We start from the raw sequence: 94,372 nt of genomic DNA, 5'->3' as shown, positions 1-94,372 counted from the left end.
CACCGCCGGATCGAGCGGCTGCACGAGGTCCGCCGGCGCACCACCCGCCGCGACGACCTCGGCGCCCGGCTCGGCCGGGCCGCCCCGAGGCTGCGCGCCGCCATCGAACGGTCCCCGCACGACTGGCCACTGGCCGGGTTCACGCAGGCCTGGGAGTGGGCGGCGGCCGGCACGTGGGTGCTGGCCCAGGGCGTCACCGACGTGAACGCGGTGCAGTCGGAGATCGGGCTCACCGAGAACCGCATCCGGTCGGAGGTGGAGCGGCTGGCGGCGACCAGGGCGTGGCGGCACGCGGTGTCCCCCGACCGGCTCACCGGGCAGGCCAGGGCGAACCTGGAGCACTACGCGTACCTGGTGCGCCGGCTGGGCAAGGGCACCGGCCGCTACGCCGCGCAGCGCCGGGTCGAGGTCCGCCAGGCGATGGACCGCTGCCGGCCGGCCGTCCCCGTCTGGATCATGCCGATCTACCGGATCGCCGAACAGTTGCGGATCCGTCGCGACATGTTCGACGTGGTGATCGTCGACGAGGCGTCCCAGGCAGGCCTGGAGGCCACGTTCCTGCAGTACCTGGCGCCGCGCCTGGTGGTGATCGGCGACGACAAGCAGGTCTCGCCCTCGGCGGTGGGCGTCGACCAGCAGCGGCTGCGTGACCTGGCCGGCCAGTACCTGGCCGACGACCCGTACCGCTCGGCGTGGCAGGACCCGCAGCGCAGCCTGTTCGACGAGGCCAAGATGCGTTTCCAGGGCCTGATCACGCTCACCGAGCACCGCCGCTGCGTGCCGGAGATCATCGCCTTCGCCAACCGGGTCGCCTACGAGCCCGACGGCATCCGGCTGGTCCCGGTGCGCCAGTACGGCGCCGACCGCCTGGAGCCGCTGCGCCCGGTGTACCTGCCGGACGGGTACGTCACCGGGACGACGAACAAGGTCAACCCGGTCGAGGTCGCGGCGATCGTCGACCAGCTGGAGAAGTGCGTGGCCGACCCCCGCTACGACGGCCTGACCTTCGGGGTGATCTCGCTGCTCGGCCCGGCGCAGGCCAAGGCCATCGAGAAGCGGCTGCTGGAGCGGATCGCCCCGGAGGACTGGGCCGCCCGGCGGCTCCAGTGCGGCGACTCCGCCGACTTCCAGGGCGCCGAGCGGGACGTCATGTTCCTGTCGATGGTCGCCGCCGGCCCGACCCAGGTCCCGCTGACCAGGGACGTGTACGTGCAGCGGTACAACGTGGCGGCCTCCCGGGCCCGTGACCAGCTGTGGCTGTTCCACTCCGTGCCGCAGGACGCGCTGGACAACCCCGAGGACATGCGCTTCCAACTGCTGGACCACTGCTACGGCCTGGCCGGGCGCGGTGAGCCCGTGCTGAGCGGGGTGGCGCCGGAGGACCGGCTGGTCGAGCCGTTCGGGTCGCTGTTCGAGCAGCGGCTGGCCAACCAGCTGCTGCGGCGCGGTTACACGGTGACACCGGACCTGGTCGTCGTCGGCGCCCGGGGCCGGGTACGCGTCGTGTGCGAGGGCGACACGTGGGACGGCCCGGCCGCCTACGAACGCGACCTGGCCCGCCAGCGCGACCTGGAGCGGTGCGGCTGGCGGTTCCTGCGGGTGCGGGAGTCCTCGTTCCTCGTCGCCCCCACGGCGGTGCTGGGTCAGCTGACGACCGCGCTGGCCGAGCACGACATCCACCCGGCTCCCTAGGGGCGATCCAGGAGATTGTCCCGATCTGGGTTGTTTCACCTGGTAGCGGCGCGGAGGCGGGCGCACCATGGAGGCATGAGTCACGAGTTGTCAGCCGCCGAGGTGCGCGCCATCACGAGGTCGGCCGGGCCCGGATCACGGTTCCGGATCGACGCCTCGTTCTCGATCGTCGTCCACGACCTGGACGCGTTGCGGTCGGCGGCTCGGCGGGCGTTCGACTACGGCCGGTTCGCCAGCGAGCAGGAACGCGAGCGTGCCTGGTCGGCCATCGAGAACGATCCCGCGCGGCTGCTGTCCCAGGCCGTCGACTTCGCCCGGCTGACCGAGGACGTGCCGGGCATCCTCGGGCAGTCGGTCGAGTTCGTCGTCCGGGACGAGACCGGGTAGATCAGAGGTCCTGCCAGACCGGGTTCTTGGTGAGCGGCGCGGTGAACTGGGGGTCGGTGAAGTACTCGACGGCGCCCGTGGCGCCGTCGTCGATGCGGGTGTCCACGGAGACCTCGACCGGCCCGCTGTCCCCCGCCGCGATCTCCTGCCGCTCCCCGAAGCTCGCCCCGCCGCCGATCAGCGCGCCCTGCGCGTCGCGCACGACGGCGGTGACCCGGGGCTTGACCGGGATGTCGTAGGTGTTGGCAACCTCGACGGTGGCCTTGCGCCGGTCGCCGCTGCCGCCACTGACCGTCTCGGGCCCGGTGGTCGTCAGCTCGGCGTAGTCGGCCTTCGGCTTGCGCAGCTGGCCGTCCGGGGTGTCCAGGTGGGTGATCATCGTGACCCGGACCGCCATCTCCGCCGCCTCGCCCTCCACGTTCTCCAGGTCGCCGACGCCGAACTTCTGGCCCGGCAGCAGGACGCTGACCGCGTCGCCGCTCTTCCCGACGGGCTTGCCGGCCTCGTCGCTGAAGTCGACCTGGAACTGGACGCCGATCGCGACCTTGTCGGAGACGTTCTCCACCACATACCCGTAGCCGACGTACAGTTCGACCATGCCGGGGGCCGGCGGCTCGTGGTTGCGGAACCCCTGATCGACGATCTTGATGACCTCGTCGGCGCTGCTGATGGTCTCGGCGGTGGCCTCACCGTCACCGTCGCCACTGCCGCCGCCACTACTGCCGCTGCCGGCCGTGCTCTCCGCGCCGCACCCGCTCGCCACGGCCAACGCCGCGAGCACCGCGACCACCAGTTTCCCTGTTCGAATCCCCATGCCGGAAACCTAGGTGCCCGCCCCCGGCCCCCCTGTCAGGCATTCAGCCGACAGCCCGACTCAGGCATAGACGGTGCCGAGGTAGCGCCCGGCGGCCATGCCGACCGCGTGCGCCGTGGTCCCGTGGGTGATGGTGGGCCCCGAGCAGCCCGACGAGAACCCTTCGGGTGAACGACATCGGTGTTCCTTTCGTGTCCACGGCCCTCTCCCGTGGGCGAGCCAACCGTTCCCGGGGCGGGTGGGCTGTCAGGCGTTCGCTCGACAGTCAGGCGCGCCGGGCCCGCGACCACGGCAGGTCGCCCTCGACGGCGGCGGCGGCGCGCAGCAGCGGCGGCAGGAACTCGCGCCGCATGGCCGGAAGCGAGGTCCGGCTGGCGTGCGTGGACACGTTGATTGCCGCCACCACCCGGCCCGAACGGTCGCGGACGGGGACGGCCACCGCCCGCAGGCCCTCCTCCAGTTCCTGGTTCACCATCGACCACCCCTGGGCCCGGACCCGCACCAGCTCGCCGCGCAGCGCGGCCACCGACGACACGGTCCGCCCGGTCAGGCGTTCCAGCCGGACGGTCGAGAGGTACTCGGTCAGGGTGTCGTCGGGCAGGCCGGCGAGCAGGACCCGGCCCATCGACGTCGCGTAGGCGGGAAAGCGTGTTCCCACGCTGATCGACACCGTCATGATGCGGCTGACCGGGACCCTGGCCACGTACACCACGTCGTGACCGTCCAGAACGGACACCGACGAGGACTCGTTGACCTCACCGACCAGCGCCTCCAGGTGCGGCTCGGCGACCTCCGGCAGCGACAGGCTCGACAGGTACGCGTAACCCAGCTCCAGGACCTTGGCCGTCAGGGAGAAGAACCGGCCGTCGTTGCGGACGTAACCCAGGTCGGCCAGCGTCAGCAGGAAACGCCGGGCGACGGCGCGGGTCACGCCGGTCACCGCCGCGACCTCGCTGAGGGTCAGCTCGGGATGGTCGTGGTCGAACGCCCGGATCACCGCCAGCCCGCGTTCCAGCGACTGCACGAAGTCCGACCCGCGCCCGGCCACCGCTCACTCCCGCCTAGACAGCGAAGAACACCGTCTCCCGCTCGCCCCGCAGCCGGATGTCGAACTCGTACCCGTCCGCCGACCGGCGCGCCAGCAGGGTTTCCCGCCGGTCCGCCGGCAGTGCGGACAGTACCGGATCCTCCACAGTGGAGTCCGCGAAGTACACCCTGGTCACCACTCGGTCGAGCAGTCCCCTGGCGAACACCGACACCGCGATGTGCGGAGCCTGGGGCCGCCCGTCCGGGGCCGGGACAACGCCGGGGAGCACGGTACGCACGGCCCACCGGCCGTGGTCGTCGGTGCCACAGCGGCCGTAGCCCCGGAAGCCGGGGTGGTTGAACCGCCCGGCGCCGTCGGGCTGCCAGGTCTCGATCAGCGCGTCGGACACCAGCGCGCCCTCGCCGTCGAACACCGTGCCGCGCAACCAGAACGAGTCAGGGCCCTCGTCGACGACCGGGCCGTCGGGCCAGGTCAGCGCGTGGGAGAAGAACGGGCCCACGGTCTGGGACGGGGTCAGGCCCAGCATCGTCACGTCTCCGTCGGGGTCTGGTCGCGGCCGCGCAGGACGATGTCGAACCGGTAGGCCAGCGCCCAGTCGGGCACGGTCGCCGACAGGTCGAACGCGCAGATCATCCGGTGGCGCGCGGCCTCCGGGACGGCCAGGAAGATCGGGTCCTGGCCGAACAGCGGATCGCCGGGGAAGTACATCTGGGTCACCAGCCGCTGGACGAACGCCCGGCCGAACAACGAGAAGTGCAGGTGGGTCGCGCGCCAGGCGTTCTCGTGGTTGCGCCACGGATAGGCGCCGGGTTTGACCGTGACGAACCGGTAGCCGCCGGCGGAGTCGGTCAGGCAGCGGCCGACGCCGGTGAAGTGGGGGTCCAGCGGCGCGGGGTGCTGGTCGCGGACGTGGGCGTAGCGCCCGGCGGCGTTGGCCTGCCACAGCTCCACGAGCGTGTCCGGCACGGCCCGGCCGTCGCTGTCGAGCACCCGGCCGTGCACGATGATCCGCTCCCCCAACGGTTCCCCGGCGTGCTGGGTGGTCAGGTCGTGGTCGCCGGGCAGCACCCGACCCTCGCCGAGGACCGGCCCGGTGACCTCGGTGAGCGAGTGTTCCAACCAGACCGGCGGCTGGCTGGGGGCGCGCAGCAGGGTCGAGCGGTAGCCGGGTGAGGCCAGTGGCGGGTGCGTGCCGCCGGGGTCGCGGGCGTAGGCGGTGCTCACGGCGAACTCCCTTCGGTGAGCCGGCGCAGCACGCTCAGCTCCTGGCTGGTCGGTGGCTCGGTGGTCCCCAGGTCGGGCGCCACGCGCAGGTCCCAGCCGGTGGCGGCGCGCACGTCGGCCACCGGCACTCCGGGGTGCACGCGGGTCAGGGTCAGCTCCCTGGTCACCGGATCCGGTTCCAGGACACCGAGGTCGGTGACCACAAGCACCGGGCCGGCGCCGCGCAGGCCCCACGCCGCGCGGAAACCCGGCCCGGTGCCGTGGCCGGCGGAGGTCACGAAGTCGACCTCCGCCACGAACGCGCGGCGACTGTGCCGCACCATCACGAACACCTCGCGGCAGGACGCGGCGATCTCCGGGGCGCCGCCCGAGCCCGGTAGCCGCACCGTCGGGCGTTGGTAGGTCCCGCCGACGAAGGTGGTGTTGAGGTTGGCGAAGCGGTCCAGCTGCGCGGCGCCGAGGAACCCGACGTCGATCCGGCCGGGCTGCAACCAGTAGTTGAACACCTCGGGCACCGACACCACCGCGTCGGCCGTCTCCGCCAGCTCACCGTCCCCGATGGACAGTGGCAGCCGGCTGGGTCTGGCGCCGATGGCGCCGGACTCGTAGATCAGCGACAGGTCCGGGTTGTGCACCCGGCGGGCCAGGTTGGCGGCCGTGCTGGGCAGGCCGATGCCGACGAAGCAGGACACGTGCCCGGCCAGTGCCCGCGCGGCGGTCACGGTCATCAGTTCGTCGGCGGTCGGCCTCACGAGACCTCCGCCAGCCAGTCGGTGAACCGTTCCCGCGAGCGGCTGACCGCGTCCCACGCGCGGTAGGCGTCGTTGTCGCGTTCGTAGTAGCCCTGCGCGTAGGACGGTCGCGCGCCGCCGGGCACCACGGCCACCGCGGTCACCACCCAGGAGGGCAGTACGACCGCGTCCGGCCGGGGTTCGAGCTCGTCGACGATCTCCTCGACGGTCACCAGCGAGCGGGTGGCCGCGAGCACCGCCTCCTTCTGCACCCCGACCAGGCCCCACAGCTGCACGTTGCCCCGCCGGTCGGCGCGCTGGGCGTGGATGACGGTCACGTCCGGGCGCAGGGCGGCCACGGCGGCCAGGTTCTCGCCGGTGAACGGGCAGGTCACGGTGGCGACGGTGTCGGTGTGCGCGCCCAGACCGGTGCCCTGGTAGCCGCGCAGCACGGCGAAGGGCAGGCCGGACGCGCCGGCGACGTAGCGGTTGGCCATGCCGGCGTGGCTGTGTTCCTCGATCTCCAGCGGCGCCGGCCAGCCGTTCTCCACGGCGTCGCGCAGCCGGTGCAGCGAGCCGACGCCGGGGTTGCCGCCCCAGGAGAACACCAGCCGCCGGGCGCAGCCGGCGCCGATGAGCTGGTCGTGGACGAGGTCGGGGGTCATCCTGACCAGCGTCAGGTCCCGGCGGCGCTGCCGGAGGACCTCCAGCGCCGCCGCCGACGGGATGAGGTGGGTGAACCCCTCCAGCGCGACGGTGTCCCCGTCCCTGACCAGCTCGGCGATGCCGCCGGCCAGATCGACCAGCTCGGCCATGCACGTCTCCGTTCGCATGACGAACGTCCGTTCTTCTGTCGAACGATAGGGAGGCACCGGCGACCAGGTCAACGGTTGACGCGTCAAGGACTCCGCTCTACGTTCTCCCTGAGAACGAGCGTGCGATCTCCGAACAACGTTGTTGAATCCCGAGATGGAGTCCGCCGATGCGCCGACACCTCGCCGCTTTCCTGCTGGCCCCGACCCTGCTCGCGTCGGCCGCGTGCGGCGCGGACGGCGCCGACGAGCCGGCCCCCGGCCAACCCGACAAGGTCACCGTCGGGGTGATCCCGATCCTCGACGTGGCGCCGATCTACCTCGGCATCGAACAGGGCTTCTTCGACGAGCGCGACATCGAGATCACGCTCGAACAGGCCGAGGGCGGCGCGGCGATCGTGCCGGCGGTGGTCTCCGGCCAGTACCAGTTCGGCTTCAGCAACATGGTCTCGCTGCTGATCGCCAGCTCGGAAGGCTTACCGGTCAAGGTCGTCAGCAACGGCAACAACTCCACCGGGGTCGACGGCGAGGACTTCGCCGCGCTCATGGTCAAGGCCGACAGTCCGATCAGGACGGCCGCCGACCTGGAAGGTAAGACGGTCGCGGCGAACACCCTGCAGAACATCGTGGACACCAGCGTGCGCCAGTCGGTGCGCAAGGCCGGCGGCGACCCGACCAAGGTCAGGTTCACCGCGCTGCCCTTCCCCGACCAGCCGGCCGCGCTGGCCTCCGGCCAGGTCGACGCGGTGTTCGTGGTGGAACCCTTCCAGCAGGCGGTGCTCGCCGAGGGCGGGCGCGCGATCGCCTCCAGCTACGTCGACGCGGCGCCGAACCTCACCGTCGCCGCCTACTTCACCTCCCAGCAGCTGCTCGCCGACAACCCCGACCTGGCCACCCGGTTCACCGAGGCCATGGCCGAGTCACTGTCCTATGCGGACAGTCATCCGGACGAGGTGCGCACGATCATCGCCAGCTACACCGAGATCGCGCCCGAGGTGATCGAGAAGCTCACGCTGCCCACCTTCCCGCCCGAGGTCAACCGCGAGTCGGTGGCCACCCTCGCCGACCTGGCACTGGAGGACGGCCTGCTCAGCAAGGCCGCCGATGTGGACGCCCTGCTGCCGTGAGGATCCTGCTGGGCGTGGCGGGTCTGCTCGGCTTCGGCGCGCTGCTGGAGCTGGCACCCAGGGTCGGGCTGGTGTCCGACCGCTACGCCCCGCCGACCAGCACCATCCTGGTCACCCTCGCCCAGCGGACCGGCGAGTCACGGTTCTGGCTGGCCGTTGCCGACACGCTGCGCACGTGGCTGCTCGGCCTGCTGATCGCGGTCGCCCTCGGCGTGGCCGTCGGGATCGCGCTGGGCACGGTGCCGGTGGTGCGCCGCGCCACCGCCTCGACCGTCGAGTTCCTGCGCCCGATCCCGTCGGTGGCACTGATCCCGCTGGTGGTGGTGCTCTACGGCTCGACGGTCACCTCGACGCTGGTGCTGGTGGTCTACGCCGCGTTCTGGCAGGTGCTGGTCCAGGTCATGCACGGCGTGGCCGACGTCGACCCGGTCGCGCGGGACACCGCCCGCACCTACGGCCTGGGCCGGCTGGCCAGGGTGCGGTACCTGGTGTGGCCGACGGCCCTGCCCTACGTGGTCACCGGCGTGCGGCTGGCCGCGACCGTCGCGCTGATCCTGACGATCACCGGCGAGCTGGTCATCGGCTCACCCGGCCTCGGCCAGGAGATCGCGACCGCGCGGACCTCCGGCGCGGTGCCGGCCATGTACGCGCTGACCGTGGTCACCGGACTGTTGGGAGTGCTGGCCAACGTGGCCACCCGGGCGGCCGAACGCCGGGTGCTGCACTGGCACCCGTCGCTGCGCGCGGAGGTCGCGGCATGAGCGGGATCCTGGCCAGGGTCGGGTACGCGCTGGCGCTGCCGGTGGTGCTGGTGGCGGTGTGGTGGTTCGCCTCGGCCGGCAGCACCGACTTCTACTTCCCGCCGCTGTCGCGGATCGTCGCGGTGTTCCCGGACACGTGGTTGTCCTCGCGGCTGGCCGACGACGTGCTGCCCTCGCTGACCCGGCTGGGCATCGGTTACGGCGTCGCGCTGCTGGCCGGGGTCGCCCTCGGTCTGGCGATCGGCTCGAACCGGGTGGTGGCGGCGGTGACCGAGCCGCTGCTGGAGTTCCTGCGGGCGATCCCGCCGCCGGTGCTGGTGCCGATCCTGATCCTGGTCGCCGGGATCGGCGACACGATGAAGGTCCTGGTGATCGTCTCCGGCTGCCTGTGGCCGGTGCTGCTCAACACCGTCGACGGGGTGCGCGCGGTCGACCCGGTGCTCGCCGACACCTGCCGCACCTACCGGGTGCGGGGCGGGCGGCGCTGGTGGCACCTGGTGATCCGCTCGGCCAGCCCCCGGATCGTGACCGGGGCTCGGCAGGCGCTGTCGGTCGGGATCATCCTGATGGTCATCAGCGAGATGTTCGCGGCGAGCAGCGGCCTTGGCTACGCGGTGATCCAGTTCAAGGACGGGTTCCGGATCCCGCAGATGTGGAGCGGGGTGATCCTGCTCGGTCTGCTCGGGGTCCTGCTCTCGGTGCTGTTCCGGATCGTGGAGCACCGGGTGCTCGGCTGGTACCACGGCAGCCGCGACGGTCCGAGGGAGCGGTGATGCTGGCGGTCGAGGAACTGCACAAGGTCTACGACGGCCGGGGCCGTCGGGTCGAGGCGATCGGCGACCTCACCTTCGAGGTCGAGGCCGGCAGCTTCGTGTGCGTGGTCGGCCCGTCGGGGTGCGGGAAGACGACGCTGCTGCGGTGCTGCGCGGGTCTGCTGGCGCCGACGTCGGGCACGGTGACGCTGTCCGGGGCGCCGGTGACCGGGCCACCAGAGGGGCTCGCGGTGGTGTTCCAGGAGTACGGCCGCAGCCTGTTCCCGTGGCTGCGGGTGGCCGACAACGTCGACCTGCCGCTGCGCGCGGCCGGGGTCGCGAAGGCCACCCGGCGGGAGCTGGTGGGTGAGGCGCTGGGCGCGGTGGGGCTGGCCGACGCGCACCGCGCGTACCCGTGGCAGCTCTCCGGCGGCATGCAGCAGCGGGTGGCGATCGCCCGCGCGATCGCCTACCAGCCCCGGGTGCTGCTGCTGGACGAGCCGTTCGCCGCGGTCGACGCGCAGACCCGCGCCGACCTGGAGGACCTGATCCGTGACGTGTGGCGGCGTTTCGGCATGACGCTGCTGTTCGTCACCCACGACATCGACGAGGCGGTCTACCTCGGCCAGCGGGTGATCATGCTGACGTCCTCGCCGACGCGGGTCGCCGAGGACCTGCCGATCGACCTGCCCGACGAACGCGACCAGCTGACCACCCGCGGCGATCCGCGCTTCGCCGAGCTGCGCGGGCGGGTGTACGCCCAGATCCAGAAGGCCAAACTGGAAGGAAGAACCACGTGACCCTGATCGACCCCACCGCCTGGGCGACCACGAGCCTGGGCGGGGGCAGCGCGCCGATCCTGGCGCCGGCCACCGGAGAGCACCTGGGCACCACCGGCCTGGCCGACGCCGCCGACGTGCACCGCGCCGCCGAGGCCGCGGCCGCCGCGCAGCGCGAGTGGGCGCGGGCGAGCTACACCGAGCGGGCCGCGGTGCTGCGCCGGGCCGGCACGCTGATCGAGGAGCACACCGAGGAGCTGGCCGGCTGGGTGGTGCGCGAGACCGGCGCGGTGCCGGGGCTGGCGGCCTTCGCCGTGGGCGTCGCCGCGCAGGAGTGCTTCGAGGCGGCGGCGTTGGCCTCGCGCCCACTGGGCGAGGTCCTGCCGACGACCGAGCCCCGGCTCTCGCTGCTGCGGCGGGTGCCGGTCGGGGTGGTCGGGGTGATCTCGCCGTTCAACGTGCCGCTGATCCTGTCGATCCGCTCGGCCGCGCCGGCGCTGGCGTTGGGCAACGCGGTGGTGCTCAAGCCCGACGAGCGCACGCCGGTCAGCGGCGGGCACGCGCTGGCGGCGCTGTTCGCGCGGGCCGGGCTGCCCGAGGGCCTGCTGCACGTGCTGCCCGGCGGCGCCGACGCGGGACGGGCGGTGATCGAGGCGAAACCGGTGCGGGTGGTGTCGTTCACCGGGTCCAGCGCGACCGGGCGCGCGGTCGCGCGACTGGCCGCCCACCACCTCAAGCGGGTGCACCTGGAGCTGGGCGGGAACTCAGCGCTGCTGGTGCTCGACGACGTGGACGTTGACCGCGCGGTGTCGGCGGCGGCCTGGGGTTCCTACCTGCACCAGGGCCAGATCTGTATGACCACCGGCCGGCACCTGGTGCACGAGCGGGTCGCGGAGTCCTATGTGGAGGCTCTGGCGGCGCACGCGGACGCCTTACCGGTCGGCGATCCGGCCACCGGCGAGGTCGCGCTCGGCCCGCTGATCGACGCCGGCCAGCGGGACAAGGTCCACCAGCTGGTCACGTCCACCGTGGACGCCGGGGCGCGGCTGGCGGCCGGCGGGACCTACCAGGACCTGTTCTACCGGCCGACCGTGCTCGACGGCGTGCACCCCGCGATGCCGGCCTACGCCAACGAGGTCTTCGGCCCGGTCGCCCCGGTGGTGCGGTTCTCGTCGGTGGACGAGGCGGTCGCGCTGGCCGCCGACAGCGAGTACGGCCTGTCGCTGTCGATCCTCACCGGCGACGCGATGCGCGGGCTGGCGCTGGCCGAACGGATCCCCACCGGCATCGCGCACGTCAACGACCAGACGGTCAACGACGAGGCGGTCGCGCCGTTCGGCGGGGTGCTAGACTCCGGCACCGGCGCCCGGTTCGGCGGGGCGGCCAATGTGGACGCGTTCACCGACACCCGGTGGATCACCGTACGCGGCGACATTCCGGAGTACCCGTTCTGATGCCCCGAACCCAGGTCGCGATCGTGGGCGCCGGCCCGGCCGGGCTGCTGCTCGCCCACCTGCTGCGCCTGCGCGGCATCGACTCGGTGGTGCTGGAACGCCAGTCCCGCGAGCACGTCGAGCGCCGGATCCGGGCCGGGGTGCTGGAGCAGGGCAGCGTCGACCTGCTGGCCTCGGTGGGCCTGGCCGACCGGCTGCTCGCCCAGCGCCTGGTGCACACCGGCGTCGAGCTGCTGTTCGACGGCACCGGCCACCGGATCCCCCTGACCGAACTGGCCGGCCGCGAGCTGACCATCTACGGCCAGCACGAGCTGGTGAAGGACCTGGTCGCCGCGCGGCTGGCGACCGGCGAACCGCTGCTGTTCGACGCCCCGGTCGTCGCGGTCGAGGACCACACCGGCTCCCCGGTGGTCCGCTACGTCCACGAGGGACGCGAGGTGGAGCTGCGGTGTGACTTCGTGGCCGGCTGCGACGGCTACCACGGGGTGAGCCGGGCGTCGGTGCCGGCCGGGGCGCTGACCGCGATCGACCACGCCTACCCGTACGCGTGGCTGGGTGTGCTGGCCAACGTCGCGCCCTCGTCGGCGGAGCTGGTCTACGCCGCGCACGAGCGCGGGTTCGCCCTGCACAGCATGCGTTCGCCGACCGTCACCCGGCTCTACCTCCAGGTCGCCCCGGACGAGGACCTGGCGTCCTGGCCGGACAGTCGGGTGTGGACGGAACTGGGGACGCGGCTGGCGCGCGGCTCAGGGTTCGCGCTGCGCACCGGCGAGATCGTCGACAAGGCGGTGACGGCGCTGCGCGGCTTCGTGGTCGAGCCGATGCGCCACGGCCGGCTGTTCCTGGCCGGCGACGCCGCGCACATCGTGCCGGCCACCGGCGCGAAGGGCCTGAACCTGGCGGTGGTCGACGTCGCGGTGCTGGCCTCGGCGCTGTCGCGGTACTACGCCGACGGCGACGAGTCCGGACTGGACTCGTACTCGGCGACCTGCCTGTCGCGGGTGTGGCGGGCACAGCACTTCTCGTGGTGGATGACCTCGATGCTGCACCGGCCACCGGACGAGGACCCGTTCGCCCGGCGGCTGCGCCTGTCCCAACTGCGCTACCTGACCAGTTCGCACGCTGCCGCCACCTCCTTCGCGGAGAACTACGTCGGCCTGCCGTTCCCGGAAGGAGTCCCATGACCAGCCCACCGTTCCGCGCGGACCACGTCGGCAGCCTGCTGCGTCCGGCCGCCCTGCTCACCGCGCGCGCCGACCGCGCCGCCGGCCGGATCTCACCGGAGGAGCTGCGGTCGGTGGAGGACACCGCGATCCGCGAGGTCGTCGCGGCCCAGCGCGCCGCCGGCCTGTCCGCCGCCACCGACGGCGAGTTCCGCCGCACGTCCTGGCACATGGACTTCATCTACCGGCTGGGCGGGATCAGCGCGTCCGACGAGTCGATCAAGGTGAAGTTCCGCAACGCCGCGGGCGGCCTGGAGTTCACCAGCGCGGCGTTACGGGTGGACGGTCCGATCCGGTTGACCGAGACGGTGTTCGCCGACGACTTCGCGTTCCTGCGGGACGTGGCGGGCGACGCGATCACCCCGAAGCTGACCATCCCCTCGCCCAGCATGGTCCACTACCGGGGCGGCCTGGCCGCGCTCGACCCGAACGTCTACCCCGACGAGGAGGCGTTCTGGGCCGACCTGTCGGCGGCCTACGCCCAGCAGGTCGCGGCCGTCGCCGAACTGGGCTGCCGCTACCTGCAACTCGACGACACCAGCCTGGCCTACCTCAACGATCCCGCCCAGCGCGCGGAGTTGGCCGCGCGCGGCGACGACGCCGAGCACCAGCACCTGCGCTACATCCGGCAGATCAACTCCGCGCTGGCCGGGCGCCCGGAGAGCCTGCGGGTGACCACCCACATGTGCCGGGGCAACTTCCGTTCCTCGTGGGCGGCCGAGGGCGGCTACGACTTCGTCGCCGAGGCCCTGTTCTCCGAGCTGGCGGTGGACGGTTTCTTCCTGGAGTACGACGATCCGCGCTCGGGTTCGTTCGCGCCGCTGCGGTTCGTGCCGCCGGGGAAGATGGTCGTGCTCGGTCTGGTGACCACCAAACGCGGCGAGCTGGAGTCCAAGGACGACCTGAAGCGCCGCCTCGACGAGGCGGCGAAGTACGTGCCGATCGAGCAGCTGTGCCTGTCCCCGCAGTGCGGGTTCTCCTCGACGGTCGAGGGCAACGCCCTGACCCACGACGAGCAGTTCGCGAAGCTAGCGTTGATCGTCGAGGTCGCCCAGGAGGTGTGGGGCTGACCGCAGGGCGTTGCCGCCGCCGACGTCGTGCGCGAGCCGTTCGGCGTCGGCGGCGGTGAGCACCCCGTCGCCGATCCACTCGTCGAGCAGGCGCCCGAGGTGGTGGCGCCACAGCACGGCGCCGAGGTGGTGGATCTCGGGCAGCAGGTTGCCGTCGGAGGAGTACCGCACGGACTCGAACGGCGCCAGCTCCAGGGTTTCGGCGATCACCGCCCCGGTCCGCGCGCCGGCGAAGGGCACCATCAGTCCGAGGTCGACGGACACGGTGTCGAAGACGTGCGCGAGGTAGGCGGCGCCCCGGTGGTAGGGCCAGCAGTGCAGCAGCACGACGTCGACGTCCCGGCGGGCGCGCAGGAAGTCGGTCAGTGCCAGCGGGTCGGCGCGGTGCAGGTGCAGGTCGGCGTCGCCGAACCCGGTGTGGAACTGGAGGGCCCGGCCGGTCTCGGCGCCGACCGTGGCGGCCTCGTGCACCAGCCAGGCGTGCAGGACCGGGTCGGTGAGCCTGGTTCCGCCGCGCAGCCACCGTTCGGCGGCCTGCCGGGTGTCGCGTTCGGACGGTCGCCGCGCCGGCAGTCCCAGTCCGCCCCGGTACCCGACGACCGACTTGAACGCGACCGCCGCGCTGGCCCGCAGCGCGGCGCCGACCCGGTCGAGCAGTTCGGTCGCCGAGCCGGCGGTGGTGTCCTCCAGCACCTGTTCCACGCGCAGGACCTCGTGCCCGGTGCCACCGCCCAGGTCGGCCAGTTCGGTGGGCGAGGTGTCGGTGGCGTACCCGGTGTCGACGAACCAGTGCCCGACCCCGGCGGCGCGCAGCAGCCGGCGGGTGACCTCCCGCCAGCCCAGGTCGTTGCGCCGCGCGAGGTACTCGGCCGGCGTGGCGTGCGCCGGCAGGTCCAGCACCGGCGCGCACCAGCGCCGCACGGCCAGCCCCAGCATCGACCGCCACCGGTCGGGCCGGCCGGCGGTGTCCGCCTCGGTGAGCCCGGCCGCGAACTCCTCGGCCGTGACGTCGGTGACGAGGACCCCGTGACAGTGCTGGTCCACGAGAACCACGTCGTCGGTGACCGCCATTTCACGACATTATCAGCTGGTACACCCGAGGGCCGTACAGAACGTTGAGCGCGTACCACAGGTAAATCGATCCACCGGCACAGACAATGCCCACCAGCAACGCGGCACCGATATTCCAGCCCGATTCACACAACGCCTGCTGCAACCAGTGGAAATACATCCCGCCGAGCAGCGCCGGCCCCAGCAGCGACAGCAGCGAGGCCACCAGTCCGACCGCGCCGAGTTGGCCGATCGAATCCAGGTAGGCGGCCAGCACGCTGCTCAGCACGAACACCGCGACCCCGACGACCGTCATCGCCACCGCCGCGCCCAGCACCCGGCCGGTGCCGGGCGCGCCAGTGTGCGGGTCCACCCGCACCCGCAGTGCCTTCACCAGCCGCACGACGCTGGCGCAGCACACGCCGGTGCAGGCGAGCCCGAGGCCCCAGGTGAACAGGTGCTGGTCCCCACCGGTCAGTTGCAGGCGGAACGCGACGATCCCGAGCCCGAGCCCGACGACGGCCAGCGCGAGGGCCTTCAGCGCGTCGGCGTCGGGCCGGTCGCCGCTCATCGGCCCAGCGCCGCCTCGATCGCGTTGCGCAGCTCGGCGAACGATGGCGCCTCGCCCCGGGTGAAGACGATCGAGTGCGGGTCGCTGACCGCCTCCATGAACGCCGGCCGCATGGCGGTCCCGGACAGCGGCGGCTGGCCGGTGTTGACCCGGAAGTAGCCGCTTTTCATTCCGGCCGGTTCACTGAACTCGATGTACCGAATGGCCCGCAACGGAACGGACATCGCGGACTTTCCACCAATGATTCCGCCGAGCCCCCGGGGCGGTCGCAGGGTAACCGATGATCCGTCGAACTCGACACTGCCGCGTTTGGTTCTGACCAACATCCGAACTCCCCAATTACCCCGACACCTGGTAATTGCCCAACAATGCGTCGAGCTGTCGTGCTCACCAGGTCGCGCGGGCGCGGCGGTCCGTTACACCGGCCGCGTTCACCACCGCCAGCGGGTGGCGGCGGCCAGTTCCTCCGGCCCCAGCTCCGCGCACCGGGCGGCCTCGGCCCGGCGCACGGTCACGATGGCGTCGTGCAGTTGTTCTCCCAACGCCCGCTCCAACACCCGCGACGCCGCCAGCGCGTCGGCCGCCTCGACCGCCGTGGCCGGCAACCGGGCGACACCGGCCCGGGCGCGGTCGGCGTCGGTGAGCAGCGCCGGATCTCCGGTCACCGGCTCCGGCAGCCGAGCGTCGTCGGCGACCCCGGCCAGCCCGGCCGCGATCACACAACCCACCAGCAGATAGGGATTGGCCGTGGCGTCGAAGCACTTCACCTCGGCGTTGGCGCTCCGCTCGTCCCCGTCGACCAGACGCAGCGCGGTCTCCCGGGTCTCGTGGCCCCAGCACTGCCACACCCCCGCCCACCGGGACGGCACCAGCCGCAGGAAGCTCGCCGGGTGCCCGGCGCCGATCCCCACCAGCGCCGGCAGTTCCCGCAACACCCCGGCCAGGAACGCCTCGCCGCGCGGTCGCGGCCCGGCGAACAGGTTGCCCGTCTCGTCGTGCACCGACAGGTGCAGGTGCCCGCCGGAGCCCGCCCCGGCCGGATCGACGCTGGGCGCGAACGTCGCGCGCCAGGCGTGGGCGAGGCTGCGCGCCCGCACGGTGTGCCGGACCAGCACCGCGTCGTCGGCCGCGCCGACCGGGGTGTCGGGCGCGACCGAGATCTCCAGCTGTCCGGTGGCGTACTCGGGGTGGAACTGCTGGACCTCCAGGCCCTGCCGGGTGAGGTCGTTGACCAGGTCCACCGCGTAGTCCGCGACCTGTTCCAGGCGGATCTGGCCGTAGGCCGGCCCGTCGAACGCGGGCACGAAGCCGGTCCCGCGCTGGGCCAGGGTCCACTCGTGTTCGAAGGCCATCAGCAGCCGCAGGCCCACGCGCGCGGCGGCCTCGGTCTGGCGGGCGGCGAAGCCGCGCTGGCAGGCGACCCACGGTTCGCCGGCCTTGGTCACCTTGTCGGCCGGCGCCCACGCCCAGCCGGGCATCGCCGAGAGGGCCACCAGACGGTCCAGGTCGGGGATCAGCCGCAGGTCGCCGTCGGGGCCGCCGAGGTGGCGGGCGGTCACGAAGACGTCGTCGGCGCCGGCGCCCTCGAAGCACGGGGCGATCCCGACACCGGTGGTCGCGGCGGCGCTGAGCCGGTCAAGGGGAACGGTCTTCACCCGCGTGATGCCCGCATTGTCCACGAAGGACAGTTCGACCAGTCCGACCCCGGCCTCACGCAGTTCCATCCGGCTCGCCATCGGCCCATCCTATTTCGCCGGGGCGCCCGGAAAGCCCGGCGAGCGCCGGTACACCCGTGTGGGTGCACCGGCGCGGGATCTCAGAAACCGGAGCAGTTCGGCGCGCGGCGGGTGGCGTTCCCGTCGTTGATGCCGCTGACGTGCACGTGGTCGTTGTGGTCGGGCACGCCCGGGCCGAGAATTCCGTAGAAACCGTAGCTCTTGGCCTTCACCGCGATCGTGCAGAACGAGTGGTTCAGGTTGCCCAGGTCGGCGGCGTCGCCGTAGCGGTGGCGGCTGTAGGAGGTCGACGAGCACGCGCCGCTGCCGCCGGTGCGGAAGCCGCTGGTGATCCGGACGGGCTTGTTGCCCAGCGCGTGGCGCAGGTGTTCGAGCTTCCACATCAGCCTGCGGGCGTTGGACTTCGCCGTCGCGGCGGACACCGCGCCGCCGCTCCAGGTGGAGTTGCAGCGGTTCAGTTCGCTGTAGGTGAAGTGGATCGGCGTGCAGTCCGAGCTGGTCAGGGACCTGAGCTTGGAGAACACGCGGGTGCCGGCGGTCCCCGAGGTGGTACCGATGGCGTATTCCTTCTTGAACCGTTTGACCGCGCGGGCGGTCGCCGGTCCGAACTTCCCGTCGATCGCGAGGCCGGCCCGGCCGTCGAACGCGGCAAGGCGGATCTGGAGTTCGCGCACGTCCGCGCCCGACATGCCCTCGGAGAGGTCACGGCTCCAGCTGTCGCACGCGGCCGCGTTGGCCTCCGGCGTGGCGACGGCCTGCGAGCCGACGAACCCGGCCGCGGCGAGGATCGCGACGGCGAGCAGGCCTCCTAATCGCTTCAGCACCATGGTTCGGCTCCTTTGTGGTTGAATGCCGAACTACTTGACCATGTTGGAGATTAACCGTCAAGACCCTCTCAGCCCAACGTCGAGCCAGTCGAGCAGGGTCGCCGCGTCCCGCGCGAAGGCCGCCGGATCGTCGTCGGGAACGAACTCCAGCAACGCGTACCCGCTGCCCATCGCCGACAGGACGGGCCGCCAGAGCGCCTCGCCGGCGGCCAGCGGCAACCGCCGACCGGTGTCGGTCCAGGTGAACACATGCGCGGTCACCGGTCGCAGCGCGACCACCGCCGCCAGCGCGTCCGCCGCCGACACCCCGATCGGCGGCTGCCAGTACGGCCGCACCGCCGGGACCTCGACCAGAAGGTCCACAGTGGACTCAAGAGTGTCGGTCAGGGTGTTCGCGTGGTACTCCAGGCACACCGTCACCCCTTCCGCCGCCGCCATCTCCGCGACCCGCGCGAGATCGGCGACCACCCCGGCCCGGTCCGGCTCGCCGGCCGACCCGAGCCGCCCGGCCCACACCCGGATCCGGGGCGCGCCCAACGCGAGCGCGGTCGCCAGCACACCCTCGAACGGCTCCCCGGCCCCCGCCCGGTAGTAGGACCCGAACGCCGCGACCTCGATCCCCGCGTCCGCGCAGCGCGCCGCCGTGTCCCTGGCCGCCGCGACGTCCGGGACGTGCACGTCGCCGCCCCACTCCACCGCCGCGAGCCCGGCCCGCCCGACCATGGCCACGATCTCCGGAACGGTCAACTGCCGGAAAGTCACCGACACCAGGCCGGGAGTCAGGCTCACTGGACGGCCGCCGTGTTGTCCAGCGGCGCCCAGCCCAACTCCCGCCTGGCCTTGGCCAGGCTCATCGTCCGCTCGTCGCCGTCGCCGCTGATCGCGTAGCAGTCGAAGCCGTGACCCCGCCGGCGCAGACCGGCGTCGATGGCCCGGGCGACGTCGCGCGCGGAGGTCGACATGGCCCGGCGCATGGTGTCGCCCGCGCGCGGCCACTGGTCGTCGGGCACCGGGTAGCACAGCCGCAGGCACACCGCGTCCATCCCGACCGCCGCCGTCGCCGTGCGGCACACCTCCTCGCCCAGCCGCTTGGCCAGCCCGTAGAAGTCCGTGGCCTCCGGCGGGGTCGACTCGTCGGGATAACGCCCCAGCCGGCCCTCGTCGACGATCTCCTGGCCCGACGCCGGATCCGGGCCGCCGAGCGGGAACGGGTGGACCGACATGCTGCTGGTGTAGACCAGGTGCGTCACGCCGGCCCGGTGCGCGCCGGTCAGCGCCGAGAACAGGCCGGGCACGGCGACGTCGAGGTGGGCGCGCGCGGTCGCCGGACTCCCCCAGTCCCGCGCCGGGCCCATCGCCATGAACACCAGCGAGTCGACCCCGTCCGCCAGCGCGGCCACCAGGTCCACGTCGTGCAGGTCGCCGGTGTGGTACTCCACGCCCGGCACCGGCACGCGCGGCGGCGTCAGGTCCAGCACCCGGATCTCGTGGTCCCCGGCCAGGTGCGGCAGCACGATCGAGCCCACCGTCCCGCAGCCGCCGATCACCAGTACCCGCATCGCCACACCCCTCAGACCTGGACGTGCGCGTCCCGGCCGGCGCGCAACCCGACGACAGTGTGCACGGCGGCGAGCACGACCAGCACCGCCAACGGCGCCCGCCAGCCGCCGGTGACGTCGTGCAGCGCGCCGATCGCCACCGGCCCGACCGCGGCGAACAGGTAGCCGATCGACTGGCCCATCCCCGACAGTGACGCCGAGGACGTCGGGTCGGCCGCGCGCAGGCTGAAGAACGTCAACGCCAGGAAGAACATCGTGCCCGCGCCGATCCCGGTGACCAGCGCCCACAACAGCACCGGGCCGGGCGCCACCATCAGCCCCAGGTAGCCGGCGAAGGCGAGGATGCCACCGCCGACGGCGATGCCACGCTGGTCGGGCAGCCGGGTCAGCAGCGGCGGCAGGACGATGCTCATCACCACGCCGACGAGCTGGTAGGCGAACAGCAGCCACCCGGCGTACTCCTCGCTGGCCCCGGTGCTCTGCGCGATCGACGGGAACCAGGCGAGCATCGTGTAGAAGCAGCAGGCCGACAACGCCTGGAACGCCGAGACCTCCCAGGCCAGCGCCGAACGCCACAGCGCCCCTGGCCTGGTCGCCGTGGGCTCCGGCCGGACGTGGCGACGCAGCTGCGGGCTCCACACGGCCAGCGCGACCAGCGCGAACCCGGCCCACAGGCCCAGCGACGTGCGCCAGCCGCCGGGCAGCACCCCGGCCAGCGGCACCGCGAACCCGGCCGCCACGGCCGCGGCGATCCCCATCACCGCGCTGTAGACCCCGGTGACCGCGCCGATGTGGTCCGGGAAGTCCCGTTTGATCATGCTGGGCAGCAGCACGTTGCCGGTGGCGATGGCCGCGCCGAGCAGCACGGTGCCCACCCAGAGCAGCCAGGGCACCGGCAGCGAGCGCGCCAGGATGCCGGTGGCGAGCACGATCATCGCCGCCCAGAGCAGCTGGTCGACGCCGAAGCGGCGGGCCAGCCGGGGGATCTGCGGCGAGACGGCGGCGAAGGTCAGCAGCGGCAGGGTGCCGATGAACCCGGCCTCGCCGGCGGTGAGCCCGAGGTCGCGGCGCAGCGTCTCCAGCACGGGCCCGACGGAGGTCAGCGCGGTGCGCAGGTTGGCGGCGATCAGCAGGAACCCGGCGATCAGCAGGACCCGCCGCCCCACGCCCTGGTCCTTAGCAGACCTCACGACCATCACCGGATCACGCTGTCACACGATCGTGGTCACAGCAACGCCTCCGCCCACCCGTCCGGGCGACCACCCGATCTGGTGAGATGAGTCCGTGGCATGGATCGAGCTGGACAACGCCGTGAACGTCCGAGACCTCGGCGGCCTCCCGACGGATCGCCAGGTGGAGACGCAGTTCCGCCGGCTGGTCCGGTCGGACAACCTGCAGGATCTGTCCTCCGCCGACATCACTCGACTTGTCGATGAGATCGGCGTCACGACGGTGATCGACCTACGCAGCCCCGAGGAGCGCACCGCCGAGGGCCCCGGTCCGCTGACCCGGGTCAGCGCCGTGCGGCACCTGCACCTGTCGGTCATGCCGGAGAGCTCCGGCCTGACCGACGCCGCCGCCGACGCGCTGGCCGTGCGCCGCCGCGACGCGCTGGAGCGGTACCCGACCGACCCGCTGCTGGTCTACTACCTGGGCTACCTGCGGGACCGCCCGGAGAACGTGGTCGAGGCGCTGCGCTCGATCGCCGGCGCTCCGGGTGCGGCGCTGGTGCACTGCGCGGCCGGCAAGGACCGGACCGGCGTGCTGTCGGCGCTGGCACTGAGCGTGGCGGGGGTGCACCGCGAGGTGGTGGTCGCCGACTACGTGGCGACCGGCGACCGCATCGACCTGGTCCTGGGCCGGCTGCGCTCGACCCCGACCTACAGCGCCGACGTCGACCGCCGCCCCGCCGACGAACACCGCCCGAGGGCGACGACGATGACCGCGTTCCTCGACGTGCTGGACGGCGAACACGGCGGTGTCCTCGGCTGGCTGGCCGAACACGGCTTCGGCCAGCAGGATGTGCAACGGTTGCGCGACAAGCTCCTGGAGGTCTGATGGCGAGGTCGGCGCTGGTGACCGGCGGAACCGGCGGTTTGGGCACGGCGGTGACCTCGGCGTTCCTGGACGCCGGGTGGCGGGTGGTGGTGCCGTGGGTGGTGGAGCGTGAGTTGGCGCGGATGCCCAAGCATCCCCGGCTCAAGCTCGTGCGGGCGGACCTGTTCGACGAGAAGTCGGCGCTGGAGGCGGCGTCGGTGGCCGCGTCGACCGCCGACGCCCCGCTGCGCGCGGTGATCAACCTGGTCGGTGGCTTCGCCGCCGGCGGGCGGGTGCACGAGACCCCGATCGACGAGTTCGAGAACCAGCTGCTGCTCAACCTGCGCGCGACGTACCTGACCTGCCACGCGACCCTGCCGTTCCTGATGAAGGCCGGCGGTGGGTCGATCGTGTGCATGTCCAGCCGGGCGGCGAAACGCCCGTTCTCCGGCGCGGCCGGGTACGTGACGGCCAAGGCCGCTGTGCTGGCCCTGGTGGACAGCCTGAACGTGGAGTACGCCGACGCGGGCATCCGGGCGAACGCGGTACTGCCGGGCGTGATCGACACCGCCGCGAACCGCGCGGCGATGCCCGACTCGGACCGGAAGGACTGGGTCGATCCGGCGGACATCGCCCGCACGATCCTGTTCCTGTGCGGCGGCGACAGCTCACCGATCAGCGGCGCCCACATCCCGGTGGACCGCGCCTGAGCTGACGCTCACGGCAGTTCGGCGAGCCGCGCGGCGATCCGACCGCCGGTCTCCTCGATCCAGGCGGCCGGTGCGTCCCCCGGCGGCACGAGGATGACGGTGCCGAACCCCAGTTCGGCGTACTCGGCCATCTGCCGGGTGAACTCGTCGACGTCGGTGGGCCGCCGGCTGACGGTGACCGTCTTGTGAATGGTCGACTCGTCGCGCCCCACGTCGTCACAGTGCCGCCGCAGCACGTCCAGCTTGTGCGCCAGTTCGGCCGGGCTCGCGGCGAACAGGTTGCACGCGTCGGCGTACTGGGCCACCAGCCGCAGGGTCTTGCGTTCCCCGCCCCCACCGATGAGGATCGGCGGCGCGCTGATCGGCCGCGGCCGGCAGATCGTCTCGGCGAGCTGGTAGTGCTTGCCGTCGAACGGACCCTCGTTGTTCGGGTCCCACATCTGCCGACAGACCAGCAGCGCCTCCTCCAACCTCTCGAACCGCTCGGCGACGGGCGGGAACGGCACCCCCAGCCCACGGTGCTCCCGCTCGTACCAGGCGGCACCGATCCCCAGCTCGCCGCGCCCCTCCGACAACACGTCCAGTGTGGACACGATCTTCGCGAGCAGGGCGGGGTGGCGGTAGGTCACGCCGGTGACCAGCACCCCGAGCCTGACGGTCGAGGTGTGGGCGGCGAGGAAGCCGAGGGTCGTGTAGCCCTCCAGCATGGGGTCGGTGGGTGGCCGGATCTGCTCCATCTGGAAGTAGTGGTCCATGACCGACAGGTGACTCACGCCAGCTCCCTCGGCCGCGGCGCCTATCCGGGCCAGCTCAGGGGCCATGGCGGGGGCGCCACCGGAGAAGGTGAACTCGACGATGTGGATTCCAAGGTGCACGCTGAGGAGGGTAGGTGCTGGAGCGTGCTCCAGCTCAAGTCCGTGGCGTGCCCAGTGCCCGAACAGCCTCCCCCAGCACGGCGACACCGTCGGCCTCCCACGGCCCGCTGGTGATCAACACGACATGCCCGATCCCCCAGCCGGCGTAGACCCCGCACCTGTCCACAAAGGACTCCGCGGACTCCCCCGCGACCCACCGGGTGCTCAACGTCTTCTCGATCGCCCCGAACTCCCGCCCGACAGCCTCACAGTGCTCCGCCAACACGTCCAGCTTCCGCCGAACCGTCACCCCGCCGTCCGGAATGTCCGGCAGGTTGCACGCGTCGGCGTACTGGGCGACCAACCGCAGCGTCCGCCGCTCCCCCATCCCCCCGACCAACACCGGCGGATGCGGCCGCCGCACCGAATTGGGGTGGTTCATCGGCCGCTCCAGTGAGTAGTGCGACCCGACGAAAGCCGATTCGTCCCCTTCCCACATCCGCAACGCCACCCGCAGCGTCTCCTCCAACCGGGAGAACCGTTCCCGCTTCGGCGGCAGGTCCAGTCCGTAGGCGGCGGCCTCGACCTCGTGGTAGCCCGCCCCGATTCCCAGCCAGGCCCGCCCGCCGGAGAGCACGTCCAGCGTCGTCACCGCCTTGACCAGCAGCGCGGGTGCCCGGTAGGTGGCGGCCGTCACCATGGTGCCGAGCCGGACGCGGGTGGTGGCGGCGGCGAGGAAGCCGAGGGTCGTGTACCCCTCAAGCATGTCCGCGTCGACAGTCGAGGTCGGGTCGGCCTGGAGGAGGTGGTCGGACACCCAGACGGTGTCGATCCCGGCCTCGTCGGCGGCGTGGGCGACGTCGGTGAGCCGCTGGCCTGTTGGCCCCGACCAGGAGTAATCGGTCACGTTGAGGCTGATCCGCATCCCTCAACCCTGCCACGACCCTGACTCCCCCTCAGGGAGGAGTTCAGGGATCGGGCCGGATGTGTCGGGCATCTGTCCCCCCATAGTGTCTGCGTTGTGGTTCTCATCGAAACGGAGTCGCTGGAGAAGCGATACGACAACCAGGTCACCGCGTTGGCCGACCTGACCGTGGCGATCGAGCCCGGGATCGTCGGCCTCGTCGGGGTGAACGGGGCCGGCAAGAGCACGTTGATCAAGCTCGCGCTCGGCCTGCTCGCGCCGACCAACGGGCGGATCCGCGTTCTGGGGCTGGATCCGATCGCCGACGCGCAGGCGGTCCGCGCCCGCGTCGGCTACATGCCCGAGCACGACTGCCTGCCGCCGGATCAGATCGCGGCGGAGTTCGTCACGCATCTGGCGAGGGTCAGTGGGCTGCCGGCGGCGACGGCGCGGGAACGCGCCTCGGAGACGCTGCGCCACGTTGGCCTCTACGAGGAGCGGTACCGGCGCATCGGCGGCTACTCGACGGGCATGAAGCAGCGGGTGAAGCTGGCCCAGGCGCTGGTCCACGACCCGGAGCTGCTGCTGCTGGACGAGCCGACCAACGGCCTGGACCCGGAGGGCCGGCGCGCCATGCTCGACCTGGTGCACCGCATCGGCACCGAGTTCGGCATCTCGGTGGTGGTCTGTTCGCACCTGCTCGGCGAGATCGAACGGATCTGCACGTCGCTGGTGGCGATCGACGCCGGCCGGCTGCTGCGGTCGGCGACGCTCTCGGCGATGACCCAGCACAGCGATCTGCTGATGGTCGAGACCGACGAGGACCCGGCCGGCCTGGCCGAGTTGTTGGGTCGCGCCGGGCTGGAGGTGCGGGAGAACAAGCGCGCGTTGCTGGTGCGGATGGGTGAGGACCCGGACGCCACCTATGACCTGATCCGCGACGCGATCGCCGATCTCGACCTGTCCCTGCACCGGCTGGAGCGCCACCGCCACCAGGTGGCCGACCTGTTCCGGGACCTGCCCACCTCGGAGGCGTCCCATGCCTGAGAACGGTAACGGCGCGACCGGTGTCATCCACGACATCGGCTACCAGCGCTACGAGGGCGTGCGCCTGGGCCGCGGCTACTCGGCGCGTTCGCTGTTCACCCAGAGTGTGCGCGGCGCGTACGGGTTGGGTCGCAGCGCCTGGGCGAAGGTACTGCCGATCGGGCTGTTGGCGGCGGCGTCGGTCGCCGCGCTGATCCTGGTGGTGGTGAACACCCAGCTGCCGGTCGAGGTGATCGACTACGTCGGCATGGCCTCGACGTTCACCTACGCGGCGACGGTGTTCGTGGCGGTCGTGGCGCCGGAGCTGGTGTCGGTCGACCTGCGCACGAACTTGTTGTCGCTGTACCTGTCGCGCCCGATGACCCGCACGGACTACGCGCTGACCAAGCTCGCGGCCCTGGCGACGGCGACGTTCGTGATGCTCGGCGGGCCGATGCTGATCCTGTTCGTCGGCATGGCGTTCAGCACGGACAACGGCATCGCCGGCGTGTTCTCCGAGTTCGGTGGCCTGTTGCAGGGTCTGCTGGCCGCGGCGATCCACGCGGCGGTGCTGGCGTCGCTGGCGTTGCCGTTCGCGTCGCTGACCGGCCGTCGGGTGTTCGCCACCGGCATGATCATCGGCGTGACGTTGTTGACCGCGCCGATCAGCGGGGTCCTGCAGGCGCTCGGTGAGGGCGCCGGCCGTCAGCTGGCGGGCCTGATCGACCCGGTCAGCCTGCTCAACGGCGTCGACCGCTGGTTGTTCGACGGCGGCATCTTCGACGTCGGCCCCTACGGCCCGGTCTACGGCCTGGGCGCGCTGGTGATCATCGCCGTCGGCACCAGCTGCACCCTGTGGCGCTACCGAAAGGTCAAGTCATGACTTCTGTTGAGCTGACCGAGGTGTCGCGCTGGTACGGGAACGTGGTGGCGGTCAACGACGTGACGTTGACGGTCGGGCCGGGTCTGACCGGTTTGCTGGGGCCCAACGGCGCCGGCAAGACCACGGTGCTGCACCTGATGGCGGGTTTGTTGGCGCCGTCCCAGGGCAAGGTCACCGTCGGCGACCAGTCGGCGTGGCGCAACCCGGAGATGTACCGTCAGCTGGGTCTGGTGACCGAGCGGGAAAGCGTGCCGGGTTTCCTGACCGCGCGGGAGTTCGTTCTGGCCTCGGCCAAGCTCCACAAGCTCCCCGACCCGGAGGCGGCGACCCGGAGGGCGCTGGGCATCGTCGAGATGGAAGCGGCCCAGGACCGGGAGATCTCCACGTATTCCAAGGGAATGCGCCAACGCACCCGGGTGGCGGCGGCTCTGGTGCACGACCCGAAGGTCCTGCTGCTGGACGAGCCGTTCAACGGCATGGACCCGCGCCAGCGGATGCACATGATGGACCTGCTGCACCGGATGGCCGACGAGGGCCGGACGATTTTGTTCAGCTCCCACATCCTGGAGGAGGTGGAGCAGCTGTCCGGAACGGTCCAGGTGATCGTCTCCGGCCGCCTGGCGGCCTCGGGCGACTACCGCCATATTCGCCGCCTGATGACCAACCGCCCCCACGTCTTCACCATCTCGTCATCCGACGACCGCCGCCTGGCGACTGTCCTCATCGGACAAGAGTCGGTCTCCGGAGTGTCCATGACGGACGGTTCACTCCAGGTGCACGCCAGCGACTACGGCACCTTCACCCGAGCCCTGGCGAAACTGGCCCGAACGTCCGACATCCGCCTGACGAGCATCCTCCCCGCCGACGAGTCCCTTGAGAAGGTCTTCTCCTACCTGGTGGCAACATGAACACGACAGTCATGGCCCTGACCACACGGGCGCTTCTGGGCAGGCGTCGAATCCTGCTCCTGCTCCCCATGCCCCTGGTCCTGATCGGACTGACCCTCATCGGCGTCACCAGCGGCTCGGGTTCGGACGGCTGGGGCCCGCTAGTCTTCGGCGGTCTCGGCCTGGCCGTGGTCCTGCCGTTGACCGCGCTGATCGTGGGCAGCAGCGTCCTGGGTCTGGAGATCGACGACGGCACCATCACTCACCTGTTGACGAAACCGTTGCCCCGCAGCGAAATCGTCCTGTCCAAACTGTGCGTGGCCTGGCTGGTGACGACGGTCGCGGTCGGCGTCCCCCTGGCGATCTCCGCCCTGATAGCCGGCTCCCCCGCTCTGGCCGCAGGCCTGGTAGCGGGTGCGCTGCTGGGTTCCCTGGCCTACACAGCCCTGTTCCTGGCGTTGAGCCTGATCACCAAACGCCCGGTAGCGGTAGGTTTGGTCTACATCATGCTGTGGGAAAACCTCCTGGTCGGCTTCGTCGACGGCGCAAAGGTCTTCAGCGTCCAACAACACGCCACGACCTTCGCCAACACCATCGCCAAGTCCCCCATGCTCAACGACACCGTCCCGGTAGTGACAGCCATGATCATCGCCGCAGTCTTCGTCGCGGTGGGCACCGTAGGCGCCACCCTGCGCCTACGCTCCTTCGCCCTAACCGGCGAAGCCACATAACCCAGGAACGCCCCCGCCGGCTCCACCCCGGCGGGGGCTTCCCCATGCACCCGACTCCAAGTGCCCCACCCCGGACCCATCCACTTCCAGACATGCCACCCAGGCCCAGCCGACATCAATCCAACAGACGATGCAAAATCGCCAAAGTGATGCCAGAACACGGCCCGGCGCTGTATCGTCCCAGCTCAAGAAGCGTCGTCCCCGCGCAAGCGGGGGTAAACCCACAAGTGCGACGTCAGCCCGTCCCCAGATCCGCCGACCAGCCGATCCCACAGTCCCAGAACTCTCATCCACCCCGGGTCGCCCTCACCCGAGGAAGAAAGAGTCCGCCTTCAGTCCAACTGCTTGACCAGTACGTCGAACACCGGCGCCCCCGGCAGCGGATTCCGCGTCTGTGCCACCTGCCGCCAACCCCACGCCCGGTACGCCGCCTGTGCGGCCTGCGCCGCCGGCGCCACTGTCAGCGTGGCCCGTTCCTCCGAACGCCGTCCCAGCACGCGGTCGTGCATGGTCCTGGCGACGTGGCGCCGGCGCCATGGCGCCCGAACCACCAACTCCACCAGGGCGAACGTCCGATTAGGACGTTCGTCGGTCACCGACGACGCCACGGGCGTGATGACGTTGTCCCACCACGGCGTGTCCGGCAGCAGTGTGACCCCGAAACTCATCCCGATCAGCCGGCCACCGGCCCGCGCTTCGACGAGCGTGAACCCGTCCTGCCGCCGCTGAACGTCGAACCGCTCGGTGAACAGGTCCGTGTGCTCGGCGCCCCACTCGTACGGCGGCTCGGCGTAGACCTCGGTGTACAGCGCGGCCATCTCGTCGACGTGCCCCGCCGCCCGCGCGCCGTCCACGACCACACACTCAATGTCCGTCGTCAATCAGGTCACCCTTTCGCGCAGCCGATCTCCGAAGCCGGCGGTGGCGGTGTCGTCACCGTGCCGCGCGACCAGTTCACCACGAAACCGCGCGAACCAGTGATCAACCACGGAGGACCGCACACCCTCGGCCAATGCGAGAGCCTCGTTCGCCACCCGCACCGCCTCCGCCGGCTCGTCCTGACTCAACCGCACCCTGGCGAGCCGGATCTCATCCAGCACACGACTCCGATCAAACCCGTTCTCCCTGCTCCGACGGGCCTGCAGGGTGTGATGTTCGGCCCGTGCGGCGTACGCGCGCCGCCGGGTGTGGTCGCTGGTCCTCAGGGCGAGCTGGGTGTAGGTGTTGGCCGCGAGACAGTCGACCTCCGCCTGATTCAGGTAGTACAGCCAGTCCGGCGCCGGCTCGTCACCAGCGGCTTCCTGCCACACCTCGACCGACGCCTGCGCCGACCGTGCGGCTGCCGGAGCTTCGTCGAGCTGCGCATACGCCCGCGCCTCCAACCCGAGCATCTCGGACCGAACCCGACGATTCGCCGATCTCGGCAACGCCCCCAGCCCAGTCCGCACGAGGTTCAGGCTGTCGTCGTAGTTGCCGAGTTTCGTCGACAGCTGCGTCATGTCACCGATGACCTTGACCCCCAACGCCAGCTCCGACGGCCCCGCCTCCCGGCAGGCGTGCAGGGCCAGCAGGTAGTAGCGCTGCGCGGCGCCGGCCAGCCCGTGGTCGAAGGCCATCCAGCCGGCCAACTGCGCCAACTCGGCCATGATCGGCAGTAGCGAGGTTCTGGTCGCGGCGTCGCCGGCGTCGCGCACGCTCTCCGCCACCGCATTGAGCTGCCCAACCACAGCTTTTCTCTTCAATCCTCCGACCCCAGCCGCGTCCCACCGTCGAAACACCTTCACCGCACCCCGAAGCGATTCAAGAGAATCCGAGCCAATGATCTCGTTCCGCTCCATCGGCACCGACGCGACCCATTCCCGAATCGGTCGAACCAACGCCACGCTGCTCAGCACCGACAACTGCTCCAGAACAGAACGACGACTGACCAGATCATGCGCGGAGAACCCTTCAGCCTGTGGCACCGCCGCCGCCCCGGAGAAATCCACAGAAACCGACGAACGGAGGACATAGCCGTCAGCCCGACCCGGAACCTCGCTGACGGCTTCCAGCAATCCGGTCAGCTCGTCGGCCGAGACCCGCAACGCGGCGGCCAACTTGCGCCGCAGCCAGGGTTGCGGATCGGTTTCCACCCGCTCCCACCGGATGATCGTGGATCGGTCCACGCCGACCAGCCGGGCCAGATCCTCCTGGCTGTGGCCGAGCGCCTTACGTCGCTGCACCAGAAGGCGCCGTTTGAGCACCACGGGCTTGCCCCTTCCACTCACCATCAACGATAGTGCCAGTGGTAGCGGACGGCCCCGCTGTCCATGATCGCTGCGACATTTCCGCGACATCAACGCTGCGTGACCGCACTGGTCCCGCGACGCCACACCTCGTTTGGCTGTGACCATGATTCACGGCGACATCGGGACAACACCGAAATCCCGCAAGAACCACAAGGCCCTGACCCCGCACACCCCGTACATCACGCAATGGAGCGGGGAGCGTGAACCGGAGTTCACGCTCATCGAACGACCCGGCCGCGGCATCGGTTACCTCAACGAAACCCTGACCGACCGCGACGACCAGGGCGTGCTGTGGTTCCGTACGCCGAACCGCCCCGCCCACGGCGAGCCGCTGTTCGCCAGGGTCCACCCGCTGCGCCAACGCCGAGCGATGCGCCGACTGCTCTGCAACGTCTGCGCCAACCCAGCCGACCACACCGCCGACGGCACCCTGTGGCTACTCCGCGACTTCCGCGACGACTGGCCCGGCTGGCCGGAGAACGTCGGCGCCATCGAGCCACCGATCTGCGTCCCGTGCGTGAGGTTGTCGACCCGTCTGTGCCCGGCCCTGCGCCGGGGAGCGGTCGCGGTGCGAGTACGACGCGCCCCCATCGCCGGCGTCCGAGGCGCCCTCCACAGCCGAGGCCCATCCTCGGAGCCCCACCCGACCGACGACATCACCGTGACCTACGACGATCCGCGCGCCCGCTGGGTACGAGCGATCAACCTGGTGCGCCAACTACAGGAATGCACCCTCATCGACCCAGCAGACCTATGCCGAAACTGAACCGTGATCTCATCCGCGCGTGGCTGGAGGACAACAACTGGACCGTGGCCCGCCTCACCAGGGAATGTAACACCCTCACCGAGGACACCATCGCCGAAGGCACGATGCGCAACGTCACCAACGGCATCGACCCCATGCGACCGGGCCGGATCAAGGTCATCTGCAGAGTACTGGCCAAGTACGGAAACGGCCTACCGTACGAACAACTGATCCAACGACCCACCGAGGCACGACCAGCCACGCGCCACTGTGAACCCGCCACCCCAGCCGATTCCGAAGCAATTCAACACCCGAGGAAAAGTTGACAAAGTGAAGCCAGAACGGCAATTGAGGCCGTATCATCGCAGCTCAACAAGTGTCGTCCCCGCGCGAGCGGGGCTGATCCGTTCCAGTGCTCCTCATCCGGCGCGTCCGCGTGGTCGTCCCCGCGCGAGCGGGGCTGGTCCCAACGGTGGCCTACATTGGTGGCATAGCAACGGGTCGTCCCCGCGCGAGCGGGGCTGGTCCCTCCCAGAACGTGTCCGTCATCCGCTTGTGCCGGTCGTCCCCGCGCGAGCGGGGCTGGTCCGATGTGGTCGTGGTCGAACGCCAGACCCTGGAGGTCGTCCCCGCGCGAGCGGGGCTGGTCCCCCGGCCCTCGCGGCACTCCGCGGGATCCGGCTGTCGTCCCCGCGCGAGCGGGGCTGGTCCCGCCTCGCCCAGGCTGCTCTGGAACGCGATCTTGTCGTTCCCCGCGCGAGTGGGGCTGGTCCCGAAAGGGGGCCGCGCAATCACGACCGCACACCCTCTCGGCGGTGCGGCTGGGTCACGAGTAGCGGGTGTTCTCCAGCAGGACGGTGATCAGGTCGCTCCGGCCGGCGAGGGTCTCGGGGTGGGTGGGGCCGAGGCACTGGCGCCGGCGGTGGACGACCTCCCGTAACTCCGTGGCGGCCTCGCGGAAGCGGCCCATGCCCATCAGCACCGCGGCGAGGTTGTGGCGGCTGATCAACGTGTCCGGGTGTTCGGGGCCCAGCACGCGCACGCACGCGGCCAGCTCCTCGCGGCTGGCCGCCAGGGCCTCGTCCTGGCGGCCCAGGTTGTTGAGGACCCGCGCGACGTTGTCGCGGCTGGTCAGGGTGTCGGGGTGTTCTCGGCCGAACAGTCGCGCGCGCACGGACAGGACGCCTCGGTGTTCGGTCAGCGCGGCCTCGTAGCGGCCCAGCGAGTTGAGGACGTTGCCGACGTTCGTGCGGGTGACGAGGGTGTCGGGGTGGTCGTCGCCGAGGATGTGGCGGCGGGCGGTGAGGACGGCTCGGTGTTCTTCGAGGGCTTCTTCGAGGCGGCCCAAGTGGGCGAGGGTCACGGCGTAGCTGTTGCGGCGGTTGAGGTTCTCGCGCACGTCGGCGGTGCCGTCGAGGGTTCTGGCGTGGAGGCCGAGGGCCAGTTCGTAACGGCCGGCCTTCGCGGCGGCGTAGCCCATGGAGCGGGCCTGGGCCGCCGAGGCGTGCCGGGCCGCGACACGCAGGACCTCGTCGGGCACGTGGTCGAACGGGTGGGTGCGTTGGGCGTGGTCGACGAGATAGTCGAAGACCGTCACCGTGTCGCCGGTGCGTTCCAGGAGGGCAGACGGGTCTCGGGTGGTGACCCATGCCCATGCGTCCACCAGGGACTCTGCTGTGTCGCGTTCGGACAGATAGTGCTCGTGTACTTCTTCCAGCAGCGCCACGGGAAGCGGGGCGAGATGGCCGGCGCGGCGACAGTCGACGGCGGCGGTGACCAGCGCCGTTCCCCTGGGGTGGTCGGGGTCGCGCCAGCGGGACAGCAGTGCGGGCGCCCCGGCGAGGTGCTCGGCGACGGCGTCGGTGTCGGCGAGCGCGGCGGCCAGGGCGGGGTGGCGGCGGTCGGCCCGGGCCAGTTCGGCGGCGGAGAACTGTCGCTCGATCCGGATGTGTTCGGCCGAGGCGATGACGCGGCCACGGCTCTCGGCCAGGGTGCGGTCGGACTCGGTGCTGAGCAGGTCGAACTCCTGCAACCGCATGGTCGCGACGATCACCCGCTGGCCACCGGAGAGCACCTCGTCGATCAGGGTCGGCGACAACACGTCCAGATAACGTTCGAGGTCGTCGAGCCACAGCACGGACCGCCGCGCCTCGCCCACCCTGGCGACGGTCTCCTCGACCTGCGGCGGCGCCGGCGCGAACAGCCGGTAGCGTCCGAGCGCGGCCGACACCGCCTCCCACGCGAGCCGAGTCTTGCCAGCGGCCGCATCCCCGACGACCAGCACGAACCGTCCCGGCCGCAGCAGGCCGGCGAGGTCGCTGTGCCGGTCGCGGCGAACGTAGGGGGCGGGACCACCCGCCGTCCGGTGCACGCCGACGGTCACCGGGTCCTTGACCGATCGAACGTATCCATCGCGTCTCAATCCGCACCTCCCACCGTGGGGTCGCCCCGACCGCGCCCGGCGTGTCACTCGACAGCACGAGAGGATGGCACTGCCAGAGCCGCACCGGGAGGAGCCCATCATGACCGCTGCCCAGTTCGCCGCCAAACTCCGTGCCCGCGAACCGGTGATCGGCTACTGGTCGGCGCTGGACGCGCCGCCCGCGACCGAGCGGATCGCCCGCCTCGGCTACGACTACGTTTGCCTCGACGGCCAGCACGGCATGCTCGGCTACTCCGGCCTGCTCTCGTCGCTGATGGCGGTCGACGCGGCCGGCGGCGACACGGTCGGCCTGGTTCGGGTGGAGGCCAACGACATCACGCCGATCGGCCGCGCGCTGGACGCCGGCGCGTGCGGCGTAATCATCCCACTGATTGAGACAGCCGCCGACGCTGCCGACGCGGTCGCCTCAGTGCGCTACCCACCGCTGGGCCGCCGTTCCTACGCACCGACCCGCGCGGCACTGCGCCATGGCTCGAAACCCGCCGACCAGAACACCGTGAACGTCGTGATCGCGATGATCGAGACCCCCGGCGCCCTGTCCGAAGTGGACGCCATCTGCGCGACACCGGGCCTCGACGGTGTCTATGTGGGACCGTCGGACCTGAGCCTGGCCGTCGGCGGCGCGTTCCCCCTGGACCCAGCCATCAGCGACAAGTTCGAACAGGCCGTGACCACCGTCCGCGAGGCCGCCGCCAACGCCGGCATCGCCGCCGGCATCCACACCCCGAACGGCGAAACAGCCGCCCGCCGACTGGCCGAAGGCTTCACGTTCGCGTCGATCGCCTCGGACATCGCCCACCTGGAGGCCGCCGCCCGAAACCACCTGGACGCCGCCCGGCGCTGACCGTGGCTGGGCGGGATCGGTCGCCGGATGCTCAGGCTGTGGCACATGCCCGGATCCTGATCTGACGGCATTCGGCCTCATGTCCCTGACGCTCCGGCCGATGGTCACTCCTGCGTGGCGGCCGGGAGACCTGTGGGCAGGATCGGCTGATTGCCTGTTTCCAGAGCTGGCCGCACCAGCCCCCCCGCCGGGGACTACCACCTCCGGGCCCTCGTCAACGGCACCCCGCAGGAACCAGCCCCGCTCGCGCGGGGACAACGCGGCCTCGACGACCGGCCGAGTGGTGCTGTCCGGACCAGCCCCGCTCGCGCGGAGACGACATCGCCAGCGCCATCTGCTTGAGCGTCTCGGTCGGACCAGCCCCGCTCGCGCGGGGACGACCGGGATGGAGGGGGGTTCCGAGGTACATGGCGGGGACCAGCCCCGCTCGCGCGGGGACGACGTCATCCACAGGCTGTGGCACACCACGCAGTCGGGACCAGCCCCGCTCGCGCGGGGACGACGCCTGGTGGGATGTCGCTGTCAGCGGACATTCGGGACCAGCCCCGCTCGCGCGGGGACGACACTTCCTGAACTGCGATGATACGGCCTCAATCCCCGTTTCAGCTTCACTTTCACATCTTCTCTTCGGATGTTGAATTGCACTGGGACATCGGTCGTCGTTCAGTGGGCGGTCGGGCTTGTCATTGGAGTGGCTGCCAGCGCCGTGACCGGTGGATGCCGCTCATGGCGGTCGGGCATACGCTCTGTGCGGATGACCTTGAGGGTCCTGGCGCCCGGGGCGGCGTTGCGCATAGTGACCTCCGCACAGCGAGCGCGATGCGTGGGAGTTGACCCGAGCGCTGACGGGATCCGCTCGTGACCGAAGTTGTCCACAGGACACGGCCGACTGGCCTAACCCGCCGTTCGAGTCGACTAGACTGGAAATCGGGGGGATCCCCGAGACCTGAGGGGCAAGGACGAATCAGGCACGGATCGGCCGGGGACGGCGAATGACGGTCGATGACAGTCGTTTGGGCTGGTCAACAGGGTCAGCAGGGCTGATCGAACGCGAACGCAACCGGTTGCGGCTGGAGGAGACCGAAGCCCGCCTGGTCAGCTGGGTTGTGGACGCGGCGAACTGGCGACGGCCATCGGCGCGAGCCGCGCGGCGGTGTACTGGCTGCTGGTGCCGCTGGCCGGTAGGGACAGACCGCCGACGCAGCCCCAGGGGACCCGCACCTTACGGGTCGCTGCGGCGTTCGTGTTCGGCTTGGCCGTTGGGGGCTCTGAGGGAGCGGCGCAGGCGCAGGGCGTGCCGCAACTGCCGTGCCGCGTACATGACCTGGCGTTTTCGTGACGGCCGTAGGTAGTACAGCTCTGCCCGGAACTCGGCGCCGAAGCGGTCTCGGTGTTCGGCGGGCAGCAGGGAGACCGAGGCGGATAACAGCATCCGCGACAGGGGGCTCAGCCTGACGACCAGCACGCGCATGGTGAAGTCGGCGCCGGAGAGGGCGAGGTCGCGGGCGAGGTCGTGGGCGTCGGCGAGGGTTCGGGTGAGGACGGCGGCGTCGGGGATTCCGTCGGCCAGGTCGCGCATTCTGGCTATCCGGAACGTCAGTTCCCAGGCGTCGTCCACATCTGACAGTCCGACGAGGCGGTCGATGACCAGGTCGGCTTCCACCAGGTGGCGTAGGCGGTAGCGGCCGGTGCCCATGTGGCGGGCCATCGCGCTGGTCAGCTGGTGGGCCCGAATATAGGAGTGTGCCAGGACGACGGCCAGGGTTTTGGCCCGTCGGCGGGCTTTCGGGTCGTCCAGGTCGACGAAGGAGCTCAGGCGGCTGATCGATCGGAACGCGTCGGTGTGCCGGTCGCCGTGGGGGAAGGCGCTGTAGCGGATCAGGCCCAGGAAACGTAGGCCCAGGCCGGACATCGTGTACCGGAGGCGGACGCCGATCACTGGCCCCTCCCGGCGAGTCCGGGGCGCAGCCGCAGCCGGGCCACGGCGGCGTCGGCGCGGGCGAGGGCGGCCTGGACGGCGGCGATGTTGTTCGGGTCCAGCCGGTAGTAGCGGCGGCGCGGCCGGCCTTCGGCTCTCGGGTCGACGTTCTCCCAGTGGCTGCGGACCCATCCGGCCTGTTCGAGGCGCGCGAGGATCGGGTGGATCGTGCCGCTGGGCAGCCCGGCCACGGCACAGATCTCCAGGCCGTACATCTCGCGGGACGGTTCCTCCAGCAGCGTCCGCAGCACGAGCTGTGTCGGCAACGTCATTCGCAGGTTGGAGCGCGCCCCAGGCATTGTTTAACTCTACTTAGCCCCCTAGGTAGACAGCAACACTGGGCCAGGGGAACACCCGATCAGGCGACTTCTCGCCACCACCCGTCCGGGTCAGGGGCGTGCGCTACGGACAGGGGCTCGCCGGGGCGCGGAACGGCCACCTGGATGTCTCCTGCCGAGGCCAGGAGTCGTTCCACCGGTTCGGACCAGGCGTGCATCGCCAGGTTGAACGTCCCCCAGTGGACCGGAACCAGCAAACCGCCGCGAACGGCTCGGTGCGTGGCAATGCCCTCTTCGGGTGTCATGTGGATGTCCGGCCAGTACGGTGAGTAGGCGCCGATCTGAATGAAGGTCACGTCGAACGGCCCGTGCCGTTCGCCGATCTCCCGGTAGCCGTCAAAGAATCCCGAGTCGCCGGTGTAGAAGACGCGGTGCCCGGCGCGCGTGACCACCCACGACGCCCACAGCGTGTTGTTGCCGCCGGGCCGCAGCCGCCCGGAGAAATGCCGCGCGGCCGTCGCCGTCAGCTCGACACCGTTGACGGTCGCCGACTCGTCCCAGTCGAGTTCGTCGATGCGCGAGACCGGCACCCGCCAGCGCTCCAGGTGCGCGCCCACCCCCAGCGGCACGACGAACCGGGTCGCCGGCCACAACGCGGCGATCCGGCGAATTGTCGACATGTCGAGGTGGTCGTAGTGGTCGTGCGAGATGACCACGGCGTCCACCGGCGGCAGGTCGGCCAGCGCGACCGGCACGGGGTGCAGCCGACGCGGCCCGACGACGGTCGAGGGTGACGCGCGCTCGCTCCACATCGGATCGAACAGGATCCGCCGCCCGTCGAGTTCCACCAGGACGGTCGCGTGGCCGAGCCAGGTCGCGCGCGGGCCGTCGGTCGGCTGGGTGAAGTCCGGGACCCGCAGCGGGATCGGCGCGGCGGGCCGGCGACGCTGCCTGCCGGCGATCAACTCGCGCATCATGCCGCCGGACGGCTCGGCCATCCCGGCCGGGACCGGGTTGTGGAAGACACCGTCGTGGAACTGGGGTGAGGCCTGCATCCTCGCCAGCCGCTGCCCCGCCGGACGACCCCCGACCGCGGCCGGCACCTGCCAGCCCGCGCCGACCAGCGCCGCCCCCGCTCCCACCGGTACCAGCAGCGCGGAGCGCCGCATCACCTCACCGAAGCGCATCGGCTTCCCTCCCTGTCCGCCGAGATCCTGTTCTGATAATCCCCCTTCCTGGCTGAGAGCGCCCTCAGACCCGCCGAAGACCCGTCAGCGGCCCACCAGGGCCCCGGCGGAGGCACGGCGGAGGCACGTCAAAGGCGCGCTGGAGGCCACTCGAGGGCCGACGAGGACTCAGCACCGGTGAGCCTGGTCAGGGTCGTTACCAACACACCTCACTGATCGACTGCTCACCCCGGAGAACCGCACAGGAATCGACCGGAGAGGTAATCCACTGACCAGTCAACGACGCCTCCCCCGGAAAAGGGACGCCAGAACATCTGACCGGAAAACCCGTGAGCCCCGCTCGACCGAGCGGGGCTCACGGAACGGGCTGGTTCACCTGGCGGGCCGGCGGCGCAGTCCGTAGAGGACGACGACGGCGCTGAGCAGGATCAGGTTCTTGATGACGAACTCGCCCTCGGTGGTGAGCATGAGGACGTTGCTGTCCTTGAAGGTCACCTCCGGCTGGGTCAGCAGCGCCAGGAACGTGCCGCACAGGTGCGCGAACAGCAGCGGCAGCACGACCCGCATCCCCCGGTTCACGACCAGCGCGGCGCCGAGCAGGACCTCGACCACCCCCAGGAACGGGACGAACCAGCCACCGTCCAGCAGCGGGATCCAGTTGACCGTGTTGTCGACGAACTCGGCGACCGGGGTGTCGTTGGTGATCTTGAGGGCGCCGAACCAGAGGAACGTCAGGCCGAGGGTCAGGCGCAGCGCGGGGTGGCCGATGCGGGTGGCCAGGGTGGTGAACGCGTCCTCGATGCGGACGATGATGTTCGGGCGGCGGGTCGGGGTCCGCTCCTGGACGTTGGGGCGTTCCTGCGTCGTGGTCATCGGTGGATCTCCTCTCGCTCCGCCACCAGAGTGGCGGTCGGGAGGGGGTTGACGCGTCCGTTCAGCGGCGTCATTCGCCCTGCTCAAACGGGGTGAGCCGGGCCGGGACCCACTACGCCGGGCGGGGCCGGGACGGCGACGCCCGGCGGGGTAGCGGGCCAGCGGCGACTACGCCCCGGGGCGCAGCGGCGTCCCGGCCTGGCCGGGAGGTGCGCTGGTCAGGGCGCGTTTCATGATCTTGCCCATGTCGTTGCGGGGCAGGGCATCCAGGTAGCGCACGACCCGGGGACGCTTGTGCGGGGCCAACTGTCGGGCGACGTGGTCGGCGATCTCGTCGGGCGAGGGGCGTACGGCGGTGGGCACGATCCAGGCGACGATGCGTTCGCCGAGGTCCTCGTCGGGTTCGCCGGTGACGGCGGCCTCGGCGACGGCGGGGTGTTCGAGCAGGATGTTCTCGATCTCGCCGGCGCCGATCTTGTAGCCGCCGCTCTTGATCAGGTCGGTGGCCCGGCGCCCGACGATCCGCACGTAGCCGTCGGGGTCGCGCACGGCCATGTCGCCGGTGGCGAACCAGCCCTCGCGCAGGGCTGCGGCGGTGGCGTCGGGGCGGTTGAGGTACTCGAGGAACAGATTGGGGCCGCGCAGGTGGATCTCGCCGACCGTTTCACCGTCCATCTCGGACAGTTCGGTGCCGGCGTCGTCCAGCAGGCGCAGGGAAATTCCGGGTAGTGGCGCGCCGACCGTGCCGGGCCGGCGGTCGCCGTCGGCGCGCACGGCGGTGTTCATCAGGGTTTCGGTCATGCCGTAGCGCTCGACCACACGCTGGCCGGTGGCGGCGGTGAGGCGCTGGTGGACGGTGGCGGGCAGCGCGGCCGAGCCGGACACCAGCAGACGAGCGCCGCCGACGGCGCGCGCCAGGTCCGGGTCGGCCTCGCAGTCGGCGACCAAGCGCTGATACATGGTGGGCACACCGAAGGCCATCGTGGCGTCGCCAGCGAGCGCGGCGCCGAGGGCCGCGGTGTCGAAACGGCCCAGGTGGCGCAGGGTTCCGCCGCGCCGCAGCGGCCCGACGACCCCCAGGATCAGGCCGTGTACATGGAACAACGGCAGACCGTGGACCAGCACGTCGGCCGCTGTCCATGCCCACGCGTCGGCCAGGGCGTCCAGGTTGGAGGTGACCGCCCGCAGCGGCAGCACGACGCCCTTGGGCGGGCCGGTGGTGCCGGAGGTGTAGATGACGAACGCGGGCGTCTCCCCGTCACGGTCGACCGGGGTGAGCGTGCCGGGCGCCGCCGCCAGCGTCACGGGCAGTCGCCGCAGGTCACCCAGGGGCCCCGGAAGTTCCTCCCCAGGGACGGACAGCACCGCGTCAGGCTGACTGTCGGTGACGATGTGCTGGAGTTCCCGTTCGCCGCTGCGCGGGTTGATCGGCACCACCGCGACCCCCGCGACCAGCGCGCCGACCACCGCCACACACGTCTCGATCGTGGGGGTGGCGAAGACCGCGACCCGACGGCACCCGGCCAGCGCGTCGGCGAGACCGGCGGCCAGAGAAGCCAGCTCACCGTAGGTGAGTTCGGCGTCGGGGAAACGCAGCGCGGGCCGCCCGCCGCCGTCGGCCAGTCCAGCGAACACCATCACCGCTCCTTGTCCTCGCGCCCTGTCCCGCCCACCCTACGGGCCGGCCGGTGGGGAAACCGCGGCGTTGACCGGGTTTCGAGCGACCTGCCGCACACTGGCGGCATGACTCCTGAGGATCGGGCGGAGATCACCGACACCGTGGTCCGCATGGGCTGGTACCTGGACCGCCGCGACTGGGACGGGCTGCGCGGACTGTTCACCGAGCAGGTGTACACCGACTACACCGACCTCTGGGGCGGCGAACCGCGCTCGGGGACCGTCGACCAGCTGCTGAGCACGACCGCCCAGGGCTCTTGGCGCCGCACCATGTCCGGTCTGGAGGCCACCCAACACCTGATCACCAACGTCCTGGTCACCGTCAGTGGCGATGAGGGACGGGCGACGTCCAACGTCGTCGGCGTCCACCGGCTGACCAACCCGCACGGCTCCCCACTGTGGACCTCCGGCGGCACCTACGACATGGCGCTGACCCGCACCGCCGCCGGCTGGCGGATCCGGTCGATCGTCTACAAACTCAGCTGGGTCGACGGCAACCAGCAGGTCCTGTTCCGCGCGATGTCCGCCGCCGCCTAACGGTCGTAACCGACCCGCAGCGCCGGCGGCCGGCGGAACACCAGCCCGCGCGGCGGGTCGTCGGCGACCAGCCGAAGCCCGGGAAGCCGGTCGAACAGTGTGCGCGCGGCGATCGTCGTCTCGGCGCGGGCAAGCCGTGCGCCCAGACAGAAATGCGGCCCCTGCGCGAACGCCAGATGCTGCCGGGCGTTGGGGCGCAAGGGATCGAAGGTGTCCGGGTCGGTGAACACCGCCGGATCACGGTTGGCCCCGGCGATCGAGACCACGACCAGGTCCCCGGCCTTCACCGACGCGCCGCCGAGTTCGACGTCCCGGGTCGCGTACCGGTCGACGACGGCGGCGGCCGGCTCCAGCCGCAACGACTCCTCGACGGCACCGGGGGTCAGTTCGGCGCGGTGCAGCAGCAGATGCCGGACCAGGTTGGTGATCATGCCGGCGGTGGTGTCGATCCCACCGAACATGAGCACGGCGGCATTGGCGACGACCTCGGCCTCGGTGAGCGTGGCGGACGCGGCGACCAGAACGGAATGCGCGCCGGCGCCCCCCGGCGTGCTCTCCCCCGCCCCGGACGGACGACCGGCGCCTCGCGGACACGAGCCCGGTTCCGAACCGCCGGCCAGCGAACCTGTCCGCGGATCACCCTCTCCGGGAGCCTCGCCGCCGGGCGCATCGTCGGCCGGAGTCGCACGCGCGTCGGCGGCCGGCTCAGGACCGTTGGCCGGAGTCGTGCGCGAGTCCGCGGTCGGCTCAGGGCCGACGGCCGGTGGTGTCGTCGAGGTGGCGACGGCGGTGCGGAGTTGTGCGTAGGCGCACTCGCCGGCGTCGGTCGGTGGGCCGCCGGCGGTGACGGCCGACACGGAGTCGACGATCGTCTCGTACCAGGACAGGACGGTCGCGGCGTCCACCCCGACCAGGCCGAGGGCGTCGGCGACGACCGCCACGGCCAGGGGGCCGGCGTAGGCGGAGCGCAGTTCGGCCTCGTTCGGGGGGAGGGCGTCGGCGAGGGCCTGGGCGGTGGTGTCGAGGAAGGGGGTGAACCGGTCGCGCACGGGCGCGGGGCGGAACGGCGGCAGGAACGGCGCGCGGTGGCGGGTGTGCTCGGCGCCGTCGAGCGAGAGCATGCTGGGGCCGACGACCCGCGCGGTCGAGAACCGGGGGTCGTCGACGGTGAACGTCGACGGGTCGCGCATCACGGCGACGGCCAGGTCGTGGCTGGTCACCAGCCAGCCGCCCAGCGCCGGGACCCAGGCGACCGGGTGGTCGGCGCGCAGCCGGGCCAGCACCGGGTGCGGGTCGGTCGTCAGCTGGTCCAGCGTGACGTCCTCGGGGGTCAGGTCCGGGGTCATCGCAGGCCGTAGACGGTGGTGGCGGTCGTGGCGAACACGGCTTCCCGTTCGGTCGGGGTGAGGGCGTCGGTCAGGTCGGCGGCCGTGGCCGTGACCTGACCGTAACTTGCCGCGAGCTCACACACGGGCCAGTCGGACCCGAACATGACCCGCTCCGGCCCGAAGCACGACAGCACGTGCTCGGCATAGGGCCGCACCTCCGCGACCCGCCACGACGTCCAGTCGGCCTCGGTGACCAGGCCGGACAGCTTGCAGGACACGTTGGGCCGCTCGGCGAGCCGGCTGATCATCGCCGCCCACGGCCCGAACTCGCCGCTCGCGACCGGCGGCTTCCCCGCGTGATCGAGCACGAACGGGACCTCGGGCAACGATCCGGTCACTTCCACCGCCGCCGCCCACTGCGGCGGCCGGACCAGCAGGTCGTACACCAACCCGGCCTCGGCGACGGTCGCCAGCCCGCGCCGGACGTCCGACCGCACCAGCCAACCCGGATCGGGCTCGTCCTCGGCCTGGTGCCGCAGCCCGACGAGCCGGTCACCGCCGGGCAGGGTGCGTAACCGCGCGAGCCGCTCCCCGAGGGCCGGGTCGGTCAGCGCGGCCCAGCCGACCACCCCGGCGACCAGCCCGCCCGACGCGTCGGCAACCGCCAGGAACTCCTCGGTCTCCTCGGCCGAGGACACGGTCTGCACCAGGACAGTGGCCCGCACCCCCGGTGGTCGGGCGGCCTCCCGCCGCAGGTCATCAAGGGTGAAGGGGCGGCGCAGCGGGGCCAGCGCGTCGCCGGCCATCCACGGATAGTCCCGCCGCGCCGGATCCCACAGATGATGGTGCGCGTCAACGATGCTCACAAACCCTCCTCAGACGCCCCGACGGACACGACCCGTCCTTCCACTCGCGACCGCGGTTGTCCACAGCCACCAACAACAACCGCAAAATCCCTGCTCCACACGACTAAAATGGAAATCGGGGGGATCCCCGCGCCAGGGGGAGCGTAAGTCGCGGAGTGGAGGGTGGAGATGCGGCGGGGGCGGCTGCTGGAGCCGCGGGGTGGAGGGTGGAGACGCTGCGAGGCGGCTGCTGGAGTCGCGGGGTGGCTTCGGGGGTACCTGATGGAGGCGCCGCCGAGTCAGCTGGTGGAGATCCGGGGCGGGTGGCTGTCGGGTCAGCTGGTGGAGGCCCTGCCAGAGTGGCTGGCGGAAGCGTCGGTCGGTCGGCTGATGGCCACTGCGCTGAAGTGAGGGACGGAGAGCCTGTCGCGTCAGTGGGTAGAGCCCCCGCCGGCGCAACGGACGGCAACCCCCGCCAGACCGACCGATACCCCACCCCTCCGAAACGACGAACGGAAACCCGGCCGCGACAGTCGGTCACACCCCCGCCGGCACAACCGACAACAACACCGCGACTCCGAACCGACGAACGGAAACCCCGCCGCGACAGTCGGTGGAGGCGCCGCGGGGGCGGCTGCTCGGGTGCCGTTGCGCAGCCCCCGCGACCGGCACCCGCACGCACGGACGTTCCGTTCTCAACGCGACGCGCACTGTCCAGAACCAGCCCCGCGGCCGGGTCGGGCCACGGGCGGCGGCGGATCATCCGACTTCCTCCGGCACCGGTGTGTCGGCGCGGAGCAATCCCTCCGCCACCAGGTCGCGCCACAGCTGTGTCGGCACCCCGACGGCGGCGCGGTCGGCGTTCGACTCGACCTGTTTCGGGGAGCTGGCGCCGAGGACGACGCTGGTCACGGCCGGGTGCGCGCCGGGCAGGGCGATCGCCGCCTCGGGGAGGGTGATGTGGTGGCGGGCGCAGACCTCGGCGATGCGGGTGGCGCGGTCCAGCAGGTCGCGCGGGGCGTCGCTGTAGTTGTAGGTGCGGCCGGGGGTGGGTGAGGCGAGGATGCCGGAGTTGAACACGCCGGCCGCCACGACCGACACCCCGCGCTCCGCGCACAGGGGCAGCAGGTCGTCGAGGGCCGGTTGTTCGAGCAGGGTGTACCGGCCGGCGATCATGACGGTGTCGACATCCGCGTTGCGGACGAAGTGACTCAGGACGTCGTTGAAGTTCATGCCGAGGCCGATACCACGGAGAACGCCCTGGTCACGCAGCTCGACGAGGGCGGGTAACGCGCCGCGTAACGCCTCGTCGACGTGGTTCTCGGCGTCGTGGACGAAGGCGATGTCGACACGGTCGACGCCGAGGCGGGTCAGGCTGGACTCCAGGGAACGCAGCACACCGTCGCGGGTGTAGTCGCGGCGGCGGGTGAGGGTCGCCGGCACGTCGAAGCCCTCGGTGTCGCGGCGGGACTCGCCGCCCGGGTTGTCCACCAGCAGCCGGCCGACCTTTGTGGACAGCACGTAGTCGTCGCGCGGCCGGGCGGCGAGCGCGGCCCCCAGGCGGCGTTCGGACAGGCCGAGGCCGTAGTGCGGGGCGGTGTCGAAGTAGCGGATGCCGCGCGCCCACGCGGTGTCGACGATCGCGGCGGCGGTGTCGTCGGACATCGCGCGGTAGAGGTTGCCGAGCTGGGCGCAGCCGAGGCCGAGCGGGGTGATCACGGCAGCTCCCAGACCAGCGACAGGCCGGTGTCGTTGCCGGAGTAGTCGTCCTCGACGTCGAGCAGCTCGGCCATCGTGGCCTGCCACGCGACGTTGGCCGGGTGCTCACGCAGCGCGGCGCGCATCGCCGCGTAGTCCTCGACCTCGACGACGTGGAACAGATCGAGGCCGTCACGCCAGATCCGCCAGGACGTAACGCCGGCGTCGCGCAGGGCGACGTCCAGTTCGCCTGGGATCACCGCGTGCACCCGTTCGTACTCGGTTTCCTTGCCGGGCTTGAGCCGAGTGTGCAGAGCAACACGCATCGGGCCTCCATTCGTGGCACTCTGAGCGGGGAGAAACATCCGAGGTCTGCGGAAGGGTCGTGCCATGCCGGTCACCGACGAAGCGATCGACAAGATCAAGGGCATGATCATCTCCGGCGAGCTGGCGCCGGGCGACCGGCTGCCGAAGGAGGCGGACCTGGCGAGCCGGCTGGGCCTGTCGCGCAGTTCGCTGCGGGAGGCGGTCAAGGCGCTGTGCCTGATCAGGGTCCTCGACGTCCGGCAGGGCGACGGCACGTACGTCACCAGCCTCGAACCCAAACTCCTCCTCGACGCGATGACCTTCGTCGTCGACTTCCACCGCGACGACACCGTGCTCGACTTCCTGGTGGTGCGGCGGATCCTGGAGCCGGCGGCCACCGCGATGGCCGCGCTGCGCATGACCGACACCGACATCACCGAGCTGGGTTCGCTGCTGGAGGGCCTGGACGAGTCGCCGACCGTCGAGGCGCTGGTCGCCAACGACCTGGAGTTCCACCGCCGCATCGCGCTCGGCTCCGGCAACCCCGTCCTGTGCTCACTCATCGACAGCCTCTCCGGCCCCACGACCCGCGCCCGGATCTGGCGCGGGGTGACCCAGGAAGGCGCCGTCGCCAAAACCCGCGAACAACACCAGGCGATCTACGAGGCCATCGCCGCCCGGGAGCCCGAACTGGCCCGCTCGTGGGCGACGGTGCACGTGGCGGGGGTCGAGCAGTGGCTGCGGGACACGCTGGGGGTCGCGGAGGAGGAGTAGCCGACCCGGGCTGGCGGCTGCCGGGGGCGGGGTGTCCGGGGCAGGAGCTGACGGCCCACCAAGCCCTCCGACCAGGCCACCTGTCCCCGCGAGCTGCCCTGGTTCGCCTTCGGGGCGCGGGGGCCCCCCGATTTCCACGCTAGTCGAGAGGACCGACGGTGTGGAGGGGCCGCGGGGCGGCTGTGGACAACTTCGGCCGCGAACGGAAGACCCACCACCACGAGCACCGGGCTGCCAGGCGCTGGCTGACGAGCGACCCCAACGGACGAACACGCCCACCCGACCGCCGTCCCCAACCGAAGTCGAGCCAGCCGCCGGGCTTCCTTCCGCCTTGGCCCGCGGGGGCCCCCCGATTTCCAGGCTAGTCGAAGGGACCGACGGTTCGGAGGGGTCGTGGAGCGGCTGTGGACAACTCCGGCCGCGAACGGAAGACCCACCACCACAAGCACAGCGCTGCCAGGCGCTGGCCGACGAGCGAACGGGCGCCTCCACCAGACCGCCACCGACGACCGAGGCCGAGCCGACTGACCGCCTACTTTCCGCCCTGGCCCGCGGGGGCCCCCCGATTTCCAGGCTAGTCGAGGAGACCGACGGTTTGGGGGGGTCGTGGGGCGGCTGTGGACAACTTCGGCCGCGAGTGTCAGGGGGCGGGCGGTGCCGGGGAGCGGCCGGTGTCGTGGCGGGTCCGGATGCCGGGGTGGGGCCTCCGGGTTCGGGCATGGGTCAGGACCTCGGCCGTGGGCGCAGGCCGTACATTCCGCCGTCCACCGCGAGGGCTGTGCCGGTGGTGGAGCTGGACAGTGGGCTCGCCAGGTAGGCGATGGCCTTCGCGACCTCGTCGGCGGTGACGAGGCGGCCCATGGGCTGCCGGGCGGCCAGCGCGGCGCGTTCGGCGGCCGGGTCGGTGGCGGAGTCGAGGAGGCGGCCCACCCACGGGGTGTCCGCTGTGCCGGGGCAGACGCAGTTGATGCGAATGCCGTCGTCGAGGTGGTCGGTGGCCATCGCGAGGGTCATGGCCAGGACGGCGCCTTTGCTGGCGGAGTAGAGGACGCGGTTGGGCAGGCCCTGCCAGGCGGCGATCGAGCAGGTGTTGACCACGGCCGCCGACGTCGACGCGCGCAGGTACGGGAGGGCGGCTCGGGTCACGCGGGCCATGCCCAGGACGTTGACGTCCAGGACCCGGTGCCATTCGGTGTCGTCGTTGGCGGTGACGTCGCCCTGGGCGCCGATGCCGGCGTTGTTGACGACGATGTCGATGCCGCCGAGGGTGGTGGCCGCGGTGGCCACGGCCGCCACGACCTCGGTGTCGTTGGAGACGTCGCAGCGGACGCCGGTCAGCGGCGGGGACACGTCGGGGCTCAGGTCGAGCACGGCCACGCGCGCTCCCCTGGCGGCCAGTTCACTGGCGGTGGCCAGGCCGATACCGGACGCGCCGCCGGTGACCACGGCTCGCAAACCCTCGAAGTCGTCGCTCATGCGGGATTGTCCCTCCACTCCGGACCGTCGGGAAAGGCGTACCGCTCAAGACTCTCATCACGGATCCTGGCGGAGAAACCCGGTTGGGTCGGGGCGAGATATCGGCCACCTCGCACGATCGCCGGATCGGTGAAGTGCTCGTGCAGGTGGTCGACCCATTCGATGGCCCGGTCGGCGTCGGTGCCGGACACGGCCACGTAGTCGAACATCGACAGGTGGCGGACCAGTTCGCACAGGCCGACGCCGCCGGCGTGTGGGCAGACGGGGACGCCGAACTTGGCTGCCAGTAACAGGATGGCCACGTTCTCGTTGACGCCGCCGACCCGGGCGGCGTCGATCTGGAGGACGTCGAGGGCACCGGCCGCCAGGTACTGTTTGAACATCACCCGGTTGTGCACGTGTTCGCCGGTGGCGACCCGGACAGGGCGGATGGCGGCGGCGATCGCCTGGTGGCCGAGGACGTCGTCGGGCGAGGTGGGTTCCTCGATCCAGTACGGGTCGTAGGGGGCCAGGGCGCGCATCCACTCGATGGCGACCGGCACGTCCCAGCGTTGGTTGGCGTCCACGGCGATCCGCACGTCGGGGCCGACGGCCTCGCGGGCCAGGCGCAGCCGCCGCACGTCGTCGTCGAGGGAGCCGCCGACCTTGAGTTTGAGCATGCCGAAGCCGTCGGCGACGGCCTGTTTGGCCAGGCGCACCAGTTTCTCGTCGGAGTAGCCGAGCCAGCCGGCGCTGGTGCTGTACGCGCGGTAGCCGGCCGAGCGCAGGTGCGCGGCGCGTTCGGCCCGGCCGGGTTCGGCGGCGCGCAGGATGTCCAGTGCGTCCTGTTCGGACAGGACGTCGGTCAGGTAGCGGAAGTCGACCAGGCCGGCGATCTGTTCCGGTGTCATCGCCGCCAGGAAGCTCCACAGTGGACTGTCGGCGCGGCGGGCGGCGAGGTCCCAGGCGGCGTTGACGACGGCGCCGACGGCCATGTGCGCGACGCCCTTCTCCGGGCCAAGCCAACGGAACTGGGAGTCGCCGACCAGTTCGGCGGACAGTGCGGCCAGCTCGGCCGGGGTGTCCGGTGTGGACCGTCCGACGACCATGGGGGCCAGCGCGCCGATGGCGGCGGCCTGCACGTCGTTGCCCCGGCCGATGGTGAACGCCAGGCCGTAGCCGTCGGGGCCCTCGTCGGTGCGCAGCACCACGTAGGCCGCGGAGTAGTCCGGGTCCGGGTTCATCGCGTCCGAGCCGTCCAGTTCCCGAGAGGTCGGGAACCGTACGTCGAGTACGTCCAGACCGACAATGCGCGCCACGGGCCGCGCCCCCTTCCACACACCCTCGATCAGACATCCGATGTATACCCGATCCGGGCCGCAGAATCCAGCGCACCCACCAGACGGACCAAGCATTGATCCGATCAGTAGACGATCAGTGGGCGATCAGTACCTCAAGGTTGCGGGGGCCGTGCACGCCCTCCACCCGATCCAGCTCGATGTCGCTGGTCGCGGAGGGTCCGCTGACGAACGTGAGTGGACGCACCGGGTCCAACCGGGCGATCGCCTCGGGGACCGTACCCACGATCTGGTCGGCCCGCACCACGCACAGGTGGTAGTCGGGCAGCAGCGTCAGTGCCCGCCGGCCCTGTGCCGGCCCGGCGTCGAGCACGATCGTGCCGGTCTCGGCGATGGCCACCGCGCACCCGGTGAGCACCCCGTCGGCCCGGTCCAGCGCCCGCACCGACAGCGGGTGTGCCGGCCCGTCCAGCGACCACACCACCTCACCGCCGCGCCACCAGCCGGGCAGGTCCACCGGCGCCACCAGCCGCCGGGCGCCCCGGGCGCGCAGCGACGCCTCGATCTCGACCGGCAGCGCCTCGACGCGCACCCGCCGGACCACCGCCCGGTAGTCGGCGACCCGCTCGGCGAACAGGTCGAGCACGTCACCGACGTCGCGGGCGACCTCGTAGTCGCGCACGACCGGCGGCACCGGCGGGGAGTCGGCCAGGGCGGCGCGGATGCGGCGCAGCACGACCTCGCGCGGGTCAGCCACGGGTCCTCCGCCACCACGCCGAGAACGTCTCCTTCGGCGGCGCCGGCACGTCCCGCGAGTCGGTCCAGCGCGACGCCGGCCAGGGCAGCCGCCGGATCCGTCCGCCGCGCGCCAGCAGCCGCAGCGGGCCCAGCAGGCGCTGGGCGAGGCGGAAGCGGCGCGGGGAGGCCATCACCCAGGACGCGGCGGCCATGGCGACCGCCTCCGGGTCGTAGGCGGGTTTCTCCTGGACGGTTCTGTTGCGCAGGTGCACCAGCACCTCGGGGATGTCGATGCGCACCGGGCACACCTCGAAGCACGCCCCGCACAGTGACGACGCGTAGGGCAGGGAGCGCAGCAGTTTGCCGGTCGGGCCGTCGTCGGTGCCCGCGCCCAGCTGGGGGGTGAGGATGGCGCCGATCGGGCCGGGGTAGACCGAGCCGTAGGCCTGGCCGCCGGTGCGTTCGTAGACCGGGCACACGTTCAGGCAGGCCGAGCAGCGGATGCAGCGCAGGGCCTGGCGGCCGACGCGGTCGGCGAGGGTGGCGGTGCGGCCGTTGTCCAGCAGCACCAGGTGAAACGCGCGGGGCCCGTCGCCGGGGGTGACTCCGGTCCACACGGAGGTGTAGGGGTTCATTCGTTCGGCGGTGGAGGAGCGGGGCAGCAGTTGGAGGAAGACCTCCAGGTCGCGCCAGGTCGGTACGACTTTCTCCAGGCCCATGACGGTGATCAGCGTGTCCGGCAGGGTCAGACACATCCGACCGTTGCCCTCGGATTCGACGACGACGACCGAGCCGGTGTCGGCGACGGCGAAGTTGGCGCCGGAGATGGCGACCTTCGCGGTGAGGAACTTGCTCCGCAGGTGGGCGCGGGCGGCCTCGGCGAGGTCGGCCGGGCGGTCGGACACCTGCGCGGCGTGCGGCATGGTGGCCCGGAAGATGTCGCGGATCTCGGCGCGGTTGCGGTGGATGGCGGGGACGAGGATGTGCGAGGGGCGGTCGTCACCGAGTTGCACGATCAGCTCGGCGAGATCTGTCTCGATGGCCGAGACGCCGCCCTCCGCCAACGCCTCGTTGAGCCCGATCTCCGCCGTGGCCATCGACTTGACCTTGACCACCTCGGAGGCCTGCGCCTCGCGCACCAACCGCAGCACGATCGCGTTCGCCTCGGCGGCGTCGCGCGCCCAGTGCACCACTCCCCCACGCGCCCTGACCTGCGACTCCAGCCTGGTCAGGTAGGTGTCCAGGTTCGCCAGGACGTCGTCCTTGATCGCCTCGCCGGCCAGCCGCAGCCGCTCCCAGTCCGGCAGCTCGGCCACCGCCGCCGCCCGCTTGCCCCGGATCGTGCCGGTGGCGTGGGCAAGGTTGCCGCGCAGCTGCACGTCGGCCAGCGCGGTGCGCGCGGCGGACGGGAAGGCCGGGCTGCCCAGCCAGGTCACGGGGTTGCGGCCCATGGCTCCTCCTCCGTGCTGGCCAGGATCTCCGCCAGGTGCAGCGCCCGCACCCCGGTGCTGAGCCGGGACAGGCCACCGCCGATGTGCATCAGGCAGGAGTTGTCACCGGCGGTGAGTACCCGCGCACCGGTGTCGAGCACGTCGCGCATCTTGTCGGCCAGCATCGCCGTCGAGGTGTCGGCGTTCTTCACCGCGAACGTGCCGCCGAACCCGCAGCACGACTCCGGCGCCGAGAGTTCCACCAGCTCCAGCCCGCGCACCGCGCGTAACAGTCGCAGCGGCTTGTCACCCACCCCGAGGACCCGTAACGAGTGGCAGGTCGGGTGGTAGGTGACCCGGTGCGGGAAGTAGGCGCCGACGTCGGTCACGCCGAGCACGTCGACCAGGAACTCCGAGAGCTCGTAGGTCCGGTCGGCCACGCCCACGGTCAGCCGGGACAGGCCGGGGTAGAGGTCGCGGACCATGCCGGCGCACGAGCCCGACGGCGCGACCACCGCGTCGTGGCCGGCGAACGCCTTGGCGGTGCGGCGCGCGAGCGTGGCCGCCTCCCGCCGGTAGCCGGTGTTGTAGTGCATCTGGCCGCAGCAGGTCTGGCCCTTCGGGAAGTCCACCACGCACCCGAGCCGCTCCAGCAGGCGCACCACCGCGCGCGCGGTGTCCGGGTAGAACGTGTCGGTCAGGCATGTGGCCATCAACGCCACCCGCGTGGTCACCCGCGCCTCCTCAGCCCTGTCGGAACGCCCTGTCGGAACGCCGGGATCAGGCCTTGGCGAGTACCTGACGCTGTCTGCCGAGCCCGTCGATCTCGATCTCCATGACGTCGTCGACGGAAAGGTACGGGAACCGGCCGGAGAGCGCGACGCCCTGCGGGGTTCCGGTGTTGAGCAGGTCGCCCGGCTCCAGCACCATGAACTGGCTGATGTGGGCGACCAGTTCGGCGACGCCGAAGAGCATGTCGGCGGTGGTCGAGTCCTGGCGCGGCTCACCGTTGACGAACGAGCGCAGGCCCAGCGCCGCCGGGTCGACCTCGTCGGCGGGCACCAGCCAGGGGCCGAGCGGGTTGAACGTCTCGCAGCACTTGCCCTTGCCCCACTGTCCGCCCGAGACGGCCGGGTCGAGCTGGAAGTGCCGCTCGGAGACGTCGTTGGACACGGTGTAGCCGGCGACGTGGGAGAGCGCGTCGTCGAGGTCGACGTAGCGGGCGCGGCGGCCGATCACCACCGCCAGCTCCACCTCCCAGTCGACCTTGGTGGCGCCCCGGGGCACCAGCACCTGGTCGTAGGGGCCGACCACGGTGTTGGGGTGTTTGAAGAACAGCACCGGCTGGGCGGGGGGCTCGGCGCCGGACTCGGCGGCGTGCGCGGCGTAGTTCATGCCGACGCAGACCACCGACGGCGGCCGGGCGATCGGCGCGCCGATCCGCTCGCCGTCGATCGTGGTCTCGGGCAGCGACCCGGCGGCCAGGGCCTGGCGGGTCCTGGCGACGCCGTCCACGGCGAGGAAGTCCCCGTCGAGGTCGCTGGTCAGGCCGGACAGGTCGAAGGCCCGGTCCAGGTCGTCCAGCACCACCGGGCGCTCGGCGCCGGCGGCGCCCACTCGCATCAACCGCAAGACATACGCTCCTCGTCCAGGAACCCGGCTACCACCGGCCGTGGCGCCTCAACCCTAATCTCTCCTGATCTCGGACTCTAAGCAGTAAGACATCGGATGTAAACGTGACCTGGGACGGGTACGAGCCGCAATCATTCGGTCGCCCGTTGTAGACAACTGACTGGTCATCAGCGTTACCATCGGCGCTCATGTCACAGACCGAAACCCCCAACTGGGCTACCTACGTTGCCACTACCGAGCCAACCGAACACGAACGGCTGCGACTGTTGCAGGAGGCGTTCGACCCGGGGAGCGTCGCGCTGATCGACCGCGCCGGGGTCAGACCCGGGTGGGACTGCCTGGAGGTCGGCGCCGGGGCCGGTTCGGTGGCCCGGTCGCTGGCGCGCCGGGCCGGCGCCGCGCACGTCACCGCCACCGACCTCAGTACCGACTTCCTCGCCCCGCTCGCCGAGACCGGCATCCGGGTGCTGCGCCACGACGTGACCGTCGACGAGCAGCCGGGCGAGTTCGACCTGATCCACACCCGGCTGGTGCTCGAACACGTCGTGGAGCGGGAGAGGACGTTGGCCCGGTTGGCTTCCTGGCTGCGGCCCGGGGGCTGGCTGCTGGTCGAGTCGGCCAGTCCCGTGCCGGACCTGTCGAGCGTGCCGGCGGTGGCACGCTGCCTGGGCGCGGTGTCCTCGGTGCTCGGCGAGACGGTGGGCACCGACTCGCTGTGGGCGCGGCGGCTGCCGCTGCCGCTGGAGGCCGCGGGCCTGGTCGACTGTCACGCCGACGGGCACCTGGCGGCCATCCGGGGCGGCTCGCCGATGGCGGCGTGGATGGCGGCGACGCTGGGGCTGGTCGAGACCACGGCGTTGGAGACCGGCGCGGTCACCGAGCAGGACCTGAGCGAGGCGTACGCGGCCTACGACAACCCTTCCTTCGTCGACTACACGTGGTTGATGGTGAGCGCGACCGGGCGACGCGCGCCCGTCTGACCTGCGGCGATCACTCTGCCGGTAGGAGGCAGAGATCACCCGAGGGTGGCGCCGCCGTCCGTTTCGTGTTCGGATGGAGTGACGGTGCAAGCCTCGGCTGCCAGCGCGGTGCACACCTGGCCGCGCCGCGTCTGGCGTGCGGGGGCGCCAGGCGGAGGTGTCATGCGCAAGGAGACGTTGGAGAGCTTCGTACTCGGCGACGTACTCCGGTCAAGGTCGGAAACCCATGGGGCCGAGCCGTTCCTGAAGTTCCGCGACGGCGAGTTGACCTATGGCGACGTGCACGCGATGTCCAACCGGGTGGCCCAGGGGCTGATCTCGCTCGGTGTCGGCAAGGGTGACCACGTCGCGGTGATGTTACCGAACTGTCCGGAGTTCGTCCCGACGATCTTCGCGCTCGCCCGGATCGGGGCGGTCGCGGTACCGGTCAACACGGCGTTGCGCGGCGAGTTGCTGCGCCACGTGCTGGCCAGCTCGGACTCGACCACCCTGGTCATCGACTCGTCCTTTGTGGACAGGTTGCCGCCGGTGATCGACCAGCTGACCGCGTTGACCAGGCTGGTGGTGCGTGACGACGGCGAGCCGGTGGCGGGCCGGCCGGTGGTGTCCTACCGGTCGCTGCTCGACCACGGCGACGAGGAACCGCGCGCCGGGGTCGCGTTCGACGACCTCCAGGCGATCATGTACACGTCGGGCACGACCGGGCCGTCCAAGGGCGCGATGTGCTCGCACGCGCTCGCGCTCACCTGTGCCTACGACTCGCTGAACTTCCTGGACCGGTGGGGAAAGACGATCTACTGCCCGCTGCCGCTGTTCCACGCCGCCGGGCTGTGGGACGGCATGATGTCGGCGTTGCTGGGCGGCGGCGCGTTGGCCGTGGTGGAGAAGTTCAGCGCGTCGCGGTTCTGGGACGACGTGCGGTTCTTCGACGCCAAGGTCGCGATGAGCGTGTTCTCGATGATCCCGATCCTGCTCAACCGCGAGCCGACGCCGCGGGACCGCGACCACCCGCTGGAGATGTTCTACATGGGCAAGTCCGTGCTCGACGAGCCGCTGCGGGAGCGGTTCGGCGTGCGGTCGGTGGAGACCTACACCAGCACCGAGGCCGGTATCGCGATCGCCAGCCCCTACGGCCAGTGGCGTCTCGGCTCCTGCGGCACCGTCCACTCCGAACGGTTCGACGCGGCGGTGGTCGACGAGCACGACCGTGAGGTCGGCCCCGGTGAGCCGGGTGAGCTGGTGCTGCGGCCCAAGCAGCCGCACGTGATCACCTCCGGCTACTACGGCGCGCCGGAGGCCACCGCGCAGACCTTCCGCAACCTGTGGTTCCACACCGGCGACAAGGTGTGGCGCGACGAGGACGGCTACTTCTTCTTCCTCGACCGGATGAAGGACTCCATCCGCCGGCGCGGGGAGAACATCTCCGCGTTCGACCTGGAGTGCGAGGTCAACCTGCACCCGGCGATCCTGGAGAGCGCCGCCATCGGGGTGCCATCGGAGCTGGAGGACGAGGACGTGAAGCTGGCCGTGGTGCTGCGCCCCGGCGCCACCCTGGGTCACGAGGAGCTGATCGAGTTCTGTGTCGAGCGGCTGCCGAGGTTCATGGTGCCGCGCTACGTCGAGTTCGTCGACGCGCTGCCGCGCACCCCGACCGACAAGGTCGCCAAGTACCGGTTGCGCGCCCAGGGCGAACGCGGCATCACACCGTCCACATGGGACCGCGAGGCCGCCGACCGGTCCCAGGCAGGGTAGAGAGGACACCATGAACTGGGAGGACACTCCCGAGGAGGCCGCGTTCCGCGAGCAGGTGGCGGCCTTCGTCGCCGAGCACTTCCCGGCGGCCTACCGGCCGGACCCGGCCGCCGAGCACAGCCTCGAACCGGAGGACGTGTGGGGCTACAACTGGCCGGCCGACCGCCTCAGCGAGGACCCCGACCGCCGCGAGGGCGCCCGGCGCTGGGCGGCGGCGCTGGCCGAACGCGGCTGGATCACCCCGCACTGGCCGGCCGAGTACGGCGGCGCCGGGCTGCCGGCGGCACTGGAGTTCGTGTTGCAGGAGGAGATGATGCGCGCCCGGGTGCCGACGGTGAACGGCATCGGCGCGTTCCTGCTCGGCCCGACGGTGCTGGCCGAGGGCACCGACGCGCAGCGCGCCGAGCACCTGCCGCCGATCGCGCGCGGTGAACGCACCTGGGCGCAGGGCTTCTCCGAGCCGGAGTCCGGGTCGGACCTGGCCTCGGTGCGCACCCGCGCGGTCCGCGACGGCGACGACTACGTCGTCAACGGCCAGAAGGTGTGGACCTCGCTGGGTCAGTACGCGGACTGGTTGTTCGTGCTGGTCCGCACCGACCCCGACGCGCACCGCCACAAGGGCCTCACGTTCCTGCTGGTCGACACGGCCACCGAGGGGGTGACCGTGCGGCCGATCACCGACCTGCGGGGCGACGCCCCGTTCGCCGAGGTGTTCTTCGACGACGCGCGGGTGCCGGTGGCCAACCGGGTCGGCGAGGAGAACCGGGGCTGGTACGTGGCGATGACCGCGTTGTCGTTCGAGCGGGCCGGGATCGGTGCGACGGTCAAGTTCGAGCACGCGCTGTCCTCGCTGGTCGACTACGTGAACAGCGACGCGGCGAAGCCCTACCTGCGGCCGGACACCGCCGTGCTGCGCCAGGAGATCGCCCGCCGCTACGCCGAGGTGCGAGTGCTCTACAACCTGGCCCGCTACACCGTGTCCACCCAGGCCGCCGGCGGGGTCGCCGGCTACGAGGCGTCGGTGAACCAGCTGTTCGGCGCGGAGCTGGCCGGGCGGATCGCCCGCACCGGCGCGAAGGCGTTCGGCGCGTTCGCCGAACTGTGGCAGCGCACCGACTCACCGATGAACGCCGCGTTCACCCATCTGCGGCTGGACTCGGTGGCCGCCACCTTCCTCGGCGGCACCACCGAGATCCAGCGCAACGTGATCGCCACCCGGGGCCTCGGCCTCCCCAGAAGTTGACCAGTCGGAAGATCCCCTGTCGGGAGAAGGAGCACATGTCCTACGAAACCCTGGACGTCCGGATCGAGGACCGCATCGCGTGGGTCACGCTCGACCGGCCGGACAAGCTCAACGCGCTGACCCCGTCGTCGATGAAGGAGCTGCGCACGGTCTTCACCGAACTCGACGAGGACACCGACGTGCACGTGGCGGTGTTGCGCGGCGCCGGGGAGCGCGCGTTCTGCGCCGGCATGGACGTCGCCTGGTCGGAGGGTCTCACCCCGGCCGAGCGGATCGAGCAGGGACGGCTGGGTGAGAAGACGTTCGCGCTGATCGAGCGCACGTCGATCCCGGTGATCGCCGCCGTGCACGGCTACGCGGTCGGCGGCGGCCTGGAACTGGCGCTGGCGGCGGACTTCATCGTCTGCGCCGACAACGCCAAGATGGGTTTGGTGGAGATCACCCTGTCGGCGCGCCCGCCGTACCAGCCGAAGTTCATGGACGGCAAGCCCGACCCCGACCAGCCGGCGTTCGGCGGGTCGGCGCCCGGCTGGGGCGGGGTGAAGCGGCTGCCCCGGCGGGTGGGCAAGGCGCGGGCCAAGGAGATGCTGTTCACCGGCATCCGCCTGGACCCGGCGCGCGCCCTGGAGCTGGGCCTGGTCAACAGCGTGTTCCCGGCCGAGGAGTTCGACAAGCAGGTGTCCGCGCTGGCCGAGCGGATCGCCGCGATGAACCGCTACAACCTGCGGCTGGTCAAGGAACTGGTCGACAACGAGTACGACTGGATCGAGCCGCACCCCAGCTGAGGAGACCCGCATGCGTATCTACCGGATCGACCACGTCGCCCAGGTGGTGCCCGACCTCGACGCGCAGGTCTCATTCCTGTCGCGGGTGTTCGGCTTCCGCCCGGTGTCCCAATGGGACAATCCGGCGGCCGGGACGAAGGGCGTGCGCCTGGAGATCCCCGGCAGTTGGGGCCACGCCTGGCTGGTGCTCGCCCCCTCCGGCGACTCCTCGCCGCTGGCCACCTGGCTCGACGACCACGGCGGCCGTCCGGGCCTGCACCACGTGGGGGCGGAGGTCCCGGACCTGGACGCGGCGATCGTCGAGCTGGAGGAGCGGGGCCTCAAGGTCACCGACGGTGTGCCGGGCCGGTGGACCGAGGCGTCGCTGACCCCGCCCGAGCACGGACCCGGGGTGTTGTGGCGCCTGCGCGGCCCGGGCACCCTCGCCATGGCCGGCGACGAGGACGCCACCCCCGTCGAGGCGTCCGATGTGGATGGTCCGACGCTGGGGATCGTGGCCCTGGACCACATCTGCCAGGCCTTCGGTGACCGCGACGAGCTGGCCCGCTGGTATGCCGACCTGGCCGGCTTCGTCCAGGTGTGGCGCACCGCCGACGACGAGCACCCCGACATGGCCGACCTGGTGCTCAACGTGCCGGGGTCGAGCATCTGCTGGGAGGTGATCATGCCGCGCGGCGAGGACTCGTTCATCGAGAAGTTCCTGTCCCGCAACGGTGCCGCCGCCCACCACGTCACCTTCCAGGTGTCCGACTGGGACGCGGCGCTGGCCGCGTGCGAGCACCACGGGCTGAACACCTTCGACGAGGAGACCGGCGTGACCGACGGCGCCGCGTGGAAGCACACCTTCGTCCACCCCAAGCAGACCGGTGGGGTGCTGGTGCAGTTGTTCTGGGAGCAGCGGCCGGGCGTGTGGGTGCGCTCGGACAAGATCCCCCCGGGCAGCCGCTGATGGACCTCACTCTCACCGAGGACCAGGAGCTGGTCCAGCGCACCGCCCGCGAGTTCCTCGCCGGCCGGGCCCGGCCCGGCGAGGGCTTCTCCGAACAGCTGTGGAAGGAGATCGTCGAGCTGGGCTGGACCGGCGTGGCCTTCGACGTCGGCTTCCTGGAGGCGTGTCTGCTGGCCGAGGAACTGGGCCGGTTCGCCGTGCCCAGCCCGTTCACGGTGTCGTTGACGTGCGCGATGGCGGTCCCGGACCTGCGGGAGCGGGTCGCGGCCGGGCGGGTGTACACGCCCGCCACGGCCGTGGCCGGGGTCGCCGACCTCGTTCCCTACGCCGAGATCGCCGACGGTTTCGTCGTGACCACCGAGACCGGCGTGCGTCTGGTCGAGAAGGCCGACGAGATCGAGCGGGTCGAGGTGATCGGCCTGGACCCGAAGTACCGGGTGCGTTTCGGTGAGGGCGTGCCGCTGGACGTGGATCCCGCGCGGGTCGCGGCCTTCGGCGCCGCGATCGTGTGCGCGGAGATGGTCGGCGGCGCCCAGGCGGTGCTCGACCAGACCGTCGAGTACGCCACGCAGCGCCACCAGTTCGGCAAGCCGATCGGCTCGTTCCAGGCCGTGCAGCACCACTGCGCCGACATGGCCATCGACGTGCTGGGCTCCCGGTTCGCCGCCTACGAGGCGTGCTGGCGGCTGGGGCGCGGCTGGACCGCCGACACCGAAGTGGCGGTCGCCAAGAGCTGGGTCGGCGAGGCCTACCAGCGGGTGTGCGCCCTGGGCCACCAGGTGCACGGCGCCATCGGGTTCACCGCCGAGCACGACCTGCACGTGCACACCCGGCACGCGATCGCCTGCGCGCTGGCCTTCGGCGACCCGGACAGCCACGTCGAACGACTGGCCGAACTCATCGGGCTGTAACCGGCCACGGGTGGCCGCCCGCTGGCCTGGCCCGCACCCCGACCGCGCCCCGAGTCTTCTTCCGCCGGCTTGTCCGAGCCGGCGGAAGGAGACTCGATGCGCGCCACCCTCGCCACCCTCCTGCTCACGGCCGGCCTGCTCACCGCCACCCCGGCGGTCAACGCGGCGGCCCAGGCCGACCACCCCCTGACCCAGCAGGCCCTCGACCAGTACCTTCCGCACGCCGGGCCCGGCGCCGCGGTCCTCGCCGGCGACGAGAACGGCCCGTGGACGGTGACCAGCGGCTCGGCCACCAGCCCGGCCAGCCGCCCGATCGCCCCGCAGGACCACTTCCGCGCCGCCAGCCAGACCAAGACGTTCACCTCGGTGATGGTGTTACAGCTGGTCGACGAGGGCCTGGTCGAGCTGGACGCGCCGATCGAGACGTACCTGCCCGGCGTCGTGGCCGGCAACGGCTACGACGGCAACGCGATCTCCGTGCGGCAGATCCTCAACCACACCAGCGGTATCGCCCGCGACCCGAGGAACCCGGCGGCCAACGCCGACGGCGGCTACGACCTGGCCGAGCTGGTCCGCTCCGGGCTCACCCAGGCGCCGCTGTTCCCGCCGGGCACCGACTTCGCCTACTCCAACGTCGGCTACCAGACCCTGGGGCTGCTCGTCGAACGCCTCACCGGCCAGACCTACCAGCAGGCCGTCACCGCGCGGATCATCACCCCGCTCGGCCTGGACGACACCAGCTACCCGTCCTCCGGTGACCGCACCCTGGCCGAGCCGTTCCTGCGCGGCTACCTCGGCGGCCGGCTCGGCCCGGTGTTCTTCTGGTACGACAACACCTTCAGCCTGGAGCCGACGCTCATCGGCTCGGCCGGCGCGATGAACTCGACGATGCCCGACCTGGTCACCCTCCACCAGGCGTTGGCCGCCGGGGACCTGGTCTCCCCCGCCTCACTCGCGCAGATGCGTCAGACCTCCGCCCACCAGCCCGACTACGGCCTGGGCCTGATGAGTTGGGAGCTGTCCTGCGGCGGCACCGCGTGGGGCCATCCCGGCGACCTGACCACCGGGCACACCTCGGTCACCATGGTCACCGACGACGGCCGGTTCGCCTCGCTGGTCACCAACACGTTCGTCAACAACACGGCCGAGCCGACCCGGGGTGACGTGATCGACGCCGCCCTGTGCGAGAGCTGAACCGGGCGGGCTGACCCGCCCCGCTAGGGTCGGCGTTCGTGACCAGCCGGTTCGGGGTTCTCCTGCGTCAACACCGTCTTCAGGCCGAGCTGACGCAGGAGGCCCTGGCCGACCGGTCCGGGCTCGGTGTGCGGACCGTGCGCGGCCTGGAGACCGGTGAGCGCGCCGAACCGCGGGTCGCGACCGTCCGGCTGCTGGCCGACGCGCTGGCGTTGGACACCGGCGAGCGGGTCACGCTGCTGGCCGCCGCCGGACATGTGGACAACCCCGCCCCGGACCCGTTGGCCGGCGCCGCCTACGAGCTGGCCCACGCGGTGCGGGCGCGGTGGCTGCGGGAGGAGGAGCAGCGGCGGGTGCACGACCCGTATCCGCTGCCGGTGCGCTGGACACCGGCCCCGGCGCGGCTGACCGACTCGTGGGCCAACATCCGCCGCGCCCGCGCCGGCGAGCGGGCCGCCCCGCTGGACCTCACCGGCGGCCTGGACGGTGTCGTCGAGGTCTACCGGCGGATCCCGTCCGGGCGGCTGGTGGTGTTGGGCCGCGCCGGGTCCGGCAAGACGATCCTCACGTTGCGGCTGGTCCTGGGCCTGCTGCCGTCGCGGGCGCCGACCGACCCGGTGCCGGTGGTGGTGGGCCTTGGCACGTGGAACCCCACCACCACCGACCTGCGTGACTGGCTGGTCGCCTGCCTGGAACGCGACCATCCCGGCCTGGCCGCCCCCGGCCCGACCGGCTCGACGCTGGCCGCCGCGCTCGTCGAGGCCGACCGGGTGCTGCCGGTGCTCGACGGGTTCGACGAGCTGGCCGACGGCCTGCACCGCGCGGCGCTGGAGGCCCTCAACGCCACGGCGCTGCCGTTGGTGCTGACCAGCCGGGTCGACGAGTACGCGGCGGCGGTCGCCGGCACCGACGTGCTGACCGCCGCCGGCTGTGTGGAGCTGGCCGATCTCACGCCGGCCGACCTGGCCGACTATCTGCCGCGCACCACCCGCAAGGCCGGCTGGGAGCCGGTACTCGCGGCGCTGCCCGACCCGCTGGCGCAGGTGTTGACCACGCCGCTGATGGTGGGCCTGGCGCGCACCGTCTACAGCGACACCCCCGACCACGACCCGGCCGAGCTGCTCGACGAGGTCCGTTTCCCCACGGCGGAGGCGATCGAGGACCACCTGTTGGGGGACTTCGTGCCGACCGTGTACCGCAACGCTGACCCGGAGCGGGCGGGGCGCTGGCTGGGTCACCTCGCCGACCACCTCGACCGGCTCGGCACCCGCGACCTGGCGTGGTGGCGGCTGGGCGGGCCGGCGAGCACGGTGGTGCTGACCGTCGCCGCCGCGCTCGCGGTGACCTGCGTCGACCTGGTGCTGGAGGTGTACCTGCTGGGGTTGACCGGGGCGTCGCTGGCGGTGTCGGCCGGTCTGGGCACGGCGTTCGGGTTGGCCGGGTTGCTGGCGCAGCGGATCGTGCTGCGCCGGCACGGGACCGTGCTCGACCCGGCGCGGGTGCGCCTGCGGTTGCGGCGCGGCACCGGCCAGACCCGCGTCCGGGTGGCGACGCGGATGACGGTCGGGGTGGTGGTGGGGGCGCTGGTCGGGTTGGGCCTGGGCGGGATCCGCGAGTTGGCTCGCGCGCTGGGACCCGACTACGTCCCGACCCCGGTGCTGGTGGTGACCGACGCGGTCGTGTTCGCCGGGATGTTCGGCGGGACGGCGGCGGTGGTGCTGGGTCTGATGGCGGCGTTCGAGACCCCGGTGGCGGTGCGCTCGGCCAGCGACCCGGCGGAGCTGCTGCGCGCGAACCGGACGACGGTGGCGGTGCAGCTGGCGGTGTTCGCGCCGGTGTTCACGGTGGTGTTCGTGCTGGTGAACTGGCTGACGACGGTGGCGTGGGCGCAGCTGCCGCCGGAGTTGGTGTGGCAGGTCGAGTTCCCGTGGCGCTGGAAGCACAGCGTGGCGGTCGGCCTGATCGGTGGTCTCGGCGGTGGTCTGGCGTACGTGTTGTGCCTGACGGCGTGGGGGCGGTGGCTGGTGCTGGCGCGGGTGTGGCTGCCGCTGACCGGCCGGCTGCCGTGGACGCTGCCGGGCTTTCTGGAGGACGCGTACCGGCGGGGAGTCCTGCGGCGGGCGGGCGCGGTGTACCAGTTCCGGCACGCCCGCCTCCAGGACCATCTGGCGCGGCGTCACCGATCCTCGGCGTGACCCCGCTGCCCGACACCGCCGATCCGGGACCGACACCGGATTCTTCGACCGTCGCTGGACGTGTACCTGTTGAACGGCGTGGACATCGCCTTCGGCATCGTGGTCCAGTCGCTGTCGTTGCTGCTGGCGCTGTTCGTCCTGGACGTGCTGTACCGCCGATTCGTGCGGGAAGCGGACACACCGCGTTGGCTCCGGTGGTCCCTGTTGGCCCTGAGCGCGGCCATGGTCCTCATCGGCCCGCTGTACCTGCTGGGCCTGCTCGGCTGGACCGGCCTGTCCGGCGCGTGGGTGGCTGTCGTCATGCTGACCGGCTCCTGCGGCCTGCTCAGAATCGGACCGGACCTGGAGCTCACGCCGCCCGACGCCGGCCGGGTACTGGCCGTGGGAATCGGCATGGTCGTGCTGGTGGCGTTGTTCTGGATGGGCGACAGGTACGCACGCGGCACCGGCGAACACGCCGCCAACCTGGTCGCCGCGCACCCCGAGCAACGCCCCACGGTCACCGTGTTCAGCGAGCGCTATCTCGACCTGCCGGGCAGCCGAACCCAGCTGCGCCAGTACGTCGGGCCCGACAAGAAGCCGCACTACCGCTACACCGGTGCCCTGCTCCTGACCTACGACGAGGGAACCTGGTTCCTGCTCACCGGCCACTACTCCCCCCGTCACCGGATGTCGGTCTCCCTGCTCAGGAACACCGACGACATCCGGGTGGAGGTCGCGAACCTCAAGTAGGCGCACGTCGGGTCCCGCGGCGGGCGGGCGCGGTGTGCCGGTTCCGGCACGCCCGCCTCCAGGACCAGCTGGCGCAGCGTCACCGATCCTCGTCCGGCGGGCCGCCGGAGAGCAGGTCGACGCCGAGTTGGACGAAGCGCACGAGAGCGGGACGTTCGAACCGCAGTTGAACGGCGTCCTGGGAGTTGCCGAAGACCACCCGGATGGTCCACTCCCCGGTGACCTGCTCAAGTTCGGTGAACTCACCGCGCATGCGGCAACTGTCGGGGATCTCCAACACGAGCGAGCTGACCTCGGGCGGCTCAGACATCATCGTTCTTCCTTCACTCGAATGGGTGACTGAGGAGATCACTGTTCGTGGACAACGGTCCACAGCGGGACTTGATCCATTCCTCCTCGGAGGGCAATAATGCCTGCCACAATCCCCATTCCGCAACATTGCACAATCGCGGGTCAACTTTGTTTTTTGGCCGGCCAACTCGTCGGGAGATCGCCACATGGGACAGAAAAAGCAGACGCCCACCGTACGCCTGCGCCGGCTCGCCGCAGAACTTCGCAGACTTCGACAGAACTCGGGGCTGCCACGGGAAGAAGTGATGGAGCGAACGGGACTCAACATCGCGACCCTGTATCGTCTCGAGAGCGCGAAGGCCCGGCCGCAGGCGCGCACCCTGGCCACGTTGCTGAGGTTGTACAAGGTCAAGGAACCGTATCGTGAATATTTGATCCAACTGTGCCGAGACGCGGCCATTCAGGGCTGGCTGCGCCAATACCACGCCGAGTTGCCGGAGGAGTACGCCGCCTACATCAGCTTCGAGGACGAAGCCCAACGGGTTCGGAACTACGAGTCATTGCTGTTGCCGGGATTGCTCCAGACCGAACGCTATGCGCGAGCGGTCATCCGTGGCGTTCTACCCACGGCCACCGACGCCGAAGTGGAAGACCGAGTCCGCGCGCGGATGGAGCGCCAGGCGGTGCTGACCAAGAAGTCACGACTCAAGCTGTGGGCGGTGGTGGACGAGGCCTCGCTACATCGCATGGTCGGTGGCCCCGAGGTGATGCTCGACCAACTGAACCACCTGGCCAGCGCGATGAACGAACCCAACATCACCCTGCAGGTCATCCGGTACTCTGCTGGTGCGCACCCCGGCATGCCCGGCCAGTTCTCGATCCTGGAGTTCGCCGACCCGATGGACACCGACCTGATCTACGTCGACAGCATGGCCGGCGACTTCTTCCTTGAGTCCGACGTCAAGATCAGCCACTTCCGCACGAGCTTCGACACGCTCGTGGCCGTAGCGGCGAGCCCCATCGACTCGGCATCGTTGATCGCTGACCTGGCACGCGAGATGAAGGAGAATGTCCGATGACCAACGTTCCCAACGCCGCCTGGCGGAAGAGTGCTCTCAGCAGCGGCAACGGCCAGTGCGTCGAGATCGCCAACGACGGCCACCACGCCGCCGCCCGGGACTCCAAGAACCCCCTCGGCCCCATCCTCATCCTCGCCCCGACCACCCTCCGCACCTTCCTCCACCACCTCCGCACGCCGTAACAGTGGCGGCGGTTATCGCCCGCACACTTCTGAATCGACCGCGTCCGGCTTCTTCCCGTCACGGTTGAGCATCCGCAATTCCTGGCGGAACGCCTCATCCCAGCCGTTGCCGTCCAGGAACTCCTGGATGGCACGGTTCAGCTCACCACAGAGCCCGGGACTGTTCTCCCTCATGGCGATCCCATACTTTTCTTCGCGGACGAATTTCTCCTCGCCCTCTTTCCATACCTCTGGAGGTTCCAGATCGTCACCTTTGTTTTTAAGGTCGTCCACGTACGCGGCCAGGATCGAAAAATCGGTCGCCACAGCAACAACATCGACGTCATTGCGGTCGACGAACCGCTCAAAACACCTGCGCTGAGTTTCCTTAACACCGCCCATGGGTAGATGCCACTCCTCGGCAGTGGTACCCTCGCTCACACATGAACGTGCGTAAAATTCGTCGTCATCCCGCCATGCTGGCTTGACGCGAGAGTACATGTAACCGCTCACGTCCTGGAAATATGGGCCCGCGAAGTCGAGCACGTCCTGCCGGCGCACGTCCGGGCCGAATCCGCTCGGCCCTTCGATCGAGAAGTTGGAAATGACGAGGTCAACCTTGTAGTCCAGCAGCGCGGTGATACGGTCGTTCGGCTGGAGTGTGACCAGTTCAAGATCGAAGCCATATTTAGCCTGAAGGAAATTCGCCAACTCGACGTCGAACCCCCGATACTCGGGGTCGAACCCTTGATGCTCGGAGGCGCCTTCAGGGACGTAGCTCCAGCCCGGCAGGTTCCCGTTGATCCCTATTCTCACCTCGCCGGAGAGATAGCGCAGTGACGGGTACCGGTCGGCCACCGCTGTGGCACCCACGACCACCAGGGCAGCCGCGGCGAGCGGCACCACGCGCGAACGCAGCAGGCGTGCGAAGGCCATCCTTATTCTTCCTCCCCCTGGGTGGGACCGGCCGCCGGCTCGGCGAGCCTGGCCCCGGCGAACGCGGCAAGCCAGCCGAGCACACCGATGGCCAGACCGGCGATCGCCGCCTGCCAGATGATCCAGTCCCGCCACCACAGGAACAGTGCGGCGGCGACCCACGCGACCACCCCCACCGGCAGCCAGCACCGCGCCGGACGCGATCGGGTCCGCTCGGGCCAGATGCGCGGGTCCAGGTCCACCTCGGGGACCCGGGGCCACACGGGGTGCGCGGGTCGGGCGACACCGTTCTCGACAGCGTCGAGAACATGTCTGACCTCGTCGCGGACCAGGTTGCTGTCGTCGGCGACCATGCCGGTCAGGATCGTCCGAACCTGGTCCCGAGCGACACCGCCCACACCTCGACCGAGGGCACCGAGCGCGGCGACCGCTTCGCGCCGGACGGTGGGGATGAGGCTGTTGAGCCCCTCGGCGATTTCCTTCGGCACGGTCCAGTCGGTCACTTGGGACCGGTTGCGGACGATCGCGATCTGCTCGATCTCGTTGGTCTGGTGCTGATGCGGCACAGGATATTCGTGGGCAGTGAGCTCAGCCCGGAGAAGCGGGTAAATTCGCGGCAGCGACAACAGCGGGTCGGGCCCGGCCACACCTTCGGACAGGAACTGCAGCAGTACGCCGGTGAACGCGGTGTTCTGTCTGCTCCAGTGTTTCGCGGACGCCCGCCCGTTCGGCCCGACCGCCGCCAACGTGTACGCGCCACCGACGTCGAACAGGTCCGTTCCCAGAACCTCGGGCAGGACGCGCCCGGCGAAACACGTGTCCACGATGACTATCGTGTTCCGCGCCCGACTTTCCCGTAATACCTGGCGGGTGTCGTTGTACGACAACGCGTCACGCCACCACCTGCGCTTCGTCGTGTCCGTGCCGGACAGCAGGATGGCGAGTTCGTTGCTCACGTTGTCCTTCGGCGTGGCGTGCGCGGCCAGGTAGACCAACAGCACGTCCTGCGCCTGCTCGGCGGCCTCGTCCAACTTCTGAAGAATGACCTCGGGATCGGGCTCGTCGATCAACGAGATGCAGTTGTCCCGGGAGAAACCACCGTTGACCGGATCCGCGAGAACGTTGATCAGGTCCGAGATGTTGTTGCGCACGCCCGGCAGGGTCGCGGTGCCAGGCATGCCCGTGTACGTCGAGGTGCCGATCAGCACGGCCCGCGACTGACTAGGATACGGCAGACGAAGAGGCATCGGAGTCGCCGTCCCCGATCTGATCGCTCGGCCCGTCCTCCCCCAACAGCAACTCGACGAGCCGCAGCGGATCCGTTGTTCCGTTGACCACGAAATGGTCGACGTTTCCAGATTTCCTGGTGATCGCGAACTCGAGGTCGGTCCGTCGAGCGCGCTCCCGCTCGATGAGATAGCCGCAGATGGACCGGGCCAGCGCGGACACCGCCGCGATCGCCGCGATGATCACAACTTCGGCGGCCAGCGTGTGCTCCGAGAGTGGCCCTGGCCGACTGCGAACGTAGCCCCGCAGGTCATTCTCCCGAGCGAGCCACGTCGACAGGTCACCCGTCTCGTCGCCAGCCGTGATCACCAATTCCACGACCACTCCCTCTTCCCGTTCCGATCGCCGATTTCGGCGCTCCCCCACGCTGGTCACAGCGTCCGGAGCCTCGCTGACACCGCGAGCAGGTAAGCAGTGCGATATTAGACCAGCAACGTTAGATCTTCACCGCAGCCGCCGAAAGTCGGTTCACCAGGCACGACTCAGCACACCCCGGCGCAATCCTCACGGAATATTCACGGAATCACTCACCGAGCCGGGATCCGTCACGCAGTCCCGTGACGAGTACGTTCACGCACATGACCGGCGGCGACTGGCGGGACGGCGGGTTCCGACAGCGTCGGCCCTGCGCGGAGACTCTCGCGTGGGTCGCGGCGTCGCTGGGTCGGGGCAGTCGCGTCGTTGACTGTCGCCGGCTGACCGGTGGTGTCTGCTCCGCCGTGCACCGGCTGACCGTCGAACGACGTGGAACGCGGACGTCCGTCGTACTGCGGCAGTACCCGGGCGAGCTGGGCCTGCGTCGCAGCCTGGAGAAGGAGATCACCAACCTCGGTGTGGTGGCGGGAAGCGGGCTCCCGGTTCCCGGCGTCCTGGCCACCGACGTCGCCGGTGCCTCGACGGGCGGCTCGCCGTCGTTGCTGATGACCCACCTGCCGGGGCGGGTTCACCTCAGTCCGTCGGATCCTCGGCCGTGGCTGACGAGGATCGCGGAGATCGCCGCCCTGCTGCATTCCCTCGATCTCCCCGCGACAAGGTTCAGACCGTGGGCGGATTCCTGGATCGCTGCCCCAGGCGGGTTTCGGGTGCCGTCCGGCGCACAGCGGCCGTCGGTGTGGAAGGCGGCGTTCGCTGTCATGGCGGCGCCACCGCCCGAGGACACCGCCGTCTTCCTGCACGGCGATCTCCTCCCGGTCAACCTGCTGTGGTCACGCGAAAGGATCACCGGCCTGACCGACTGGAACTCCCTCCACCGGGGCTCGCGCGCGATCGACGTCGGGCACTGCCGGCGCTACCTGGCCGCACTCCACTCACCCGAGTGGTCCGAACAACTCCGGTCACTCTACGAGTCGATCACCGGCACGCCCCTCGATCCGTGGTGGGACCTGTACGCCCTGCTGCACCACGACGACAGCGCGCCGAAATGGATCTGTGCCCAGGTCGCCGGACGCCGTCCCGTCGACGTACCCGGCATGACCTCCCGGGTCGAGACCGCCGTCGAGGCAGCACTACACCGCATCGGGTGACCGCCGGGAGCTGTGTCGCCGACAGCGGTGGGTGCGGCGATGGGAGTACGCCGCCTACATCAGCTTCGAGGACGTCGCTGTCGCAGCCAGCCCCTATGACTCGGCGTCACTTCTCGCCGACCTCTCACGCAAGTTGAAGGAGACAGCCTGATGACCATGGACCCCACCGCCTGGCGAAAGAGTTCCTGCAGCACAGGCAACGGCGAATGCGTCGAGATCGCGAACAACGGCCACCACGCCGCCGCACGCGACTCCAAGCCCTCCCAGGACCCGAGCATCGTCCTCGCCCCGAGCACCCTCATCCACCACCTCCGCACGCCGTCACACGCTTGCCTGGTCACCGCCAACGCGGTGGCCAGGCGTCCAACAAGCGGGTCAGGGCAGCCGCGCACCGCCTGGAAGAAATCCTGGGATCAGCCCCGAACTCGGCCGCGGGTGCCCGTTCACCCGATACATCACTCGCTGACCCGAAAACGCACGCCGACCGTGCAACCATCGGCAGTTGTCGAGAACATAGCCCTGTCCAGCATCGAGACCGAACATCACGGCATGTCGGTCAATCGTGGCGCGCAGGATCGGCAACCAGCGGGTGACCTCGGGCGAGAACCGCGCGAGGTCATCCAGGCGAAGACGGATCGTGATCCGATCACCAACTCTCGTGAAGATTGATCCGAGATATCCTGCGGCTCCGCCGAACAGGACCGATCGCGGACCACCCAATGCCCGAAGTGCTCGCGAACAGGTTTGGGCAAGCTCGTCGTAGACCGCCTTTCCGTCGATGACAACACATTCACCACCCAGGTTCGCGGGTTGTCCGCAGGACATCATGAGCAGACCCGGCGGGTTCGCGACCCCCGACCGGTCCGTATGCGGATTGAGAGCACAGGCGCTGAAACCGGCGAAGCCGCGCCGCACCGGACCGCCGACATCGGTGATCGTGGTGAGACCCGCCGCGTCGCTGTCCCGGTGCGGCGTGACAGTGGTCAGTGAGCGTGCCAATCGGAGCAGGTCATTCCCGCCGCGTAGATCGTCGATCAGGACCAAGCCCTGCTGGGCCAGTGCCGGAGCCAGCTCGCTCGCCGCATCCGTGCTCCGGTCACCGCCAACCCGGTACCGCGTCCACGACTCGGATCTCATGCCTGACCTCCCCATCACCACAGCCATCACTCCATGGCCAAGGAAAGGAGCGTCCACCAGCAATGTCCAGTGACAACTTGTCAACAGTTACACCGCACCTGGCCGCCGCCGAATGCGCTACGTTGCTCAGTACGCCAATCACAGCGATGACCGGAGGGCCAGGACGTGTACACACCGCCAACGTTCTCGATCTCGATCAAGGGGGTCGTGGTACGCGCCGGCAAGGTGCTTCTCCTGCGCAACGAACGCGAAGAATGGGAGCTCCCCGGCGGCCGCATCGAGATCGGTGAAACACCGGAGGAATGCGTCGCCCGAGAAATTCTGGAAGAAACTCAGTGGCAGGTCGAGACCGGCCCGATCCTCGACAGCTGGATGTACTACATCAACGCTGCCGAGAAGCACGTGTTCATCGTGACCTACGGATGCGACCCGATCGGCGATATCGTCCCTGTGGTCTCGCACGAGCACAAAGAGGTCGGCCTGTTCGACGAACGCGACGTCCCGGCGCTGACCATGCCGGAAGGCTACAAGCGTTCGATCGCGACCTGGTACGCCAGGCTCCGCGACAGCAACTCAGCCGCGACCACCTAGCCCAACCGTGGGCAGCGGACGGTGCGAGGCATGCGGAGCGGCGTTGAGCACGGTCACCACCGAGTTGGTCTGCCCCGCCTGTCACACGAGCGCGGGCCGTGCGACACCGGTCGTGCCAATGCGCCGTCCGGTACCGACGGTATGGCTGTGGTCCTCACCTGAGGCAGCCATCGCGCTGGGCAGTCGGGATCTGGCCATCATCTTTCGTACGTACCGACATCTCAACGGAGTCAGCCAGGACCGGCTGGCGCGCATTCTCGGATACGACAAGACCTACGTGTCCATGATCGAGACACGCCGCCGCTCGATCAACGACATCGGTGCGCGCCGGCACATCGCGCGCATACTCGGCCTGCCCGCGCATGTGCTCGGCGTGACCGATGACGACGACGCGGATTTCGCCGCCCTGGTCCAGTTCGGGGACTCCACGATTCGTCTCGCTGAGATCGCCCGCCAGGCTGGCCGTGCGGTTGACGCCGTGAACGAACTGTGGCCACTGGTCGCCCGGTTGGAAGCACGAGCCGCCGACGGACACACCGAACGCGACGTCCTTGTCCTGCTGGCGCGAGCACGTGTCTCACTTGGCGTGTCACTGGGTACGATTCTTCCCGAGGAACGGCTGTCCTCCGCCGCACGGTGGACCGGCAAAGCACTGCTCATCGCCGACCAACTCGACGACCCCATCTTCCTCGCGCACACGCTGAGAATGCACGGCAACGAACTCCGGAAGGCGAACCATCTCCCCGCGGCCATCGCGCGACTATGCCGTGCCGTTGCCCTGTCGGTCGACAACGAAGGGCAAGGCGCCGCGCTGGCGCTTCTCGCCCGTGCCGCCGGGGAACATGGCGACCGGAGGACGTTCGACGGCGCGATCATGCGGTTCGCTGACCTGCTCGACCGTGAACACACACCCGGAATGCTGGTCAACCCGTTCACGTTCCGCGAGATCCGCGCACGCGGTCTCGCGTCGACCGGGCGCGCCACGGAGGCGGCCCGGGTCATGCGGACCTGTCTGGCCGACCCGCACACTGCCCCGCAGTGGCACATCATCGAGCAGGTGACCGCCGGACAGGTCCACCTCCAGTCCGGCGACCGCGACAGCGCCCGAGAAGCATTCCGCACCGCGCTCACCGCCGCCGAGGTTCAGCGGCTACCGCATCAGATCCAGCGCATCATCCGGACCGCACGGAACGGCGGACTGGTTGAGACGGGCGATGACGGCCAGGCCGCACTCCTCCGGCTGACCCACACCCTCAGCCATCACCTCCGCACACGGTGACCCTCCCAGCACCAGGGCGTCGCTGGGACCACGGGTCGCCAACGACGGCCTCCTCCGCCCAGTCACGTACGTGGATCCGTGGCTGCCGTCAGCCCCAGTCGATTGGCGGCGTCGCCGGCTGGGAGCGGCATCGACGACCGGGTGACACCGAGCGGGCCGCCGGGTCAGGCGATCCGGCGGCCGTGCTCGCACAACACCGTGACGCCCTGGGCGACGGCCTCCAGCGCGGCGGCCAACCGGCTGCAAGTGGGCCGGGATCTCCAGTTCATCCGCATCAACGGCACGGTGGTCGGTGCCCTGGCCGGCCTATTGATCCACACTGTCGCCCAGCTGATCATCCAACCCCGACCGCGTTCCGCATTAGCTGCTGGTTCTAACCGTTCTTGAGTCTGTCGTTGTTGACTTGCCAAGTCTTTTTGTCGACACGACGGGAGTATCTTTTGAGAACCAGACTCATCATTTCCGTGGTCGCCGCCTTGGCGTCCCTGTTGTTGGTGGCGCCGACGTTCGCCCAGGCGGAGCCGGTGTGCGGATCCACGGAGCAGCAGTGGCTCGGCAGCTTCCACGGCGACTTCGTCCCGGACCTGGCCGGCGGCACCCTTCCGATGTCCATCGAGGTGACACTGGATGCGGCCGGCGAACTCAGGGTGACCACCGAACTGGAAGGAACCGCGTCCTCCGGCGGGGCGGTGATTTTGGACCGGCTGAGGTGGAATATCCCGGCTCCGCCGGAGTCGATGATCCTCTGGACGGAGTTTCACGCCGAGTACCAGGGCGTGACCTGCTCCGGAGGCGTCGTGACCGCGTTCACGGGATTCGCGATTGACCACTTCTATTCGGGGCATTCCTTCCTGTGGGGAGATTTCGCACTCACCCGTTGAGGTGCGTCAGTGGCCCGTGCGCTCCCGCCAGGCGCGGGCCTTCTGGCGGTTTCCGCAGATCTGCATCGATCACCACGTCCGCGAGTGGTTCCGCGACCGGTCGTAGAATGCCCGCAGCGCGTCGCGCGCCGACCGCACGACTCTCACGTCTGCTCGATGATCATCGGGCTGTTCCCCGTGATCAGTCGGCGGCGTAGACGATCCATGCCAACAGCGGCGCGTGGACCACACTCGACGGACCCGCCGCGGACTCGCCCGCGGTCTGAGGGAGAAAGTCCGATGACCACGTCCCCGATGCCGCCTGGCGGAAGAGTTCCCACAGCAGTGCCAACGGCGAATGCGTCGAGATCGCCAACGACGGTCACCACGCCGCCGCACGGGACTCCAAGAACCCCACCGGCCCGATCGTCCTTCTCACCCCCACGGCACTCCATCGCTTCGTCCACCACCTCCGCACCACCTGATCGCGGCCGTGCCCGGACACCGCTACGAACCGCACTCGGTGCAGTGGACGTCCTCGGGTGGGTCATCGGTGACCAGGGCGTCGAGCCAGTCGACCAGCCGGGTGCCGTCGACCTCGATCTCGTAGAAGGTTTTGTGCTCGAAGATGCCGTGGCCGCTACCGGGCGCGGTGTAGCTGCGCAGGTTCACGCCCCCGGCTTCGATGGCCCGCTCGTTGGCGTCGATGACGGCCAGCTCGTCGAAGCCCGGCACGGGGTCGAGGCTCGGCGAGTCACCGTGTTCCCATTCGGTGATCTCGACGGCGGCGTTCGGGTCGTGGGCGTAGTCGAACCGGGACAGCACGAGGTCGGGGTCGTGCCGGCCGGCCTGGGTCCAGAACCTGGGGACGCCCCACTCCCGGGCGGTGAGTCCCCGGACGGCCCAGTCGGGCATCGTGTCGTAGGCGCCCCAGGCCGCGTCGAGGACGTCGGTGTTGAAGTCGGGGTTGTCGGGCCAGGCACCGGACTGACCGCCGAGCACCGTGACCCGGGCGTCCGGGAGCCGGTCGGCGACCAGCCCGCCGTAGAGGGGGGCGGCGATCGACCCGGCGGTCTTGCCGATGACGACGACCTCGGTGGCGTCCGGATAGTTCCTGGCGAGGTGGTCCACGGCGGCGGTGCCGTTCGCGTAGCCGTTGTGCTCGACGGTCAACGTGTCCGAGTACTTCTGGGAGACGTTGCCCAGATGCGCGTCACCGGTACAGGAACTCACGTAGAGGAACGAGTGGTCGGCGAACGGGTTGTCCGACCGGGTGACGTCGAACATCCCGCTCCGGTTCTCCGGGTTCGTCCCCTTCAGGTTCCAGTCGTAGAACTCGCTCTCGCCCTCCTGCTCCCCGGCGGTGGACGTGAACGCACAGCTGTTCGCGTCCCAGCAGACGCCGCCGCCGTTCAGGAAGAACACGACCCTGGTCGGGTCGGCCCGCCGTTCCCAGAAGGCGAACTCGCTGCCGTCAGCGCAGTCGCAGTCGGCCGTGGGCACGATCCGCTTCCACTCCATGGACTTCGCGGCCCAGGGGGCGTCGCAGCCGGCCAGCACCAGGCCCAGGACGGCCAACAACGGAAGTGCCGCGCTCAACGCCCGGTGGCGGGCGGCACGGGAGATGCCTGTCATGGGTCAGCAGGCTGCGCGCTGGCGGGTCGACCGCGCGCCTGTCCCTGGTCATGTTCCCGACCCTGACCTCCGACGGGTTCTGACCGGCGGCGCGGCGGCCTAGGGTGGCGCCTGTATGAGAACTCACCTGGCGACGCTGTGGCGCGCCCCGCGCCGGCCGAGCGTCCAGGACGCCGCCCTCGCCGCCCTGCTGCTGGTTGGCACATGGGCGGGTACCGGCGCGCCGGCGGTGAGCGGCGGGTGGATCGCCGGCCTGCCGTGGCTGCCGGAGCCGGTGGCCCGTTGGGTCCTGGTCGGGCTCTGCGTCGCCGCCGTGGCGGTGCGCCGCCGGTGGCCGATCCCGGCGCTCGCCGTGGCGACGCTCGCCGTCGTCGCCCGGATGGCGCTGGCGGTCGGACCGGTGCCCGCCGACCTGGCCGTTCCCATCGTCCTCTACACGATCGCCGTCACGCGACGGCGCCCGGTGTCGCTCGCCGTCCTCGGCGCCACCCTCGCCGTGGCGGCGGCCTGGTCGGTGTACGTGTCCCTCGACGGCAAGCCCAACGGCTGGCTCTACGACGGGCCCCTCGGCGGCGGACAGGAACGCCCGCCCGGGGCCACCGGGCCGCCGCCGGAGCCGGCGCACGACGACGACGTACCGATGCGGCACGGCGAGGTACCCGCGGCCCTGGGCCCGACCGCCTGGGGCGGGATCCCCGTCCTCGGTTCCCTGGTGGTCGTCGCCTGGGCGGTCGGGTGGGGGGTGCGGAGCCGCCGGGCCTACCTGGGGGAACTCCGGGCGCGGGCGCGCGACCTGGAACGTGAGCGTGACCAGCGGGCCGCGCTGGCGGCGGCCGCCGAGCGGGCCAGGCTCACCCGCGACCTGCACGACGTGGTGGCCCACGGCCTGGCCGTCATCGTGATGCAGGCGCAGGGCGGCGCCGCCGCGTTCGCCACCCGCCCCTCGGACACCCTCACCGCACTGGAGACCATCGTGGCGACCGGCCGTGCCTCGCTCGCCGACATCCGTCACGTGCTGTCCGCGTCCGGACAGGTCGACGACTCCGCACGGCCGACGCCGGGCCTGGCCCAGCTGCCCAGCCTCGTCGACCAGGTGCGGCGGGCGGGCACCCCGGTCGAGCTGCGCGTCGACGGGTCACCGCCACCGCTGCCCGCCGGCGTGGACGTCTCGTCGTACCGGATCGTCCAGGAGGCACTGACCAACACCATGAAGCACGCCGGGGCGGGCGCCCGCGCCCAGGTGCTGGTGTCCTACCGGGACGACGAGCTGAGGCTCGAAGCCAGCGACGACGGCACCGGCACCAGCTCCGGCGCAACCAGCACCGGCAACGGGCTCCGGGGTATGCGTGAACGCGTGTCGCTGCTGGGCGGCGAGGTGGTCGCCGGCCCGGGGCCGGACGGCGGCTATGTCGTGCGGGCCCGCATCCCCCTCACACCGGGAGAAACCGCATGATCCATGTGCTCCTGGTCGACGACCAGGCCCTGCTCCGCGCCGGCCTGCGGATGATCCTGGAGAACGCCGGGGACATGGCGGTCGTCGGCGAGGCCGAGGACGGTGCCGCGGCCACCGTCCTCGCGGTCGACACGACGCCCGACGTCGTCCTGATGGACATCCGGATGCCCGAGGTCGACGGGCTGGAGGCCACCCGTCGCATCCGCGCGTCGCTGCCGGACGGACCGCGCATCCTGATCCTCACCACCTTCGACCTCGACGAGTACGTGTACTCCGCGCTGCGGGCCGGCGCCAGCGGGTTCCTGCTCAAGGACACCCTCGCCGCGGATCTGCTGTCCGCGATCCGCGTGGTGGCCAAGGGCGACGCGATCGTCGCGCCGCCGATCACGCGGCGGCTGATCGAACGCCACATCGGCACCTCCGGCGACCCGCTGCCCCGCACCGAGGCCGAGCTCCGTGTCCTCACCGAGCGGGAACGCGAGGTGCTCGAACTGATCGCCCGGGGCCTGTCCAACGCCGAGATCGCCGGCCGCCTGTTCCTCACCGAGGGCACCGTGAAGGGCCACGTCAGCCGCATCCTGAGCAAGCTCGCTCTCCGGGACCGGGTCCAGGCCGTGATCTTCTCCTACGAATGCGGCCTGGTGCGCGCCGGCGCGTGACCCCGGCGTCCTACAGCCGCGCCGAGATGACGGCGTAGTCGCGGTCCTCGTAGAAGCGGTTCCTCAGGACCCCGATCTCCACGGTCACGTCGAAGCCGGCGAACAGCTCGTGGGCGTGTTCCACCGACCGCAGCGGATGGCTCGTGCTGCCCGACCGCACGTACGCGGCGGCGACCTCGTGCAGGATCCCGGGATCCCCATCGTCGACCGCCGCCAGCAGTCGTGGCGACAGCTCGTCCAGTTCCGGCACCGACATCGGCACCTCGGGCTCCAGCCGGATCGTGGTCAGCACCCGGCCGCCGGGCCGCAGCATCGCGCGCCAGCCGGCCACCACCCGCTCCTTGACCGGGTCGGGGAACCGGGACAGGAACGCGTAGGTGGTGATCAGGTCGAACTCGGCCTCCCCGAACGGCGCCGCCAGCACGTCCGCGCGGTGGGTCGACAGCGGACCGGGCAGGTGCTCGGACGCGTACCAGGAACACATCTCCAGCGGCGTGGGACACAGGTCCAGCACCGCGATCGGGCCCCGCGCCCCGGCCTGCGCCAGGTGCCGCAGCACCCCGTGGTCGGCCGTTCCCGACACCAGGACCCGCGCGTCCCGGTCCCCGGCGAACACGTCGGCGTAGTTCGCGACGTGCCAGTCCGGAGTGGACACCAGACCGATCGCCCGCCAGTACTGCCACCAGGCGTGGTAACTGCGGCAGCCGTCGGTGGATTCCCGGCCGTCGGAAGAACAGCGCTCCAGGGCCACCTGGCGCATCAGCTCCGCCGAGCGCAGCAGCAGTGGGTCCTCCACCCACGGACCGTCCAACCGGGACAGCAGCTCCAGGTGCCGGGGGTCCATCAAACGGCCTCCAGCACGTACACCCCGATGTAGGGCTTGTGCGCCTCGTCCCGCCATTCGATCGGGTCGTCGGCGCGGCCCATCGGCGTGTGCAGTTCCACCACCGACAGGCCGGCCTCGGCGAGCACGCCACGGAAGTCGTCGTCGGCCCAGTAGTAGTCGTAGAGGATCACCGACGTGCCGCTGATCTGGAGCTTCACCATGCCGCCGCTGGCGATCTCGCCGCTGTTCTCGGGAAAGTCGTAGGAGAACGAGACCCAGTCGCCGTGGATTCCGTTGATGGCGCCGGTGACCAGGACCACCCGGCCCCTCGGGTTCAGGACCCGCCGGATCTCCTTCGCGATCCGCTCGATCTCCTCCCGCGACGACACCTCCAGGAACACGAAACTGGAGAAGACCACGTCGAACGTGCCGTTGTCGTAGGGCAGCTCGGCGCTGCGGATGTGCTGGTACACCCCGTTCTCGTCCTGCTGGGCCGCCTCCCGCAGCATGTCCCAGCTGATGTCGACGCCGACCGTGTCGAAACCGAGGCGCTTGAGGTAGCGGGTCGAGCGGCCGGGGCCGCAGCCGTAGTCCAGCGCCTTGCGCCCCCGCACGTGCTTGTCCATCAGCAGGGGAATGTCACGGAAACCCAGGTAGTAGGTTCCGTTGAACCCCAGCGTCGAGTACTCCCCGGCGTACTTCGCGTAGTCGTGGGTCACCGCCGGGGAGTCGGGGACCTCGGCGGCGCCCAGCACCAGCAGGGACGCCTTCTGCGCCGGTGTCAGACCGGAAACCCCGAAGATGTTCGTGTTCTCGTACGGTTTCACCTGCCGAAGCTCCTTCACACAGCGCGGGTTCTCCGCGTCCCACAGCCGCACGGCCCCGTCCTCGCCGGCGGTGGCCACCAACTGGCGGCTCTCGTTGTGGTCGACCGACCAGACGCCGCCGGTGTGACCACCCAGCGCGGCCACCTCCTCCCCCGTGTCGCTGTCCCACACGCGCAGCACCCTGTCCATGCCGCCGCTCCACAGGTAGCGGCCGGTGGCCTCCGCCACCACCGACATCACCCAGGACTCGTGCCCGGTCAGCACCCGGTCGCAGGCACCGGTGGCGACGTCCCACACCCGCACCGTCCGGTCCTCGCCGCAGGTGACCAGCCGCCGGCCGTCGGGGTGGAACGACACCCCGTGCACCCGGTCCTCGTGCCCGGTCAACGTCCGCAGCAGCGACCCGCCGGCCACGTCCCAGAGGGTGACCGTGTAGTCCTCGCTGGCGCTGGCCAGGATCGTGCCGTCCGGCGAGAACGCCAGCGACCACACGCCGTCGCCGTTCGCGTCGAGGGTGCGCGGGTCCGCGCCGGTGGCGACGTCCCACAGCTTCACCGTGTGGTCGTCGCTGCCGCTGGCCAGCGTGCGGCCGTCCGGGCTGAACGCCACCGCCTGCACCCACATCCCGTGGCCGGTCAGGGTGCGCACGACCTGCCAGGTGTCGGTGTCCCACAGCTTGATCGACCGGTCGTCGCTGCCGGTGGCCATCAGTCGGCCGTCGGGGCTGAAGGCCACCGAGAAGATCCAGCCGGTGTGCGCCTCCAGCCGCTGGAGGCACTCGCCACTGTCCACGTCCCACACGCGCACCGAGAAGTCGCCGTTGGTCGCCGCCAGCATCGTGCCCGACGGGTGGAACGCCACCGCCTGCACCCAGTCGATGTAGCCCTGCAAGGTGTTGCGGCAGTTCCAGTCGCGGGTGTCCCACACGCGCATGGCGCCGTCGTAGCCGCCGCTGACCAGGGTCTGGCCGTCGGCGGAGAACACCACCTTCCACACCTCGCCGTCGTGGCCCTGCAACGAGGTCAGCAGCTCCGGGCGGCGCACGTCCCAGATGCGGATCGTGCCGCTCTCCCCGCTGCTGGCCAGCAGCTCACCGCTGGGGTGGAAGGCCACAGCGTGGATCGGGTCGGTGTGCCGGCTCAGGGTCTGGAAACACTCGCCGGTGTCGGCGTTCCACAGCTTGATGGTCTGGTCCCAGCTGCAACTGGCCACGACCTGGCTGTCCGGGCTGAACGCCACGCCCCGCACCGGGCCGCCGTGGCCGGTGAGGGTCCGCGGGCTGGCCCAGTCGTAGATGTCCCACACCTTCACCGTGCGGTCGGCCGAGGCGCTGGCGAGCCGCTGGCCGTCGGGGCTGAACTCCAGACAGAACACCTTCTGCTGGTGGTCGGCCATCGTGGCGACCGCGGTCGCCGTGGCGAGGTTCCACACCCGGACCGTGCGGTCCTCACTGCCGGTCGCCAGCACCTTCCCGTTGGGGCTGAACGCCACCGCCCACACCGAGTTGGTGTGCTCGCGCAGCTCGGTGACGCAACTGCCGGTCTCCAGGTCCCACAGGCGGATGACCTTGTCCTCCCCGCCGCTGGCCAGCGTGCGGCCGTCGGGGCTGAACGCCAGCGCGAACACCCAGTTGACGTGCCCGCGCAGGATCGTGACCACCGCGAAGTCCGACAGCCGCCACACGTGGATGTCGCCGTTGGACTCGCTGCCGGCGACCAGCTCGCCGTCCGGGCTCAGCGCCAGGCCCGAGATCGGCCCGTAGGTCTGGGTGAACACCGAGTCCTCCACGTTGGAGTGCGCGAGGTTCACGTTGTGCAGGCGGACCTCCTGCAGGTAGGCCTGCCGGATGTCCAGGTGCGAGAAGTCGCTGTCGGCCACCACGTCGTCGGACTGGCACAGCAGGTTGATCACGTTGCCGGCCGCGTAGCTGGGTTTGCGGCCGCTGGTGGAGCGCAGCGTCGCGGTGTAGTCGGCCAGGTGGCGGCGCACCTCGTCCGGGCCACCGAGGGCGTTGCCCAGGGCGGTGAGCACCGGCACCACGATCAGCCGGACCTGGGCCACGCGCACGTAGTCCCTGGCCAGCGCCTGCATCAGGGCGTGGGTCTCCAGAACACCGGGCCGGCCGGCGAGCAGGTCGTCGGTGGCGGTGCCGATGACCCGGTTGGTGATGTGTTCGATGAGCACCGGTTGCAGGCCGAACCGCGACGACGCGCGGACCAGCGGCAGCCGGCGCTGCAACGACTGCACGGTCGAGGGAAGGCGGTTGCGGGAGTCCGGTTTGAGGATGCTCGACTCCAGCTCGGAGAGCATCATCGGCTCGCGGGCGATCGCCAGCCAGGAGATCACCTCCCGCTCCAGCGCCGAGAGCCGGTCCAGGTGCCAGTCCAGCAGGTCGCGCAGGTCGTGGAAGACCGGGCGGCCCGAGCCGAGGAACTTCGCGATGTCACCGAAGAAGACCTCGCCGATGTGCTTGGCCGCCAGCTCCAGGGCCAGCGGGTTGCCGCCGTAGGTGCCGATCAGCTCCGCCCAGTCGGTCCCCGAGCCGGAGAAGGTGCCGATCTGGTCCATGATCCTGCGCCCGCTGTCGTGGGCGAGACCGCTGATCTCCAGGACGCGGACCGGGCGGTTGCGGCCCTCCATCAACGCGATGTCGACCGGCTTCTCCCGGCTGTTGATGATCAGACAGCTCTGGTGGGTCGAGGTGCCGAACAGCCGGATCAGGTCGCCGTAGGTCTCGTAGCCGTCACGGTAGACACCGGCCTCGTCCACGCCGCTGCGCAGGATGCTCTCCAGGTTGTCCAGCACCAGCAGGCACCGGTGGCGCTCCAGCTGCTGCCCCAGGCTGGCGAGCTGTTCGGCCACGGTGCTCGACGCCGACACCTCCTGCTGGTCGGACACGAACGCCAGCACCCCGTGCAGCACCTCCGAGAGCGGTGGCGCGTTGAGCAGGCTCGTCCAGATGACCAGTTCGAAGTCGTCGCGCACGCCCCTGGTCAACGAGGAGGGCAGGTCGGTGCGGCCGGTGACACCCTTGCACAGCGCCACCGTCGTGGTGGTCTTGCCGATGCCGCGCAGCCCCACGATCGTCACGACCCGGCAACGGTCGTTGACGATCCAGCTCCGCAGGGTCGTCAGCTCGGTCTGCCGCCCGAACAGGTTGCCCACGTCCGGCGCGCTGCCCCAGTCGACGTAGCGGCGTTCCCGCGACGCCTGGGCCAGGAACAGCGAGGAGAGGTTGGGCCACAGCTCGTGGACCGCCTTCACCGACACCGCCAGGCCGCGTTCGCCCTCCCCGTGGCCGATGCGCAGGATCCCCACCACCGCGCCGCTGCGCTCGTCGATGATCGGCGAGCCGCTCTGGCCGGGGCGCAGCGCGAAGTCGTCGACCGTGATGTCCCAGGCGTCGACGCGGGCGTTGCGGCTGCGGGACTCCAGGCCGACCTGGCGGCCCAGCTCACCGCTGATCTGGCGGATCACGTACTCGCGGCCGACGACGTGCTGGAAACCCGCCGTCCTGATCGCCGTGCCGCGCACGCCGGAGGCCTGCAGGATCACCGGTTCGCGGTGCAGCGGCACGTCGACGCGGGCGATGGCCAGGTCGATGTCGACGTCCTCGCCGGAGGCGATCACCTGGGCCCGCTGGCCGTCGACGGTGAGCTGGCCGGGGCCGCCGACCGCCGTGATGACGTGCGCACAGGTCATCACGTAGGTGGAGGTGGCGTCGCAGTGGATCACGAAACCGGTCCCGAAGCGCGTGTTGGCGTTGTCGGTGCTGGCCAGGCGAACGATCGAGTTCACCCACGCGGGGGTCGACATGACGTGGCGTCCTAGTTCTTGATCTGGAGTTTCACCACGACGCTGGCGTTGGAGGTCGCCTTCGCGATGAACAGGTTTCCCTCGGCCGCGAAGCTGAAGCCCAACTCCACCTCGGCCGAGTCGATCCGGTTGTCGGCCTTCAAGTCACGGCACATCTCCAGCACGGGTTCGCAGGCCTTCGCGAGAACCGGCCGGAGTTGCTCCAGCGTCGAGTTGACCTTTTCGGTGAAACCACCGCTGATTTCCCGCGACTCGCCGGGCGCGGCCGCCACCTCGACGAGGGTGCCGTCCCCCAGCTCGATGATCTTGCTTGGCATGCAGGCCCCTCCAGAGAGATCCTGGGATCCACCGAAGAAGTTACAGTAGCATCGATGCGTGCTCCTGCTCGCCCACGCGGCCCTCCCGTGGACCACACAAAGAGGAGAACGGCGACGATGCGGAGGTTCACCAGAACCGAAAAGGCTCGTCTTGCCCTCGAATTCGCGACCCGTTACCGAATCATCCGGGATTTCCCTTTCCGCGGCCAGGAACAGATCCTTTCCTGGCAGTTCCGGCGAATACAGCGGCTCCTCGACATCGCCTACCACCACACCGACCTCTACCGGAAGAAATACGACGCGGCCGGCGTGCACCCGCGCGACGTCAGAACCTGGGAGGACTTCCGGTCGGTCCCGGTCCTGACGAAGGAGGAACTGATCGAGTCCGGCACCGGCGCGGTCGACCGCCGGCGAAACCCGGACCACCTGTTCGTGTCGAGAAGCTCCGGGTCCAGCGGTGAACTGGTGTCGGTCTACCTGGACGCGAAGGCGATGACCACCCAGGCCGTCCAGGCCGTGCGCATGATCAGGGAGATGGCGCCGGGCCACGGGCCGCTGGACCGGGAGCTGCTGATCTACACCTCCGAGTACCCGTACTCCTCGATCGGCGGTCTGTACCGGACCACCCACCTGCCGACGCTGCGCCCGACCCACCAGATGACCGACCACATCGCCCGCACCCGGCCCACCGTGATCGCCGCCTACCCGTCGATCCTGCGGGACCTGCTGCGGCTGGGCGACCTGCGCGGCGCGGCCCCCGGGCTCCAGGCGGTCATCACCAACTCCGAGCAGTCGCTCCAGGCCGAGCGGGACGAGTTCGCCGACCAACTCGGCTGCGCGGTCCACGACGAGTTCTCCTCCGAGGAACTGTCGAGCATCGCCCACCAGTGCCGCCACCAGACCTACCACCTCACCCAGGACTCCTCGTACGTCGAGGTGCTCTCCCCCACCGCCGACACGCCGTTGCCGGCCGGGCAGCTCGGCGAGATCGTCGGCACCTGCCTCATCAACGCGGCGATGCCGGTCATCCGGTACCGCCAGGGCGACCTGGCGTCCCTGCGCGCGCGGCGGTGCGGCTGCGGGCGCGACGGCCCGGTACTGGACACCTTCGTCGGGCGCAAGAACGACTCGTTCTGGCGACGCGACGACGTCGAGGTGCCCTCCGGGCAGATCCTGGACTGGACCTACAACCTGATCCTCACCCACCAACTCGGCGTCCAGGAGTTCCAGGTCACCCAGCGCACGACCCGCGACGTCGAGGTGGCGCTCGTGGTGTCCCCGGACTACGACCGGCCCAGCGCCAACCCGCTCATCGCGTCCAGCTTCCGGCACACCTTCGGCAGCTCGTTCGACGTGTCGATCGCGGTGGTGCCGGCGATCAGGCGGACGACCTCGGGCAAGTACAACCCCATCCGCTCGCTGGTGCGGCGCTCACCTCACAGGTACTGAACCAGCGTCAGGCCCCAGCGGTCGCGGCGCAGCTCGGTGAAGCCAAGGTGGTGGTAGAAGGCCGTGGCGCGTTCGTTGGCCAGCCCAACGCCCAGGTGCACGCCGGGCACCCGGGCCGCGCGTAACGCGGTGAACAGGGTGTCCATCAGGCGGCGGCCGTAGCCTCGGCCCTGGAGGCGGGGCAGCAGGTCGATGTGCAGGTGCGCGGGGTACTCCGCGACCACCTCGTCGGCGGCGCGCGGCGGGTCGTGCATCAGGCGGACCAGGCCGGCGTCGCGGCCCGAGGGCGGGAACGTCGTCAGCGGGTAGCGTTCACGCAGGTCCGGCCACCAGTCGCGGTCGCACTCGTGCTCGAAGATCCGCGTGTCGCGGACACCGAGGACGTAGCCGGCCACGCCGTGCTCGTCCTCGGCCACGAACGCCAGGTCCGGCGCGAGGGACAGGTAGGGACCGACGTAGAGGTGGCCGAGCAGCGCCGGGTCCTCGTGCAGCGCGGTCGCGTCCTCGCCGCTGTCGCCGGTGCGTAGGCAGATGTCGTAGAGCGCGGGCTCGTCGTCCGGCAGGAACCGGCGGATCTCCGGTGTCATCCGGTCATTATGTTGACCTCGACCAGCCACGCCTGTTCCGGGGCCAGCAGCGGCGGGCGCACCCCCACCTCGGCCAGCGCCCGGCCGGTGAGGACCCTGGGCTCCCACTCCGGTCCCGCGCGGCCCATGGTGAGCGGCTGGCCGACCGGGGCGACCGGGGTCAGCTGGTAGCGGGCGTCCGGGTCCAGGCCGGGCAGGCGCATCGCCGCCGGCACCGACCGCTCGGACGTCGTGAGCTGCACGTACGCGAACAGGGCCCGCTCCCGGGTCACCATGCCGTGCACGTACGCGGACGGGTCGGGGTGGTCGGCACGCACGAGTTCGCCGGTGTGCAGCAGGTCGCGAACCTGGTGGTAGTACGCGATTCCCGCCGACAGGGCGTCCAGCTCGTGGTCGGACAGCGCGGAGATGTCCCACTCCAGACCGAAGTGGCCGAACAACGCCGTCGCGTAGCGGAACGACAGGTGCTGGGTGCGCCACGACGAGTGCACCGTCGCCGGGCCGACATGCGCGCCGACCAGCTCCGGGGGCAGCAGCAACGCCGTCCAACGCTGGATCGTCTGGCGCTCCAGGGCGTCGTTGGAGTCGCTGGCCCACACCCGGTCGGTGCGCTCCAGGATCTCCAGGTCCACCCGCGCGCCACCGCTGGAACAGGACTCGATCTCCACCCCCGGGTGGCGGCGGCGCAGCTCGTCGATCAGCCGGTAGACCGCCAGGGTCTGGCCGTGCACCCCGGACCGCCCGGCGTGGCCGGCGGCCACCAGGTCACGGTTGTGGTCCCACTTGAGGAACGCGATGTCGTTGGCGGACAACAGCTCGTCGAGACGCTCCAGGACGTACGCGTAGGCCTGCGGGACGTTGAGGTCCAGGACCTGCTGGTGGCGGGCGCGCGGCGGCAGCGACCCGTCGCCCGGCGCCAGCACCCAGTCGGGGTGCGCGCGGTACAGGTCGGAGTCCTCGTTGATCATCTCGGGTTCGACCCAGAGACCGAACGCCAGGCCCAGCGACCGCACGTGCTCCACGATCGGGCCAAGACCGTCGGGCCACACGGTCTCGTCGACGTACCAGTCACCCAGCCCGGCGTGGTCGCCCCGGCGGTGCCGGAACCAGCCGTCGTCCAGGACGAACCGCTCCACCCCGACCCGCGCGGCCACGTCGGCCAGCCGGCGCAACCGGTCCAGGTCGTGGTCGAAGTACACCGCCTCCCACGTGTTCAGCACGACCGGGCGAGGGCGGCCCGGATGCCCGGGGCGCGAGCGCAGGTGCGCGTGGAACGCGGCACTGAACCCGTCGATGCCCCGGCCGCTGTAGGCCGCGTACAGCCACGGCGACACGTACTCCTCGCCCGGCGCCAGGATCACCTCGCCGGAGGCCAGCAGCTCGCCGCCGCCCAGCGCCGCGCCGCCCTCCGGGAGACGTTCGGCGTAGGTCAGGTGGTTGCCCGACCAGGCGACGTGCAGGCCCCACACCTCGCCGTGGCGGAAACCGAAGCCCTCGGTGCCGGCCAGCAGCGCCAGCGTCGCGTCGTGCCCGGTGCGCCCGCGCCGCGACTCCCGCGCCCAGGTACCCAGGCCGAACCGGTGGCGGTTCGGGTGGCGTTCACGGGCCCAGTGGCCGGTCAGATCCAGCAGCTCGACCGCGTGCGCCGGCACCGGCAGCGCCGCCTCCAGACCGTCCACCGTGTACGGCTCGTCGCTGTCGTTGGCGACCCCGGACCGCAACCGCAGCACACCCGAGGGGGTCAGCTCGACGGTGATCTCCAGGTGCAGCAACGCGTACGGGTCCTCGGCGACGACCGTCACCGACGAGGCGTCCACCCGCAGGTCGGCCACCCGGAACGTCGACACCCAGGCCTGCCCGGCGCGGTGGCCGCGCAGCCCCGGCCGGCCGGGGTGACCGGCGGTCGCCTCGGGCACCAGCGCCACCCCGACCGGCTCGTCCACCGCGCTGTTGGCGGCCGGGCCGACGACCGTGTCCGCCAGCGTCGCCAGGTCCTCATCGGACAGCGGGCCCAGCGGCGCTCCCCAGTGGACGACCGTCGGCAGCCGGCCGCCACGCGCGTCCAGCACGACACTGACGGTGTCCGTGGCGAGGTGGACGATCGTCATCCCTTGGTCGCTCCCAGGGTCAGGCCGGCACGCAGGTGGCGTTGCAGCAGGAAGAAGATGACCAGCGTGGGGATCGCGACGATCACCGAGCCGGCCGACAGCAGATTGTAGTCGGTGAAGAACTGGCCCCGCAGGTTCTGCAACGAGCTGGTCACCGGCAGCTTGTCGCCGGTGCGCATGAACGCCACAGCCCAGAAGAAGTCGTTGTACACCCAGGTGATCTGCAGGGTCGCCAGCGCCGCCAGCGCCGGGCGGCACAGCGGCAGCACGACCTGCCAGTACTGGCGCAGCACGCCGGCGCCGTCGACCAGCGCCGCCTCGGTCAGCTCCTTGGGCAACGTCTTCATGTAGTTGCTCAGCACGAACGTGCAGAACCCGGTCTGGAACGCGATGTTCACCGCGATCACCGCGACGTAGGTGTCGTAGAGCGAACCGGAGTCGCTGACCTCGTAGGGCAGCTCGACGTTGAGGAACAGCCGGAACAGCGGCACCAGCAACGCCTGCTGCGGCAACAGGTTCGCCGCCGTGAACAACGCCAGCAACGTCAGGTTGAACGGGAAGCTGAACCGCGCCAGCACGAACCCGACCGAGGACGCCAGCAGCAACGTGATCAGCACCGACGGGATGACGATCACGGCGGTGTTGTAGAAGGTCTGGCCGAAGTTGCCGCGCGTCCAGGCTTCCAGGTAGTTGTCGAAGGTGAAGCCACCGAAGGAGAAGTAGCCGTTCACCGACGTGTAGTCGAAGTCGCGCAGCGAGTTGTAGACCGCCCACGCGATCGGGAACAGCCACCCCAACGCCATCACCGTCAGGAACACGCGTAGCACCACGCGCGCCGGCCGCACCGGCCTGCCTCTGGTGTGGACGGTCGTCATCGCCGCTCCCGCATGACCTGGACCAGGTAGATCACGATGAACACGGTGGAGAACGCGATCATGATGGTGGCCAGCGCCGAGCCGAAGCCGACCCGGGACGCCTCGCCGATCACGTTCTGGGTCACCAGCGTGGAGATCAGCTCCAGGCCGTTGCGCCCCTTGTTGATCACCCAGGCGATGTCGAACGCCCGCAGCGACTCGATCACCGTGATCACCAGGATGACGATGTTCACCGGCCGCATCACCGGCCAGATGACCCGCAGGAACGTGCGCACCTCACCGGCGCCGTCGACCGCCGCCGCCTCACGCAGCGCCGGGTCGACGGCCTTGAGACCGGCCAGGTAGAGCAACATGATGTAGCCGGTGTGCCGCCAGCCGGCGGCGACCAGCACCGCCCACAGGTTGATGTCCGGGTCGCCGAACCAGTCGGTGTCGGTGCCCAGGACGGTGTTGAGCAGGCCCTGGTCGCGCGAGTAGATGAGCTGCCAGATGAAGCCGACCAGGGCCAGGGACAGCACCACCGGCATGAAGAAGATGCTCTGGTAGACGCGGCTGCCCCGGATCTCCCGGTCGAGCATCACCGCCAGCACCATGCCCAGCAGGGTCGGTCCGAAGAAGAACACGACCAGCCAGATCACGTTGTGCTGGACCGCCGGGCCGAACGGCGGGTAGTTCGTGGTCGCGTTCTGGTAGTTCTCCCAGCCGATCATGTTGATGTCGGCGAGGTTCCCGATCCCGTTCCAGTCGGTGAACGACAACAGCACCGTCGCCAGCGCCGGCCCCCACACCAACCCGACCACGACCAGGGTCGGCACCGCCACCATCAGGACAACGGTGAGCCGATCGATCCCGGAAAGCGTCCGAACCTGCTTGGGGCGACGGGCCTGCCTTCTGGTCACTCCCGTTCCTGCCTAACCACCGAAGATCGACGCCTTCTGGTCCTCGATGCTCTTGGTGAGCCCGTCGACGTCGTTCGGGTTGCGGATGAACTCCTGGATCGACGGGATCATCACCGTGGAGGCGAAGTCCGGGCGGGTGTCGCGGTCGAGGAACTGGGAGATCGACTTGGCCGCGCCCACCAGCTCCTGGGACTTCTTCTGCAACGCGTTGTACCCGCCCGTGTCGGCGTCGTCGTGGGCGCCGATGTTGTTCGGGTCGACCTCGAGGTACGCGTCGCCGGCGGCGGCGGTGCCCAGGTAGCGCAACAGTTCCCTGGCGTCGTCCTCGTTGCGCGGCCGGGCCGACATCATGAACCCGTCGATCGGCGCCTCGATCGCGTCGGTGCCGATCGCCGGGTCGATCTCGGGGAACGGGAAGAAGTCCAGGTCGTCACGCTCGGCGCCCTCGGGGAACTGCTGGCCCATGAACATGCCGATCGTGTACATCCCGGACTCCTTGCGCAGCAACGACTGCGCGGCCTCCTGCCAGGTCCGGCCCAGCGAGTCGGGCTGGTGGTAGGGCAGCAGCTCGCGCCACGCGTCGAAGACCGCCTTGACCTCCGGGGAGTTCCACGGCTTCTCGCCGGCCATCAGCTCGACGTGGAAGTCGTAGCCGTTGATCCGCAGGTTCAGGTAGTCGAAGGTGCCCATCGCCGGCCAGCCGTCGGAGTCGCCGAACGCGATCGGGGCCAGGCCGTCGCCCTGCATCCGCTTGGACAGCGCGACCAGGTCGTCCATCGTGGCCGGTGGCTCGTAGCCGCGTTCCTGCCACAGGCTCTTGCGGTAGAACACCGCCCACGGGTAGTAGTACAGCGGCACGAAGTACTGCTTGCCGTCCGAGCCGGTCGACTGCTGCTTCATCGCCTCGGAGAAGCCGGAGCCGATGTCCGACCACACGTCGGAGATGTCGCCGACCAGGCCCTGCTCGGCGAAGAACCGCATCCGGTAGCCGGCGAACCAGCCGAACACGTCGTCCGGGCCGCCCTGCAGGTAGTTGTTGATGTTCTCCTGGAACGAGTTGTGGTCGACCGTGTTGATCGACACCTCGCCGCCGGAGAAGCCCTTCATCATCGCGGCGATCGCGTTCTTGGGGACCTCGTCGGACCAGTTCGACCCGAACGTCACGGCACCGCCGCCGCCCCCGCCGCCGTCACCGTCCCCACCGCCACAGCCGGCTAACCCGGCCAGGGCACCGGCGCCGAGCATCCCTTTCAGCAGGGTCCGCCGCTGGATGGACAGGGCCGGAACGCCGCCGACGCCGAAGGATCGAGGGCTCCTCATTGCGCGCCTCCTCAGGCAGAAGTCGAACAGTACTGAACGCGACCTCTCAGAAACGAAACCTTGACCAACACCAGGCGGGCCTGTCAAGAGGTCGGCGGTCAACCGATGCCCGGATCGTGATCCCACACCCGACCCGCCCAAACGGCCCGAGACATCCGACCTGAGTCCCCCGCACGCGTCCGACCTGCGTCCGGTTCGTCCGAATCACCGGAGGGACGTCGGAGCGATGTGCCGCCGACGGATCGCCGGGACCCTTCAGTATGCTGGGGCCGAGCTCGGCTCCGGGTGATCACCGCTCACCCGAGGGCCTGGCCGGAGCGATGGGTGGCGCTGGTGCGCCATCCGTCGCTCTCGGTCTTTCCGGGGTCGCTCACCCGTCCGGCGACGAGCACCGATGTTCGATTGCGTTAATTTATGGTTGAATAGCGATCGGATTCGGGTCCGAGTGGGGAGTGGCGATGCTGGCAGCGGAAAGGCAGTCCCGGATCGTGGAGGAGATCCACAAACGGGGCGCCGTCCGCGTGATCGAGTTCGCGCAGATGCTCGGTGTCTCCGACATGACCATCCGCCGCGACCTCGACGCGCTGGCCCAACAGGGCCTGCTGGACAAGGTGCACGGCGGCGCCACCCGCCGCTCGGCCTCCACCGAGGAACCCGGCTTCGAGGCGAAGTCCCTGCGCCAGCAGCCGGAGAAGGAGGCCATCGCCACCGCCGCGGCCGAACTGGTCAGCTCCGGCACCGCCGTCGGCCTGTCCGCCGGTACCACCACGTGGGCGCTCGCGCACGTCCTGCGCCAGGTCGAGGGCCTCACTATCGTCACGAACTCGATGCGCATCGCCGACGTCCTGCACGCCCGCCCGTCGACCGACCAGAACGTGGTCGTCGTCGGCGGTGTCCGCACGCCCTCGGACGCGCTGGTTGGCCCCATCGCCGTCTCGGCACTGGCCCAACTGCACCTGGACATCGTGTTCCTCGGCGTGCACGGCATGGCCGAGACCGCCGGCTACACCACCCCCAACCTGCTGGAGGCCGACACCGACCGCGCCCTGGTCGCCGCCGGCCGCCGCCTGGTCGTGCTCGCCGACCACACCAAGTGGGGCGTCGTCGGCCTGTCCACCATCGCCCGCCTCGGCGACGCCGACGCCGTGATCAGCGACGACCGCCTGCCCGAGGAGGCCCGCGCGGTGCTGGAGGACCAGGTCGCGGACCTGCGCCTGGTCCCGGTGGAGCCCGGCGCGTGAGCGGCGTCGTGGGGCGGCGCACCACCGCGACACTGGCCGACGGACGCGAGATCCTCTACTTCGACCTGCCCGGCGCGCCGGACCGGGTGCTCACCGACCCGCGCGAACTGGACCCGGTGTCCACCGCCTCCCAGCTGCGCCACGACCCGGCGCTCGACGAGTGGGTCGTGCTCGCCTCCCACCGGCAGAACCGCACCTTCCTGCCGCCGGCCGACGAATGTCCACTGTGTCCGTCGCGGGACGGCCGGCACACCGAGGTCCCGTCGCCCGACTACGACGTCGTGGTGTTCGAGAACCGCTTCCCCAGCCTGTCCACGCACGCCGACCCGGTCGAGGCCGTGCTGCCCGAGCTGGTGGCCTCCGCCCCGGGCATCGGCCGCTGCGAGGTGGTGTGCTTCACCAGCGACCACAACGCCGCGTTCGCCACCCTCTCGCCCACCCACGCCCGGCTGGTCGTCGAGGCGTGGGCCGACCGCACCACCGAGCTGTCGGCGCTGCCCGGCGTGGCGCAGGTGTTCTGCTTCGAGAACCGGGGCGCGGCCATCGGCGTCACCCTCGCCCACCCGCACGGCCAGATCTACGCCTACCCGTTCGTCACGCCCCGCACCCGCCAGATGCTGGCCTCCGCCGCCGCGCACGCCGAGCGCACCGGAACCAACCTGTTCGCCGATCTCCTTGCCGGGGAACGGAAGGCGGGCACCCGGGTGGTCGCGGCCAACGAGCACTGGACGGCGTTCGTGCCGGCCGCGGCGCGCTGGCCGGTCGAGGTGCACCTGTACCCGCATCGCCGCGTGCCGGCCATCCCGGCGCTGTCCGACGCCGAACGGGACGCGTTCACCCTGCTGTACCTGGACGTGCTGCGCCGCTTCGACGCGCTCCACGACCGGCCGCTGCCCTACATCGCCGCCTGGCACCAGGCCCCGGCCGGGCCCGGCGCCGAGCACGCCTACCTGCACCTGCAACTGAGCTCGATCCAGCGGTCGGCCGACAAGCTGAAGTACCTGGCCGGGTCGGAGTCCGGAATGGGCGTGTTCATCACCGACGTGCTGCCCGAGGACGTCGCGCGGCGCCTGCGTTCGGTGTGAGCGGACTCAGCCGGAACACACTTTTGGTGAGGTAGCGTCTCGCGCGGGCAGCGGGGACCCCGCGCGCCGGATCGAGACGAGGGAGTGTCCATGGCCTTTCCGAGCGACCTGGAGATCGCCCGAGGAGCGAAGCTCAAGCCCATCGAGGAGATCGCCGCCGACATGGGCCTGCCGCCGGCCGTGCTCGAACCGTACGGGCGCGACGTGATGAAGGTCGACCTGGAGGCCGCCGAACTCCTGGGCGACGCCCCGAAGGCGAAGTACGTGCTGGTCAGCGCCATCACCCCGACGCCGCTGGGCGAGGGCAAGACGACCACGACGGTCGGTCTCGGTCAGGGCTTCAAGCACCTGGGCAAGCGTGCGACGATCGCGATCCGCCAGCCGTCGATGGGTCCGACGCTGGGCATCAAGGGCGGCGCGGCCGGCGGCGGGTACGCCCAGGTCGTGCCGATGGAACTGCTGAACCTGCACCTGACCGGGGACATGCACGCGGTGACCGCCGCGCACAACCTGTTGGCCACGATGGTCGACAACCACCTCCACCAGGGCAACAAGCTCGGGTTGGACATCGACTCGATCACCTGGCGCCGGGTCATCGACCTCAACGACCGCGCCCTGCGCAACGTCGTGGTGGGCCTGGGACCGAAGGCCGACGGCGTGACCCGCCAGACCGGCTTCGACATCACCGCGGCGTCGGAGGTGATGGCCGCGCTCGCGCTGACCACGGGCCTGGCCGACCTGCGGTCCAGGCTGGCTCGGATCGTCGTCGGCTACACCCGGTCCGGTGAGCCGGTGACCGCCGAGCAGCTGGACACGGCCGGTGCGATGACGGTGCTGCTGCGGGAGGCGATCAAGCCGAACCTGATGCAGACACTGGAGAACACGCCCGTTTTAGTCCACTGTGGACCATTCGGCAACATCGCGACCGGCAACTCGTCGGTGGTCGCCGACCTGATCGGCATCCGCTGCGGCGACTACCTGATCACCGAGGCCGGTTTCGGCGCGGACATGGGCGCCGAGCGGTTCTTCAACATCAAGTGCCGGGTGTCGGGCCAGGCCCCCGACGCCGCCGTGCTCGTGGCGACCGTGCGTGCCCTCAAGGCCCACTCCGGCAAGTTCCGCATCGTGGCGGGAAAACCCTTGCCCGAGGACCTGCTGGCGGAGAACCCCGACGACGTGCACGCCGGCGCGGCGAACCTGCGCAAGCAGATCGAGAACATCCGGCTGCACGGCGTGTCCCCCGTGGTGGCGATCAACGCCTTCCCCACCGACCACCCGTCCGAGCACGCCGCGATCCGCGAGGTCGCCGAGTCCATGGGCGCGCGGGTGGCGGTGAGCACCCACTTCACCGACGGCGGCGCCGGGGCGACCGAACTCGCCGAGGCCGTGGCCGAGGCCGCCGACGAGCCGACGGAGTTCCGTCTGCTGTACCCGTCGGCCGCGCCGCTGCGGGAGAAGATCAACGCGATCGCGACCAAGGTGTACGGCGCCGACGACGTGTCCTACTCCCCCACCGCCCGCCGCCAGCTGGACACCTACGAACGCAACGGCTTCGGCGACCTCCCGATCTGCGTGGCCAAGACCCACCTGTCGATCTCGTCTGACCCGAAGCTGCTGGGCGCGCCGACCGGCTGGACGCTGCCGGTCCGCGAGGTCCGGGCGTCGGTCGGCGCCGGTTTCGTCTACCCCATCTGCGGCGACATGCGAACGATGCCCGGCCTGGGCTCCTCCCCGGCGGCCACCCGCATCGACTTCGACGACGACGGCGAGATTGTCGGGCTGTCGTGACGTTGTTGCAGGTGTCGGTCGGGGGCCTGCTGGAACGGGTCGCCGCGCGCACACCCGCGCCGGGCGGCGGGGCGGTGGCGGCGCTGACGGCCGCGTCGGCCGCCGCGCTCGTGGCGATGGCGGCCCGGTTCAGCGGCGAGTCGGCGACCAGGGCCGAGGAGCTGCGTGCGCTGCTGGAGCCGCTGGCCGACGCCGACGCCGCCGCGTACACGGCGGTCCTGGCCGCCCGGCGGCTGCCCCGCGACGACCCGGAGCGGCCGGCGCGGATCGCCTCGGCGATGGCCTCGGCGATCGAGGTGCCCCGCACGGTCGCGTCGGCCGCCACCGAGGTCGCCGACCTCGCGGCGGCACTGGTGGCCACCGGCAACCGGAACCTCGTGGGCGACGCCCGGGTCGGCGAGTTGCTGGCCAGGGCGGCCGCCGAGGCGGCGACGGCCCTCGTGGAGATCAACCTTTCCGACAACTGAAACTGGGGAGCACAACACATGCGATGGAAGATCTCGACCGGTCTGCTGCTGGTACTCGCCCTGCTGATCCCGGCCTCACCGGCCTCAGCCCAACCGGAATCACCAAGACCGAACGCGGCGGCGTGCGAGGCGCCGACGTTCCGGGACATCCGTGAGTTCCTCGTCGACCCGGACACCGCCACCGACCTCGACATCCGCATACTGGTCAACCAGATGTCCTCCGTGGCCCGGAACGAATCACTCACCAGCCTCTTCCAGGCCACCCAGGACCTCCTCCGCAACGGAACCGCCGCCGACCTCCGCGACTTCGTCCGAACGACCTGGACCACCCCCTGGGCAGTCGACCTCCGCATCGCGACCGTCCGCACCATCGCCGACGAGGTCGGACCCCACGTGCAGGCAGCCGCCAACGCCGCCCTCACCGCGGGAACCCTCGACAGCTACCTCACCTACCTCAACCACGAACTGCACGTCGCCCGTGCCCTGGACGCCGGCTGGCCGGTGACGACGTTCCGGGACATCCGCGAGTTCCTCGTCGACCCGGACACCGCCACCGACCTCGACATCCGCATACTGGTCAACCAGATGTCCTCCGTGGCCCGGAACGAATCACTCACCAGCCTCTTCCAGGCCACCCAGGACCTCCTCCGCAACGGAACCGCCGCCGACCTCCGCGACTTCGTCCGAACGACCTGGACCACCCCCTGGGCAGTCGACCTCCGCATCGCGACCGTCCGCACCATCGCCGACGAGGTCGGACCCCACGTGCAGGCAGCCGCCGACACCGCCCTCAATGCGGGAACCCTCGACAGCTACCTGACCTACCTCAACAGCGGGCTGTACGCCGCGCGCTACCTGGACAGCTGCACGCCGTAGTCACGCGGGTGCGGGCCGCGCCGGGCGGCCCGCACCCGGGTCAGACCAGGTAGGCCAGTTCCGTGCGCCAGTGGTCGGGGTCCGGTTCGTCGTCGGGGTTGGTCAGGTAGGACTCGAACATCCCCACCCAGACGTCCCCGTCACGCACCGGCGGGCGCCCCTGGCCGGTGGCCCACGCCACCAGGTCCTCGTGGGTGGCCGCCACCCCGTCCGGGTGTCCGTGGTGGATCCGCACGGCGTACCGCCCGGCCGGCTT

93 protein-coding genes, 4 pseudogenes and 1 CRISPR repeat array (1 of these 98 running past the window's edge) are annotated in these 94,372 nt (G+C 70.6%); of the genes and pseudogenes, 46 read left to right on the top strand and 51 right to left on the bottom strand.

Annotated features, from left to right (window positions below; all coding sequences use genetic code 11):
- Together BLA60_RS33420 and BLA60_RS33415 are read left to right on the top strand one after the other, a co-directional pair.
- On the top strand, positions 1 to 1,692 hold a 1,692-nt coding region (locus BLA60_RS33420; RefSeq protein ID WP_245812314.1), incomplete at its 5' end, for an AAA domain-containing protein.
- Between the two features lie 75 nt (positions 1,693 to 1,767).
- Entirely contained in the window at positions 1,768 to 2,079 is a 312-nt protein-coding gene (locus tag BLA60_RS33415; RefSeq protein WP_075137036.1) for a hypothetical protein, read from the top strand.
- A 1-nt stretch (position 2,080) separates the two neighbouring features.
- On the opposite strand, the gene BLA60_RS33410 is transcribed toward BLA60_RS33415, so the two are convergent.
- The 6 genes from BLA60_RS33410 to BLA60_RS33385 form a co-directional block, all read right to left on the bottom strand.
- A complete protein-coding gene (locus BLA60_RS33410) occupies positions 2,081 to 2,893 on the bottom strand; it encodes a hypothetical protein (protein WP_154814787.1) in 813 nt (270 codons plus the stop codon).
- Positions 2,894 to 3,158: 265 nt separating this feature from the next.
- A complete protein-coding gene (locus BLA60_RS33405) occupies positions 3,159 to 3,941 on the bottom strand; it encodes an IclR family transcriptional regulator domain-containing protein (RefSeq protein ID WP_075137034.1) in 783 nt (260 codons plus the stop codon).
- Positions 3,942 to 3,954: 13 nt separating this feature from the next.
- Positions 3,955 to 4,467 (bottom strand): protocatechuate 3,4-dioxygenase subunit alpha, encoded by a 513-nt coding sequence (gene pcaG, locus BLA60_RS33400; protein WP_075137033.1) that lies wholly within the window; start codon positions 4,465 to 4,467, stop codon positions 3,955 to 3,957.
- Between the two features lie 2 nt (positions 4,468 to 4,469).
- Positions 4,470 to 5,165, bottom strand: a complete 696-nt coding sequence (pcaH, locus tag BLA60_RS33395) for a protocatechuate 3,4-dioxygenase subunit beta (protein ID WP_075137032.1) — start codon at positions 5,163 to 5,165, stop codon at positions 4,470 to 4,472.
- A complete protein-coding gene (locus BLA60_RS33390) occupies positions 5,162 to 5,893 on the bottom strand; it encodes a CoA-transferase subunit beta (RefSeq protein WP_084735625.1) in 732 nt (243 codons plus the stop codon). The genes pcaH and BLA60_RS33390 overlap by 4 nt, the downstream gene beginning before the upstream one ends.
- 20 nt (positions 5,894 to 5,913) lie before the next feature.
- On the bottom strand, positions 5,914 to 6,711 hold the full coding sequence (locus BLA60_RS33385) for a CoA transferase subunit A (protein WP_075137031.1): 798 nt from the start codon (positions 6,709 to 6,711) through the stop codon (positions 5,914 to 5,916).
- A 167-nt stretch (positions 6,712 to 6,878) separates the two neighbouring features.
- On the opposite strand from BLA60_RS33385, the gene BLA60_RS33380 reads away from it, so the two are divergent.
- The 7 genes from BLA60_RS33380 to BLA60_RS33350 are packed head-to-tail and all read left to right on the top strand — an operon-like array spanning position 6,879 to position 13,874.
- Entirely contained in the window at positions 6,879 to 7,835 is a 957-nt protein-coding gene (locus BLA60_RS33380; RefSeq protein ID WP_075137030.1) for an ABC transporter substrate-binding protein, read from the top strand.
- Positions 7,832 to 8,596 (top strand): ABC transporter permease, encoded by a 765-nt coding sequence (locus BLA60_RS33375; RefSeq protein ID WP_075137029.1) that lies wholly within the window; start codon positions 7,832 to 7,834, stop codon positions 8,594 to 8,596. Before BLA60_RS33380 ends, BLA60_RS33375 begins: the two co-directional genes overlap by 4 nt.
- On the top strand, positions 8,593 to 9,369 hold the full coding sequence (locus tag BLA60_RS33370; RefSeq protein ID WP_075137028.1) for an ABC transporter permease: 777 nt from the start codon (positions 8,593 to 8,595) through the stop codon (positions 9,367 to 9,369). The genes BLA60_RS33375 and BLA60_RS33370 overlap by 4 nt, the downstream gene beginning before the upstream one ends.
- Complete coding sequence (locus tag BLA60_RS33365; RefSeq protein WP_075137027.1) at positions 9,369 to 10,148, top strand: ABC transporter ATP-binding protein; 780 nt, start codon at positions 9,369 to 9,371, stop codon at positions 10,146 to 10,148. The genes BLA60_RS33370 and BLA60_RS33365 overlap by 1 nt, the downstream gene beginning before the upstream one ends.
- Entirely contained in the window at positions 10,145 to 11,581 is a 1,437-nt protein-coding gene (locus tag BLA60_RS33360) for an aldehyde dehydrogenase family protein (protein WP_075137026.1), read from the top strand. The genes BLA60_RS33365 and BLA60_RS33360 overlap by 4 nt, the downstream gene beginning before the upstream one ends.
- A complete protein-coding gene (locus BLA60_RS33355; protein WP_075137025.1) occupies positions 11,581 to 12,765 on the top strand; it encodes a 4-hydroxybenzoate 3-monooxygenase in 1,185 nt (394 codons plus the stop codon). Before BLA60_RS33360 ends, BLA60_RS33355 begins: the two co-directional genes overlap by 1 nt.
- The gene (locus BLA60_RS33350; RefSeq protein ID WP_075137024.1) at positions 12,762 to 13,874 is read left to right on the top strand and encodes a 5-methyltetrahydropteroyltriglutamate--homocysteine S-methyltransferase; all 1,113 of its coding nucleotides are present in this window, start codon (positions 12,762 to 12,764) and stop codon (positions 13,872 to 13,874) included. Before BLA60_RS33355 ends, BLA60_RS33350 begins: the two co-directional genes overlap by 4 nt.
- On the opposite strand, the gene BLA60_RS33345 is transcribed toward BLA60_RS33350, so the two are convergent.
- The 8 genes from BLA60_RS33345 to BLA60_RS33310 form a co-directional block, all read right to left on the bottom strand.
- Positions 13,833 to 14,945 (bottom strand): amidohydrolase family protein, encoded by a 1,113-nt coding sequence (locus BLA60_RS33345; protein ID WP_075137023.1) that lies wholly within the window; start codon positions 14,943 to 14,945, stop codon positions 13,833 to 13,835. The two genes, BLA60_RS33350 and BLA60_RS33345, sit on opposite strands and share 42 nt — an antisense overlap.
- Before the next feature lies 1 nt (position 14,946).
- Entirely contained in the window at positions 14,947 to 15,495 is a 549-nt protein-coding gene (locus BLA60_RS33340; RefSeq protein WP_075137022.1) for a hypothetical protein, read from the bottom strand.
- Complete coding sequence (locus tag BLA60_RS33335; protein ID WP_075137021.1) at positions 15,492 to 15,821, bottom strand: DUF4429 domain-containing protein; 330 nt, start codon at positions 15,819 to 15,821, stop codon at positions 15,492 to 15,494. Before BLA60_RS33335 ends, BLA60_RS33340 begins: the two co-directional genes overlap by 4 nt.
- Positions 15,822 to 15,926: 105 nt before the next feature.
- A complete protein-coding gene (locus BLA60_RS33330) occupies positions 15,927 to 17,231 on the bottom strand; it encodes a type I glutamate--ammonia ligase (protein WP_075137020.1) in 1,305 nt (434 codons plus the stop codon).
- Positions 17,232 to 17,311: 80 nt separating this feature from the next.
- Positions 17,312 to 18,058, bottom strand: coding sequence for a D-Ala-D-Ala carboxypeptidase family metallohydrolase (locus BLA60_RS33325; RefSeq protein ID WP_075137019.1), 747 nt, complete (start codon positions 18,056 to 18,058; stop codon positions 17,312 to 17,314).
- A 57-nt stretch (positions 18,059 to 18,115) separates the two neighbouring features.
- Complete coding sequence (locus BLA60_RS33320) at positions 18,116 to 18,805, bottom strand: sugar phosphate isomerase/epimerase family protein (RefSeq protein ID WP_245812311.1); 690 nt, start codon at positions 18,803 to 18,805, stop codon at positions 18,116 to 18,118.
- Between the two features lie 38 nt (positions 18,806 to 18,843).
- Positions 18,844 to 19,617, bottom strand: coding sequence for an NAD-dependent epimerase/dehydratase family protein (locus tag BLA60_RS33315; protein WP_075137051.1), 774 nt, complete (start codon positions 19,615 to 19,617; stop codon positions 18,844 to 18,846).
- Between the two features lie 11 nt (positions 19,618 to 19,628).
- Complete coding sequence (locus tag BLA60_RS33310) at positions 19,629 to 20,783, bottom strand: CynX/NimT family MFS transporter (RefSeq protein ID WP_211288928.1); 1,155 nt, start codon at positions 20,781 to 20,783, stop codon at positions 19,629 to 19,631.
- A gap of 118 nt (positions 20,784 to 20,901) precedes the next feature.
- On the opposite strand from BLA60_RS33310, the gene BLA60_RS33305 reads away from it, so the two are divergent.
- On the top strand, positions 20,902 to 21,675 hold the full coding sequence (locus BLA60_RS33305) for a tyrosine-protein phosphatase (protein ID WP_075137016.1): 774 nt from the start codon (positions 20,902 to 20,904) through the stop codon (positions 21,673 to 21,675).
- Positions 21,675 to 22,364, top strand: a complete 690-nt coding sequence (locus BLA60_RS33300) for an SDR family oxidoreductase (protein WP_075137015.1) — start codon at positions 21,675 to 21,677, stop codon at positions 22,362 to 22,364. The genes BLA60_RS33305 and BLA60_RS33300 overlap by 1 nt, the downstream gene beginning before the upstream one ends.
- Before the next feature lie 8 nt (positions 22,365 to 22,372).
- Here the strand turns inward: BLA60_RS33300 and BLA60_RS33295 are convergent, their stop codons facing one another.
- Positions 22,373 to 23,239 (bottom strand): LLM class F420-dependent oxidoreductase, encoded by an 867-nt coding sequence (locus BLA60_RS33295; protein WP_075137014.1) that lies wholly within the window; start codon positions 23,237 to 23,239, stop codon positions 22,373 to 22,375.
- 34 nt (positions 23,240 to 23,273) lie between these two features.
- Complete coding sequence (locus BLA60_RS33290) at positions 23,274 to 24,143, bottom strand: LLM class F420-dependent oxidoreductase (RefSeq protein WP_075137013.1); 870 nt, start codon at positions 24,141 to 24,143, stop codon at positions 23,274 to 23,276.
- 96 nt (positions 24,144 to 24,239) lie between these two features.
- On the opposite strand from BLA60_RS33290, the gene BLA60_RS33285 reads away from it, so the two are divergent.
- Genes BLA60_RS33285 through BLA60_RS33270 form a run of 4 tightly spaced genes read left to right on the top strand, consistent with a single transcriptional unit; the run spans position 24,240 to position 27,649 of the window.
- Positions 24,240 to 25,169, top strand: coding sequence for an ABC transporter ATP-binding protein (locus tag BLA60_RS33285; protein ID WP_075137012.1), 930 nt, complete (start codon positions 24,240 to 24,242; stop codon positions 25,167 to 25,169).
- The gene (locus BLA60_RS33280; RefSeq protein ID WP_075137011.1) at positions 25,162 to 26,031 is read left to right on the top strand and encodes a hypothetical protein; all 870 of its coding nucleotides are present in this window, start codon (positions 25,162 to 25,164) and stop codon (positions 26,029 to 26,031) included. The genes BLA60_RS33285 and BLA60_RS33280 overlap by 8 nt, the downstream gene beginning before the upstream one ends.
- Complete coding sequence (locus tag BLA60_RS33275; protein WP_075137010.1) at positions 26,028 to 26,939, top strand: ABC transporter ATP-binding protein; 912 nt, start codon at positions 26,028 to 26,030, stop codon at positions 26,937 to 26,939. The genes BLA60_RS33280 and BLA60_RS33275 overlap by 4 nt, the downstream gene beginning before the upstream one ends.
- On the top strand, positions 26,936 to 27,649 hold the full coding sequence (locus BLA60_RS33270; RefSeq protein ID WP_075137009.1) for an ABC transporter permease: 714 nt from the start codon (positions 26,936 to 26,938) through the stop codon (positions 27,647 to 27,649). Before BLA60_RS33275 ends, BLA60_RS33270 begins: the two co-directional genes overlap by 4 nt.
- A gap of 332 nt (positions 27,650 to 27,981) precedes the next feature.
- Here the strand turns inward: BLA60_RS33270 and BLA60_RS33265 are convergent, their stop codons facing one another.
- Positions 27,982 to 28,530: a GNAT family N-acetyltransferase gene (locus tag BLA60_RS33265; protein ID WP_211288927.1), complete on the bottom strand. Its 549-nt coding sequence runs from the start codon at positions 28,528 to 28,530 to the stop codon at positions 27,982 to 27,984.
- Positions 28,531 to 29,895 carry a helix-turn-helix domain-containing protein gene (locus BLA60_RS33260; protein WP_211288926.1) on the bottom strand — a complete coding sequence of 455 codons (1,365 nt, stop codon included), beginning with the start codon at positions 29,893 to 29,895 and terminating at the stop codon, positions 28,531 to 28,533. It lies immediately after the preceding gene.
- Positions 29,896 to 30,040: 145 nt separating this feature from the next.
- Between BLA60_RS33260 and BLA60_RS33255 the strand changes: the two genes are divergently transcribed.
- Together BLA60_RS33255 and BLA60_RS43855 are read left to right on the top strand one after the other, a co-directional pair.
- Positions 30,041 to 30,703, top strand: a complete 663-nt coding sequence (locus BLA60_RS33255) for a hypothetical protein (protein ID WP_211288925.1) — start codon at positions 30,041 to 30,043, stop codon at positions 30,701 to 30,703.
- Positions 30,691 to 31,008 (top strand): hypothetical protein, encoded by a 318-nt coding sequence (locus tag BLA60_RS43855; protein WP_154814786.1) that lies wholly within the window; start codon positions 30,691 to 30,693, stop codon positions 31,006 to 31,008. Before BLA60_RS33255 ends, BLA60_RS43855 begins: the two co-directional genes overlap by 13 nt.
- A 500-nt stretch (positions 31,009 to 31,508) precedes the next feature.
- On the opposite strand, the gene BLA60_RS33250 is transcribed toward BLA60_RS43855, so the two are convergent.
- Entirely contained in the window at positions 31,509 to 33,104 is a 1,596-nt protein-coding gene (locus tag BLA60_RS33250) for a tetratricopeptide repeat protein (RefSeq protein WP_162293044.1), read from the bottom strand.
- 100 nt (positions 33,105 to 33,204) lie between these two features.
- On the opposite strand from BLA60_RS33250, the gene BLA60_RS33245 reads away from it, so the two are divergent.
- Positions 33,205 to 33,969 carry an HpcH/HpaI aldolase family protein gene (locus BLA60_RS33245; protein WP_075137006.1) on the top strand — a complete coding sequence of 255 codons (765 nt, stop codon included), beginning with the start codon at positions 33,205 to 33,207 and terminating at the stop codon, positions 33,967 to 33,969.
- Positions 33,970 to 34,200: 231 nt separating this feature from the next.
- Positions 34,201 to 34,533: a CRISPR direct-repeat array (repeat unit 28 nt; unit sequence GGACCAGCCCCGCTCGCGCGGGGACGAC).
- Between the two features lie 531 nt (positions 34,534 to 35,064).
- Here the strand turns inward: BLA60_RS33245 and BLA60_RS46335 are convergent.
- The 6 genes from BLA60_RS46335 to BLA60_RS33220 all read right to left on the bottom strand — a co-directional run bounded on the left by BLA60_RS46335 (position 35,065) and on the right by BLA60_RS33220 (position 39,923).
- Positions 35,065 to 35,190 (bottom strand): hypothetical protein, encoded by a 126-nt coding sequence (locus BLA60_RS46335; protein WP_281257499.1) that lies wholly within the window; start codon positions 35,188 to 35,190, stop codon positions 35,065 to 35,067.
- 1 nt (position 35,191) lies between these two features.
- Positions 35,192 to 35,908 carry a hypothetical protein gene (locus tag BLA60_RS33240; protein WP_075137005.1) on the bottom strand — a complete coding sequence of 239 codons (717 nt, stop codon included), beginning with the start codon at positions 35,906 to 35,908 and terminating at the stop codon, positions 35,192 to 35,194.
- Positions 35,905 to 36,246 (bottom strand): PadR family transcriptional regulator, encoded by a 342-nt coding sequence (locus BLA60_RS33235; protein ID WP_245812309.1) that lies wholly within the window; start codon positions 36,244 to 36,246, stop codon positions 35,905 to 35,907. The genes BLA60_RS33240 and BLA60_RS33235 overlap by 4 nt, the downstream gene beginning before the upstream one ends.
- A gap of 59 nt (positions 36,247 to 36,305) precedes the next feature.
- Complete coding sequence (locus BLA60_RS33230) at positions 36,306 to 37,412, bottom strand: MBL fold metallo-hydrolase (RefSeq protein WP_245812308.1); 1,107 nt, start codon at positions 37,410 to 37,412, stop codon at positions 36,306 to 36,308.
- 372 nt (positions 37,413 to 37,784) lie between these two features.
- The gene (locus BLA60_RS33225) at positions 37,785 to 38,285 is read right to left on the bottom strand and encodes a DoxX family membrane protein (RefSeq protein WP_075137003.1); all 501 of its coding nucleotides are present in this window, start codon (positions 38,283 to 38,285) and stop codon (positions 37,785 to 37,787) included.
- A 168-nt stretch (positions 38,286 to 38,453) separates the two neighbouring features.
- Positions 38,454 to 39,923 (bottom strand): acyl-CoA synthetase, encoded by a 1,470-nt coding sequence (locus BLA60_RS33220; RefSeq protein WP_075137002.1) that lies wholly within the window; start codon positions 39,921 to 39,923, stop codon positions 38,454 to 38,456.
- Between the two features lie 105 nt (positions 39,924 to 40,028).
- Between BLA60_RS33220 and BLA60_RS33215 the strand changes: the two genes are divergently transcribed.
- Positions 40,029 to 40,499 (top strand): nuclear transport factor 2 family protein, encoded by a 471-nt coding sequence (locus BLA60_RS33215; protein ID WP_075137001.1) that lies wholly within the window; start codon positions 40,029 to 40,031, stop codon positions 40,497 to 40,499.
- Here the strand turns inward: BLA60_RS33215 and BLA60_RS44995 are convergent.
- The 4 genes from BLA60_RS44995 to BLA60_RS33190 all read right to left on the bottom strand — a co-directional run bounded on the left by BLA60_RS44995 (position 40,496) and on the right by BLA60_RS33190 (position 44,696).
- The gene (locus BLA60_RS44995; protein ID WP_075137000.1) at positions 40,496 to 41,845 is read right to left on the bottom strand and encodes a cytochrome P450; all 1,350 of its coding nucleotides are present in this window, start codon (positions 41,843 to 41,845) and stop codon (positions 40,496 to 40,498) included. The genes BLA60_RS33215 and BLA60_RS44995 overlap by 4 nt on opposite strands.
- Positions 41,842 to 42,687, bottom strand: coding sequence for an amidohydrolase family protein (locus BLA60_RS33205; protein ID WP_154814789.1), 846 nt, complete (start codon positions 42,685 to 42,687; stop codon positions 41,842 to 41,844). Before BLA60_RS33205 ends, BLA60_RS44995 begins: the two co-directional genes overlap by 4 nt.
- Positions 42,688 to 43,431: 744 nt before the next feature.
- Entirely contained in the window at positions 43,432 to 44,391 is a 960-nt protein-coding gene (locus BLA60_RS33195) for an aldo/keto reductase (RefSeq protein WP_075136997.1), read from the bottom strand.
- A complete protein-coding gene (locus tag BLA60_RS33190) occupies positions 44,388 to 44,696 on the bottom strand; it encodes an L-rhamnose mutarotase (protein WP_075136996.1) in 309 nt (102 codons plus the stop codon). Before BLA60_RS33190 ends, BLA60_RS33195 begins: the two co-directional genes overlap by 4 nt.
- Before the next feature lie 64 nt (positions 44,697 to 44,760).
- On the opposite strand from BLA60_RS33190, the gene BLA60_RS33185 reads away from it, so the two are divergent.
- On the top strand, positions 44,761 to 45,450 hold the full coding sequence (locus BLA60_RS33185) for a FadR/GntR family transcriptional regulator (protein ID WP_075136995.1): 690 nt from the start codon (positions 44,761 to 44,763) through the stop codon (positions 45,448 to 45,450).
- 723 nt (positions 45,451 to 46,173) lie between these two features.
- Here BLA60_RS33185 and BLA60_RS33180 read toward each other — a convergent pair.
- The 6 genes from BLA60_RS33180 to BLA60_RS33155 all read right to left on the bottom strand — a co-directional run bounded on the left by BLA60_RS33180 (position 46,174) and on the right by BLA60_RS33155 (position 52,003).
- Positions 46,174 to 46,926 carry an SDR family NAD(P)-dependent oxidoreductase gene (locus tag BLA60_RS33180; RefSeq protein ID WP_075136994.1) on the bottom strand — a complete coding sequence of 251 codons (753 nt, stop codon included), beginning with the start codon at positions 46,924 to 46,926 and terminating at the stop codon, positions 46,174 to 46,176.
- A complete protein-coding gene (locus BLA60_RS33175) occupies positions 46,923 to 48,224 on the bottom strand; it encodes an enolase C-terminal domain-like protein (RefSeq protein ID WP_075136993.1) in 1,302 nt (433 codons plus the stop codon). The genes BLA60_RS33180 and BLA60_RS33175 overlap by 4 nt, the downstream gene beginning before the upstream one ends.
- A gap of 115 nt (positions 48,225 to 48,339) precedes the next feature.
- Positions 48,340 to 48,960, bottom strand: a complete 621-nt coding sequence (locus BLA60_RS33170) for a LutC/YkgG family protein (protein WP_075136992.1) — start codon at positions 48,958 to 48,960, stop codon at positions 48,340 to 48,342.
- Positions 48,953 to 50,392, bottom strand: a complete 1,440-nt coding sequence (locus tag BLA60_RS33165; protein WP_075136991.1) for a LutB/LldF family L-lactate oxidation iron-sulfur protein — start codon at positions 50,390 to 50,392, stop codon at positions 48,953 to 48,955. Before BLA60_RS33165 ends, BLA60_RS33170 begins: the two co-directional genes overlap by 8 nt.
- Entirely contained in the window at positions 50,374 to 51,084 is a 711-nt protein-coding gene (locus BLA60_RS33160; protein WP_075137047.1) for a (Fe-S)-binding protein, read from the bottom strand. The genes BLA60_RS33165 and BLA60_RS33160 overlap by 19 nt, the downstream gene beginning before the upstream one ends.
- Positions 51,085 to 51,151: 67 nt before the next feature.
- Entirely contained in the window at positions 51,152 to 52,003 is an 852-nt protein-coding gene (locus BLA60_RS33155) for a fumarylacetoacetate hydrolase family protein (RefSeq protein WP_075136990.1), read from the bottom strand.
- Between the two features lie 188 nt (positions 52,004 to 52,191).
- Between BLA60_RS33155 and BLA60_RS33150 the strand changes: the two genes are divergently transcribed.
- The 9 genes from BLA60_RS33150 to BLA60_RS33110 all read left to right on the top strand — a co-directional run bounded on the left by BLA60_RS33150 (position 52,192) and on the right by BLA60_RS33110 (position 62,744).
- The gene (locus BLA60_RS33150; RefSeq protein ID WP_075136989.1) at positions 52,192 to 52,983 is read left to right on the top strand and encodes a class I SAM-dependent methyltransferase; all 792 of its coding nucleotides are present in this window, start codon (positions 52,192 to 52,194) and stop codon (positions 52,981 to 52,983) included.
- Between the two features lie 162 nt (positions 52,984 to 53,145).
- A complete protein-coding gene (locus BLA60_RS33145; protein ID WP_075136988.1) occupies positions 53,146 to 54,735 on the top strand; it encodes an AMP-binding protein in 1,590 nt (529 codons plus the stop codon).
- 10 nt (positions 54,736 to 54,745) lie between these two features.
- Positions 54,746 to 55,978 carry an acyl-CoA dehydrogenase family protein gene (locus BLA60_RS33140; RefSeq protein WP_075136987.1) on the top strand — a complete coding sequence of 411 codons (1,233 nt, stop codon included), beginning with the start codon at positions 54,746 to 54,748 and terminating at the stop codon, positions 55,976 to 55,978.
- 35 nt (positions 55,979 to 56,013) lie between these two features.
- Positions 56,014 to 56,763 (top strand): enoyl-CoA hydratase/isomerase family protein, encoded by a 750-nt coding sequence (locus BLA60_RS33135; RefSeq protein WP_075136986.1) that lies wholly within the window; start codon positions 56,014 to 56,016, stop codon positions 56,761 to 56,763.
- Positions 56,764 to 56,773: 10 nt separating this feature from the next.
- Positions 56,774 to 57,712, top strand: coding sequence for a VOC family protein (locus BLA60_RS33130; protein WP_075136985.1), 939 nt, complete (start codon positions 56,774 to 56,776; stop codon positions 57,710 to 57,712).
- A complete protein-coding gene (locus BLA60_RS33125) occupies positions 57,712 to 58,623 on the top strand; it encodes an acyl-CoA dehydrogenase family protein (protein ID WP_075136984.1) in 912 nt (303 codons plus the stop codon). The genes BLA60_RS33130 and BLA60_RS33125 overlap by 1 nt, the downstream gene beginning before the upstream one ends.
- Before the next feature lie 96 nt (positions 58,624 to 58,719).
- Positions 58,720 to 59,817 (top strand): serine hydrolase domain-containing protein, encoded by a 1,098-nt coding sequence (locus BLA60_RS33120; RefSeq protein WP_075136983.1) that lies wholly within the window; start codon positions 58,720 to 58,722, stop codon positions 59,815 to 59,817.
- 38 nt (positions 59,818 to 59,855) lie between these two features.
- The gene (locus tag BLA60_RS33115; protein WP_075136982.1) at positions 59,856 to 62,012 is read left to right on the top strand and encodes a helix-turn-helix domain-containing protein; all 2,157 of its coding nucleotides are present in this window, start codon (positions 59,856 to 59,858) and stop codon (positions 62,010 to 62,012) included.
- 60 nt (positions 62,013 to 62,072) lie between these two features.
- Complete coding sequence (locus tag BLA60_RS33110; RefSeq protein WP_075136981.1) at positions 62,073 to 62,744, top strand: hypothetical protein; 672 nt, start codon at positions 62,073 to 62,075, stop codon at positions 62,742 to 62,744.
- A 79-nt stretch (positions 62,745 to 62,823) separates the two neighbouring features.
- On the opposite strand, the gene BLA60_RS33105 is transcribed toward BLA60_RS33110, so the two are convergent.
- A complete protein-coding gene (locus BLA60_RS33105; protein ID WP_075136980.1) occupies positions 62,824 to 63,057 on the bottom strand; it encodes a hypothetical protein in 234 nt (77 codons plus the stop codon).
- A 184-nt stretch (positions 63,058 to 63,241) separates the two neighbouring features.
- Between BLA60_RS33105 and BLA60_RS33100 the strand changes: the two genes are divergently transcribed.
- Positions 63,242 to 64,114 (top strand): helix-turn-helix domain-containing protein, encoded by an 873-nt coding sequence (locus BLA60_RS33100; protein WP_075136979.1) that lies wholly within the window; start codon positions 63,242 to 63,244, stop codon positions 64,112 to 64,114.
- On the top strand, positions 64,111 to 64,296 hold the full coding sequence (locus BLA60_RS33095; RefSeq protein WP_075136978.1) for a DUF397 domain-containing protein: 186 nt from the start codon (positions 64,111 to 64,113) through the stop codon (positions 64,294 to 64,296). The genes BLA60_RS33100 and BLA60_RS33095 overlap by 4 nt, the downstream gene beginning before the upstream one ends.
- 12 nt (positions 64,297 to 64,308) lie before the next feature.
- On the opposite strand, the gene BLA60_RS33090 is transcribed toward BLA60_RS33095, so the two are convergent.
- Genes BLA60_RS33090 through BLA60_RS33080 form a run of 3 tightly spaced genes read right to left on the bottom strand, consistent with a single transcriptional unit; the run spans position 64,309 to position 66,816 of the window.
- The gene (locus tag BLA60_RS33090) at positions 64,309 to 65,211 is read right to left on the bottom strand and encodes a substrate-binding periplasmic protein (protein ID WP_075136977.1); all 903 of its coding nucleotides are present in this window, start codon (positions 65,209 to 65,211) and stop codon (positions 64,309 to 64,311) included.
- 2 nt (positions 65,212 to 65,213) lie between these two features.
- The gene (locus BLA60_RS33085; protein WP_084735607.1) at positions 65,214 to 66,458 is read right to left on the bottom strand and encodes a caspase, EACC1-associated type; all 1,245 of its coding nucleotides are present in this window, start codon (positions 66,456 to 66,458) and stop codon (positions 65,214 to 65,216) included.
- The gene (locus tag BLA60_RS33080; RefSeq protein WP_154814784.1) at positions 66,433 to 66,816 is read right to left on the bottom strand and encodes an effector-associated constant component EACC1; all 384 of its coding nucleotides are present in this window, start codon (positions 66,814 to 66,816) and stop codon (positions 66,433 to 66,435) included. Before BLA60_RS33080 ends, BLA60_RS33085 begins: the two co-directional genes overlap by 26 nt.
- 260 nt (positions 66,817 to 67,076) lie before the next feature.
- On the opposite strand from BLA60_RS33080, the gene BLA60_RS33075 reads away from it, so the two are divergent.
- Together BLA60_RS33075 and BLA60_RS46330 are read left to right on the top strand one after the other, a co-directional pair.
- A complete protein-coding gene (locus BLA60_RS33075; RefSeq protein ID WP_075136974.1) occupies positions 67,077 to 68,021 on the top strand; it encodes a phosphotransferase family protein in 945 nt (314 codons plus the stop codon).
- A 150-nt stretch (positions 68,022 to 68,171) separates the two neighbouring features.
- Positions 68,172 to 68,303, top strand: a pseudogene (locus BLA60_RS46330) (DUF397 domain-containing protein); the annotation flags it as partial.
- A 93-nt stretch (positions 68,304 to 68,396) separates the two neighbouring features.
- Here the strand turns inward: BLA60_RS46330 and BLA60_RS45860 are convergent.
- Complete coding sequence (locus BLA60_RS45860; protein ID WP_075137046.1) at positions 68,397 to 69,158, bottom strand: TauD/TfdA family dioxygenase; 762 nt, start codon at positions 69,156 to 69,158, stop codon at positions 68,397 to 68,399.
- Between the two features lie 165 nt (positions 69,159 to 69,323).
- On the opposite strand from BLA60_RS45860, the gene BLA60_RS33060 reads away from it, so the two are divergent.
- The 4 genes and pseudogenes from BLA60_RS33060 to BLA60_RS33045 all read left to right on the top strand — a co-directional run bounded on the left by BLA60_RS33060 (position 69,324) and on the right by BLA60_RS33045 (position 71,909).
- Entirely contained in the window at positions 69,324 to 69,749 is a 426-nt protein-coding gene (locus BLA60_RS33060) for an NUDIX hydrolase (RefSeq protein ID WP_075136973.1), read from the top strand.
- Between the two features lie 43 nt (positions 69,750 to 69,792).
- Entirely contained in the window at positions 69,793 to 71,028 is a 1,236-nt protein-coding gene (locus BLA60_RS43840) for a helix-turn-helix domain-containing protein (protein WP_245812306.1), read from the top strand.
- 237 nt (positions 71,029 to 71,265) lie between these two features.
- Positions 71,266 to 71,415 (top strand): annotated as a pseudogene (locus tag BLA60_RS33050) (DUF445 family protein); the annotation flags it as partial.
- 77 nt (positions 71,416 to 71,492) lie between these two features.
- Entirely contained in the window at positions 71,493 to 71,909 is a 417-nt protein-coding gene (locus BLA60_RS33045) for a hypothetical protein (RefSeq protein ID WP_075136971.1), read from the top strand.
- A 6-nt stretch (positions 71,910 to 71,915) separates the two neighbouring features.
- Here the strand turns inward: BLA60_RS33045 and BLA60_RS45855 are convergent.
- Positions 71,916 to 72,038, bottom strand: a pseudogene (locus BLA60_RS45855) (CGNR zinc finger domain-containing protein); the annotation flags it as partial.
- Between the two features lie 179 nt (positions 72,039 to 72,217).
- On the opposite strand from BLA60_RS45855, the pseudogene BLA60_RS33040 reads away from it, so the two are divergent.
- A pseudogene (locus BLA60_RS33040) lies at positions 72,218 to 72,373 on the top strand (DUF397 domain-containing protein); the annotation flags it as partial.
- 22 nt (positions 72,374 to 72,395) lie between these two features.
- Here the strand turns inward: BLA60_RS33040 and BLA60_RS33035 are convergent.
- Positions 72,396 to 73,523, bottom strand: a complete 1,128-nt coding sequence (locus tag BLA60_RS33035; RefSeq protein ID WP_075136970.1) for a pectin acetylesterase-family hydrolase — start codon at positions 73,521 to 73,523, stop codon at positions 72,396 to 72,398.
- A 115-nt stretch (positions 73,524 to 73,638) separates the two neighbouring features.
- On the opposite strand from BLA60_RS33035, the gene BLA60_RS33030 reads away from it, so the two are divergent.
- Both BLA60_RS33030 and BLA60_RS33025 read left to right on the top strand, forming a co-directional pair.
- Complete coding sequence (locus BLA60_RS33030; protein WP_075136969.1) at positions 73,639 to 74,976, top strand: sensor histidine kinase; 1,338 nt, start codon at positions 73,639 to 73,641, stop codon at positions 74,974 to 74,976.
- Positions 74,973 to 75,635 (top strand): response regulator, encoded by a 663-nt coding sequence (locus BLA60_RS33025; protein WP_075136968.1) that lies wholly within the window; start codon positions 74,973 to 74,975, stop codon positions 75,633 to 75,635. Before BLA60_RS33030 ends, BLA60_RS33025 begins: the two co-directional genes overlap by 4 nt.
- A 10-nt stretch (positions 75,636 to 75,645) precedes the next feature.
- On the opposite strand, the gene BLA60_RS33020 is transcribed toward BLA60_RS33025, so the two are convergent.
- From BLA60_RS33020 to BLA60_RS44365, 3 genes are read right to left on the bottom strand one after another with little or no spacing between them, the layout of a single operon-like run.
- Positions 75,646 to 76,479: a class I SAM-dependent methyltransferase gene (locus BLA60_RS33020; RefSeq protein ID WP_075136967.1), complete on the bottom strand. Its 834-nt coding sequence runs from the start codon at positions 76,477 to 76,479 to the stop codon at positions 75,646 to 75,648.
- Positions 76,479 to 81,104 (bottom strand): WD40 domain-containing protein, encoded by a 4,626-nt coding sequence (locus BLA60_RS33015; protein WP_075136966.1) that lies wholly within the window; start codon positions 81,102 to 81,104, stop codon positions 76,479 to 76,481. Before BLA60_RS33015 ends, BLA60_RS33020 begins: the two co-directional genes overlap by 1 nt.
- 11 nt (positions 81,105 to 81,115) lie before the next feature.
- Positions 81,116 to 81,421 carry a CU044_2847 family protein gene (locus tag BLA60_RS44365; RefSeq protein WP_075136965.1) on the bottom strand — a complete coding sequence of 102 codons (306 nt, stop codon included), beginning with the start codon at positions 81,419 to 81,421 and terminating at the stop codon, positions 81,116 to 81,118.
- A gap of 117 nt (positions 81,422 to 81,538) precedes the next feature.
- Between BLA60_RS44365 and BLA60_RS33005 the strand changes: the two genes are divergently transcribed.
- Entirely contained in the window at positions 81,539 to 82,870 is a 1,332-nt protein-coding gene (locus BLA60_RS33005; RefSeq protein WP_075136964.1) for a phenylacetate--CoA ligase family protein, read from the top strand.
- Here the strand turns inward: BLA60_RS33005 and BLA60_RS33000 are convergent.
- The 5 genes from BLA60_RS33000 to BLA60_RS32980 form a co-directional block, all read right to left on the bottom strand.
- Positions 82,858 to 83,457, bottom strand: coding sequence for a GNAT family N-acetyltransferase (locus tag BLA60_RS33000; RefSeq protein ID WP_075136963.1), 600 nt, complete (start codon positions 83,455 to 83,457; stop codon positions 82,858 to 82,860). The genes BLA60_RS33005 and BLA60_RS33000 overlap by 13 nt on opposite strands.
- Complete coding sequence (locus BLA60_RS32995) at positions 83,454 to 85,565, bottom strand: alpha-galactosidase (RefSeq protein WP_075136962.1); 2,112 nt, start codon at positions 85,563 to 85,565, stop codon at positions 83,454 to 83,456. The genes BLA60_RS33000 and BLA60_RS32995 overlap by 4 nt, the downstream gene beginning before the upstream one ends.
- Positions 85,562 to 86,440, bottom strand: coding sequence for a carbohydrate ABC transporter permease (locus tag BLA60_RS32990; RefSeq protein WP_075136961.1), 879 nt, complete (start codon positions 86,438 to 86,440; stop codon positions 85,562 to 85,564). Before BLA60_RS32990 ends, BLA60_RS32995 begins: the two co-directional genes overlap by 4 nt.
- Positions 86,437 to 87,264 (bottom strand): carbohydrate ABC transporter permease, encoded by an 828-nt coding sequence (locus tag BLA60_RS32985; protein ID WP_075136960.1) that lies wholly within the window; start codon positions 87,262 to 87,264, stop codon positions 86,437 to 86,439. The genes BLA60_RS32990 and BLA60_RS32985 overlap by 4 nt, the downstream gene beginning before the upstream one ends.
- A gap of 87 nt (positions 87,265 to 87,351) precedes the next feature.
- Positions 87,352 to 88,659, bottom strand: coding sequence for an ABC transporter substrate-binding protein (locus BLA60_RS32980; protein WP_075136959.1), 1,308 nt, complete (start codon positions 88,657 to 88,659; stop codon positions 87,352 to 87,354).
- Between the two features lie 458 nt (positions 88,660 to 89,117).
- Between BLA60_RS32980 and BLA60_RS45850 the strand changes: the two genes are divergently transcribed.
- The 5 genes from BLA60_RS45850 (at position 89,118) to BLA60_RS32955 (ending at position 94,116) form a co-directional block, all read left to right on the top strand.
- Entirely contained in the window at positions 89,118 to 89,900 is a 783-nt protein-coding gene (locus tag BLA60_RS45850) for a DeoR/GlpR family DNA-binding transcription regulator (protein WP_075137044.1), read from the top strand.
- The gene (galT, locus tag BLA60_RS45845) at positions 89,897 to 90,985 is read left to right on the top strand and encodes a galactose-1-phosphate uridylyltransferase (protein ID WP_245812304.1); all 1,089 of its coding nucleotides are present in this window, start codon (positions 89,897 to 89,899) and stop codon (positions 90,983 to 90,985) included. Before BLA60_RS45850 ends, galT begins: the two co-directional genes overlap by 4 nt.
- 90 nt (positions 90,986 to 91,075) lie before the next feature.
- Positions 91,076 to 92,773, top strand: coding sequence for a formate--tetrahydrofolate ligase (locus BLA60_RS32965; RefSeq protein ID WP_075136958.1), 1,698 nt, complete (start codon positions 91,076 to 91,078; stop codon positions 92,771 to 92,773).
- On the top strand, positions 92,770 to 93,240 hold the full coding sequence (locus BLA60_RS32960; protein ID WP_075136957.1) for a cyclodeaminase/cyclohydrolase family protein: 471 nt from the start codon (positions 92,770 to 92,772) through the stop codon (positions 93,238 to 93,240). Before BLA60_RS32965 ends, BLA60_RS32960 begins: the two co-directional genes overlap by 4 nt.
- A gap of 18 nt (positions 93,241 to 93,258) precedes the next feature.
- Entirely contained in the window at positions 93,259 to 94,116 is an 858-nt protein-coding gene (locus BLA60_RS32955; protein WP_075136956.1) for an ALF repeat-containing protein, read from the top strand.
- 40 nt (positions 94,117 to 94,156) lie between these two features.
- Here the strand turns inward: BLA60_RS32955 and BLA60_RS32950 are convergent, their stop codons facing one another.
- Positions 94,157 to 94,372, bottom strand: the final stretch of a protein-coding gene (locus BLA60_RS32950; RefSeq protein ID WP_075136955.1) for a GyrI-like domain-containing protein. Its footprint extends 255 nt past the window's final position; 216 of the gene's 471 nt are visible here — the last part of the coding sequence; the start codon falls outside the window, past its right edge; it ends in the stop codon at positions 94,157 to 94,159.

This window comes from Actinophytocola xinjiangensis (assembly GCF_001921215.1).
GTDB classification, from domain to species: Bacteria; Actinomycetota; Actinomycetes; order Mycobacteriales; family Pseudonocardiaceae; genus Actinophytocola; species Actinophytocola xinjiangensis.
The sequence above is the reverse complement of the archived record's forward strand: the minus strand, read 5'-3'. Positions and strand labels throughout refer to the sequence as shown.

What these genes read in the sequence shown, in the direction of transcription:
- BLA60_RS33415 (WP_075137036.1), top strand. Translation starts at nt 1,768, where the DNA reads ATGAGTCACGAGTTGTCAGCCGCCGAGGTGCGCGCCATCACGAGGTCG.
- BLA60_RS33410 (WP_154814787.1), bottom strand. Translation starts at nt 2,893, where the DNA reads ATGGGGATTCGAACAGGGAAACTGGTGGTCGCGGTGCTCGCGGCGTTG.
- pcaG (WP_075137033.1), bottom strand. Translation starts at nt 4,467, where the DNA reads ATGCTGGGCCTGACCCCGTCCCAGACCGTGGGCCCGTTCTTCTCCCAC.
- BLA60_RS33390 (WP_084735625.1), bottom strand. Translation starts at nt 5,893, where the DNA reads ATGACCGTGACCGCCGCGCGGGCACTGGCCGGGCACGTGTCCTGCTTC.
- BLA60_RS33385 (WP_075137031.1), bottom strand. Translation starts at nt 6,711, where the DNA reads ATGGCCGAGCTGGTCGATCTGGCCGGCGGCATCGCCGAGCTGGTCAGG.
- BLA60_RS33380 (WP_075137030.1), top strand. Translation starts at nt 6,879, where the DNA reads ATGCGCCGACACCTCGCCGCTTTCCTGCTGGCCCCGACCCTGCTCGCG.
- BLA60_RS33370 (WP_075137028.1), top strand. Translation starts at nt 8,593, where the DNA reads ATGAGCGGGATCCTGGCCAGGGTCGGGTACGCGCTGGCGCTGCCGGTG.
- BLA60_RS33365 (WP_075137027.1), top strand. Translation starts at nt 9,369, where the DNA reads ATGCTGGCGGTCGAGGAACTGCACAAGGTCTACGACGGCCGGGGCCGT.
- BLA60_RS33355 (WP_075137025.1), top strand. Translation starts at nt 11,581, where the DNA reads ATGCCCCGAACCCAGGTCGCGATCGTGGGCGCCGGCCCGGCCGGGCTG.
- BLA60_RS33350 (WP_075137024.1), top strand. Translation starts at nt 12,762, where the DNA reads ATGACCAGCCCACCGTTCCGCGCGGACCACGTCGGCAGCCTGCTGCGT.
- BLA60_RS33345 (WP_075137023.1), bottom strand. Translation starts at nt 14,945, where the DNA reads ATGGCGGTCACCGACGACGTGGTTCTCGTGGACCAGCACTGTCACGGG.
- BLA60_RS33340 (WP_075137022.1), bottom strand. Translation starts at nt 15,495, where the DNA reads ATGAGCGGCGACCGGCCCGACGCCGACGCGCTGAAGGCCCTCGCGCTG.
- BLA60_RS33335 (WP_075137021.1), bottom strand. Translation starts at nt 15,821, where the DNA reads ATGTTGGTCAGAACCAAACGCGGCAGTGTCGAGTTCGACGGATCATCG.
- BLA60_RS33330 (WP_075137020.1), bottom strand. Translation starts at nt 17,231, where the DNA reads ATGGCGAGCCGGATGGAACTGCGTGAGGCCGGGGTCGGACTGGTCGAA.
- BLA60_RS33325 (WP_075137019.1), bottom strand. Translation starts at nt 18,058, where the DNA reads ATGGTGCTGAAGCGATTAGGAGGCCTGCTCGCCGTCGCGATCCTCGCC.
- BLA60_RS33315 (WP_075137051.1), bottom strand. Translation starts at nt 19,617, where the DNA reads ATGCGGGTACTGGTGATCGGCGGCTGCGGGACGGTGGGCTCGATCGTG.
- BLA60_RS33300 (WP_075137015.1), top strand. Translation starts at nt 21,675, where the DNA reads ATGGCGAGGTCGGCGCTGGTGACCGGCGGAACCGGCGGTTTGGGCACG.
- BLA60_RS33290 (WP_075137013.1), bottom strand. Translation starts at nt 24,143, where the DNA reads ATGCGGATCAGCCTCAACGTGACCGATTACTCCTGGTCGGGGCCAACA.
- BLA60_RS33280 (WP_075137011.1), top strand. Translation starts at nt 25,162, where the DNA reads ATGCCTGAGAACGGTAACGGCGCGACCGGTGTCATCCACGACATCGGC.
- BLA60_RS33275 (WP_075137010.1), top strand. Translation starts at nt 26,028, where the DNA reads ATGACTTCTGTTGAGCTGACCGAGGTGTCGCGCTGGTACGGGAACGTG.
- BLA60_RS33270 (WP_075137009.1), top strand. Translation starts at nt 26,936, where the DNA reads ATGAACACGACAGTCATGGCCCTGACCACACGGGCGCTTCTGGGCAGG.
- BLA60_RS33255 (WP_211288925.1), top strand. Translation starts at nt 30,041, where the DNA reads ATGATTCACGGCGACATCGGGACAACACCGAAATCCCGCAAGAACCAC.
- BLA60_RS43855 (WP_154814786.1), top strand. Translation starts at nt 30,691, where the DNA reads ATGCCGAAACTGAACCGTGATCTCATCCGCGCGTGGCTGGAGGACAAC.
- BLA60_RS33245 (WP_075137006.1), top strand. Translation starts at nt 33,205, where the DNA reads ATGACCGCTGCCCAGTTCGCCGCCAAACTCCGTGCCCGCGAACCGGTG.
- BLA60_RS33235 (WP_245812309.1), bottom strand. Translation starts at nt 36,246, where the DNA reads ATGCCTGGGGCGCGCTCCAACCTGCGAATGACGTTGCCGACACAGCTC.
- BLA60_RS33230 (WP_245812308.1), bottom strand. Translation starts at nt 37,412, where the DNA reads ATGCGCTTCGGTGAGGTGATGCGGCGCTCCGCGCTGCTGGTACCGGTG.
- BLA60_RS33225 (WP_075137003.1), bottom strand. Translation starts at nt 38,285, where the DNA reads ATGACCACGACGCAGGAACGCCCCAACGTCCAGGAGCGGACCCCGACC.
- BLA60_RS33220 (WP_075137002.1), bottom strand. Translation starts at nt 39,923, where the DNA reads ATGGTGTTCGCTGGACTGGCCGACGGCGGCGGGCGGCCCGCGCTGCGT.
- BLA60_RS33215 (WP_075137001.1), top strand. Translation starts at nt 40,029, where the DNA reads ATGACTCCTGAGGATCGGGCGGAGATCACCGACACCGTGGTCCGCATG.
- BLA60_RS44995 (WP_075137000.1), bottom strand. Translation starts at nt 41,845, where the DNA reads ATGACCCCGGACCTGACCCCCGAGGACGTCACGCTGGACCAGCTGACG.
- BLA60_RS33190 (WP_075136996.1), bottom strand. Translation starts at nt 44,696, where the DNA reads ATGCGTGTTGCTCTGCACACTCGGCTCAAGCCCGGCAAGGAAACCGAG.
- BLA60_RS33185 (WP_075136995.1), top strand. Translation starts at nt 44,761, where the DNA reads ATGCCGGTCACCGACGAAGCGATCGACAAGATCAAGGGCATGATCATC.
- BLA60_RS33180 (WP_075136994.1), bottom strand. Translation starts at nt 46,926, where the DNA reads ATGAGCGACGACTTCGAGGGTTTGCGAGCCGTGGTCACCGGCGGCGCG.
- BLA60_RS33165 (WP_075136991.1), bottom strand. Translation starts at nt 50,392, where the DNA reads ATGGGCCGCAACCCCGTGACCTGGCTGGGCAGCCCGGCCTTCCCGTCC.
- BLA60_RS33160 (WP_075137047.1), bottom strand. Translation starts at nt 51,084, where the DNA reads ATGGCCACATGCCTGACCGACACGTTCTACCCGGACACCGCGCGCGCG.
- BLA60_RS33150 (WP_075136989.1), top strand. Translation starts at nt 52,192, where the DNA reads ATGTCACAGACCGAAACCCCCAACTGGGCTACCTACGTTGCCACTACC.
- BLA60_RS33145 (WP_075136988.1), top strand. Translation starts at nt 53,146, where the DNA reads ATGCGCAAGGAGACGTTGGAGAGCTTCGTACTCGGCGACGTACTCCGG.
- BLA60_RS33140 (WP_075136987.1), top strand. Translation starts at nt 54,746, where the DNA reads ATGAACTGGGAGGACACTCCCGAGGAGGCCGCGTTCCGCGAGCAGGTG.
- BLA60_RS33135 (WP_075136986.1), top strand. Translation starts at nt 56,014, where the DNA reads ATGTCCTACGAAACCCTGGACGTCCGGATCGAGGACCGCATCGCGTGG.
- BLA60_RS33130 (WP_075136985.1), top strand. Translation starts at nt 56,774, where the DNA reads ATGCGTATCTACCGGATCGACCACGTCGCCCAGGTGGTGCCCGACCTC.
- BLA60_RS33125 (WP_075136984.1), top strand. Translation starts at nt 57,712, where the DNA reads ATGGACCTCACTCTCACCGAGGACCAGGAGCTGGTCCAGCGCACCGCC.
- BLA60_RS33120 (WP_075136983.1), top strand. Translation starts at nt 58,720, where the DNA reads ATGCGCGCCACCCTCGCCACCCTCCTGCTCACGGCCGGCCTGCTCACC.
- BLA60_RS33105 (WP_075136980.1), bottom strand. Translation starts at nt 63,057, where the DNA reads ATGATGTCTGAGCCGCCCGAGGTCAGCTCGCTCGTGTTGGAGATCCCC.
- BLA60_RS33100 (WP_075136979.1), top strand. Translation starts at nt 63,242, where the DNA reads ATGGGACAGAAAAAGCAGACGCCCACCGTACGCCTGCGCCGGCTCGCC.
- BLA60_RS33095 (WP_075136978.1), top strand. Translation starts at nt 64,111, where the DNA reads ATGACCAACGTTCCCAACGCCGCCTGGCGGAAGAGTGCTCTCAGCAGC.
- BLA60_RS33090 (WP_075136977.1), bottom strand. Translation starts at nt 65,211, where the DNA reads ATGGCCTTCGCACGCCTGCTGCGTTCGCGCGTGGTGCCGCTCGCCGCG.
- BLA60_RS33085 (WP_084735607.1), bottom strand. Translation starts at nt 66,458, where the DNA reads ATGCCTCTTCGTCTGCCGTATCCTAGTCAGTCGCGGGCCGTGCTGATC.
- BLA60_RS33075 (WP_075136974.1), top strand. Translation starts at nt 67,077, where the DNA reads ATGACCGGCGGCGACTGGCGGGACGGCGGGTTCCGACAGCGTCGGCCC.
- BLA60_RS45860 (WP_075137046.1), bottom strand. Translation starts at nt 69,158, where the DNA reads ATGAGATCCGAGTCGTGGACGCGGTACCGGGTTGGCGGTGACCGGAGC.
- BLA60_RS33035 (WP_075136970.1), bottom strand. Translation starts at nt 73,523, where the DNA reads ATGACAGGCATCTCCCGTGCCGCCCGCCACCGGGCGTTGAGCGCGGCA.
- BLA60_RS33030 (WP_075136969.1), top strand. Translation starts at nt 73,639, where the DNA reads ATGAGAACTCACCTGGCGACGCTGTGGCGCGCCCCGCGCCGGCCGAGC.
- BLA60_RS33025 (WP_075136968.1), top strand. Translation starts at nt 74,973, where the DNA reads ATGATCCATGTGCTCCTGGTCGACGACCAGGCCCTGCTCCGCGCCGGC.
- BLA60_RS33020 (WP_075136967.1), bottom strand. Translation starts at nt 76,479, where the DNA reads ATGGACCCCCGGCACCTGGAGCTGCTGTCCCGGTTGGACGGTCCGTGG.
- BLA60_RS33015 (WP_075136966.1), bottom strand. Translation starts at nt 81,104, where the DNA reads ATGTCGACCCCCGCGTGGGTGAACTCGATCGTTCGCCTGGCCAGCACC.
- BLA60_RS44365 (WP_075136965.1), bottom strand. Translation starts at nt 81,421, where the DNA reads ATGCCAAGCAAGATCATCGAGCTGGGGGACGGCACCCTCGTCGAGGTG.
- BLA60_RS33005 (WP_075136964.1), top strand. Translation starts at nt 81,539, where the DNA reads ATGCGGAGGTTCACCAGAACCGAAAAGGCTCGTCTTGCCCTCGAATTC.
- BLA60_RS33000 (WP_075136963.1), bottom strand. Translation starts at nt 83,457, where the DNA reads ATGACACCGGAGATCCGCCGGTTCCTGCCGGACGACGAGCCCGCGCTC.
- BLA60_RS32995 (WP_075136962.1), bottom strand. Translation starts at nt 85,565, where the DNA reads ATGACGATCGTCCACCTCGCCACGGACACCGTCAGTGTCGTGCTGGAC.
- BLA60_RS32990 (WP_075136961.1), bottom strand. Translation starts at nt 86,440, where the DNA reads ATGACGACCGTCCACACCAGAGGCAGGCCGGTGCGGCCGGCGCGCGTG.
- BLA60_RS32985 (WP_075136960.1), bottom strand. Translation starts at nt 87,264, where the DNA reads ATGGTGGCGGTGCCGACCCTGGTCGTGGTCGGGTTGGTGTGGGGGCCG.
- BLA60_RS32980 (WP_075136959.1), bottom strand. Translation starts at nt 88,659, where the DNA reads ATGAGGAGCCCTCGATCCTTCGGCGTCGGCGGCGTTCCGGCCCTGTCC.
- BLA60_RS45850 (WP_075137044.1), top strand. Translation starts at nt 89,118, where the DNA reads ATGCTGGCAGCGGAAAGGCAGTCCCGGATCGTGGAGGAGATCCACAAA.
- BLA60_RS32965 (WP_075136958.1), top strand. Translation starts at nt 91,076, where the DNA reads ATGGCCTTTCCGAGCGACCTGGAGATCGCCCGAGGAGCGAAGCTCAAG.
- BLA60_RS32955 (WP_075136956.1), top strand. Translation starts at nt 93,259, where the DNA reads ATGCGATGGAAGATCTCGACCGGTCTGCTGCTGGTACTCGCCCTGCTG.